The sequence below is a fragment of the Paenibacillus sp. FSL K6-2524 genome, from assembly GCF_038005525.1.
Lineage (GTDB): Bacteria > Bacillota > Bacilli > Paenibacillales > Paenibacillaceae > Fontibacillus > Fontibacillus anaericanus.
The window spans coordinates 5,620,343-5,735,685 of sequence record NZ_JBBOSP010000001.1 but is presented as its reverse complement, the minus strand read 5'-3'; the positions used below and the strand labels follow the sequence as shown (position 1 = coordinate 5,735,685).

105 protein-coding genes, 2 pseudogenes and 1 riboswitch (2 of these 108 running past the window's edge) are annotated in these 115,343 nt (G+C 42.3%); of the genes and pseudogenes, 100 read left to right on the top strand and 7 right to left on the bottom strand.

Annotated elements, in window-relative coordinates; translation table 11 throughout:
* The 60 genes and pseudogenes from fni to NST85_RS26430 form a co-directional block, all read left to right on the top strand.
* A protein-coding gene (gene fni, locus NST85_RS26725) for a type 2 isopentenyl-diphosphate Delta-isomerase (protein ID WP_341190857.1) crosses the window boundary here: on the top strand, window positions 1-312 show its final stretch. It extends 717 nt beyond the left edge of the window; 312 of the gene's 1,029 nt are visible here — the last part of the coding sequence; its start codon lies beyond the left edge, outside the window; it ends in the stop codon at window positions 310-312.
* Between the two features lie 216 nt (window positions 313-528).
* Window positions 529-1,089, top strand: a complete 561-nt coding sequence (locus NST85_RS26720; protein WP_127194360.1) for an ECF-type riboflavin transporter substrate-binding protein — start codon at window positions 529-531, stop codon at window positions 1,087-1,089.
* A 14-nt stretch (window positions 1,090-1,103) separates the two neighbouring features.
* Window positions 1,104-2,813, top strand: coding sequence for an ABC transporter ATP-binding protein (locus tag NST85_RS26715; protein WP_341190856.1), 1,710 nt, complete (start codon window positions 1,104-1,106; stop codon window positions 2,811-2,813).
* Window positions 2,806-3,633: an energy-coupling factor transporter transmembrane component T family protein gene (locus NST85_RS26710; RefSeq protein WP_127194358.1), complete on the top strand. Its 828-nt coding sequence runs from the start codon at window positions 2,806-2,808 to the stop codon at window positions 3,631-3,633. Before NST85_RS26715 ends, NST85_RS26710 begins: the two co-directional genes overlap by 8 nt.
* 25 nt (window positions 3,634-3,658) lie before the next feature.
* On the top strand, window positions 3,659-4,135 hold the full coding sequence (locus tag NST85_RS26705) for a GNAT family N-acetyltransferase (RefSeq protein ID WP_341190855.1): 477 nt from the start codon (window positions 3,659-3,661) through the stop codon (window positions 4,133-4,135).
* A gap of 231 nt (window positions 4,136-4,366) precedes the next feature.
* On the top strand, window positions 4,367-5,467 hold the full coding sequence (gene ychF / locus NST85_RS26700) for a redox-regulated ATPase YchF (RefSeq protein WP_127194356.1): 1,101 nt from the start codon (window positions 4,367-4,369) through the stop codon (window positions 5,465-5,467).
* A 278-nt stretch (window positions 5,468-5,745) separates the two neighbouring features.
* Window positions 5,746-6,813 (top strand): peptide chain release factor 1, encoded by a 1,068-nt coding sequence (gene prfA / locus NST85_RS26695; protein ID WP_307398597.1) that lies wholly within the window; start codon window positions 5,746-5,748, stop codon window positions 6,811-6,813.
* A 4-nt stretch (window positions 6,814-6,817) separates the two neighbouring features.
* Entirely contained in the window at window positions 6,818-7,708 is an 891-nt protein-coding gene (gene prmC / locus NST85_RS26690) for a peptide chain release factor N(5)-glutamine methyltransferase (RefSeq protein ID WP_341190854.1), read from the top strand.
* Between the two features lie 3 nt (window positions 7,709-7,711).
* On the top strand, window positions 7,712-7,861 hold the full coding sequence (locus NST85_RS26685) for a hypothetical protein (protein ID WP_341190853.1): 150 nt from the start codon (window positions 7,712-7,714) through the stop codon (window positions 7,859-7,861).
* A 49-nt stretch (window positions 7,862-7,910) separates the two neighbouring features.
* Window positions 7,911-9,269, top strand: coding sequence for an FAD-dependent oxidoreductase (locus NST85_RS26680; RefSeq protein WP_307398599.1), 1,359 nt, complete (start codon window positions 7,911-7,913; stop codon window positions 9,267-9,269).
* 43 nt (window positions 9,270-9,312) lie between these two features.
* On the top strand, window positions 9,313-10,611 hold the full coding sequence (locus NST85_RS26675) for a citrate transporter (RefSeq protein ID WP_307398600.1): 1,299 nt from the start codon (window positions 9,313-9,315) through the stop codon (window positions 10,609-10,611).
* 65 nt (window positions 10,612-10,676) lie between these two features.
* The gene (locus NST85_RS26670) at window positions 10,677-12,824 is read left to right on the top strand and encodes a hydantoinase/oxoprolinase family protein (protein ID WP_341190852.1); all 2,148 of its coding nucleotides are present in this window, start codon (window positions 10,677-10,679) and stop codon (window positions 12,822-12,824) included.
* 61 nt (window positions 12,825-12,885) lie between these two features.
* Window positions 12,886-13,542 (top strand): hypothetical protein, encoded by a 657-nt coding sequence (locus NST85_RS26665; protein ID WP_341190851.1) that lies wholly within the window; start codon window positions 12,886-12,888, stop codon window positions 13,540-13,542.
* A 107-nt stretch (window positions 13,543-13,649) separates the two neighbouring features.
* Window positions 13,650-14,510 carry a MurR/RpiR family transcriptional regulator gene (locus NST85_RS26660; RefSeq protein ID WP_341190850.1) on the top strand — a complete coding sequence of 287 codons (861 nt, stop codon included), beginning with the start codon at window positions 13,650-13,652 and terminating at the stop codon, window positions 14,508-14,510.
* Between the two features lie 235 nt (window positions 14,511-14,745).
* Window positions 14,746-15,975, top strand: a complete 1,230-nt coding sequence (locus tag NST85_RS26655; protein WP_341190849.1) for an FtsW/RodA/SpoVE family cell cycle protein — start codon at window positions 14,746-14,748, stop codon at window positions 15,973-15,975.
* Window positions 15,976-16,080: 105 nt separating this feature from the next.
* Window positions 16,081-17,262: an FtsW/RodA/SpoVE family cell cycle protein gene (locus NST85_RS26650; protein ID WP_127194349.1), complete on the top strand. Its 1,182-nt coding sequence runs from the start codon at window positions 16,081-16,083 to the stop codon at window positions 17,260-17,262.
* A 112-nt stretch (window positions 17,263-17,374) separates the two neighbouring features.
* On the top strand, window positions 17,375-18,028 hold the full coding sequence (gene spoIIR / locus NST85_RS26645; protein ID WP_341190848.1) for a stage II sporulation protein R: 654 nt from the start codon (window positions 17,375-17,377) through the stop codon (window positions 18,026-18,028).
* Window positions 18,029-18,903: 875 nt separating this feature from the next.
* Window positions 18,904-20,049, top strand: a complete 1,146-nt coding sequence (locus NST85_RS26640; RefSeq protein WP_445671167.1) for an L-threonylcarbamoyladenylate synthase — start codon at window positions 18,904-18,906, stop codon at window positions 20,047-20,049.
* Window positions 20,050-20,084: 35 nt separating this feature from the next.
* Window positions 20,085-22,106 (top strand): Na+/H+ antiporter, encoded by a 2,022-nt coding sequence (locus tag NST85_RS26635; RefSeq protein WP_127194346.1) that lies wholly within the window; start codon window positions 20,085-20,087, stop codon window positions 22,104-22,106.
* Window positions 22,107-22,171: 65 nt separating this feature from the next.
* Window positions 22,172-22,732 carry a manganese efflux pump MntP gene (locus NST85_RS26630; RefSeq protein WP_127194345.1) on the top strand — a complete coding sequence of 187 codons (561 nt, stop codon included), beginning with the start codon at window positions 22,172-22,174 and terminating at the stop codon, window positions 22,730-22,732.
* Between the two features lie 82 nt (window positions 22,733-22,814).
* Window positions 22,815-23,399: a low molecular weight protein arginine phosphatase gene (locus NST85_RS26625; RefSeq protein WP_127194344.1), complete on the top strand. Its 585-nt coding sequence runs from the start codon at window positions 22,815-22,817 to the stop codon at window positions 23,397-23,399.
* A 78-nt stretch (window positions 23,400-23,477) separates the two neighbouring features.
* Window positions 23,478-23,560: riboswitch (ZMP/ZTP riboswitch) on the top strand.
* 145 nt (window positions 23,561-23,705) lie between these two features.
* Complete coding sequence (locus tag NST85_RS26620) at window positions 23,706-24,293, top strand: TIGR01440 family protein (protein ID WP_127194343.1); 588 nt, start codon at window positions 23,706-23,708, stop codon at window positions 24,291-24,293.
* 36 nt (window positions 24,294-24,329) lie between these two features.
* A complete protein-coding gene (glyA, locus tag NST85_RS26615; RefSeq protein ID WP_127194342.1) occupies window positions 24,330-25,580 on the top strand; it encodes a serine hydroxymethyltransferase in 1,251 nt (416 codons plus the stop codon).
* 627 nt (window positions 25,581-26,207) lie between these two features.
* On the top strand, window positions 26,208-26,729 hold the full coding sequence (locus NST85_RS26610) for a MauE/DoxX family redox-associated membrane protein (RefSeq protein WP_127194341.1): 522 nt from the start codon (window positions 26,208-26,210) through the stop codon (window positions 26,727-26,729).
* Window positions 26,730-26,750: 21 nt separating this feature from the next.
* Complete coding sequence (locus NST85_RS26605; RefSeq protein WP_127194340.1) at window positions 26,751-27,290, top strand: hypothetical protein; 540 nt, start codon at window positions 26,751-26,753, stop codon at window positions 27,288-27,290.
* A gap of 324 nt (window positions 27,291-27,614) precedes the next feature.
* Entirely contained in the window at window positions 27,615-28,094 is a 480-nt protein-coding gene (locus NST85_RS26600; RefSeq protein ID WP_127194339.1) for a peroxiredoxin family protein, read from the top strand.
* A gap of 48 nt (window positions 28,095-28,142) precedes the next feature.
* A complete protein-coding gene (locus NST85_RS26595; RefSeq protein ID WP_127194338.1) occupies window positions 28,143-28,664 on the top strand; it encodes a hypothetical protein in 522 nt (173 codons plus the stop codon).
* The gene (locus tag NST85_RS26590) at window positions 28,661-29,110 is read left to right on the top strand and encodes a hypothetical protein (RefSeq protein ID WP_127194337.1); all 450 of its coding nucleotides are present in this window, start codon (window positions 28,661-28,663) and stop codon (window positions 29,108-29,110) included. The genes NST85_RS26595 and NST85_RS26590 overlap by 4 nt, the downstream gene beginning before the upstream one ends.
* Window positions 29,111-29,134: 24 nt before the next feature.
* Window positions 29,135-30,310 carry a cysteine desulfurase family protein gene (locus tag NST85_RS26585; protein ID WP_127194336.1) on the top strand — a complete coding sequence of 392 codons (1,176 nt, stop codon included), beginning with the start codon at window positions 29,135-29,137 and terminating at the stop codon, window positions 30,308-30,310.
* Between the two features lie 67 nt (window positions 30,311-30,377).
* Window positions 30,378-32,210, top strand: coding sequence for an ABC transporter ATP-binding protein (locus NST85_RS26580; protein WP_127194335.1), 1,833 nt, complete (start codon window positions 30,378-30,380; stop codon window positions 32,208-32,210).
* A 33-nt stretch (window positions 32,211-32,243) separates the two neighbouring features.
* A complete protein-coding gene (locus NST85_RS26575; RefSeq protein ID WP_127194334.1) occupies window positions 32,244-33,539 on the top strand; it encodes an ABC transporter substrate-binding protein in 1,296 nt (431 codons plus the stop codon).
* Window positions 33,540-35,021 (top strand): ABC transporter substrate-binding protein, encoded by a 1,482-nt coding sequence (locus tag NST85_RS26570; protein ID WP_127194333.1) that lies wholly within the window; start codon window positions 33,540-33,542, stop codon window positions 35,019-35,021.
* A 131-nt stretch (window positions 35,022-35,152) separates the two neighbouring features.
* On the top strand, window positions 35,153-36,445 hold the full coding sequence (locus tag NST85_RS26565) for an ABC transporter substrate-binding protein (RefSeq protein ID WP_341190847.1): 1,293 nt from the start codon (window positions 35,153-35,155) through the stop codon (window positions 36,443-36,445).
* Window positions 36,446-36,865: 420 nt separating this feature from the next.
* Window positions 36,866-37,495 (top strand): uracil phosphoribosyltransferase, encoded by a 630-nt coding sequence (gene upp, locus NST85_RS26560; RefSeq protein WP_127194331.1) that lies wholly within the window; start codon window positions 36,866-36,868, stop codon window positions 37,493-37,495.
* 15 nt (window positions 37,496-37,510) lie between these two features.
* Window positions 37,511-38,677 (top strand): non-hydrolyzing UDP-N-acetylglucosamine 2-epimerase, encoded by a 1,167-nt coding sequence (gene wecB / locus NST85_RS26555; protein WP_307398619.1) that lies wholly within the window; start codon window positions 37,511-37,513, stop codon window positions 38,675-38,677.
* Between the two features lie 227 nt (window positions 38,678-38,904).
* Window positions 38,905-39,282, top strand: coding sequence for an ATP synthase subunit I (locus NST85_RS26550; RefSeq protein ID WP_307398620.1), 378 nt, complete (start codon window positions 38,905-38,907; stop codon window positions 39,280-39,282).
* Between the two features lie 34 nt (window positions 39,283-39,316).
* Entirely contained in the window at window positions 39,317-40,084 is a 768-nt protein-coding gene (atpB, locus tag NST85_RS26545) for a F0F1 ATP synthase subunit A (protein ID WP_127194328.1), read from the top strand.
* A gap of 90 nt (window positions 40,085-40,174) precedes the next feature.
* Entirely contained in the window at window positions 40,175-40,393 is a 219-nt protein-coding gene (gene atpE, locus NST85_RS26540; RefSeq protein ID WP_127194327.1) for a F0F1 ATP synthase subunit C, read from the top strand.
* 102 nt (window positions 40,394-40,495) lie between these two features.
* Window positions 40,496-40,987, top strand: a complete 492-nt coding sequence (gene atpF / locus NST85_RS26535) for a F0F1 ATP synthase subunit B (RefSeq protein WP_341190846.1) — start codon at window positions 40,496-40,498, stop codon at window positions 40,985-40,987.
* Entirely contained in the window at window positions 40,984-41,532 is a 549-nt protein-coding gene (locus NST85_RS26530; RefSeq protein WP_127194325.1) for a F0F1 ATP synthase subunit delta, read from the top strand. Before atpF ends, NST85_RS26530 begins: the two co-directional genes overlap by 4 nt.
* 15 nt (window positions 41,533-41,547) lie before the next feature.
* Window positions 41,548-43,065 carry a F0F1 ATP synthase subunit alpha gene (gene atpA, locus NST85_RS26525; RefSeq protein WP_127194324.1) on the top strand — a complete coding sequence of 506 codons (1,518 nt, stop codon included), beginning with the start codon at window positions 41,548-41,550 and terminating at the stop codon, window positions 43,063-43,065.
* Between the two features lie 265 nt (window positions 43,066-43,330).
* Window positions 43,331-44,191, top strand: coding sequence for an ATP synthase F1 subunit gamma (gene atpG / locus NST85_RS26520; RefSeq protein WP_127194323.1), 861 nt, complete (start codon window positions 43,331-43,333; stop codon window positions 44,189-44,191).
* 30 nt (window positions 44,192-44,221) lie between these two features.
* Window positions 44,222-45,622 carry a F0F1 ATP synthase subunit beta gene (gene atpD / locus NST85_RS26515; protein WP_127194322.1) on the top strand — a complete coding sequence of 467 codons (1,401 nt, stop codon included), beginning with the start codon at window positions 44,222-44,224 and terminating at the stop codon, window positions 45,620-45,622.
* A gap of 60 nt (window positions 45,623-45,682) precedes the next feature.
* The gene (locus tag NST85_RS26510; protein ID WP_127194321.1) at window positions 45,683-46,096 is read left to right on the top strand and encodes a F0F1 ATP synthase subunit epsilon; all 414 of its coding nucleotides are present in this window, start codon (window positions 45,683-45,685) and stop codon (window positions 46,094-46,096) included.
* Window positions 46,097-46,617: 521 nt separating this feature from the next.
* Window positions 46,618-46,869, top strand: a complete 252-nt coding sequence (locus NST85_RS26505) for a DUF1146 family protein (RefSeq protein WP_127194320.1) — start codon at window positions 46,618-46,620, stop codon at window positions 46,867-46,869.
* Between the two features lie 282 nt (window positions 46,870-47,151).
* Window positions 47,152-48,495 carry a UDP-N-acetylglucosamine 1-carboxyvinyltransferase gene (gene murA, locus NST85_RS26500; RefSeq protein WP_341190845.1) on the top strand — a complete coding sequence of 448 codons (1,344 nt, stop codon included), beginning with the start codon at window positions 47,152-47,154 and terminating at the stop codon, window positions 48,493-48,495.
* Between the two features lie 1,071 nt (window positions 48,496-49,566).
* Window positions 49,567-50,835: pseudogene (spoIID, locus tag NST85_RS26495) on the top strand (stage II sporulation protein D); the annotation flags it as partial.
* Between the two features lie 77 nt (window positions 50,836-50,912).
* Entirely contained in the window at window positions 50,913-51,662 is a 750-nt protein-coding gene (locus tag NST85_RS26490) for a M23 family metallopeptidase (protein ID WP_127194318.1), read from the top strand.
* A gap of 271 nt (window positions 51,663-51,933) precedes the next feature.
* Window positions 51,934-52,218, top strand: coding sequence for a sporulation transcriptional regulator SpoIIID (spoIIID, locus tag NST85_RS26485; protein WP_127194012.1), 285 nt, complete (start codon window positions 51,934-51,936; stop codon window positions 52,216-52,218).
* Between the two features lie 234 nt (window positions 52,219-52,452).
* Window positions 52,453-53,448: a rod shape-determining protein MreB gene (mreB, locus tag NST85_RS26480; protein WP_127194013.1), complete on the top strand. Its 996-nt coding sequence runs from the start codon at window positions 52,453-52,455 to the stop codon at window positions 53,446-53,448.
* A gap of 88 nt (window positions 53,449-53,536) precedes the next feature.
* Window positions 53,537-54,415 (top strand): flagellar hook-basal body protein, encoded by an 879-nt coding sequence (locus tag NST85_RS26475; protein WP_341190843.1) that lies wholly within the window; start codon window positions 53,537-53,539, stop codon window positions 54,413-54,415.
* Window positions 54,416-54,460: 45 nt separating this feature from the next.
* Window positions 54,461-55,282: a flagellar hook-basal body protein gene (locus tag NST85_RS26470; RefSeq protein WP_127194015.1), complete on the top strand. Its 822-nt coding sequence runs from the start codon at window positions 54,461-54,463 to the stop codon at window positions 55,280-55,282.
* A 12-nt stretch (window positions 55,283-55,294) separates the two neighbouring features.
* A complete protein-coding gene (locus NST85_RS26465) occupies window positions 55,295-55,501 on the top strand; it encodes a DNA-directed RNA polymerase subunit beta (RefSeq protein WP_127194016.1) in 207 nt (68 codons plus the stop codon).
* A 279-nt stretch (window positions 55,502-55,780) separates the two neighbouring features.
* Window positions 55,781-56,203 carry a 3-hydroxyacyl-ACP dehydratase FabZ gene (gene fabZ / locus NST85_RS26460; RefSeq protein ID WP_127194017.1) on the top strand — a complete coding sequence of 141 codons (423 nt, stop codon included), beginning with the start codon at window positions 55,781-55,783 and terminating at the stop codon, window positions 56,201-56,203.
* A 57-nt stretch (window positions 56,204-56,260) separates the two neighbouring features.
* Complete coding sequence (locus tag NST85_RS26455) at window positions 56,261-57,979, top strand: phospho-sugar mutase (protein WP_341190842.1); 1,719 nt, start codon at window positions 56,261-56,263, stop codon at window positions 57,977-57,979.
* A gap of 357 nt (window positions 57,980-58,336) precedes the next feature.
* Window positions 58,337-60,355: a DUF5693 family protein gene (locus tag NST85_RS26450; protein ID WP_341190841.1), complete on the top strand. Its 2,019-nt coding sequence runs from the start codon at window positions 58,337-58,339 to the stop codon at window positions 60,353-60,355.
* Window positions 60,328-61,458: a polysaccharide pyruvyl transferase CsaB gene (gene csaB, locus NST85_RS26445; RefSeq protein ID WP_341190840.1), complete on the top strand. Its 1,131-nt coding sequence runs from the start codon at window positions 60,328-60,330 to the stop codon at window positions 61,456-61,458. Before NST85_RS26450 ends, csaB begins: the two co-directional genes overlap by 28 nt.
* Window positions 61,455-62,231, top strand: coding sequence for a WecB/TagA/CpsF family glycosyltransferase (locus NST85_RS26440; protein ID WP_341190839.1), 777 nt, complete (start codon window positions 61,455-61,457; stop codon window positions 62,229-62,231). Before csaB ends, NST85_RS26440 begins: the two co-directional genes overlap by 4 nt.
* Window positions 62,232-62,340: 109 nt before the next feature.
* Entirely contained in the window at window positions 62,341-63,462 is a 1,122-nt protein-coding gene (locus NST85_RS26435; RefSeq protein WP_127194022.1) for a glycosyltransferase family 4 protein, read from the top strand.
* A gap of 534 nt (window positions 63,463-63,996) precedes the next feature.
* Window positions 63,997-64,374, top strand: a complete 378-nt coding sequence (locus NST85_RS26430) for a hypothetical protein (protein ID WP_341190838.1) — start codon at window positions 63,997-63,999, stop codon at window positions 64,372-64,374.
* Between the two features lie 71 nt (window positions 64,375-64,445).
* Here NST85_RS26430 and NST85_RS26425 read toward each other — a convergent pair whose 3' ends face one another.
* Window positions 64,446-65,312: an IS3 family transposase gene (locus NST85_RS26425; RefSeq protein ID WP_170220213.1), complete on the bottom strand. Its 867-nt coding sequence runs from the start codon at window positions 65,310-65,312 to the stop codon at window positions 64,446-64,448.
* The gene (locus NST85_RS26420; protein WP_127193234.1) at window positions 65,261-65,611 is read right to left on the bottom strand and encodes a helix-turn-helix domain-containing protein; all 351 of its coding nucleotides are present in this window, start codon (window positions 65,609-65,611) and stop codon (window positions 65,261-65,263) included. The genes NST85_RS26425 and NST85_RS26420 overlap by 52 nt, the downstream gene beginning before the upstream one ends.
* A gap of 383 nt (window positions 65,612-65,994) precedes the next feature.
* Here NST85_RS26420 and NST85_RS26415 point away from each other — a divergent pair, with 383 nt between their 5' ends.
* From NST85_RS26415 to NST85_RS26405, 3 genes are all read left to right on the top strand, one after another.
* The gene (locus tag NST85_RS26415; RefSeq protein ID WP_341190837.1) at window positions 65,995-70,029 is read left to right on the top strand and encodes an S-layer homology domain-containing protein; all 4,035 of its coding nucleotides are present in this window, start codon (window positions 65,995-65,997) and stop codon (window positions 70,027-70,029) included.
* 141 nt (window positions 70,030-70,170) lie between these two features.
* Entirely contained in the window at window positions 70,171-70,512 is a 342-nt protein-coding gene (locus tag NST85_RS26410; protein WP_127194024.1) for a hypothetical protein, read from the top strand.
* A 495-nt stretch (window positions 70,513-71,007) separates the two neighbouring features.
* A complete protein-coding gene (locus tag NST85_RS26405) occupies window positions 71,008-74,016 on the top strand; it encodes an S-layer homology domain-containing protein (RefSeq protein ID WP_341190836.1) in 3,009 nt (1,002 codons plus the stop codon).
* 87 nt (window positions 74,017-74,103) lie between these two features.
* Here the strand turns inward: NST85_RS26405 and NST85_RS26400 are convergent.
* A pseudogene (locus NST85_RS26400) lies at window positions 74,104-75,412 on the bottom strand (IS3 family transposase).
* 187 nt (window positions 75,413-75,599) lie between these two features.
* On the opposite strand from NST85_RS26400, the gene NST85_RS26395 reads away from it, so the two are divergent.
* The 4 genes from NST85_RS26395 to metK all read left to right on the top strand — a co-directional run bounded on the left by NST85_RS26395 (window position 75,600) and on the right by metK (window position 80,587).
* Complete coding sequence (locus NST85_RS26395) at window positions 75,600-78,131, top strand: hypothetical protein (RefSeq protein ID WP_341190835.1); 2,532 nt, start codon at window positions 75,600-75,602, stop codon at window positions 78,129-78,131.
* Between the two features lie 112 nt (window positions 78,132-78,243).
* Window positions 78,244-78,768: a hypothetical protein gene (locus NST85_RS26390; protein WP_341190834.1), complete on the top strand. Its 525-nt coding sequence runs from the start codon at window positions 78,244-78,246 to the stop codon at window positions 78,766-78,768.
* A 120-nt stretch (window positions 78,769-78,888) separates the two neighbouring features.
* A complete protein-coding gene (locus NST85_RS26385; RefSeq protein WP_341190833.1) occupies window positions 78,889-79,155 on the top strand; it encodes an alpha/beta-type small acid-soluble spore protein in 267 nt (88 codons plus the stop codon).
* A 229-nt stretch (window positions 79,156-79,384) separates the two neighbouring features.
* Window positions 79,385-80,587 (top strand): methionine adenosyltransferase, encoded by a 1,203-nt coding sequence (gene metK, locus NST85_RS26380; RefSeq protein WP_341190832.1) that lies wholly within the window; start codon window positions 79,385-79,387, stop codon window positions 80,585-80,587.
* Window positions 80,588-80,645: 58 nt separating this feature from the next.
* Here the strand turns inward: metK and NST85_RS26375 are convergent, their stop codons facing one another.
* On the bottom strand, window positions 80,646-80,993 hold the full coding sequence (locus tag NST85_RS26375) for a helix-turn-helix domain-containing protein (RefSeq protein ID WP_341190831.1): 348 nt from the start codon (window positions 80,991-80,993) through the stop codon (window positions 80,646-80,648).
* Between the two features lie 551 nt (window positions 80,994-81,544).
* Between NST85_RS26375 and NST85_RS26370 the strand changes: the two genes are divergently transcribed.
* Together NST85_RS26370 and NST85_RS26365 are read left to right on the top strand one after the other, a co-directional pair.
* Entirely contained in the window at window positions 81,545-81,859 is a 315-nt protein-coding gene (locus tag NST85_RS26370) for a hypothetical protein (protein ID WP_341190830.1), read from the top strand.
* Between the two features lie 267 nt (window positions 81,860-82,126).
* Entirely contained in the window at window positions 82,127-85,210 is a 3,084-nt protein-coding gene (locus NST85_RS26365; protein WP_341190829.1) for a SwmB domain-containing protein, read from the top strand.
* Between the two features lie 100 nt (window positions 85,211-85,310).
* Here NST85_RS26365 and NST85_RS26360 read toward each other — a convergent pair whose 3' ends face one another.
* From NST85_RS26360 to NST85_RS26350, 3 genes are read right to left on the bottom strand one after another with little or no spacing between them, the layout of a single operon-like run.
* On the bottom strand, window positions 85,311-85,640 hold the full coding sequence (locus NST85_RS26360; RefSeq protein ID WP_341190828.1) for a hypothetical protein: 330 nt from the start codon (window positions 85,638-85,640) through the stop codon (window positions 85,311-85,313).
* Window positions 85,621-85,992 (bottom strand): hypothetical protein, encoded by a 372-nt coding sequence (locus tag NST85_RS26355; RefSeq protein ID WP_341190827.1) that lies wholly within the window; start codon window positions 85,990-85,992, stop codon window positions 85,621-85,623. Before NST85_RS26355 ends, NST85_RS26360 begins: the two co-directional genes overlap by 20 nt.
* 23 nt (window positions 85,993-86,015) lie before the next feature.
* A complete protein-coding gene (locus tag NST85_RS26350) occupies window positions 86,016-86,243 on the bottom strand; it encodes a hypothetical protein (protein WP_341190826.1) in 228 nt (75 codons plus the stop codon).
* A 381-nt stretch (window positions 86,244-86,624) separates the two neighbouring features.
* Here NST85_RS26350 and NST85_RS26345 point away from each other — a divergent pair, with 381 nt between their 5' ends.
* From NST85_RS26345 to NST85_RS26195, 31 genes are all read left to right on the top strand, one after another.
* Window positions 86,625-89,333 carry a stalk domain-containing protein gene (locus NST85_RS26345; RefSeq protein ID WP_341190825.1) on the top strand — a complete coding sequence of 903 codons (2,709 nt, stop codon included), beginning with the start codon at window positions 86,625-86,627 and terminating at the stop codon, window positions 89,331-89,333.
* 50 nt (window positions 89,334-89,383) lie between these two features.
* On the top strand, window positions 89,384-90,544 hold the full coding sequence (locus NST85_RS26340; RefSeq protein WP_127194033.1) for a sensor histidine kinase: 1,161 nt from the start codon (window positions 89,384-89,386) through the stop codon (window positions 90,542-90,544).
* 4 nt (window positions 90,545-90,548) lie between these two features.
* Entirely contained in the window at window positions 90,549-91,277 is a 729-nt protein-coding gene (locus tag NST85_RS26335) for a response regulator (RefSeq protein WP_127194034.1), read from the top strand.
* A 156-nt stretch (window positions 91,278-91,433) separates the two neighbouring features.
* Window positions 91,434-91,859, top strand: coding sequence for a hypothetical protein (locus tag NST85_RS26330; RefSeq protein ID WP_341190824.1), 426 nt, complete (start codon window positions 91,434-91,436; stop codon window positions 91,857-91,859).
* A 173-nt stretch (window positions 91,860-92,032) separates the two neighbouring features.
* Entirely contained in the window at window positions 92,033-94,342 is a 2,310-nt protein-coding gene (locus tag NST85_RS26325; protein WP_341190823.1) for a DEAD/DEAH box helicase, read from the top strand.
* Entirely contained in the window at window positions 94,339-95,274 is a 936-nt protein-coding gene (locus NST85_RS26320; protein WP_341190822.1) for a ComF family protein, read from the top strand. The genes NST85_RS26325 and NST85_RS26320 overlap by 4 nt, the downstream gene beginning before the upstream one ends.
* A gap of 119 nt (window positions 95,275-95,393) precedes the next feature.
* Window positions 95,394-95,819, top strand: coding sequence for a flagellar protein (locus NST85_RS26315; RefSeq protein ID WP_341191171.1), 426 nt, complete (start codon window positions 95,394-95,396; stop codon window positions 95,817-95,819).
* A gap of 133 nt (window positions 95,820-95,952) precedes the next feature.
* On the top strand, window positions 95,953-96,237 hold the full coding sequence (gene flgM, locus NST85_RS26310) for a flagellar biosynthesis anti-sigma factor FlgM (protein WP_127194038.1): 285 nt from the start codon (window positions 95,953-95,955) through the stop codon (window positions 96,235-96,237).
* A 9-nt stretch (window positions 96,238-96,246) separates the two neighbouring features.
* Window positions 96,247-96,750, top strand: coding sequence for a flagellar protein FlgN (locus NST85_RS26305; RefSeq protein WP_307398644.1), 504 nt, complete (start codon window positions 96,247-96,249; stop codon window positions 96,748-96,750).
* Between the two features lie 24 nt (window positions 96,751-96,774).
* A complete protein-coding gene (flgK, locus tag NST85_RS26300) occupies window positions 96,775-98,352 on the top strand; it encodes a flagellar hook-associated protein FlgK (protein ID WP_307398645.1) in 1,578 nt (525 codons plus the stop codon).
* A gap of 18 nt (window positions 98,353-98,370) precedes the next feature.
* Complete coding sequence (flgL, locus tag NST85_RS26295) at window positions 98,371-99,258, top strand: flagellar hook-associated protein FlgL (RefSeq protein ID WP_307398646.1); 888 nt, start codon at window positions 98,371-98,373, stop codon at window positions 99,256-99,258.
* A gap of 18 nt (window positions 99,259-99,276) precedes the next feature.
* Window positions 99,277-99,684 carry a DUF6470 family protein gene (locus tag NST85_RS26290; RefSeq protein WP_341190821.1) on the top strand — a complete coding sequence of 136 codons (408 nt, stop codon included), beginning with the start codon at window positions 99,277-99,279 and terminating at the stop codon, window positions 99,682-99,684.
* Window positions 99,681-100,145 (top strand): flagellar assembly protein FliW, encoded by a 465-nt coding sequence (gene fliW / locus NST85_RS26285; RefSeq protein ID WP_341190820.1) that lies wholly within the window; start codon window positions 99,681-99,683, stop codon window positions 100,143-100,145. Before NST85_RS26290 ends, fliW begins: the two co-directional genes overlap by 4 nt.
* A complete protein-coding gene (gene csrA / locus NST85_RS26280; RefSeq protein WP_127194042.1) occupies window positions 100,132-100,371 on the top strand; it encodes a carbon storage regulator CsrA in 240 nt (79 codons plus the stop codon). The genes fliW and csrA overlap by 14 nt, the downstream gene beginning before the upstream one ends.
* 46 nt (window positions 100,372-100,417) lie before the next feature.
* Window positions 100,418-100,771 (top strand): flagellar protein FlaG, encoded by a 354-nt coding sequence (locus NST85_RS26275; RefSeq protein WP_341190819.1) that lies wholly within the window; start codon window positions 100,418-100,420, stop codon window positions 100,769-100,771.
* A 23-nt stretch (window positions 100,772-100,794) separates the two neighbouring features.
* Complete coding sequence (gene fliD, locus NST85_RS26270) at window positions 100,795-102,222, top strand: flagellar filament capping protein FliD (protein ID WP_341190818.1); 1,428 nt, start codon at window positions 100,795-100,797, stop codon at window positions 102,220-102,222.
* A 23-nt stretch (window positions 102,223-102,245) separates the two neighbouring features.
* Window positions 102,246-102,635, top strand: coding sequence for a flagellar export chaperone FliS (gene fliS / locus NST85_RS26265; RefSeq protein WP_246054364.1), 390 nt, complete (start codon window positions 102,246-102,248; stop codon window positions 102,633-102,635).
* Complete coding sequence (locus tag NST85_RS26260) at window positions 102,628-103,047, top strand: hypothetical protein (RefSeq protein ID WP_127194045.1); 420 nt, start codon at window positions 102,628-102,630, stop codon at window positions 103,045-103,047. The genes fliS and NST85_RS26260 overlap by 8 nt, the downstream gene beginning before the upstream one ends.
* Before the next feature lie 102 nt (window positions 103,048-103,149).
* Complete coding sequence (locus tag NST85_RS26255) at window positions 103,150-103,965, top strand: flagellin N-terminal helical domain-containing protein (protein ID WP_127194046.1); 816 nt, start codon at window positions 103,150-103,152, stop codon at window positions 103,963-103,965.
* Between the two features lie 121 nt (window positions 103,966-104,086).
* Window positions 104,087-104,692, top strand: coding sequence for a hypothetical protein (locus NST85_RS26250; protein WP_127194047.1), 606 nt, complete (start codon window positions 104,087-104,089; stop codon window positions 104,690-104,692).
* Complete coding sequence (locus NST85_RS26245) at window positions 104,682-106,562, top strand: motility associated factor glycosyltransferase family protein (protein WP_127194048.1); 1,881 nt, start codon at window positions 104,682-104,684, stop codon at window positions 106,560-106,562. Before NST85_RS26250 ends, NST85_RS26245 begins: the two co-directional genes overlap by 11 nt.
* A 1-nt stretch (window position 106,563) precedes the next feature.
* A complete protein-coding gene (locus NST85_RS26240; protein ID WP_127194049.1) occupies window positions 106,564-107,598 on the top strand; it encodes an SDR family NAD(P)-dependent oxidoreductase in 1,035 nt (344 codons plus the stop codon).
* A gap of 17 nt (window positions 107,599-107,615) precedes the next feature.
* Complete coding sequence (locus tag NST85_RS26235) at window positions 107,616-108,692, top strand: tetratricopeptide repeat-containing glycosyltransferase family 2 protein (protein WP_127194050.1); 1,077 nt, start codon at window positions 107,616-107,618, stop codon at window positions 108,690-108,692.
* Window positions 108,693-108,733: 41 nt separating this feature from the next.
* Complete coding sequence (locus NST85_RS26230) at window positions 108,734-109,729, top strand: ketoacyl-ACP synthase III (protein ID WP_127194051.1); 996 nt, start codon at window positions 108,734-108,736, stop codon at window positions 109,727-109,729.
* A gap of 15 nt (window positions 109,730-109,744) precedes the next feature.
* Window positions 109,745-109,984: a hypothetical protein gene (locus NST85_RS26225; protein WP_127194052.1), complete on the top strand. Its 240-nt coding sequence runs from the start codon at window positions 109,745-109,747 to the stop codon at window positions 109,982-109,984.
* A 3-nt stretch (window positions 109,985-109,987) separates the two neighbouring features.
* Window positions 109,988-110,758 carry an SDR family NAD(P)-dependent oxidoreductase gene (locus NST85_RS26220; RefSeq protein ID WP_127194053.1) on the top strand — a complete coding sequence of 257 codons (771 nt, stop codon included), beginning with the start codon at window positions 109,988-109,990 and terminating at the stop codon, window positions 110,756-110,758.
* A gap of 22 nt (window positions 110,759-110,780) precedes the next feature.
* Window positions 110,781-111,320, top strand: a complete 540-nt coding sequence (gene pseH, locus NST85_RS26215; protein ID WP_127194054.1) for a UDP-4-amino-4,6-dideoxy-N-acetyl-beta-L-altrosamine N-acetyltransferase — start codon at window positions 110,781-110,783, stop codon at window positions 111,318-111,320.
* 25 nt (window positions 111,321-111,345) lie between these two features.
* Window positions 111,346-112,425: a UDP-2,4-diacetamido-2,4,6-trideoxy-beta-L-altropyranose hydrolase gene (gene pseG / locus NST85_RS26210; protein WP_127194055.1), complete on the top strand. Its 1,080-nt coding sequence runs from the start codon at window positions 111,346-111,348 to the stop codon at window positions 112,423-112,425.
* A gap of 12 nt (window positions 112,426-112,437) precedes the next feature.
* Window positions 112,438-113,493 (top strand): pseudaminic acid synthase, encoded by a 1,056-nt coding sequence (pseI, locus tag NST85_RS26205; protein ID WP_127194056.1) that lies wholly within the window; start codon window positions 112,438-112,440, stop codon window positions 113,491-113,493.
* Window positions 113,494-113,514: 21 nt separating this feature from the next.
* A complete protein-coding gene (locus NST85_RS26200; RefSeq protein WP_127194057.1) occupies window positions 113,515-114,240 on the top strand; it encodes a cytidylyltransferase domain-containing protein in 726 nt (241 codons plus the stop codon).
* Between the two features lie 34 nt (window positions 114,241-114,274).
* Window positions 114,275-115,343, top strand: the 5' portion of a protein-coding gene (locus tag NST85_RS26195; protein WP_211350218.1) for a DUF4910 domain-containing protein. The gene runs 275 nt beyond the window's last position; 1,069 of the gene's 1,344 nt are visible here — the first part of the coding sequence; its start codon is at window positions 114,275-114,277; its stop codon lies off the right edge, out of view.

The following is a 115,343-nucleotide window of genomic DNA, read 5'->3' as shown; positions in this document are numbered from 1 at the left end:
GCGGAGGCTTTCGCGGATTGGGGCATCCCCACCGCGGAATGCATCCGCGAAGTGCGGGCGGCGGTGCCAGATGCCGCCCTGATCGGTAGCGGCGGCCTGAACAACGGCGTGGACGCGGCCAAGGCGCTTGCCCTGGGCGCGAACCTGGCCGGATTCGGCCGGGCGCTGCTTGAACCGGCGGTGCATTCAGAGGAGCGGCTTGACGCGCTGCTTGAGCGCGTGGAGTTTGAGCTCCGCACCGCCATGTTTGGGATTGGAGCCGGAGATATCCCGGCGCTGAATAGCACGACGCGATTAGTACGGAGAGAGTAGTAACGTAGTAAAAAAACAATAATCTTATAATTCCTAGTGGTATACAGAGAATTTTTCATTGCTTTTCAGAGAATGACCCCTTATATTAGGTGTAGAAGCTAACTTGACCGGTACGACAGTAGGAAATGGACTACGGTGGCAAGAAGGCAACCAAACTTAATGAACACAGGGATCCAAGGTAGTGGTTCCAGTGGAGAATGTAAAGGGGGATTTTTAATGAAACCATCAATTTGGAAGTGGAGTACCCGTACGGTTGTAACGATTGGGATCGGTGCTGCACTATACGGTGCGACGAGCTGGATTGGTATTCCTATCGCTCCGGATACGCAGCTTCGCCCAGCGATTGCGTTGTTAGCTATTTTTGGAGCATTATTTGGTCCAGTGGTTGGCTTTATTGCTGGATTTATCGGGCATGTCATTAATGACTTTATCCAGAGTGGTACGGTATGGTGGGGATGGGCGCTTGGATCGGGTATTACTGCAGCGTTTATGGGATTGATCTATCTTTCTAAGGATTTCAATCCGAAAGATGGAGTTATTAAGAAAAAGCACTTGATTTCATTTATTATTTACGGAGTAGTTGGCATTTTCGTATCCTTGGCATTTTCGGGTTTGTTCGATATTTACGCAATGGGCGAGCCAAACAACAAGATTGTTATACAAGTAATCTCTGCAGGTCTTGTAAATCTAGCTGTATTTCTGATTCTGGGTGTTCCGGCGGTGTGGGCATACGCGAAGCGGAATCGAAACAATGCGAACTTGACTGTGGAAAGATAGGAGTTACCTGACATATGCAACCTGTTATTTCATTTCGGGACTTTAGTTTCCGTTATAAAAGCCAGTCCTCCGCAACACTAAAAAACATCAACCTCGACATTGTGCGAGGCGAGAAAATATGGATTGCCGGACCAAGCGGTTCTGGTAAGTCGACCTTAGCCCATTGTATCAATGGGCTAATTCCTTTTTCATACGGAGGCGAGATCACTGGCGAGCTTTACGTGAATGGGAAGGATTCAAGCTCGCAGGATATTTTCGAACGCAGCAAGAGTGTAGGGACTATCCTACAAAATCCAGATGCTCAGTTCGTGGGGCAAACCGTAGGTGAAGATGTAGCATTCCAGATGGAAAATGAAGCGACTCCGCAAGCGGAGATGAAGACTGCGGTCTTCTCGGCGCTTGATCTAGTGGGTATGCTGGACTATGAAGGGCAGGGTCCACATGATCTGTCCGGTGGTCAGAAACAAAGTGTCTCATTGGCTGGGGTTCTATCAACAAAGGCGGATATTTTACTGTTTGATGAGCCGCTGGCAAATCTGGATCCGGCAAGTGGCGTCAAGGCCATGCGACTCATAGAAGAAATACACCAAGCCGGAGGTAAGACCGTTATTATCATAGAACATCGAGTGGAGGACGTTCTACAAGAACCAATCGACCGGATCGTTGTGATGAACGAAGGGGAAATTGCGGCGATTGGAACACCGGATGATTTACTTGCAGGAGGTATTCTTGCCTCATTTGGACTGCGACAGCCGATTTATTTAGATGCCATGGCTTATGCTGGATTATCTCTACAAGGTCTTAGCAATTTGAGGACACCGGAAGGGATACTCGGCACGTTAGATAAGGGCAAGCTTGAAGTATGGATGGACAGCGTGGAGTCGACTCAAGAACAAAGGGATGGGGATGTCCTGCTAGAGCTACGTGATGTAACTTACGCGTATGATGCTGGGCGTGATGTTGTGCGGCAAGTATCTCTATCTATTGGAGCGGGAGAGACGATTGCGTTGCTTGGAGGCAACGGAGCAGGCAAATCTACCTTATCCGGTATTATTACCGGGCTCTTCAAACCTAGAATTGGGGAAGTGCGGCTATGGGGTGAATCCATCAATAATTGGTCGATCCGCCGTAGAGGTACGGAAATTGGATATGTGATGCAGAATCCGAATCATATGATCACCCAACATATGATACGGGATGAAGTGGGGCTAGGTCTTACCGCACGAGGATTCTCACCTACAGAACGTGAGGAGAGAAGTGACGAAGTATTGAAAATATGCGGATTATATCCCTACCGTAACTGGCCGGTATCTGCACTGAGTTTCGGACAGAAGAAACGCCTCAGTATCGCTTCGATCCTAGCTTTGAGCCCGAAGTTAATGATTCTGGATGAACCGACGGCGGGACAGGATTATCGGCATTATACCGAATTTATGGATTTTATAGCCGAACTATCGAATCAAGGGATGGCATTTTTGTTTATTACGCATGACATGCACTTGGCATTAGAATATGCTGATCGTGCTGTTGTTATGGCGGAAGGCGGAGTCATTGCTGCAGATACCGTGGCGAATGTTCTCTCAAACAGCGAGGTTACTAGCAAGGCACGCCTAAGGGAGACGAGCCTTGCAAGGTTTGCGAGAGCCTGGGGATTATCGTCCCCATCGCGATTTGTGCAAGCTTTCATTGATTATGAGCAGAAGGGAAAGACGTCACATGAGTAAATCAAGCAGTTTGTATGTGGACGGTGATTCCTTCTTCCATCGGATGGATGGAGCAGTGAAACTTGTGTTGCTGCTGGTATGGACGGCAGTGACCTTTCTGTTCCTTGATCTGCGTATCTTTGTCGTTCTGTTGGTTGCCGGTATATCCATGTTATTAGTGGCTCGGATTCCGATTAAACGGATGAAATTCCTCTTCTGGATGTTAACCCTATTTACACTGATGAACAGTATTTTCATTCTACTGATTACACCTCGCTTCGGGTCAACACTGACCGGAAGTAACACACCACTTATTCCACTTGGCTATGATACAATTAATGTAGAGACCTTATTTTATGTATTAACGTTGTCTTTGAAATACTTAACTTTATGTCCGATTACACTGCTGTTTATTTTCACGACGCATCCGAGTCGGTTTGCCGCAAGTTTGAATAAGCTTGGCGTCCCGTACAAAATGGCTTACGCCGTCAGTATTGCTTTTCGATATATTCCTGATTTAAGTCAGGAGTTCCGTCATATTCTGAATGCAATGCAAATGCGCGGTCTAGGAATTTCACGGGGCGATGGTAATCTCAAGCAGCGAATGCGGAATCTTTCGCTTGTTGTTGTGCCCTTATTGCAATCATCACTTCAGCATATCGAATCGGTATCTGATGCGATGGATCTACGTGGTTTCGGTACGAAGCCTAAACGTACGTGGTACATGGGCACTAGGGCTATGCGGAGTGACAAGATAGTCGTGCTGCTTTGTGTCCTGTTACTTACAGTAGGTATTGTACTGAAACTGCAGGTAGTTCAAGGATTCTGGTATCCGCTATGATGAAGATTTGAATGGAGATGTTTAGATGGCAAAGGTTCAACTCAAAGAAATGAGCGCTAGCGAATACGAAGTGTTCTTAAATCGTTCTGCGCAGGATTACGCAAATGATAAGGTTGAGGCAGGTACATGGAGCGAAGATGAGGCTATGGTCCGTTCGTTGGAATCGTTTCAGAAATACCTTCCAGAAGGTAAGGACACTAAGGATGCCTTTCTCTATACGGTTGTGGATCAAGAGATAGGAAATGAGGTAGGGTACGTCTGGTTTAACATTGCCGAAGAACCAACGGGACGAACCGCTTTTATTTACGATATTCTTATATACGAGGAATACCAAGGCAAGGGCTACGGCAAGGCAACGATGTCTGCTGTAGATGAAGCAGCTAGAGAACAGGGAGCTTATAAGATTTCTCTTCATGTATTCGGACATAATCAAAGAGCGCTCCACTTGTATCAGAAAGTGGGATATGAGGTTACGGATATTTCAATGACGAAGAAATTATAGAGCAGAAGTGACGCCTGTATATCTTAATAGTTGTACAAAATACACTTATTTGTGAAAAAGGTAGTAGAGAGGTAATAGTTGCATGAAGTACAGTTAAAAATAGGGTTAGCAGTATAACCCAATGCTCAATTGTATGGGAATATTTACGGAACATCCTTGAAATATGGGCGGGGTATATGTACTATGATTGAAGAAGATGAGTGAATACAAGAATGAGGAGTTGTCATAGATATGGCTTTAAAAGCGGGAATTGTCGGACTTCCAAATGTAGGGAAATCCACCCTGTTTAATGCAATTACACAAGCGGGGGCTGAATCCGCGAACTATCCATTTTGCACGATCGATCCAAACGTTGGTGTGGTGGAAGTTCCAGATGAGCGCCTTGATAAACTGACTGAGCTGGTCGTTCCAAATCGTACGGTACCTACTGCATTTGAATTTGTTGATATTGCGGGATTGGTGCGCGGTGCAAGTAAGGGCGAAGGCTTGGGCAATAAATTTTTGGCTCATATTCGTGAAGTAGATGCAATCGTACATGTTGTACGGTGCTTCGAAGATGAGAATATTACCCACGTTGAAGGTAAAATCAACCCAATCAGTGACATCCAGACGATCAATCTTGAATTGATTCTGGCTGATTTGGATAGTGTAGAGAAGAAAATTGATCGCTCCCGTAAAAATATGAAGGGCGGCAACAAACAATCTGCAATGGAAGTGGAAGTACTCGAACGTGTCAAGGAAGCGTTGTACAACGATCAACCAGCACGTAGTTTGGATTTGACAGAGGATGAGAAAGCGATTGTCCGCGATCTTCATCTCTTGACGCTCAAACCCGTATTATATGCTGCGAACGTTAGTGAAGACGGTGTTACCGATGCTGAGAACAATCCTTTTGTTCAACAAGTAAGAGAATTCGCAGCAGCGGAAAATGCTGAAGTAGTTCCGATTAGTGCCAAAGTGGAAGCAGAAATTGCTGAGCTTGAAGGCGAAGACAAGGCAATGTTCCTCGAGGAGCTAGGTTTGGAATCCTCAGGACTCGACCGTCTCATTACTGCGGCGTATCGTTTGCTTGGTCTATATACGTATTTCACTGCAGGAGTACAAGAAGTACGCGCTTGGACGATTCGCAAAGGTACAAAAGCCCCAGGAGCTGCGGGAGTCATTCACACTGACTTTGAACGTGGTTTCATTCGTGCAGAGGTTGTATCTTTCAATGATCTAGCAGCTGCGGGTACGATGAACGTGGCTAAAGAACGTGGTCAAGTTCGTTTGGAAGGTAAAGATTATGTCGTGCAGGACGGCGATGTTATGCACTTCCGTTTCAATGTATAAATAAGATGTAGAGCGTAGGGCTCTCGTGAAAAGGAGCCGTCCCTTAAGTAGTCTTTGTCTACTGGAGGGGTGGCTTCTGTTTTTTGTAAAAAATGAGTACGGAAGGTTGAGCGAGTTACTTCGTTATCGTAGATAAACCATCCCAGTCTGGGCTAACCCTACCTATTCACATTTCCCGAAAGTATGCTATAATAAAAAGTCGTTTATCCTTTTTTTAGTGAAAAGGAACGGCCTTTTTTCAGAAGTTTGTTATGTTAAGTAAAGAGAGGTGATCTCCCTTGTTGGACCGACTAGAATCCCTAGCTGGACGTTATGAGAAACTCAGCGAGTTGCTCTGTGATCCGGATGTAACTAATGATACAAAGAAATTGCGAGATTATTCTAAGGAACAATCGGATTTACAACCAGTTTATGATGCATATATCGAATATAAGAGTGTTATGGAAGAACTCGAAGCCGCAAAAACAATGCAGGCGGAGAAGCTAGACGAAGAAATGCGCGAAATGGTCAAGATGGAAATCGATGAGCTTAGCGTACGTCAGAAGGAATTGGAAGAGAAGATTCACTTTCTGTTGCTTCCAAAAGATCCGAATGACGATAAGAATGTTATTGTGGAAATTCGTGGTGCTGCTGGTGGAGATGAGGCGGCGTTGTTTGCGGCTGATTTATTCCGCATGTACACGCGGTTTGCTGATACACAAGGCTGGCGAGTAGATGTTATGGACACGAATGAAAGCGACCTTGGCGGATTTAAAGAAGTAATCTTTATGATTAATGGCCGTGGGGCATACAGTAAGATGAAGTTTGAAAGTGGTGCGCACCGTGTACAACGGATTCCTGCTACAGAATCGGGTGGACGGATTCATACATCAACTTCGACAGTCTCGGTCATGCCGGAAGCTGAAGAATTAGATATTGAAATTCACGATAGAGATATTCGTGTTGATACGTTCTGTTCCAGTGGTGCAGGTGGTCAGTCTGTTAATACAACGAAATCCGCTGTGCGGGTTACACATATTCCAACGGGGATTATGGCGACTTGTCAGGATGGTAAATCGCAAAACTCCAATAAGGATAAGGCATTGCAGGTACTTCGTGCTCGTATTTCAGACAAAATACGTCAAGAAGAAGAAGCAAAGTATGCTGGCGAGCGGAAGAGTAAGGTAGGTACAGGTGATCGTAGTGAGCGTATCCGTACGTATAACTTCCCGCAAAGCCGCGTTACTGATCATCGCATCGGATTGACCCTTCATAAGTTGGATCAAGTGATGAACGGGGATATCGAAGAGTTTGTTTCGGCGCTAACACTAGCTGAACAGGCGGATATGATGGATAAAGGAGAATAATATTTTGAACGATGACGGATATGTTCTATCTGGAGCGCTCAACATTTCAGAAGCCCGTAGAGAGGCTTCTTCTTTTTTAGAGGCAGCTGGAGTGAGTGAGCCCTTATCTAATACGGAGTTATTACTCCGCCATGTGTTAGGGCTCTCTGGCGCCGCATATTTGACGGCGCTACGTGATCCTTTCCCACAAGACCGTAAGGCCCTGTGGGAAGAGGTCATCCGCCGCAAGGCGGCGGGTGAGCCAGCGCAGTATATTATCGGGGAACAGGAATTCTACGGCTTGACCTTTCAGGTCACGCCGGCGGTGCTGATTCCCCGCCCTGAAACGGAGCTGCTCGTGGAGGCGATTGCTGACGCAGGCAATCGCCTCTGGCCAGGCGGCGCTCCGCTGGTCGCCGACATCGGCACCGGCAGCGGCGCAATTGCCGCTGCGATCGCGCATCTGCGCCCGTCGTGGCGCATCACGGCGAGTGATATCTCGCCGGAAGCGCTGGCGGTGGCGCAGACGAATGTCCAGCGGCTTGGCCTAGACGTTACGTTCAAGCAGGGAAATCTGCTTGAACCCTTCGCGGGCGAACCGCTGGACATCGTAGTGTCGAATCCGCCATATATACCGGCTGAGACGATTGAGGGCCTTCAACCAGAGGTGCGCGATTATGAACCTCGTGGTGCACTTGATGGTGGGCCGGATGGTTTGGGACCTTACCGCATCATGATGGAGCAGCTTAGTCTCCTGCCACATCCGCCTCGCCTAATAGGTTTTGAACTGGGAATGGGGCAAGCAGAAGAAGTGGCGGAGATGCTACGGCAGGCAGGTTTTTGGAATGAGATCGTAACGATCCCTGATCTTGCCGGAATTGACCGTCATGTGCTGGGGCTGGTGAGAGAAGAATAGAATATGCTAATTGTCCTTGGGCGAGAGTATGCAGGTGTAAATACCGCTGAAATCGAACAAGGATTTTTTGTGCCTGAAAATGATTTTCTTTATTTGCGTTTATTAAGAAAAAAATATCCTGAAAGCATTTACATTTTGGTTTTGTTTTGTTAATCTAGATTCAGGAAGCGAACAAACATTACTTTAGGGAGTGAAGTTTGGAATGGGGAATAGTCAACAATATGACGTTGTTGTGATGGGCGGAGGTATTTCAGGCGCCATGGCAGCGATTGCTGCATCTAGTGCAGGGGCAAGGACACTGATCATAGAATCGCAGGGTTTCTTGGGCGGTACGTTAACGGCTAACGGGGTAGGACCCATGATGACGTTCCATGCAGGTGAGAAGCAGGCGATTCAAGGATTCACAGATCAACTTATTGAACGTCTGAAAAAGCTAGGTAAATCGCCAGGGCACATCGTTGACACGGTTGGTTTTACGTATTCTGTTACACCATTTGATGCAGAGGCTATGAAACATGAGCTGGAATTAATGGTGGTGGAGAACGGCGGCGAAATTTTATACCACACCATGTTAGTCAGTGTGAAGACTGAGAGCGGGAACATTGTTAGTATTACCGTATGCAACAAGTCGGGACTTAGTGAAATTGAAGCTACTGTGTTCATTGACGCCACTGGTGATGGTGACCTATCTGCTAGAGCTGGAGTTGAATATACGAAAGGCAGAGAGTCCGATGGGGCGACGCAGCCGATGACACTGAATATGAAAATGTATAACGTGAATATTCCTAGAGTCAAACAGTACATTCATGAGCATCCAGATGATTTTCCACTGTATAACGGTGATACCTCAATTATTGAAACATCATCCCGATTGTCTGTGGGCGGATTCGATAGCCTATTCAAAGAAGCGAAGGCTAGAGGAGAAATATCGATCCCTCGGGAGAATATTCTATTCTTTGAGACCAATAATCCTGGCGAGGTTATTCTGAATACGACCCGAATTTTGGGCCACGATGCAACAGATGCACTCAGCTTAAGTAAGGCAGAAATGGTAGGCCGTAAACAGTGTCGAGAGCTCGAAATGTTCGTACATAAATATATTCCTGGTTTTGAGGATGCAGTAGTAGAATCTACGGGGCCTTCTATCGGTGTAAGGGGTTCAAGGCAGATTAAAGGTTTATATACGCTAACTGCTGAGGATCTCCTTGAACAGCGAAAATTTACAGATACGATTGCTCATTCGGGATATCCGATTGATATCCATAGTCCAGATGGAGAAGGAACGAAGCATGAGAAGCTAGAATGGGGCGGTATGTACAGTATTCCGTACTCATGTATGATTACGGAATCGGTTAAGAACTTGATTGTTATTGGTAGATGTATTTCAGCAACCTTTGAGGCTCAAGCAGCCATGAGAACTACACCAACAACAGGGGCCATTGGTCACGCCGGAGGTGTTGCAGCTGCATTGGCAGTCAAGAAAGGTACGACGGTACAGGATGTGAACATCAGGGATGTGCAGGCTGTCTTGAAAGAACAGGGTGCATACCTAGAGGTATAGACAAGTGCGGTGAAATGCAATCAATTTGAGAGGGGAAATTATAGTGACATCTTTAATGTGGTTTCAAGCTATTGGAATTCTTGCGGTCTTCTTAATATTCATAGGATTAATGATGATGAGGAAGCTTCCAACGATTCTTGCATTGCCAATTATGGCAATCCTATTTGCATTGATTGCAGGAGTTCCGTGGATGTCGAACGATCCGGAAGTGACTACAACAATAGCCAAGACGGTTCTATCTGCGGGCTCGATGAGGTTGTCGGGTGCAATCGCAGGTTTGGTATTCGGTGCTTGGTTCGGTCAAATTCTTAATAAAGTAGGAATTACGAAATCGATCATACGAAAAGCGGCTGAACTTGCGGGTGATAAGCCGGTGATGATCGCAGTACTATTCTTTGTTACCGGTTCGATTATCTTCTCAGCAGCGGGCGGTCTTGGTATGGTTATCTTGGTAGGTACGATCGTTATTCCGATCATGCTGACAGCCGGGATATCACAGTTCGTTGCTTCTATTGTCGTAATCTCGTCAGTCGGTGTGGGTGCGTTGTTTAACGTATCTAACTGGGCGGTGTATGTAGATGTTCTTGGTCTGGATGTTCAGACGATTGGGGATTACACACTTGTTGCTGCACTACCACTAATTATCATTTCCTTGGCTATGATTATCTTCAATATTAAGAAAGATGGCAAAGGTAAAAAGGCGTGGGCAATGCCAAACGCCACCGGAGGAGGAGAGGGCAAGAAGGTTCCGACCATTGCGTTGATTAGTCCACTCGTTCCAGTTATTCTCGTCTATGCATTCAAGCTCGATATCGTTCCTGCTGTTATTATCGGTGCGATCGTGACAATTATTCTGACTTTACCGAAACGGCCGATTCATATTCTGTCCAGTGCCCTCGTAGAAGGAATCCAAGATATTGCTGGGGCTATGGCCCTGATGATCGGTATTGGTATGTTGCTCAATTCTGTTATGGCGCCACAAGTAGCATCACTCATATCACCATTGATTGAAAGTGTGCTTCCAAGCACTCCATTGATGTACATCATCTTTTTCACTTTGTTATCACCGCTTGCGATTTATCGCGGACCTCTAAATGTGTGGGGACTCGGTAGCGGTATTGCTGCTCTGTTCGTAACTGCTGGCATGACGCCGGTAGCAGCTATGCTCGCCTTACGTGTTGTAAGTAACGTCCAAGCTGTATCTGATCCAACCAATTCACACAATGTTTGGGTAGCGGACTTCACTAAGAGTGATATTAATGAAATTCTGAAAAAGACGTTGCCTTGGATGGTTGTTTCTGTCCTGATTTCCATGATTATTGGATCATTCATGGTGTTCTAATTGTAGAAAATATATCAGGCAGGGAGCCTTTCGAGGGACCCTGCCTATCATTTCAGGAGGATAATATGGAGAGAAAAAAGGTTAGAGTAGGGATAGATGTTGGGGGTACGTTTACCGATGCTGCTGTTATAGACAATGAAACGTTCGAAGTAATTGAGAAAATGAAAATTCCGACCACTCACCACGACGAAGATGGCGTGGCGAAAGGGATCGTTCAAATTTTGAATCAAATATTGGAGAGCCGGGGTATCCTGCCGGAAGATGTTACTTTTATTGCTCATGGAACGACCCAGGCCACGAATGCACTGTTAGAAGGTGATGTAGCACGTGTAGGTATTATTGGTATGGGCTCCGGGTTAGATGGTATCGGTGCTCGTTCGGAATCTAATACCGGGGACATTGAGCTTGCCCCAGGTAAATATTTAAAGGCTTATCATACGTATATAGATTCTAAGGACTTGAAGGAAGAGCAAATTGTTGCGGCGATTGATGAACTAGTGAAGCAAGGTGCTGAAGTCATTGTTGCATCCGAAGCGTATAGCGTTGATAACCCGACCAATGAGCTTCGTGTGGTAGAAATTGCGAATAAGAAAGGCATTTACGCGACAGGCGGCCATGAGATTTCCCAATTGTACGGATTGAAAACACGTACAAGAACTGCAGTTGTTAACGCCTCGCTCATTCCGAAAATGATGGAAACGGCTAACATGACGGAGAAATCCGTTAAGAACGCAAACATCAAGTCCCAACTGATGATTATGCGTTGTGACGGCGGAGTGATGAGTATTGATGAAGTTCGTAAACGTCCGATTCTTACGATGCTGTCCGGTCTTGCAGCAGGTGTTGCCGGGGCGTTGATGTATGAGAAGATCTCAGATGGGATTTTCTTTGAGGTCGGCGGGACAAGCGTGGATATATCCGTAATTAAGAATGGGAAGGTTATGATCAAGAATGCCCAGGTTGGCGGGCATCGCACGTATCTGCAATCCCTAGATGTTCGCACCCTTGGTATCGCCGGGGGAAGTATGATAAAGGTAGTCGACGGCAAAATAACAGATGTAGGACCGCGAAGCGCGCACATTGCAGGCAAAGAGTATGAGGCATTTGCACCAAGTGATCAAATTGTGGATCCCAAAGTGAAATTCCTTAGTCCTAGAGAAGGAGACCCGCAGGAATATATAATTTGTGAAAGTGCGAATGGGAAAGATTATTCCTATACTCTGGCTGGTGCGGCTAATATCCTAGGATACATACCTAAAGGGGATTATGCCGAGGGTAACAAGGAAGCGGCGATTAAAGCGTGGGAAGCGCTCGCCTCCCATACTGGCCTAACGGTCGAGGAAGCGGCTAGACAGGTGATGAATATTGCAATAGATAAGACGATGAAGACAGTGAATGAAATGATTGAAGATTATGAATTGGATCGATCCTTCGTAACCTTGGTAGGTGGAGGTGGAAGCGGTACGGTACTCGTTCCGGCGATGGCTGAAAGGGAGAATATGAAATGCAAGATCGCAAATAATGCGCCTTACGTTTCTACAATCGGTGTTGCTTTGGCTATGGTTAAGGAGCAGTTAGAGAGAACGGTTGTTAATCCAACCGAGGACGATATTAAGCGGATTCGATCTGAAATCGTTGAACGAATTGTCAAATCAGGTGCTAGTGAGGAAACGGTTGAGGTTACCATTGAAATTGATAGTCAGAAAAATATTCTGCGTGCAGTAGCCACGGGTTCGACGGAGCTTCGTTCCAAAGATTTGGGTCAGGAGAATATGTCTGTCGAGGCCATGCGTGAAACAGCTGCTCATTCGGTAGACCAGCCGCTTGAATTAACGAAAATGGTAGCGCAAACGGGGAGATGGAGTCTTTTTAGCAGTGAAAGTGTAAAGAAATCATTCTTCGGTTTGATGAAGAAGAGATCAACATATGCTAGCGTACTCGACCGTGAAGGAGTCGTCCGTTTCAAGAAGGGCAATGTCCAATTTACGAAAATCACCAAATCCCAGTTTGGAGGGTGGCTCGGTGAATTTCTGGATGACAACACAATTTATTCCGATGCAAATGCAACCATACCTAAGGTATTTGTTTTTTATAAAGAAAAGATGTTGGATCTGACAGGGATGCAGACGAAGGAGCAACTTATGTCTATTCTTGAGATTGAGACGGAGATGCTGAGAGCAGAAGACGAACTGATTGTAATCGCGTATCAATAGTAATAACATATCAAAGAAGTAACACCAATATATTGTGAAGCAATAGAAGAGGAGATGGGCCGTGTCGATACAGGAAGTGATAAACTCTCTCTCTGACGAAATGCTGGCTTGCGCAGAATTGGAACAGGATCCTCTATTTCACAAAATACCTAGAGATAAAATTCAATATTATGTGAAAGAGTCGTTAGACAAGGGTAAGCAGATCGGTGCGGCTTTCACTGGAAACTCAGTGAGAGCGCTATGTCAGCGTGAAGGCTTGAAATATGAAATTACGAGTAAGTCAGGTAAATTTCATCAAGTCTCTTTTCGTGCACAGATAGATTTTGCTAAGGTGCCGCCGGAAATTACAGTGTATTCCGCTTCTTTGTCAGAGATGCAACAAGCTCTTGAGGCGCTAATGGGACATCAACAGAGCCCGGATATGGAGCAACTCATTGATATTCATTTGGCACATGAATTCTATCATTACCTAGAATATAAATCAGGACGCTTTACTAACGAACTATTGGAACCGATAGATGTACTGAAGCTTGGGTTCTACACGAAACGTTCCAGTGTGGTGAAATGCAGTGAAATTGCAGCCCATGCTTTTTGTAAGGAGATCACTGGACTTACATATCTACCAAACTTACTAGACTACGTTTACCTTATCGAGAACAAGACGATGTCGATAGAACAATTCAAGCATAAAATACAAGATTGGAAAAGTTGGTTATGATTTACTTTTGATTCTCTCAATACCTTACTTGGTGTGATATAATGTATAATGCTAGCGGGGAGTAACCGGGTAGCCATATTCCATCGTTAGATCAGGGGGAGAGTATCATGTCTTCGCAGGTTCCGGCAGTTATTGCAAAGATCGTATCACAAACGCAAAAGTTCACATATGGAGAGAATCAGATCGCAAGTTTTGTTATCCATAATCCGGAGTTCATTACTAGCAATACGATTACTGGAATTGCTAATGAAATAGGTGTATCTGAGACGAGTATTAACCGTTTCTGTAAAAAGGTTGGTTTCAAAGGGTTCATTGACTTTAAAATTGCTTTTGCCCAGGACGCGTTCTATAGAGAGATGCAGGCTAAGAAGAAAGAGAGACGAGAGATCAATCCTATTGATGCGCTCGCTTTGGATTACAATGAATTGATTGTGAATACTTCAGCACTTGTGACGGAGGAGCAACTCCATCGTGTTGTGGACATTTTGAAGAGTTCGAGAAGAATTTTTATGTTTGGACTGTTCGACTCCTTTCTGGCGGCTATTGCATTAAAGAACCGGTTAGCTATTATCGGTATCATATCCGAGGCGATCAGTGATAGCAGAGCAATGAAGATTGCAGCATCTCAATGTACTTCCGAGGATGTAGTCATTGCCTTCTCCAGGTCGGGATCAACGAGGGAAATCGTAGACGGAGTGTCTATTGCCCAGGTAAATCATGCGAAGACGATAGCGGTAACTTGCTACGATTCTTCACCTATTACAGAGAATGCGAATGTAAGCATTATCGTTCCCGACAAGATATCTGTAAATAACAGTGCATTAATGTCCAATCATATTACGTTTTTGTTCGTCGTGGATTTGATTATGAGTATATTCATTTCGTCCGATAAATCATATTTGAAGAAGAAGCTGGACAGTGAAGCGATATTAGCCCGAGATCAATCGATCACCAATTACTTTTTATAACCTTGGGTTCCTTTTCTATATTTATTCATGATCACAACCTTGGTGTCAAAGCAGGCATGAGCCTCTATGAAACCAAGGTTTTTTTGTATAACCGATTTGTTTTTTTAAAAGCCGTGGGTATTTTTTCATGTGCTTGGAGTTAACTTGTTCAGATACGTAAAGATAGTGTACGATAGGATGAGTATATTGTTGCCTAGAAGACAACAATACAGTGTGAAAAAGGAGCCATTCATTCATGATTAATAAGTGGAAAAGAATTGATTGGACCATTGTTATCATTTTATTGTTTTTTATGGGGCTCAGTATTTGCCTCATTCATAGTGGAATTGCAGCTTGGCCGAAATTTAAAGGCTCCGACACCCGCATGCTATTTTATTACATCCTCGGATTTTTTGTTTTTTTCGGTATTTTACTTGTCGATTACCGAATTCTCATTAAATATCACATGTATATTTTCGCTGGTGGTATCCTTCTTCTAGTGAGTGTTCTTTTTATAGGTTCTGAAGTGAATGGAGCAAAAGGGTGGATCAAAATTCCAGGGGTAGGGCTTAATTTACAACCCGCGGAGTTGTTTAAGCTTATACTGATCCTTACTCTAGGAGCGTTATTGGCGAAAAAATCGAAACTAGGGCTTTCCTTCTGGAGAGACATCGTGCCACTGGGACTGGTTACAATGATCCCTTTTGGTATGGTCATGGCACAAAACGATATAGGGAATGCACTTAGTTACTTAGTTATTTTGCTTGGCATGTTGTGGGTAGGTAATATTAAATACTCGCATACACTCATTATTTTGGTTATATTTACAGCTACTTTTTATGGTGGAGTTAAAGCGTACATTAATTATCACGACGATATTGCAACTGCATTGGAAAAGTCGGGCAAGGCGCACTGGCTCAAAAGAATTGATCCATGGTTGATGCCGGAGACAGCTAGTTCAGATGCATCTTATCACACCAGAAATGCGAAGTTAGCCATTGCATCTGGTGGTATGTTCGGTAAGGGCTACATGAAAGGTTCGATGGTACAATCCGCTTTAGTGCCTTATACTTATTCAGATTCTATTATTGTCGTTGTTGGCGAAGAGTTTGGATTTATAGGCGTATCCGTACTTATCCTGCTGTATTTCATTCTGATCTACCGTTTGATTCTTATTGCGCTGGAATGTCGGGACCGTGCCGGGCCCCTGATTATTACTGGGATTGTAGCGATGTTTCTTTATCAAATTTTTGAAAATATAGGTATGTTCATTGGGCTAATGCCTTTGACAGGAATAACACTTCCGTTCATTAGTTACGGAGGGACCTCGTTGATTATTAATATGGTAAGCTTGGCTTTAGTTATGAGCATTCGATTGTATGGTCAAGACGTGGACGATATTCCCTTACCTTCGGCAAATAAGAAACTAGATCAAACTCTTTTGAAATCATTGATGTCAAGATGGTCCGGTCAGTCTGAGCAATAAGTTGGTTATTAAGATGGATTGTCAGGTCATATGTAACAGGCTTTATAATAAAGCTTAGAAAGTATAATGAACGTCAACAAGAATACTAAGAAAAAGAAGTGACTTATGCTAACTAAATTTAAAAAGATTGACTTCGCTATCGTGATCATCCTCTTTTTCTTGATGGGGATCAGCATTGCCGTGTTATATAGTGCGACTAAAGACACCCAGTATGAGGGGTATCATCTGCGGATGATTGCCTATTACGTTGTAGGATTTATAGCTTTTATAGTTTTTTCATTCTTGGATTTTCGAATATTTGTGAAGTATGCTCCTTATATTTATGTGTTTGGGGTAGGGTTACTTGTCGTTGTTATGTTTGTAGGTAATACGTACCATAATGCGACGGGGTGGTTAACACTACCAGGCGGACTTAGCTTTCAACCAGCTGAATTTTTCAAGCTACTTCTCATTATTTTTCTAGCGTTCTTGCTGATTCGTAAACGTAAAAGCCAATTGCTATTTTGGCGGGATGTTGTGCCATTAGGTCTATTTACTTTTATTCCCTTTGCAGCGGTTATGGCGCAGAATGATATGGGTAACGCGCTAAGTTATATCGTTATTCTTGCAGGCATGCTATGGATTGGAAATATTAAGTATACTCATGCTTTTATAGCTGTTGCGGTATTTGCTGGTGCAGCCATCGGGGGAATAAGTGCGTATAAGGCTTATCATGATGAAGTATACACCTTCTTCGAAGAGATTGGGCGGGAACACTGGATTGAGCGGATCGATCCATGGCTCGTGCCTGAGAAAGCGACAGCAAAGGCCATATATCACACCAAAAATGCCAAACTAGCAATCGCCTCTGGTGGGATGACAGGTGAAGGTTATATGCAAGGAGAGACGGTGCAATCACAACGTGTGCCGTTAACCTATTCTGACTCTATTTTCGTTGTTATTGCGGAGGAATTTGGTTTTATCGGTAGCTCGGTGTTACTACTACTTTATTTTGTCTTGATACACCGATTAATCTTAACCTCGTTGGAATGCCGAGATCGAAGTGGGCCGTATATCATCGTTGGTATTGTGGCGATGTTGCTGTATCAAATATTTGAGAATATCGGGATGTTTATCGGACTCATGCCGCTGACAGGGATTACTCTACCATTCATTAGTTACGGTGGTACATCACTGCTTATTAATATGGCAAGCATCGGAATAGCCATGAGTATTCGTATTCATGGTAATGAGGGCGAGGACGTCCCACAGATTACATCAGCACGTTTGAAGGCAAATAAAGCTTGAACTAGGGACTCTACTATTAATATCGAACTTTACTAGATTGATAGGTTTACGTTTCTCTTAAACGGACATACTGATAGACATCAGGAGTTTTCGTTTAGGAGGAATACTAATTATGCGTAAGAAACTTGCACTTATTATATTTTGTTTGATGATATTAGTGATGTCTTGGGAATCCCAAAAGATAGATACGGCCGTTGCGGAAGGTGTCATTCCACAGGATTCCATCCGACTTAGAATTCTAGCTAATTCAGATAATGCCTCCGATCAAGTGGTAAAACGGCTTGTTCGGGACGCCGTTGTGGAACAAATGAATAGTTGGGTAAGCGAACTTGACGATCCTCAAAGTTTAGAAGAGGCACGCTGGGTCATTCGCAATAATTTAGAAGAAATCAAGGAACAAGTGAATCGAACACTTAAGAGCAGTGGCAAAAACTATAGCTACAATGTAGAGCTAGGCGTTGTACCATTCCCGACAAAGATGTACGGAGGGGCTGTATACCCTGCGGGCGATTACGAAGCACTTCGCGTTACACTTGGCGAGGGAGAAGGTAAGAATTGGTGGTGCGTGTTATTCCCTCCACTGTGTTTCGTTGATGCTGGTAGTGGTGATGCTGTGGCGAAGGATACAGCAGGGGTGCAGAATGCTGTCGCTGATGGTGCACCTCCATCCTCTTCCCCTGTACAGCCGGAGGATACAGAAATTCGTTTCTTCCTATGGGATAAGGTGGTTGAATTTTGGGACTGGGCTACGGGGTTATTTGCATAAGGAGTTCTTGCGTATCAGTTACACTTTTTGTCTTGTATAGAAGTTTGCTGTGTATTCTACGAAAGCCCGCCTGGGTTGGTGTAGTGCATGGCAAGCTTCTTTTTGTAAGAGTGACCCAGTTGAGTGATATCCATTGATAATCATGAGATGCTGTGTAGATGCAGATTTCTCAAATAGTAACTTCTAACGATTCCGATGAAACAAGTTCTTACATTCCGGAAAAAATTTTGGATATGATTGAGGAGGAGCTTTTTCAAATAGGCTCATTAGGTAGCCGGACACTGAGTACGCTATTTCCTATAAAAGCGTCCTTTTGCGAGTTTTTGAGGACATACAATCCGTTATTGAGCCGAAATCAAGCTAAAAAGCTGGCTGAATCAACGAATAACGGATCCTATGTCCGCAATTTCTTCGTATGATGGCATTTTTATTGAAATAGAGGAACCGGTGTCCGCTTACACCATCGTAGTTGCATTTCTTACAACTAAATTAGTCATGTAAGGCAGATGGGTGCAATTATTCATATGCGACAGGTAATTGGACTGGTTGGTATGATAGGTATAACGCTAAATCAGTGGGTTGGTTATATATAGACGAGATGGCATGGTCAAAGTGATTTTAATTGCGAAGGAACTGAGAATTGAATACTTTCTGTATTAGAAAGTTATAGAACAGAGCATTGAAATGAGCTTCATGTTATAATTTGTTTGTTTTTGGTTGGGATATACTAGTTAAATCAGCTTGGGTTAAATCATATAGGATTCTACATGATTCACATTCAGATAAGACGCTTGTGTCTTGTTGATGGTAAAGTGAAAGATTGTAATGGATACCTCATGATAGATCACAAGAATAATGAAAGTTTGGGATGATGAATGATGGATACTGAACATAGTAAATCTAATAAAAATGAAACTCGGGATACTCAGTGGTGGGATGTGACTGTGTTGAACGAGACAAATGGGGAAGCGGCAGCACAGGATATGGCCGAGATTGCAGTGGGAGAAGCAGCAGAAATATTGGCGTCAGGAGGGACTGTGGCATTTCCGACGGAAACTGTGTACGGTCTTGGAGCTGATGCTCGAAATACGCAGGCGGTGGAAGGAATTTTTGCTGCAAAGGGAAGGCCCTCTGATAATCCCTTGATCGTACATATTGCGGAAATAGCGCAGTTAGAAGGATTGGTTACTGAAGTGAATGAGACGGAACGCCGACTTATGGAGGCGTTCTGGCCAGGTCCGCTGACACTGGTGATGCCAGCGGTGCCCGGTGCCGTCTCGCCTCGCGTGACGGCAGGTTTGTCCACGGTGGCCGTGCGCATGCCGGCCCACGATGTAGCGCTGCGGCTGATTGCCGCAGCGGGTTGTCCGGTGGCGGCGCCTAGCGCCAACCGGTCGGGACGACCGAGCCCAACGTTGGCACGCCACGTGGGCGAGGATTTGGCCGGCGCGATAGACGGTATCGTTGACGGCGGGCCCACGGGAGTGGGCGTTGAGTCAACGGTGGTGGAGGCCGGCCGGGATGGTACCGTGACCGTGCTCCGCCCTGGCGGGATCACGGCGGAACAGCTCGCCCGCGTAGCGGCGGGCGGCGTCAAGCTGGACATCGCCCTGCAAAGCGAGGGCGATGCCCAGCCCGGCAGCCCGGCGCCACGCTCGCCGGGCATGAAGTACACCCACTATGCGCCGCGCGGCGTCATGCGCATAGTGAAAGGGCCCGCCCCCGAAGCGGTGGCGGCCCATATCCAAGCCGCGCTCGATGAAGCCACCGCGCGCGGGGAGATCACGGGATTGCTCGCCTTCGACGAGCATCTCCCGCTCTACCATGCCGAGACAATCATCTCGCTCGGCAGTCTAGACCAGCTGGAGACGGCGGCGCACCGTCTCTACGCAGCGCTCCGCCGTCTGGACGAAGACGGCGTCACTTTCATCATGGCCGAGGCCTGTCCAGAGGAAGGGCTTGGCTCAGCTATTATGAACCGCCTGCTTAAAGCGGCAGGTCATAACGTAACTTACGTATAGCAAAGACAACCGGAAGAAAGAGATGAGAGCGTAAGATGGAAATGTTTGAATTAGTTCTAATCATGCTGATATTAATTGGCGTTTCTAACGTACTTAACAGATTCATCCCTAGTGTTCCAGTTCCTTTGTTTCAGATTGCACTCGGAACCTTGGTTGCACTTTTGCCACCAGGTCTGCATATGACACTCAATACAGAGCTGTTTATGCTCCTATTCATTGCTCCGCTGCTTTATAATGACGGGAAGCGAACCCCGAGGGAAGAATTATGGAATTTAAGATCTCCGATTTTACTGCTTGCACTCGGACTCGTATTTGTAACCGTAATTGCTGGCGGGTACTTCATTAATTGGCTAATCCCAAGCATTCCCTTGCCTGCAGCGTTTGCCTTGGCGGCAATTTTATCGCCAACGGATGCTGTAGCAGTTGGAGCTTTGGCTGGACGAATCTCGTTACCTAAAGGGATTTTACGATTGCTTGAGGGAGAATCGTTGATGAATGATGCTTCCGGCCTTGTGGCGTTCAAGTTTGCTGTAGCGGCTACAGTGACGGGGGTATTCTCTTTAACTCAAGTTACATTCAGCTTTATATGGATCGCCCTCGGAGGGATTGTCTGCGGGGCACTGATATCTTTCTTGATTGTATGGATCCGCATCTTCCTTCGCCGTTTGGGGATGGAGGACGTCACGATTCATATGCTACTTCAACTTTTGACGCCATTTGTCATTTTTATTATTACAGAACACCTAGGATTTTCTGGGATTTTGGGAGTAGTGGCAGGCGGTATTGTTCATGCTATTGAACGGGACCATACAGAATCGAATCAGGCGGAGCTCAGAGTCGTCTCGACGAATACATGGTCAGTTATACTTTACATATTAAATGGACTTGTATTTGTCATCCTCGGTCTGCAAATTCCGAACGCAACGGAGACGATTTTCCAAAGTCCGGATTATAGTAATATGCAAGTAATTGGGTTTATCGGTATCATCTCCGTAGGTTTGATCCTACTACGTTTTATCTGGGTATACCTGTTCTGGGAAGGCTCTTGGCTACTAGGAAGTGGAGAGCAGATGGGTAAGCCGAAGCTAACCTCTTCCGTGCTTATCTCGTTATCGGGAGTACGAGGAGCGGTAACACTTGCTGCTGCTTTCTCCATTCCTTACGTTCTGCAGGATGGGAGCCCATTTCCAGAGCGTGACTTGATTATCTTTTTGGCAGCAGGGGTCATATTGTTCTCTCTAATTATTGCAAGCGTTGTGTTGCCTATCATATCGAAAAGTCCTGAGGATGAGTCAGGCAAATTCGATCCTGAAGCAAAGGCTCGAATCAAAATTGTACAGGCTGGGATTGATGCCGTGCGAGCGGCTACGAATGATGAGAACAGAACGGCAGCTGGATATGTCGTTGCGGACTACAAAAAGAAATTGAAGAAGTTACAGAACGGATCAAGTAGTGAATGGTCCGATACCAAGCGAAATAGGATGGAGATCAAACTTCGGTTGGTAGCCATACAGGCAGAGCGTCAGGAAATTCAGAACATGCTAAGTAGTGGCGATGTTTCGGGTGAACTAGCGATTAAAGTTCAGGAAGTTATCGATCAAATGGAGATGGTTATGTCAAACCGTTCCAAAATGAAAATGGCAGTGGCACTTATCCGAGTTCGACGTTTATTTTCCAAACAATTTACCAAGTTACCTGAGCAGAGGGATATGAACGAGCTTAAACAACTTCGGGAGATCAAAATCCGCACATCTCAAGCAGCGCTTGAGGTGATTAAGAGTCAGATGAATGATAAGAACCGTGAAGCTGCGTTAGCTGTGATTGCCCGTTATAATGAGTCGATTGAGCGTCTGCAGAGTGGCTTTGGAAAGATTGAGAGCGAAGATGTATTCAACCAGCACAAAAATGAACTCGAGATCAAAGCTATTCAAGCAGAGCGGAACGAGGTACAAGCTTTGTTTGAGAGCGGTGAGATAAATTGGGCGGTTGCCAACAAGCTGAGACAGTATATTAATTACTTGGAGGCAGGCATTCTCGAGCCAAGTAACGAAGAGTAGTGTCATGAAGTGCCCCTTGTCCGCATATGGTTGTACTAAACAACCGGACATGGGGGAATAGGTTTATGGGAATGGCAATCGATCAACTTGGTGAGCTGATGACAATTATGCTAATTGCGGTCGCTTTGGGAATGGATGCTTTTTCCCTAGGCATCGGAATTGGAATGAAAGGAGTCCGGCGAAGTGATGCTATTCGCATAGGTAGCGCCGTATCTCTCTTTCATATGCTGATGCCACTGCTTGGCATTTTTGCAGGTCAGTATGTGGGAGGTCTACTTGGTGATCTTGCCCGTTATGTTGCCGGAGGATTACTACTACTTCTTGGCGGCCACATGATTGCGAGCTCGATTAAGGGAAGTGGGATTCAGTCCATTAATCATCGTTCATTACTTGGGGTGCTCTTGTTCTCACTTAGCGTCAGTATTGATTCCTTTTCAGTTGGAGTATCGCTGGGCATGTTTAACGGAAACATGTGGCTATCCGTATTGTCTTTCGGGTTCTTCGGCGGATTGATGTCTATTCTTGGACTTGCCTTGGGGCGCGGAATGAGGCGGGGCCTTGGAGAGTATGGCGAGGCGGCCGGGGGAGCCATTCTGTTAGCGTTTGGTCTAATGTTTATCTTCTGATAAAATAATAAATATATAATTAGTTTGTGTTCATAGAGCAACATGATACACAAAGTAGCCAACTCTGGAGGTAAGATACGTCATGAGAATCTTGTTTGTTTGTACGGGGAATACATGCCGGAGCCCGATGGCTGAAGGACTGCTTCGTAAATTAGCTAGTGAGCGTGGAGTAAATGTGGAGGTTTCATCTGCTGGCGTAGCCGCATCTGAAGGGGCGCCGATTTCACGACATGCCGAGGCTGTTCTGAAGGATCAAGGAATTATGGACTTCATAACGTCGAAGCCACTGTATGAGGAGCTTACCGACTGGGCAGATTTGATCCTTACTTTGACACAAGGTCATAAACGTCATGTTATTCAAAGATTTCCCGCGGCAGCTGACAAAACCTACACATTGAAAGAATATGTAGAGGACGACAAAGCCGTCCTTAACGACCAGGAGGAGCTACATCAGTTGATTGCCGAACTGGAGTTAAGCAAGGTGCTTGGAAAAGAACTGAGTGATATCCAAACTGCTCGTCTGACTGAGCTTTTGCGAGCGATACCTACGTATGACATCTCTGATCCGTTTGGGGGTTCTCGGTCAGATTACGATATGACAGCAGGTGAAATTTCAGCCGCACTAGTTAAACTACTCGATAAGATGATGAGAGAAGGTCTTCTCTAAAGGAACCGTGGGAGGTAAGGCGGTAATAAAATCGGGTTGCAATTGTCTCTGCTATGTTTTATTCTAAGTATAGATATTTAGATCCGATGTAACTGGCGACGAGAGTGGATGAAACCACGATGGAGCATCGGAACATACGGCCGGTCGCCTGGGCAAAGAGCACGACGCAGTTAATGCGTCCTGCTCTTTTTTCGTTTTCGTGTAAGTCCTTCGAAGATTATTATTACCTTGTCCATCTGTTTGATATAATAAGGACAGATGTTGGTAGATCATAGTAATTCTTCTGAAGGAAGGGAGTTCGCGAGTATGGAAACAGACCAGATCCTGGAGAATGTCCGTGAACAGGTTGCCGAGGTATTAGAGGAATTAGTGCTAGCGGCAAAGCTTGGTCCAGGCAGTCTTGTAGTTATGGGAACTAGCACCAGCGAAGTGATAGGAGCTGCCATAGGCAAGGAGGGTGCGGAGAGTATCGCTGAAGAATTGTACAAAGGAATTGAGAGTATTAGGTCGAAGTACAACCTCCGTGTGGCTTTTCAATGCTGCGAGCATTTGAACCGTGCTCTTGTTATAGAACGGAGTTTGCTTGAGGAACTGTGTCTCTGTGAAGTAAGCGCAGTACCCGTGCCAAGAGCAGGTGGTTCGATGGCAGCGGTAGCTTATAGAAATCTTAAGGATCCTTGCCTTGTGGAAAGCATAGAGGCTTATGCCGGCATCGATATCGGTGAAACACTGATCGGTATGCATTTAAGACAGGTTGCTATTCCATTCCGTCCTTCGCGAAGATTCATTGGTAAGGCTCGAGTTACAGCCGCTTGGACACGGCCGAAGTTGATTGGTGGGGAGCGCACGATATATGCACTTCCAGAGGTACAAGATTCACATGTGTGTCTGTAGAACATTACATTTAAATATAGGGAGGACTATTGAACTATGAATCATTTGAAGAAGCAAGACCCTGCGGTACTTGAGGCCATGAATTTGGAACTAAAACGTCAGCGTAACAACATTGAGTTGATTGCCTCAGAGAACATTGTGAGTGAAGCTGTGATTGAGGCAATGGGCTCCGTATTAACAAACAAATATGCTGAAGGATACCCAGGCAAACGCTACTATGGTGGCTGTGAACATGTCGATATCGTTGAGGATATCGCTCGTGATCGTGCGAAAGAACTATTTGGAGCAGAACATGCCAATGTTCAACCTCACTCCGGTGCTCAAGCTAACCTAGCTGTATATCTTACAGCCCTTAAACCAGGTGATACTGTACTTGGAATGAATCTAGCTCACGGTGGACACCTTACACACGGTAGCCCGGTGAATGCCTCCGGTTTGTTGTATAACTTTGTCGAATACGGCGTACAGGAAGATACCTTCCTTATCGATTATGATGAAGTTCGCAAAGCTGCATTCAAACATCGTCCGCGTTTAATCGTGGCTGGAGCTAGTGCCTACCCACGTGTAATCGATTTTGAAAAAATGGCATCAATCGCAAATGATGTAGGTGCCCTCTTTATGGTTGATATGGCTCATATCGCTGGATTGGTTGCAGCTGGACTTCATCCGAGCCCAGTACCACACGCTCATTTCGTAACTACAACTACACACAAGACACTTCGTGGACCTCGCGGTGGACTAATCCTATGTAAGCAACCATGGGCAGCAGCTATCGACAAGGCTGTATTCCCAGGGATACAAGGTGGTCCGTTGATGCATGTGATTGCTTCCAAGGCTGTAGCTTTGGGTGAAGCATTGCAACCATCATTTAAGGTTTATGCTCAAAATGTTGTGAAGAACGCACAGGCATTAGCTAAGTCTCTTACTTCAGAAGGCCTAAATCTTGTGTCTGGTGGTACAGACAACCATTTAATGCTCATTGATACTCGTAATTTGAACATTAGCGGTAAAGTAGCAGAACGCGTTCTGGACTCCATCGGAATTACAGTCAATAAGAATGCTATTCCTTTCGATCCAACAAGTCCGTTCGTTACAAGTGGTATTCGAGTGGGTACTCCTGCTGTAACGTCTCGTGGAATGGACGAGGAAGCTATGAAAGAAATCGGTCAAATCATTGCTCTTGTACTTAAAAATTCCGATAATGAAGCTGTCTTAGCTGAAGCCCGTCAAAAGGTTGAGAAACTAACAGATAAGTTCCCGATTTACCCTGAAGTTAGTTACGAGTAAAACCATAGTTATTCCGTATTAAAAGGCCAACTAGTTAGCACTGGTTGGTCTTTTCTTATATGTTGTAATGTCAATAATGCCAGTAGAAACTTCCGCTCTATGAATTTTAAACAAATACCAAAAGTTATAATTTGATATATATTACATATAATAAAATAATTGACAAAACTAACTTATGTATTATAATAAGGATGAAATAGTATTTATTTACAATAATAGATTGTGATTCCGTCTAATAAAGCTGTTTACTAAGTACATATTAATATGGCTTAATGCGCTTCTTTGGGCAAACGATTGCATAACGGGTTTCAGTCAGCCGAGTATTCCAGATAGTTTATAAGGATGGATGTAAAATTCGGCACAAAATTGGAGAGTTCAAACCTTTTACTAGTTACAACGAGTGAAGTGCAGAATAATTTCCATGTTCATGTGAGCGAACGATTGCACAAGTAATAAGATAGCAAAGGCTATATAAAACCAAATAGGAGATGATGAGATAAATTTATACATTAATATAATTAAGAATATTTGGTAGTGATATTTATCTTTTGGGATTTCTTACGAGATTTTAGTTGATAGTTATGTTAGCGGTTACATTTAAAGTTTACCAGGGGAGATGAGAGGAATATGCAATTGTTTATTTTTATCCAATTTTTTATGAGTGTAGTGTTCTTTATGGCAGCGTTAGGTAAGTTGGTCAAACCTATTACATTCTCAGAAACAATGAGACAGCTAGGAATTAATCGATTATGGGCAAAATCTGGGGTATTGATAATTGCTTTCTTAGAAATAATTGCTTGTGCACTATTAATCATTCCTTCTACTTTATTGTTTGGGCAAATACTTTCTCTTATTCTGATATGTTCATATGTTTGGGCATCTTGGAAAGCGAGAGGAAGACTAGTTAAATGCAACTGGTTTGGAGGATTAGTCATTGAACAATTTGGTGTTGTAATGACTTTAAGAAATTTAATATTTTTAATCATGTGTATATATATGATCGTTATGCCAGATACCTCAGTAGTTGGAATCTATTCTTTAGTAGATATTAGTCAAATCATATTCTCCTCAATTGGCTTAATAATTATTTATTCACTTGTTGTAATGGTAACTCAGTACATCAAATTATATCCAGGAGAACAACAATAAAGGAATGAAAGGGTGTAGAACATGCTTGAAATGCTGGATTTATCCAATATCATTCTATGGTGTATTGTAATCGTTGTCTCTATTAGTGTGTTTGTAATTTTAAGAGAAGCTATAAAAGCTAAAAGTAACCTATATGAGCAACAAGAGGGATTACCCAAGGGCAGCGATTTTCCTTTAGAAAGTAATATACCTATTAACGGAAGCCCAATGAATATAAGGAATAACGAAAAGATAGGAACATTAATATTTTTGACAGCTACTAGTTGTTCAACTTGTTCCAAAGTGTATCCAATTATTAACGATTACCAGAAAAATAAACCTTTGTATCAATATCTAATATTTATGTTGGGAACCGAAGAGAGTGTTAATAACGTTATAAAACAATATAACATTCAGTCACCAGTTGTTAGAATGGATGATTTAAAAGATCTTCAGGCTCCTTTTGTTCCATTTGGATATTTTGTTTCGCAGGATGGAGTTATCCGAGCAAAAGGGGTTGTTAATAATGAAGGACATATCCAATCCTTGATATTGTACGGTGAAGAGAAGGTATCTGCATAAGGAAAATTGTAAAGAAAAGAGAATTTTTGTAATGAGAAGGTTAACCATTAATCGAATTAGATTCCAGGAAAGGAGGTGAAAAAAATGTGCTCAGGATCATATTTATATACTTACTGTAATACTGTCAAATGCAGCAAAGGGACTGAAACATGCACGAGATGGGGTGATGGTTGTTACGAATGCAACTGTAAGAAGGACTCTTGTGGTAATTAATTAAAAACGAACAAAGGTCTGCCGTTTTCAGATAGAACGGCAGACTATTTAATAATCATTTTATATGTTATTAAATGATTGAAAAAGTTATCAAACAAACGGAGTGATTCTATGATTAAGGTAACCACTCTATTCAATAAACTCTTCTTAACAAAAAACGTTAAAATACAAGTATCAAAACCCGCAGAGTCTAATTTGCTACGAGGTGGAGAAGTTGGTGATGTACTCCCTCTTTTTAAAGTACGCGATCAGATGGGAAAGAAAATTACTTCTGAAAAAATTACAGGTTCTATTACTAAATTAATATTTTTGAGTGATACCTGTGGATTTTGCTTTGAGGTACTTCAACATTTAGCTAATAAACCAAGTATTAAAAACCATTTGGTATTTAAAAGTGATGAGGATACATATTTAAAAACGGGTCATAAGGATTTTCATTTTATGTTTCCCATTGTACGCTCTACCGAGGTTGTGGATCTATTTGGGGTTAAAAGAGTTCCTACGATCTTAACGTTGGGTCCGACGGGAATTATTGAGAGAATTGATGAGGTGGCAGAGATCGAAGATTTGTTCATATGTTTAGAAAGTTAATTTGATAGGATAAAGTCCAATTTGGTGACTGAAGCAGGGGGCGCTGTTATGCGACAGTTATTTTTGAAGCTATATAGGTATGTGTATTTTAGTAAAGTACAAAAGAATAAGGCGAATCCTACATTTTTACTAAGGGATCAGGGGTTAGCTATGGGGAGTCGATTCCCTAGTATGGCGGAATTGTTTGGTCAAACGAGATTAAAGGAAAATGACGGAATTATTATTCTGTTTCTATCGACGACGTGTCAGGCATGCATTGAAATATTCTCGGGAATAAATAACCTCTCAGAGAGGTGGTCCAGTAAGGAAGTTATTCTATTGATCAATGGTGATGATACTGAATTTAGAAATATTCAACGGGAGAATCATATAGAAGTTCCCATGATTAAATATGAACATACACAGTTTGAATTATATAAAACCACGATTTTCCCCTTTACTTATTATCTTTCACATCAAGGAATAATTTTAGCAAGAGGTCCGGCAAATTATGAAGCTCAAATTGATGTGATCGTGAACAAGGGAATAGAGAATACTCAACTTACTAGGACTGGGGGAGAAAACGTATGACCCTTGATAATGGTCTGAATCTAGGAGAACTCATTACGAATAAAGAATATAGTGATCAGAATGATCAGCTATTTAATCTATATAAGTATAAAGGAAAAAAAGTACTTATATTTGTATCCATGCACTGTGTTCGTTGTATTGAATTGTTGCCTGAGATAAGAACCGTACATTTGCCCAATACAAGTGTAATTATATTTTCAACAGGTAATCAGGAGGATCATGAGCAACTGGATGATTTTTTTCAGAGAAAAATGAAGATTGTATCTCTTACCTCGGAGCAAATGGAACAGGACTTTTCTGTTACTACTCACCCGTTTTGTATCTTTGTAGATGAATATCAACAGGTCTGTAACAAAGGAACTGTGTATAACGGGAAGGATTTACTAGAGCTTGTAAGTGTAATTGGAGAAGGAAAGCGAAAGAAATTATTCAGTAACTTATTTTGAATCCATGAGTTAGGGGGAGGCATAATGAACAAATTGTATTTTGATTATTGCGCATCCACGCCATTGCATCCTAAGGTCGCTGAGCAGCTATTTTGTACATCCGAACAATTATATGCTAATCCATCATCTGTACATGAAATGGGTTTTGAGGCTAACCAACGAGTTGAGGAATCTAGAGAAAGGTTATCTACAATACTTCATGTAGAGCCTAGTGAAGTAATTTTCACGTCGGGGGCTACGGAAAGTAATAATTTGGCGATTATAGGGGCGGTTCGAACATGGATGAAGAAGACGAGCCAGACACCACATGTGATTTCAACACAAATCGAGCATTCCTCTGTCTTTAATTGCTGTAAACAATTAGTGGGGGAAGGGGTGGAGATTACTTTTCTGCCTGTGGATCACAATGGAATCGTGAGTATAGCTTCTATTGAGAAAGCAATACAAGTAAATACGATGCTTGTAAGTGTTATGCATGTTAACAATGAGACAGGCTCCATTCAACCTATTCATGAAATAGGGAAGCTATTAAGAGCTAAGCCTCATATTTATTTCCATGTAGACGGAGTACAGGGCTTTGGAAAACTAGCTTTAGAATTAGATGATATTGACCTATATACCTTATCAGGGCATAAAATTGGGGGACCCAAAGGAATTGGTTTATTAATCGTAAAGGAGCATGTTGAGCTCACTCCACTGTTTTTCGGCGGAGAACAAGAGAATGGGTTAAGACCTGGCACAACCAATGTTCCGGGGGTGTTAAGTTTAGTCGAGGCCATAGAAATATCGTATAGTGAACGTGAAGAGAAGATGCAGGGTTTAACCGTGCTTCATGATCTTGTATATTCAAAGCTTGAAGAAATTCCTGAAATCATCATGAATAGTCCGAGACCCCCGTTATCTGCACCTCATATTATTAATTTTTCATATAAGGGAACAGGAGTAACCTCTGCTCTATTAATTAGTATTCTTGCCAAGCAAGGAATTATTGTGTCCTCCCAGTCCGCTTGTTCTTCTACAGCGAAGACGAGTCGTGTGTTAATGGCTATGACGAATGATGAAATACTCTCTTCTAGTAGCATTAGACTTAGCTTCCATGAATCAGTTACTCCCGATGATGTCCGATATTTAGTACATTCAATTTCTCATATGATACATCAGGTCAAGTCGCAAAATAAATTTGCCTTGTTGCAAAGATAATCTTTTATTAAATTACGGGCATTAGTGCCTAGGTGCAAACCAAAAAAGAGAGAAGTGGCCGATCTGGATGAATCATAGAGGAGTCATTCGTGGGTTAATCTTTGAGATTGTTCCATTTATATGGAAGTCATCTCCGGTAAGATTAATCATCATGATTATCATTCGAATGTTAGAAGCGCTTCAACCAGCTATTCAGATCTATTTAACGAAGCGGCTTGTAGATCAGGCTACGTTATTGTTTCAGGGCGAGTCGGACTTACTTTTACCAGCACTAACAACCATCGGATGGCAAGCTTTGTTATTTCTTGCTTCATTAGGAGCAAGATCTCTTACTCACATGCTTCTATTAGTCATTAAAAATAAGGCACAATATGAGATGGATCGCGTCATTGCAGACAAGTGTTCGAGGCTCGATTATATTTATTTTGAAGAGTCGGAGTACTATGATCGGCTTCAGAGAGTGACGCAGGGACTCGCTAATCGCGGACTTTCTGTATTAGATCATTTCTTCTTGGTATTGCAAAGCATCGTGACACTAATCTCACTCCTTGCTGTTCTGTCAAGCTTCCATTGGATACTATCCTTAGGTGTATTGTGCTTAATCATTCCATCATTCTTCATTAATATGAGGCTAGGCCAGAAGCGATATAAGCAAATGTTTCGTCAAACTCCATCCAATCGTAAAGTGAGTTATCTTATGAGCTTGATGACAACAAGAGAATCTGCAAAAGAGATGAAGCTATTCAAGCTATATCCCTATATTTTAAATCAATGGAGGTCAATATATTGGAAGAACGCTGGAGAGAAAATCGCTCTGGAACAGCGGGGCCAGTGGTATGGTGGATTCTCTGAGATGTTCTCTTACTTGTTCACGGCGTTATCTACCGTAGTTGTGCTTCTAGTAAGTAGTGGAGGGACTATGACGGTTGGTGGTTTTGTAGCTATGATTCAGACAGTTACGACGGCAAAGGATAGCGTGATGCTAATTGCAGTAAATTTGTCGGGTATATACGAGAATGCACTATTTACTAGTGATCTCATACTGTTTCTACACCTTCCAGATAAAAAACTGAATGAGGACCCTGAGGCTGATAATGTGAATATAAGTCCTTATGAACTGGCCGAGGGTGGTCTTGTAGTCGCTGAATTAAGCTTTACTTACCCAAATCAGTCTGTACCTGCATTATCTGATATTGGGTTTCACATTAAACCAGGTCAAAGAGTAGCTATTGTCGGTCACAACGGGGCAGGTAAAAGTACGCTTGCGAAATGCTTGCTTGGTCTATATAGACCAGAGCGTGGAAAGCTTCTATGGCAAGGTAGGGACATATTTGAGGACGATGAGAATAAGTCTGTCAGTGCAGTGTTTCAGGATTTTGTACAGTATCAATTAACCTTAAGGGAAAACATCGGATTCGGCAACATTTCCTCCATCGAGGATGATGGGCAGTTAGAAATCGCCGCTACCAAGACTGGTGTAGATTCAATTTCACGTCATTTATCTAATGGCTATGATACGCAATTAGGTTATGAATATGAAGGAGGAAAAGAACTATCTCAAGGGCAATGGCAGAAGGTGGCACTAAGCAGGTCATATTTTAATGCAAATGCAGAATTGGTTATTTTTGATGAGCCTACCGCTGCACTAGATCCGATAGCAGAGGCCGCCCTGTTTGAGCAGTTCTCCGAGCTTGTAGCAGGTAAGACGAGTATTATGATCTCTCACCGCCTCGGGAGCTGTAGAAATGCAGATCTTATTCTGGTGCTCAAGGGTGGTCGCCTTGTGGAGCAAGGGACACATGAGCAATTACTTCACTTGCATGGTGAATATGCGCAAATGTATAGAGCGCAATCACAGTGGTATGAAGCGGTTGTTACTTTCAATCCAACGAATACGTGATGAATCAATTCAATATTAATAGGGGGCTATTCAATGAGTAAGCGATTAACAAAATGCTTAGCAGTAATCATGCTTATGTCTGTCTTTTTTACAGCTTGTTCATCTACTAATGAAACACTTCAATATGAAGCTGATCCTCAAATGGAGACCACCATCACAGTGGGGTATGGGGATACAGAATCATTCGACTTTTTTTATGGAAATTTATTTAGTGCAAAGTATCCAAATATTGATGTTAAAATAACTAATAATGTAGATGAACCGGATGTATTTCTACTAGGTTTCGATGAATATGGTGAATATTTGGATGAAGGCAAGCTGTATGATTTAAATAACGTAATTACGGATGAAGCATTTAAGTTAGAGGGTATGAATCAGGGAGTTATTGATATCCTTAGACAACGCGGTAGAGGAAAATTATACGGTTTACCACCTTACTTTAGTAATCGAGCTCTTTTTTACAATAAAGATTTATTTGATAAGTACAATATTCCGTACCCAACAGATGGAATGACATGGGAAGAGGTTCTTCAACTAGCTAAACGATTTCCGATAGAGGATGGAGTAAGTGGTCTGTATACTCGTAGTCTGGGCGATCTTCTAGGTGACATGCTAGAAGCTAAAGGTCTTGAGAAAATCAATACGAAAGATATGAAAGTTACAGTGAATACGGATTCCTTTAAGGAGTTATTCGAGACTATTCTAGATGCTAATAAATCACAAGCGTTAAATATATTTGAACAAGATGGATTCGATAAGAATGATCCTTTTATAACGGGGCAAAGTGCAATGTTTTTTGGATACTATACTTATCTAAATAACAATATTTATTGGGTCAAGCAAGAGCGTGGTGAAGATTTTAATTTAAATTGGGATGTAGTTACTGCACCGGTAGATGAATCCAATAGAGAAGCAACACCATACTTCTTTTATCCAGCGATATTCGCTGTTAACGCTAAAGCTCAAAATGTTCAAGCAGCATGGGAGTTTGTAAAGTTTGTTAATGGTGAAGAGTTTGCAAAAATTAAATCTCGGACAACTACGAATAATATTCCAACTAGAACTGATTATGTATATAATCCGGAAGGTAAAAGAATGGAATCTTTTTATTCAAATCTTAAAATGAACAGGACTTTAATGAGTCATAGTTACTATGATAATATCCCTAATAATTTTGGAAGTGTTTTTAACGGCATAGTTGAATCGGAATTAAAGGCTGCTGCAGTTGGTGTCAAATCCATTGACGAGGCACTTGTGTCTATTGAGGAGCGTGGGCAACAACAATTGGATAAACAATTGGCTGAGAAGAGTAAGAAAGAAGATAAATAAATGATTACAGTATTAAAAGCTGGGCCTCCAGAAGTCTTTCAAAGAACAAACATGTTCAATGACGGGTCTGGAGGTTTTTCAATGAATACGATATTAAGATTAAACATCTATATTTTTAGAAACAGATTGTTATTTATAGTAGGGATCATTAACTCAGATATTAAAAAGGGGGGCTATTCAATGAGTAAGCGATTAACAAAATGGTTATCAGTAATCCTGCTTATGTCTGTCTTTTTTACAGCTTGTTCATCTACTAAAGAGGCAATTCAATACGAAGGTGACTCGAAAATGCAGGCTACGATCACAGTGAAGTACTCGGGGGGAGATGAGGCCTTTAATTTTTTTTATGGAGATTTATTTCGAGCAAAGTATCCAAATATTGATGTTAAGTTAATTAATAATCTAGAAGATGAACCGGATGTATTGCTACTAAGTTTCGCTAAATATGGAGAATATTTGGATGAAGGCAAGCTGTATGATTTAAATAATGTAATTACGGATGAAGCATTTAAGTTAGAGAATATGAATCAGGATGTTATTGATTTCGTTAGAAAACGCGGTAGAGGGAAATTATACGGTTTACCACCTTACTTTAATAATCAAGCTCTTTTTTATAATAAAGATATGTTTGATAAGTACAATATTCCGTATCCAACAGATGGTATGACATGGGAAGAAGTCCTTCAACTAGCTAAACGATTCCCGCTAGAGGATGAAGAAGGTGGTCTGTATACTCGTAGTCTGAGCGATTTGTTGAGTAACATGCAACAAACTAAAGGTCTTGAGAGAATCAATACCAAAGATATGAAAGTTACAGTGAATACGGATTCCTATAAGGAGTTATTCGAGACTATTCTAGATGCTAATGAATCACAAGCATTAAATATATTTGAACATGATGGATTCGCGAAAAATGATCCTTTTATAATGGGGCAAAGTGCAATGGCTTTTGAATACTATTCTTATCTAAATAACAATATTTATTGGGCTAAGCAAGAGCGTGGTGAAGATTTTAACTTAAATTGGAATGTAGTTACGGCACCGGTAGATGAATCCAACAGGGAAGCAACACCATACTTCTTTATTCCAACTATCTTCGCTATTAACGCTAAAGCTCAAAATGTTCAAGCGGCATGGGAATTTGTAAAGTTTATAAATGGTGAAGAGTTTGCTAAAATTCACTCTCGGACAACTACGGGTGATATTCCAACTAGAACTGATTATGTATATAATCCGGAGGGCAAAAGAATGGAGGTTTTTTATTCGAATCTTAAAATGGATTGGGCTGTAGTAAGTGATAGAGACTATAAAAAAATCCCTATAAATGTTTGGGATACTTTTAATGGTATAGTTGCATCGGAATTAAAGGCTGCTGCGGTTGGTGTAAAAACAATTGACGAGGCACTTGGGTCTATCGAAGAGCGTGGTCAAGTACTATTGGATAAACAATCGGTTGAGAATAGTATGGCAGATGATAAATAGACGATTACAGTATTAAACCTAAGCCTCCAGAAGTCTTTCAAAGAACAAACATGTTCAATGATAGGATCTGGAGGTTATTTTCAATGAATATGATGTTGAAATATTAAGATGCATTGAGAGAGGGAGAAATTTTGAATAAAAGAACAGGGGTAATAATAGTTGGGATCATATTTTTAATGATTTTTTCTACAGCCTGCTCATCCAGCAAAGAAACGATCCAATATGAAGGCGATACAGAGATGAAAGCTACACTAAAGGTGATGACTAATGCAGATCAAGACTACTTTATGAAAGAATATGGTGACATGTTCCGAGTTAAATACCCTAATATCGAACTTCAGGTGGTTAATTATACTTCTACTAATTTTAATGAGGTAATTGAGAAAGAGAAACCGGATCTTTTTACCCTTTCGCTGAAGGAATATGAACAATTGGTTCAGGAAGACGGTTTGTATGACCTCAATACACTTATTATAAATGATAAGTTTAACCTAGATGGAATTCATCCAGGAATTGTAGATTATCTTAAACAATTAGGAAAAGGTAAATTGTATGGATTGATATCAGAGTTTCAAAGTAAAGCTATCTATTACAATAAGGATTTGTTCGACAAGTACAGCATTCCTTATCCGCAGGATCAAATGACATGGAAAGAACTTATTCAACTTGCTAAACGTTTCCCGGCAGAGGATGGGGTGAGTGGCCTATATATGCAAAACTTTTCTGTTCTTGCTGAAAATATGTCTTTGAGTCAGCATCTAAACGAAGTCAACGTCAAAGATATGAAGGTAACGCTTAACACGGAATCCTATAAGGAATTATTTAATGTGATCATGGATGCGTATGAATCGAAGGCAGTCGTGTTACCAGACATTGATACATTTGAGGTATATGATCCCTTTATTACTGGAACCAGCGCTATGACAGTGGATTACTACTATTACATCAATAATAAGATTAACTGGGCCAAAGAAGAGAAAGGGGACAAGTTCCATTTGAATTGGGAGTTGGCCACAGCACCTGTAAATGAGTCCAGTCGTGATACATCACAATATTTCACCATTGGTGGTTGTATGTCGATCAACGCCGAATCGGAACAGAAACAGGCTGCATGGGAGTTTATCAAGTTTGTCCACAGCGATGAATTCGCCAAGGCAAAATCAAAGACACCTGGATTTTATGTCCCAACTCGAACGGAATACACGTATAACCCAGAAGGAAAACGGATGGAAGCTTTTTATTATTTGAAACCTGATGTGAGTAGTGTTTTTGTCGATTACGAACTACTTCCAAAGGGATTTTACGGGAATATAAGAGGAATTATCAATTCCGAAGGTAAAGCTGTGATGGTTGATGCTAAATCACTTGACGAGGCGATAGCCTCGATGCAGGAGCGTGGACAGCAATTATTGGACAAGAAGTAGGCGGCCATCATAACGGAGTCCTCCGCGGTTTATTGTTTGAGATCGTTCCGAATTAATAGGGGGTGCTATTCAATGTGTAAGCGATTAACAAAATGGTTAGCAGTAATCCTGCTTATGCCTGTCTTTATTACAGCTTGTTCATCTACTAAAGAAACCACCATAGTTTGAAGGGCGTGGGCAGTAAGTATTGGATAAACGATTTTCTGGGGAGTAATGTATATTCTGGGTGTTTCTACTGGGTATGACAGTAAATTAATACTCTTAATACTAGATGCACAATTTGTCGTTAGATCCACGAAAGCAGAAGTCTATATGATGTGACAGTTCGTAGCAATCATAAAACGACAGTGATATAATAAATAGGATTTGGACATCATTAGACGAAAAGAAGACTTAGTATAATTACCGGAGGGACAAACTATGGAAAAATTGGTGGTATGCGATCACCCCTTAATTCAACACAAACTGACTTTCATTCGCGATATGCGAACCAACACGAAGGATTTTCGTGAATTGGTGGATGAAGTCGCCACGCTAATGGCTTATGAGATTACAAGAGATATCCCTCTTGAATCAATTACGGTACAGACACCAGTTGCTGAGGCGCAGGCAAAAGTTATATCTGGACGGATGTTAGGTCTCATTCCGATTCTCCGTGCAGGACTTGGGATGCTGGATGGCGTCTTGAAGTTGCTTCCAGCAGCAAAGGTTGGACATGTTGGTTTGTTCCGCGATCCACAGACCCTGCAGCCAGTCGAATATTACATTAAACTACCGACCGACGTTCAAGAGCGTGAACTCATTGTAATTGATCCGATGCTGGCAACAGGTGGTTCTGCAATCGCGGCGATTGACGCACTCAAGAAACGTGGCTGTACACAAATTAAAATGATGAATCTTATTGCAGCTCCAGAGGGTGTAAAAGCCGTGCACGCAGTTCATCCGGATGTAGATATTTACGTTGCTGCAATGGACGAACGTTTAGACGAACACGGGTATATTATTCCTGGTCTTGGTGATGCTGGTGACAGACTATACGGAACGAAATAAAGGAAGGACTATACCATGTCAAAAATTAAGGTAATGACGATCTTCGGCGTTAGGCCTGAAGCCATTAAGATGGCTCCGCTGATTCTTGAACTGGAGAAGCATCCAGAGCACATTGAATCCGTTGTCTGCGTTACGGCGCAACATCGTGAAATGCTGGATCAGGTTCTTGATGTGTTTAAAATAGTTCCAGATTACGATCTAGATGTAATGAAACCTAACCAGAGTTTAAATGAAATTACGATACGTGTACTGCAGGGATTGGAGAACGTTCTACGTGAAGCGAGACCTGATATTGTATTAGTCCATGGGGATACTCTGACAACTTTCCTAGCAAGTTATGCTGCATTTTTGCAAGGGATCAAAATTGGGCATGTAGAAGCAGGACTTAGGACCTGGAACAAAATGTCACCATTTCCTGAGGAAATGAATCGGCAATTGACAGGAGTCCTTGCAGATTTACATTTTGCTCCAACGGAGGTTTCGGCTGGTAATTTAAGGAAAGAGAATAAGCCTGAGTCAAGTATATATGTCACAGGCAACACGGTTACTGATGTGTTTCAATATACAGTACAGCCGAGTTATAGTGATTCCGTGCTGGATTGGGCCGCCGGAAAGCGGCTTATTCTCATGACGGCTCACCGCCGTGAATCGCAAGGAGAACCGCACTTGAATATCTTCCGTGCAATCAAGCGAATCGCTGATGAATTTGAAGATATAGCGATCGTTTATCCGGTTCATCCTAGTCCTGCGGTGAGACAGCCCGCCTATGAAACTTTGGGGAATCATCCCCGTATCAAACTTATCGAGCCTCTTGATGTGGTGGAGTTTCATAATATTTACGCTCACACCTATCTTATACTTACGGACTCTGGCGGTATGCAGGAAGAAGCGCCATCTTTTGGCGTTCCTGTACTTGTGCTACGCGATACGACAGAGCGTCCTGAAGGTATAGAGGCAGGTACGTTGGAACTTGTAGGCACGGATGAGGAGATGGTGTATGAGCGGACTAAGGTGTTGCTTAGTGACAGAGGGACTTATGAATCTATGAGCCGGGCCGCTAACCCGTACGGAGATGGAAAGGCATCGCAAAGAATTGTCAATGCTATTCTTCACCATTTCGGATTGGTAAGCGAACGTCCTGAGAATTTTCACAGAAAGTTCACAAATGGAACGCAAGAATAATTGTGTTTTTTAACTAGATAGCATACAGTTGTACTGTACGGTTTCTTTAATTTTTCTGTGATATTTGTTATAAAATTCAAGTTTTTTTGCTTTAACGCTTTCATTGACAAAAAGTCGTCACATTCTGTAAAATGAGTTGGTATTACTTTACACAGAAAATAGGTATATTATGTTGTTTTTTTTGTGCCGAAAAAAATGCGTAATCTACAAATTTATGGGGGAGCAAGATGGACGATTTGAGCTCCATTGTTAGAGCCGTATCCCGGATAATGATGATATGGTTGTCCATTTTGTTTCTCGGATGGGCTTTTCTTCCGGATCATAGGCCTATTATTATAGGCTTAATTTTTGGATCTGCTTTCGGAATGTTTTATACCCGATTCTTATCCATTAAGGTACGCGGATTATTTGAGTTTTTGCTTGGTAAGGATAACAAAAGATTCAATTTCGGATTTCTTACCAGAATGTGCCTAGTCTTAATTGTAGTTATGATTGCAATGAAGCTAGAGCATGTGTCTGTTATGGGAGTTATAATCGGATTGTTCATTTCACAATTATTGACCATTCCGGTTGGAATCGTGATTGGACTCCGAGACAAATCTTGAACATCTTACTTGGAAAAGAGGTGAATACATACACATGCATGAATCACCGGTTATCATACTTGGTGGATTTCACTTGGATTTATCCGCTATTTTGATGCTTTTAGTAAGTATGCTCATCGTATTTGTTGTTTGTCGTTTAGCTGTGGCCAACTTGTCGGTCGAGAATCCTTCCAAAATGCAAAACTTTATGGAATGGGTTGTTGAATTCGTTCAAGGTATCGTTGGAAGTTCTATGAGCTCGAAGAAAGGCAAACCGTTCATTTCTCTCGGATTGACCTTGATTTTGTTCATATTCGTATCCAACCTTCTGGGATTGCCGTTGGGAGTTATTACTGAGGCGCATCAACAGGAGACAATCTTTGGACAAGTGATTGAAGCCACTCGGGGACTAGCGGGGGGAGAGCATGCTGAGATCTTATGGTGGAAGTCACCAACTGCGGATGTTTCTGTAACTGCGGGACTCGCCTTGGTCGTGTTTGTCCTGATGAATTACTTAGGACTCAAGAACAATAGGAAGCACTATCTCAAACACTTTGTTGAGCCATTTGCAGTCTTCTTACCTCTGAATATTATTGAGAATTTGTCTAAGCCAATCGCATTGGCACTACGTCTATATGCGAATATATTTGCAGGTGAGGTCTTAATCTCGGTAATTCTCAAGCTAGGCTTCATTGGAATTCCGTTTATGGGTATTTGGCAAGCTTTCAGTATCTTTGTAGGCGGTCTTCAGGCGTATATCTTTACGATCCTGACTATGGTTTATATTTCACAGTATGCAATTCACGAAGAAGAAGCGCATTAGTAAACTCTTAAGGGGGCAGTCTTTTGGCTGATTCCTGTGAGGTCTAATATATTTAAAATATGAGGAACAAATCTAAGGAGGAAATTTAAGATGGGATTACAGTATTTGGCAGCAGCTATTGCAGTAGGTTTGGGTGCACTTGGTGCAGGTCTTGGTAACGGGATGATCGTAAAGAGTACAGTTGAATCGATCGCACGTCAACCAGAGGCAGCAAATAAACTTCAAACAACAATGTTTATCGGTGTAGGTATCGTCGAAGTAGTTCCACTTGCAGCAACTGTTATCGCGTTCATGATCATGGGTTCTTAATATATTATGGTTTGGCGGGGAGGGCCGATGCCATCCGCGCCTTCCTTTTATGAGCTTTTTTATAACATAAGTCAGTTGTGTTAACGGAAAGGAGTGACATCGGTGAAGATCCTTTGGGAGAATATTCTTATTACCATGATTGCATTCGTAATACTTTATTGGCTACTGAACAAGTTTGCTTTCAGTAAACTCTTTGCGGTAATGGAGCAACGTCGTGAGTTGGTGCTCGGACAGTTAAATGAAGCGAAGCAAACGAGAGAACAAGCGACCGTTTACGTAGAAGAGCAGAAGGACGCGCTTAAGCAAGCTCGGCAAGATGCCTTTGAAATTATTGAGCAATCGAAACAAAGCAGTAGTAAACAAGCGCATGATCTACTAGAACAAGCCAAGCATGATGCATTGCGCATGAAGAACGAAGCAGTTCGTGATATCGAGAGTGAGCGTAATAAAGCGGTTGAAGCTCTTCGTACCGAGATTGGAACTTTCTCCGTAAATATCGCATCGAAGTTAATCGAACGCGAAGTCGAGAACAATCCGGCAGAACAAGAAAAGCTTGTAAACCAATACTTGGATGAAGTAGGTAAGAAATCATGAGCCGGGAGTCTGTGGTAGCCAAAAGATACGCCAAAGCAATGTATGAGATTGCTGCACAAGAAGGGCGTACACTGGAGGTCGAACAGGAGTTGAGGGCTTTGGTTTTAGCGATGAGCGAAGATGTTGCAGTTCAGCAGTTCATTGTGAGTCCGAATATTTCTGAAACAGCGAAATGGGAAGTGCTCGGAGGTGTACTGGAAGGTAAGCTTTCAGTGCCCGTAGTTTCTCTAGCTAAGTTGCTAGTAGAACGGGGAAGAACCGATGTTTTGCCGGAACTTTTGAACAGTTATATCAAAGTCGCAGGTGATGCATTAGGTCTAGCTAATGCCACGGTCTATTCGACATATGCTCTCTCTGATGAGGAGAAACGATCGATCGAGGTTGAGTTCGGTACACTGGTGAATAAGAAGATCCGTGTCCTGAATGTAGTTGATAGTGATCTGCTCGGCGGAATGAAGGTCAGAATCGGCGATACGCTGTATGATGGCAGTTTGTCCGGCAAGCTGAAACGGTTGGAGAAGTCTTTTCGAAGACAAGCACTGTAGATAGGGGTGAAACACTTGAGTATCAGACCTGAAGAGATCAGTACACTGATTAAGAGTCAGATCGAACAATATAAATCAGAAATTGAAGTGTCCGAAGTCGGCACCGTTATTCAAGTTGGTGACGGTATTGCCCGTGTCCACGGACTTGAGAACGCCATGGCAAACGAATTGCTTGAGTTTGAGAATGGCGTTTTTGGTCTTGCGCTCAACCTGGAAGAGAGTAATGTCGGGGTTGTAATCTTGGGACCTTACACCGCCATTCGCGAAGGCGACCAAGTGAAGCGTACCGGTCAAATCATGCAGGTTCCAGTTGGCGAAGCGTTGCTTGGTCGGGTAGTGAATCCGCTAGGACAGCCAGTTGATGGCAAAGGTGCCATCGCTACGACGGAATTCCGTCCAGTTGAGAACAAAGCGCCGGGTGTTATCGACCGGAAATCGGTACACGAACCGATGCAAACTGGGATTAAAGCAATTGACTCCATGGTTCCAATTGGTCGTGGTCAACGGGAACTCATTATCGGTGACCGTCAAACAGGTAAAACTGCGATCGCCATCGATACAATTATCAACCAAAAAGGTAACGGCGTGAAATGTATTTACGTAGCTATCGGACAGAAACAGTCCACGGTTGTTAACGTAGTTGAAACGCTTCGCCGTCATGGAGCTCTTGAGTATACGATTGTCGTAACGGCTGCCGCATCGGATCCGTCACCACTTCTATACATTGCTCCTTATGCAGGTGTTAGTATGGCCGAGTACTTTATGTACAAAGGCGAGCATGTACTTATCATCTATGATGACTTATCTAAACAAGCAGCGGCTTACCGCGAATTGTCCTTGTTGCTTCGTCGTCCACCGGGTCGGGAAGCATTCCCAGGGGATGTCTTCTATTTGCACTCCCGTTTGCTAGAACGTGCAGCTAAACTGAGCGACGAGCTTGGTGGTGGATCCATTACGGCGTTGCCGTTCATTGAAACACAAGCTTCTGACGTATCGGCGTACATTCCGACGAATGTTATCTCGATTACAGACGGTCAGATCTTCCTTGAATCCGATCTATTCTATTCCGGTCAACGTCCGGCGATCAACGTCGGTATTTCCGTATCCCGGGTAGGGGGCTCTGCTCAGATCAAAGCGATGAAGAAGGTAGCGGGCACACTCCGTTTGGATTTGGCTCAATATCGTGAACTTCAAGCGTTCTCCCAATTCGGTTCCGACCTCGACAAATCAACGCAAGCGCGTTTGACTCGTGGTTCCCGGATGATGGAAATCCTGAAACAAGGCGTGAATCAACCACTTCCGGTTGAGAAACAGGTGCTTAGTCTGTACACTGCCGTTAAGGGATATTTGGACGATATCGCATTGGCTGACGTACATCGCTTCGAAGCTGAATTCTTGTCCTTTATAGAGAGTCAGTATGCTGAAGTACTGAAATCAATTACGGATACTAAAGACTTGACTGCTGATAATGAAGCGAAGTTGAAGGAAGCCATTGAGAAGTTCAAAAAAGGTTTTGCAACTTCTGCAAAATAATTCTATGAACCGGCTTTGGCACGGTGCTGAAATGCCGGTTCTTAGTGATGTAATCTATGTTCAAGGGTCTATGACCTAAGTTTCTATAATGTTTATATCCGTTTTGGCTCCAGCCAAAACATAGTTGATGCTTTCGAAGTTAGTTTTGGCCCCAGCCAAAACTTAGTGAATGCTTTCGAAGTTAACTTTGGTCTCTAACCAAAGTTTAGGATTATGCTTTCGAAGTTAGTTTTGGCCCCAGCCAAAACTTTGAGGTGGTGAAATCATGGCAAAAGGGATTCGCGAAATTAAACGTCAGATCAAGAGCATTCAGAACACCCGTCAAATTACGAAGGCGATGGAGATGGTAGCTTCAGCCAAGCTGAGAAAAGCGCAGGAGAAAGCCCAAGCTTCTAGGCCTTACGTAGAGAAGTTGAGAGAGGTTGTTTCTAGCATTGCAGCAGGTAGCGAGGGCATCTCGCATCCTATGATGGTCTCTCGTCCAGTGAAACGTACCGCTTATATTGTAATTACGTCTGACGGTGGTCTTGTTGGAGGTTACAATGCTAACGTTCTCCGCAAGGTAATGGATGAGTTGCATAGCCGTCATTCTTCTAAGTCGGAATATGGATTGTTCGTAATTGGACGTAAAGGTCGGGAATATTTCAATCGCCGAGACCTTCCCGTTGTGAGTGAAATTACCGAATTGTCCGATGCACCCAGATTTGCTGACATCAAATCTCTAGCTTACGCAGCTGTTCAAGGCTTCGAAGAGGAAGAGTATGACGAGGTTTATATTTGCTATAGCAAATTCATTAACGCGATCACTCAGGTACCAACCGTCGATCGTTTACTACCTTTCGACCGTGTTGATCAACATGGAGTGTCTGCAACTTATGAATATGAGCCGTCTCCTGAAGGTGTATTAGAAGTTCTGTTGCCGAAATATGCGGAGACCCTTATATTCGGCGCCCTTTTGGAAGGCAAAGCGAGTGAACTTGGCGCGAAGATGACAGCAATGGGCAGTGCAACGAAGAATGCGACGACAATGATCGGCGAGCTTACCTTGACTTACAACCGTGCTCGTCAAGCGGCAATTACCCAGGAAATCACGGAAATTGTCGCCGGAGCGAACGCGCAGAGCTAATAGTAGGGACTTTCTAGGAGGGAAACAAAGATGAACAAAGGACGCGTTGTTAGCGTAATGGGTCCGGTCGTTGACGTTGAATTTCAACGTGGACAATTGCCGGAAATATATAACGCTATTGAAATTGTGAAACCAGACGCGCAGGCTGGTGAAGAAGCGCTAATATTAGAAGCTTCTAACCACCTGGGAGACAATCTGGTACGCTGTATCGCTATGTCCACAACGGACGGCCTTGTGCGCGGAACCGAAGCTTTGGATTTAGGAGCACCGATTTCCGTCCCTGTAGGCGAAGCGACCCTAGGTCGGGTCTTTAACGTACTAGGAGAAACGATTGATAACAAAGGTGCTGTGGCAACGGATGCTAGAAATCCGATCCACCGTCAACCCCCTTCATTTGAAGAGTTGTCTACACAATCTGATATTTTGGAAACTGGAATTAAAGTTATCGATCTATTGGCACCTTATGCAAAAGGCGGTAAAATCGGCCTCTTCGGTGGTGCCGGTGTAGGTAAAACGGTAGCAATCCAGGAGCTAATCAATAATATCGCACAGGAGCATGGCGGTATTTCTGTATTTGCTGGTGTAGGTGAACGTACTCGTGAAGGTAACGACTTGTATCATGAAATGACAGACTCAGGCGTTATCAATAAGACAGCCATGGTGTTCGGTCAAATGAATGAACCTCCAGGTGCGCGTCTTCGTGTGGCCTTGACGGGTCTGACGATGGCAGAATACTTCCGCGATCAAGAAGGCCGCGATGTGTTGCTCTTCATCGATAACATCTTCCGCTTTACACAAGCAGGTTCAGAGGTTTCAGCCCTTCTTGGACGGATGCCGTCTGCGGTAGGTTACCAACCAACACTTGCTACAGAGATGGGGCAACTGCAAGAACGGATCACTTCTACGAAGAAAGGTTCTGTTACTTCGATCCAAGCGATCTACGTTCCTGCGGATGACTATACTGACCCGGCTCCAGCTACCACGTTTGCTCACCTTGATGCAACGACTAACTTGGAGCGTAAGATTTCCGAGAAGGGGATTTTCCCTGCCGTGGATCCACTAGCTTCCAGCTCCCGGATGTTGGCACCGGAAATCGTAGGCGAAGAGCACTACAATGTTGCTCAAGCTGTTAAACGACTACTGGCTCGTTATAAAGAGCTTCAGGATATTATCGCCATCCTTGGTATGGATGAATTATCTGAGGATGACCGTTTGCTCGTTGCACGTGCACGTAAGATTGAGCGTTTCTTATCGCAACCGTTCCACGTTGCAGAACAGTTTACAGGTTTGAAAGGGAAATATGTTCCGATCGCTGAAACCGTTCGTAGCTTCAAGGAAATTTTGGATGGTAAGCACGACAACCTTCCAGAAGCAGCATTCCTCTTCGTAGGTACGATTGAAGAAGCTGTGGAGAAAGCAAAAACGCTGTAAATCGCACCGTCAAGGCGGATGCTTCAGAAATGAACTGTCCCACGAACAGGAGGGATGAATATGAGCACCTTTTTATTGGAAATCGTCACACCAGAGCGTGTGGTGTTCTCACATGAAGTGGACAGTTTGACTGTCCGCGGGATCGAAGGAGAGCTTGGTATTCTACCAAGTCATATTCCACTTGTGACACCACTTCAAGTCGCTCCTATTGTGGCTAAAGTCGGGGGAAAAATCATTTCGATCGCAGTACACGGCGGTTTTGTCGAAGTACAGAGCGATAAAGTGATTGTTCTTGGGGAGAGCGCAGAATTACCGGAGTCGATTGATGTCGAGCGGGCTATTGCTGCCCGGGAACGTGCTGAGCGCCGCTTGTCTGCTCGGGGCAATCAGGATCGCATCGATCATCGTCGTGCTGAACTCGCACTGCAAAGAGCTATAACCCGGATTAATGTATCGAGCAACACTAAGAAATAGTGTAAGAAATGAAAGTCGGACATCTATAAGGTGTTCGGCTTTTTTGCTTTAAAAGAAGATTATTCGAGAATTTTATAAATTTAATGGAGATTAATAGGCAACATTTCCTATCAAATTGGAACTGGTAAATGAAGGACATTTAACATCCTGTGTAGAACCTACTAATAATGCAAATGATAACTATAGCAATATCGATTTTACGTTAACGTTACAGCGAAGTATTAAAGTTTTGGATGCATGTTTATAACTAGGAAAGCCCCGCTTAAACCCTATATATTTGGAACACTTTTCCTCATATCGCATGTTCATATTTACCCAATTCAATATTTGAAAAAAAGTTTTTTTGATATATTCAATTGAAAACCCTTTCATTTAAAAGAAAAGCTGGATTATTGTCACTATGGCAAGTATGATAAATAGGGTCTATATTTTTACAGATTGCTGACCAATATATTTAGTGTGAGTGTTAACCGATTCAAGGTTAGCGGCATAAATATAAACGTGACAGGGAGGAAGTACATGTGAGTCCAGTCGAATCATTACCTGCTTCGGTCGGTGTGAGTGGCCTTACAGCTATTCTCATCTCACTGGTTTGCATCGCTTTGTCTTGGTGGGCCTTGCAAAATTTAAAACTTGATTTGTTTGTTCGTCATCCGAAGGGTCCACAGGGCAAGTTACTTCAGTTGCTGTTGTCTGTGGTACTTGGGCATTTTGTTGCCTCCTTCATTATGGATTACATGGGATACACACAATTGCTACGGTACTTGTTTTAATACCTAAGTCTTTTGGTTAAAGTGTGTTAGACTATGTTAGTCTAAGAAAATGTCGAATAACATCAAATCATTGTGTCAACAATGAGAATAGGGATTATTACACGTTATTTGAATGTATGTTTTAGGGGAGGATGATTTCCTCCAACATGCGCTCTTTTTCTACTGTAGTGGAACTTTGTGCGCATGAATTGACTAATGATATGATGAAATTTAGTGAATGAACGAATATTCTTTTCTAAAATTAGAGGATCAGATGAAAATGAACGCGCGGAGGGAAACAAGATGAGTAAATTTATCGTCCGCGGTGGCAATGTTTTGGCCGGGAACGTTAAAGTTAGCGGAGCTAAAAATTCAGTGCTACCGATCATTGCAGCATCGCTATTGGGTGAGGAAGGGATCAGCATTATTCGTGATGCACCTCCCCTTGATGATGTAATGACCATTAATAAAGTGTTGGAATCACTAGGAGCGAACGTTACATATGACCGTGAAGTCATTACGGTTAATGCGCAGAATATCGCTTCTTGTGAAGCACCGTACGAATGGGTGCGGAAAATGCGGGCGTCTTTTCTTGTCATGGGTCCTTTGTTAACTCGAACGGGTTATACTCGGATCTCATTGCCAGGAGGCTGTGCTATCGGTACGAGACCGATTGACCAGCATTTGAAGGGCTTTGAGGCTATGGGCGCGGAGATTAATCTCGGTCAAGGTTTCATTGAAGCGAAGACAAAAGGCCGTTTGCGTGGCGCTAAGGTATATTTGGATGTAGCAAGCGTAGGTGCAACGGAGAATATTATGATGGCTGCGACTTTAGCTGAAGGAACAACTGTTATTGAGAACGCAGCAAAGGAACCTGAAATTGTCGATCTGGCTAATTACCTGAACGGCATGGGGGCTATTGTGCGGGGTGCAGGAACAGGAGTTATTCGCATTGAAGGCGTAGAGAAATTATGCGGAGTAGAGCATACAGTTATTCCTGACCGAGTGGAAGCAGGCACCTTTATGATCGCTGCCGCTATGACTGGTGGTAACGTGTTTGTAGAAGGGGCTATAGCAGACCATTTAGGACCTGTTATTTCTAAGTTGGAGGAAATGGGTGTTAGTATTGACGCGCAAGAGAACGGTATCCGTGTACGTGCGGATAAGCCACTGAAAGCTGTCGATGTCAAAACACTTCCGTATCCAGGTTTCCCGACAGATATGCAGTCACAAATGATGGCGTTGTTGCTGGTGTCAGAAGGCACGAGCGTAGTCACTGAGACCGTGTTTGAGAATCGCTTTATGCATGTCGATCAATTCCGTTTGATGAATGCAGAGATCAAGGTTGAAGGCCGTGGAGCTATTGTTACGGGTGGTGCTAAACTAAGCGGTGCTAAAGTGTGTGCTACTGATTTACGAGCAGGTGCGGCATTGATTATTGCTGGTTTAGTGGCGGATGGAACAACTGAAGTTAGCGGAACACACCATATTGATCGGGGTTATGTACATTTGGCCGAGAAACTCTCTGGATTGGGCGCTGATATTTGGCGCATCACAATGGATGAGCCAGTAGCTGAATCTACCAAGGTGCAATTGCCTCAACATGAGGAAAGACCTGTCCTTAAGATTCAACCGACTTGGGCGTAACTCAATAGTCCAAGGACTGTTGTATTGATCATTTGAACATCGGAAATAATTATAACTATTATAGAAATTAGACGAAGGACTATGCCACCTGGCATGGTCTTTTGTTTGTATTCATGGGCTTTGGAACATTCGATATGAGATCAGTCGGAATCTGCGACTGGTCTTATTTATATTGGAGGCTGTGAGAGGCATGAGCGGCTAGGATAAGTTATTGAATAGTATTTGGTAGGGTCCGTTGTTGCTTCGAAAGAATAGTTGCATAGAGTGCAGTTAATTTTGTGGAAATGTAGGTGACCTTTTAATAGTTGTAAAAAGTATAGTTACTACTTTATGCAATTAGTATCTATTTGGGCACGGTAAGAGTCGATTTTGAGTTCTAGCAAAAGAGAGAAACTCATATCTATAAGTATAGCGGACAAAAGATATAAGGATCTTAAACGCTAGGGTTACCTGATACCTCGTAGAATGGGGTCCTGTAACTGCACCATGAATTGGATGGAGGTAATTAACGACATGGAACAAGAGGGCTCTCTTTTAAAAGTAAACTTGGCAGCTCGTAGAAATGAAGAGCCTATCGGGCCTATAGTCTCTGTAAATGAAAATAAGGTTCAACGTTTAAAGGTAGAGAGCCGGAAGGAGCCAGTTGCAGATATATCTCTATTAAAGGCTAGTAGCAGGATTAATGGTCTAAGTGAGTATGAAGTTGCTAAAGCGGGTCAATCTCATAGTATGGGCAAGAGAGATACCCCGAAGAAAAGGGAAGAGCAATTCTCGCAGGAGCATCCAAATGTAGCGCTGGATTCGCAAGTATCACGTGTACTCGGTGAACCTAAGAGTGCCGAGTCGACGCGTTTGCGGGCGGTGCAATCTGTAGAGCGGCGCATAGCCCAGCCCAGAGCTGGGGCTGATGCGGGTGCCGATGAGCAGGCACAGCCAACACCAGCGCGGGCAACCGCACCGGCGGCGGCACCCACCAGCGCAGCAGCGCCTGCGCAGCCGACATTTCCGGCACTGCGGCCACTGCCGCCCGCCTACCGTGTGCCCGCGACCCACACGCTCGCGCGTACTCCGCTCCGAGGTTCCTTCCGCCTACGCGGAAGGAACCTCGGAAAGCTCGCCGCCGCTGTGGCTGCGCTAACTGCGCTCGCCGTGCTGCTGCCGGCGCTGCTCACTGGCCGGGCTGCGCCACCGGCCACAATGCCCGTAGACCCTGCGGCACAATCCGCCGCACCACAGAAGCATTTGCCTTCAGCACTTGACTCACTCGTTCCGGGCTCATCGGGCCTTGCTTCAACAACTCTTGGCCCACTCACTCCCGGCTCATCAGCTCTTGATCCAACAGCTCTTGGTCCACACACATTCGGCTCAATCACCCTTGACCCATCCGCTCTCGGTAATCCCACTGTCGGCGGATATAACTTCATCCCCTCGGCTTTCACGCCAGCGGCATCTGCGGTTTCCGTACACGTCTATCTCTCAGACAGGGGTGTCGTAGAGATTCTACCATTAGAGCAATATGTGGCAGGGGTGCTCGCCGCTGAAATGCCAGCCGATTTTGAATTGGAGGCGCTCAAAGCGCAAGCTATTGCGGCTCGCACCTTTATTGTTCGTCGTTTGGTAGCGGGTGATTCTAGCGGTGTTCCCACACTTGATGCGGATGTGACTGATACAGTTGCCCATCAGGCGTATCTATCTAAGCAAGATCTGCGCGGGTGGGTGGAGAGTGGTAAATCCGAGCAATTGGCCAAGCTGCAACAAGCCGTCAGAGAAACTAGTGGAATGATCATGACTTATCGGGGTGAACCGATAACCGCTTCCTTTTTCTCAGCTAGCGGAGGATATACCGAAAACTCGGAAGAATACTGGACATCCCAAATCCCCTACCTTCGCAGCGTGCCTAGCCCATGGGAGGCGGAAATTAATCCTCATTATAAAGAGACAATAACACTACCATTAAGTGAAATGTTCGGGAAGTTGGGTTTGCAAGCGCCGGCACTCCCAGCAGCAACAAGTGCAAAGCAAGAGACACTTACTATGAATAAATTAATCAAGATTCTATCACTTACTTCTGGAGGTAAGGTGAAGAGCATATCTATCGGCGGCGAGATTTTTACAGGCCGAGAAGTAAGAGAGAAGCTGAAACTTCGCTCTAGTCAGTTTACATTCAAATTGGATGGTAAGAATGTGAATATCACGACCTACGGGTATGGACACGGGGTTGGGATGAGCCAGTGGGGCGCCAATGGTATGGCAAAAGAGGGGTATACTAGCACGCAAATTCTCAAACACTATTATACGGGAATATCTTTTCGGCAAACCTCGCTTATACTTAAAAATTAACTTTTTTAAAAAAAATGATATAAACGAAGTATAAAAGAGTTGGACCCGGTAACACTGGTTACTGAGGTGATGACAAAATGAATGAACAAAATCAAAAAAACAAATCCCATGAGGAATCTCCTAAAAAAGGATTGGGAGAGCCGATAGCACCGGTATCCGCATGGAAAAGACTGTTGTCGAAAAGATGGGTCTATCCGGCAGCGTATGTAGCGGCAGCGGCAATTATACTAACTTTAGTGTGGGTCTACCAGGATGCTGCTCAAAAGCCGATGGAATCGACCCCCGCTAGTGTTACAGACTCTTTGAATCTTCCAGGCAACAGCGATGCGCTGGGTCAAGAGGATGGCAAGGATGGTGCCGCAGTTGAGACGTTAGCTAGTTACGAAGATCTGGCATGGCCTGTCGCGAAGGTAGCCGATGTTGCTATTGTCAAACCGTTCTATGAGAAGGATGGTTCAGCCGAGGATCATCAGGCAGCTCTTGTGCAGTACAAAGATACTTTTACACCGAACACCGGAATTGATCTGGCGCGCGGAGATGACAAATCTTTCGAAGTAACGGCTGCGCTAAGCGGTAAGGTTACACGAATTGAAGAGCATCCGTTACTCGGCTATGTTGTGGAGATTACACATGCTAATAACCTGAAGACGGTATACGAAAGTTTATCGGATGTAAAGGTGAAGCAGAATGCCGAAGTGAAGCAAGGTGATTCCATTGCAACTTCCGGACATAACGAGCAGGAGAAGGAACTTGGTAATCACGTACACTTTGCAGTGTATGAGAATAACGAATTGATCAATCCTACATCTGTGCTTCCGAAGAAATAAAATCTTTGGGTGAGATGAAGAAGCGGAGAGCTCATGCTCTCTGCTTTTTTTGTTGCGTCCAAAAATTATTATACAGGGCATGCTCATAATCAATAAAGTCGCAATCTACAGCCTGAATTCTTATTCCAATCATCCCAAAAGATCCATAAGGACAACTTCTTCTGCGAAAATAAATGGCCTCGCCTAGGCTTGTCATACATGGAAACAAAGAATATATAGGCCCGCCCCTCATATAATGTACCAAACTATCGCGAGTAAGGGAGGCGGGAGCGTGCACGATTACATCAAGGAGCGTACGATAAAAATAGGTCGCTGTATCGTGGAGACTCGGCACACAGTTCGGACCATAGCCAAGGAATTTGGCGTATCAAAAAGCACGGTGCATAAGGATTTAACCGAGCGTTTACCGGAGATCAATCCGGATTTGGCGGATCAGGTCAAGCACATTCTCGAATATCACAAATCCATCAGACACCTTCGAGGAGGAGAAGCGACAAAAATCAAATACAAGAAAAAAGGGCAAACGAAACGAGAGGTGATTAGCTCAGTAAATTAAGTGAGAAGTAATATATTTACAACTTTGCACGATCGTTATTGAACACTCCCCCCAAAGTATGGTATTTTTAAATATGGTATAAGAATGTGGATTTTTATCCATAGATCCCGAGTTATAAAGGATTTTTCAGATTTTTGTAGAATTATAACCTTTAAAATGACGGAATGATGGGAAACCTTTTCCATATAAAATTTAAATGTGTCAACAAAATACGCTTTGGGGGAGCAACAAACGATGAGCAAGGATATTGGTATTGATTTAGGCACGGCAAATGTGCTAATTCATGTCAAAGGAAAGGGAGTTGTACTTAACGAACCTTCCGTAGTGGCGATTGATAGTGACGCAAAACGTGTTCTTGCTGTTGGTGAAGAAGCTAGACGTATGGTCGGCCGAACACCAGGCAATATTATTGCGATCCGCCCGCTTAGGGATGGAGTCATTGCCGATTTTGAAGTAACCGAAATGATGTTGAAATATTTCATCGATCGAGTAGGTGGGAGAAGTTGGTATAGCCACCCGCGCGTGCTCATCTGTGCTCCAACAAACATTACCTCAGTAGAACAGAAATCTATTCGCGAAGCGGCGGAACACTGTGGTGCCAAGGAAGTATTTATGGAAGAGGAGCCTAAGGCCGCTGCAATTGGTGCGGGTATGGATATATATGAGCCGAGTGGTAACATGGTTGTCGATATCGGTGGAGGGACGACGGATGTGGCGGTGCTCTCTATGGGAGACATCGTCACGGCTTCGTCTATTAAAGTCGCTGGAGACAAGTTCGATGCTGCCATTATTAAATATATCAAGATAAAGTATAAGTTGATGATCGGGGAGCGAACAGCAGAAGATATCAAGATTGCGATCGGTACAGTACACCCGATGGGTAGAGCAGCCGAACTGGATATCCGAGGAAGAGACATGGTCTCAGGTCTTCCGCTAACGGTAACGATTACAGCAAGAGAAATACAGGAAGCGCTAATGGATTCAGTGGCTGCGATTGTTGCTGCCGCCAAATCAGTATTAGAGCGGACTCCACCAGAATTGTCTGCTGATATTATTGATCGTGGCGTGATACTTACAGGAGGAGGGGCCCTTCTGAATGGATTGGACGAGCTACTCGCCGAAGAATTGCGTGTGCCCGTACTGATTGCCGAAGATCCGATGCATTGTGTCGTCAAGGGGACAGGCATTATGCTGGATAATTTGGATCGAGTTATTAAGAAAAGATTCTAATTCGCCGATATAAATGAAATGAACTAAAAATGACGTGACCATAGTTGAAATAAGATACATATAGTCATCAAGTCTGGAGGTTATTTTCATGTTAAGAGGACTCTATACCGCAGCATCCGGTATGATCACAGAGCAACGGCGTCATGATACGGTAACACAGAATATCGCGAACATGAATACACCCGGTTACAAGCAGGTCGATAGTGTGAAGCATTCTTTTCCGGAAATGATGGTTTCACTTGTGGGTGATAGTTCGTCACCTACATCTCGCAAGATTGGGAAGTTGACGACCGGGGTGTTTGCGGAAGAGAGCTTGTCGTCGTACACGCAAGGTGATCTTAGAGAGACGGGAAATAACTCTGACTTTTCCTTGGTATCCAGCCTTGGTTTGATTGACCCGGCAACGGGAGAAGCCATGGTATTTGATGCTACTGGCAAACATGTGAGTGAGAACGGTGATGTGACCTACCGTCCGCAAGCTTTTTTCTCTGTTATGGATAATAAGGATAACGTACGCTACACTCGTGATGGGAGCTTTACTGTGAATGCTGCAGGGGAGCTCAGGACATCTCAAGGCTATCGTGTGCTTGATGAGCAAGGTAATGCGATAGTATTGAATGGATCAATTAATACGCTTACCACGGATAGCAAGGGTAATCTAATTGATGATGGACAACCTTTAAATGTAGCTATGGGTATCAAAGTTATAAACCGTCCTCAAGAACTGGTTCGTGAGGGTAACGGTGTGTTTCGTGCGGAGGATGAAAGAGTTGCTGATATTCGGGCATTGGACGTAGCGGATGCTGCGGAAGTGCGCCAAGGTTACCTGGAATCGTCTACTGTAGATCCATCACAAGCGATGGTAGAGTTACTCGCCGCACAGCGGGCGTATGAATCCAATCAGAAGATTATTCAATACTATGACAAAACTCTAGACAAAGCGGTTAACGAAGTTGGTCGCGTTTAATAGAATTACAGTACAACTATCGTTTTTTAATTCAGGAGGTGTCATATGAATAACTCTATGATTAGCGCCATGGTATCAATGAGCGGAATTCAGCAACGATTGGACTTAATTGCTGATAATATGGCTAACATGGATACAACAGGATACAAACGTAAAGAATCCTCATTTGAGGATACGCTAACCCGTGTGAAGGAACAAAGTTCTGAATTTAAGCTAGATGGGCGTGCAACTCCATCTGGGTTTAATCTGGGATTTGGTTCACAAGCAACGACTGCAACGCTTAATTTTGCACAAGGATCGATTGTAGATACAGGGAATTTGACGGACCTTGCGATCGAAGGCAATGGGCTTTTTGCTATAGAGGCTGCGGGTGGTGTGAAGGGGTATACCAGAGCAGGTGATTTTCACATCCAGCCCAATCCAGTGGATTCAGAATTAAGCTATTTGGTAACGAATCAGGGGCATTATGTGTTAAACGCAGAAGGCGATCGTATCGAGGTTCCTTCAGGTTCTACGTTGCAAATTGATCGGGATGGAAATATCGTAGCTACCAAAGGAAATGAACAAACTGAGATTGGTGCTCTTCAATTGAAGAGTCCACTTCGTCCAAATGCACTGGTGCAGAAGGATGACAATATGTTTGTGCTGGCTACCGGTGCTGTTGAGGACGACATTCTCACAGATACTTGGCAGCTGCCAGAGAATCAACAAGCCCACATTAGACAAGGGGCTCTAGAGAAATCTAATGTTGATCTCACTAAGGAAATGGCGGATATGATGCAGGTGCAACGGGCTTATCAACTTGCGGCTCGCGCACTCACATCCAGTGAAACTATGATGGGCTTGGCGAATAACCTGCGTGGATAGGTGGAGAGTTTCATGAATCAGAAGAGACGTCCGGTCGCGAAGAAGAAGCGATCGGGATGGATGGCATTGCTGAAAGTTGTTCTGATCATTCTATTTCTTGTCTTGGCCCTCTTTGGAGGGGCAATTGTAGGCTATGTCGTGCTTGGCAAACAAGATCTCGGAAGTGTCATGGATATAGCAACATGGAAACATGTATTCGATTTGGTATTTGCACCGTAATTAACAACAAATGGATTATAGACTCCCGGCGACGGGAGTTTTCTTTTTAAACGAGGAAAATGTATAATGATGATGGATTAGTGTGAACTTAGAGGATTAAATCAACAACCAAATGATCAAAGGGCTTAATCAATATACGGCCTGTGGCTGCATACGGATAAGCCCCTTATCTTAACCTTCGCTTCTGCAGATGCTAAGGATAGTTACAGTGTGACCGACCTTAGGTTGTTTTATACAGATTTGATGGTTCATTGATAAAATACGAAAGGGGTAATACATATGTTAGATTCAAATCAAATTCAAGAGATCATTCCACATCGTCCGCCCTTCTTGCTGGTGGATCGCATTATTGAGCTGGAGGAAGGCAAGCGGGCAGTAGGTATTAAGAATGTTACGGTTAATGAACCGTTTTTTGCCGGCCATTTTCCTGGTTATCCTGTTATGCCTGGTGTTCTGATAACAGAGGCCCTTGCGCAAGTTGGAGCTGTCGCTATTTTATGTGTGGAGAGCAACCGGGGGAAGATTGGATTTCTTGCCAGTTTAGATGGGTTCCGCTTCCGTGGACAAGTCGTTCCCGGAGATGTGCTGCGTCTTGAAGTAGAAATTATCCGTCTTAAAGGTTCGTTTGGTAAAGGCAAGGCCGTTGCTAAAGTAGAAGATAAGATTGTTGCAGAAGGTGAAATTATGTTCGCCTTGTCATAAGACATGCAAACGTGGCATAACTATACTTGATTTTTACTCAAGGAGGAGAAACAAATCATGACAGAACTAAATTCAACCATTAGAGAGAAAGTAGAGGGCTGGTTACAAGACCCTTCTATTGATGAGAGTACAAAGCAGGAACTTCGTGCATTGGAGAATGATCCGGCTGAACTGGAGGATCGTTTCTATCGCGACTTGGAGTTTGGTACGGGTGGGCTTCGTGGTGTGATTGGCGCGGGCAGCAACCGGATGAATCGCTATACAATTGGATTGGCAACTCAAGGTTTTGCACAGTATATACTTGAAGCGCATGGTGACAAAGAGGGACGCCCTTCAGTAGTGCTCGCTCATGATTGTCGTCACTTCTCACCTGAGTTTACACTTGAGGCTGCGCTTGTACTAGCAGGCAATGGGATTGTTGCTAAACTGTTTCCGTCTCTGCGTCCAACACCACAGCTTTCTTTCTCTGTCCGCGAGTTGAACGCTACGGGTGGTATTGTTGTGACGGCGAGTCATAACCCACCGGAGTATAATGGTTATAAAGTATACAATGCCTCAGGTGGTCAGCTTGTTCCGCATGAAGCAGAGGTAGTAATATCAAACATTAAAGAACTAGTATCGTTCGCGCAAGTGAAACGGTTGACTAAAGAAGAGGCAGAAGCTCAAGGGCTGCTACAATGGCTCGGGGAAGCAGAGGATGAGGACTTTGCTGAAACGGTTGCAGCAACTAGTGTTAACCGTGAATTGATGACCTCTGGGGCAGCAAAGGATGTTGTGATTGTCTTCACTCCACTGCATGGAACAGGTAACTTGCCTGTGCGCCGTGCACTCGACAAACTTGGGTTTACTCAAGTGCATATCGTGAAGGAGCAGGAACAACCGGATGCTAATTTCTCGACGGTGAAGTCACCAAATCCTGAAGAGCGTGAAGCTTTTACACTAGCAATCGAACTTGGGAAGAAGGTTGGCGCCGACATTCTGATCGGTACCGATCCAGATGCAGACCGTATGGGCGCAGTAGTAAAAACTGCGGATGGAGAATATGAGATTTTGACGGGTAATCAGTCCGGTGCGATCCTCGTCCATTACGTATTAAGCCAGTTGAAAGAACAAGGTAAGCTTCCTTCAAATGGTGCAGTAGTGAAGACCATCGTTACAAGCGAATTGGGTGCAACCATTGCCCGTCATTATGGCGCAACGGTATTTAACACGCTAACCGGATTTAAATATATCGGTGAGAAGATGAATGAGTTTCAGGAATCTGGTGAACATACCTATTTGTTCGGATATGAGGAAAGCTATGGCTATTTAGCCGGCAATTATGCACGTGATAAAGATGCTGTTGTAGCGTCTACGCTCATTTGTGAGGCTGCAGCATTCTATAAACGTCAGGGCAAAACATTGATCGATGTACTCGAAGAGCTTTACGTTACGTTTGGTTATTACCGTGAGGCACTGAGTTCACGGACCTTGAAGGGTAAAGATGGTCTGGCTCAAATTGGCGCACTGATGGATGATTTCCGCAGTAACCCACCAAAGGAAATTGCCAGTACTCAGGTATCTGAATTACTAGATTACTCTTTGGGATTGGATGGTTTGCCGAAAGAGAACGTACTGAAATTCTTACTTGAAGATGGTTCGTGGTTTACTCTTCGACCATCAGGAACAGAGCCGAAGATCAAATTCTATTTCGCTGTGCGTGGCACCTCAAATGAGGATGCGAAGGCTCGGCTTGCACGACTACAAGAAGAAGTTTTGGGGCGTGTAGACGCCTAAGTATTAGTAAGACATGTGTGTGTCTTTGTACAACTAACTTGCTTAGTACAGTCATCATGCGGGAATAGGATTGAATTTTAGTGTCTAACGTTAAATTGAGGTTTTGATAAGCCCTTTTTGGAGTATTTTTTGGGGAAAGAAGACAATCATACTATCACGGTATGAGTGTCACCTTTCCCTCAAGGATCTCCCGTTATTTCTAAGGCTATTCGATGCGCAGGCTTATGATGCAAAAGAGGCAAGGGATGGTGAGTCGGCAAGTACGACTGATTCTTCAGAACTGGCATTATATATACGACAGATTAAACTTGCATAGCAGAATAAAGTAAATGGTTTTTATAATGAGGAGGTACGTTTGTGATTCGGAGTTGGCAGCGGTGGAATAACGCTTCCCGCAAATGGTTATGGTTATTGGTGGTTGTCGGAATCGTGGCTTCTTTGCCAGTGATATATCAGCGGGTTCAGACGGAATCGTCTGCAAAAAAGGTAGAGTTTGTTTTCAATTATCGCGGTTTACTAGAAATATCAGCGCTTAAGGAGAATCCTGCGGCGTTTATTGATGAGCAGTTGGATAAACTGAAAGAGGCCCGCATAAGTACAATGGCGGTGTTTGAAAGCACGCTTGACGAGTTGACCAAGGCGCGTCGGATTATGGTGTTCAATGCGTCGGATGTAGCAAAAATGAACCAGTCTGTTGTTTCGGATAATGGCAACCAGACGTATATCGCATTTACCAGCTCGGATAACGAGCAGCAGCTCCGCCCAATTATAGAGAAGGCTTTTGAGGATATGGATGTCTCAGTTAAGCCTTGGACATATGGAGAACATGCTGGTTTAGTTCTTGGAATGGCACCAGAGGAAGCGGTACTCAAATCGATGCAGCCGGATCCGATAGCTATTGCGAAACTGCAGGACAAAGGATTTAACATCCTTCCCCGTATGTCAGATACGATTCGTTATAATCAGGACGATGTGGACGAGCTTCTGGCTTATTATGAGCAGATCGGTGTGAAGCGTATCCTATTTGACGGAGATGCAGTGAAGGGATATAGCGACAACGAAGCGATGAACAGCCTTGAAGGCTTCGCAGAGTTACTGAAGAAGCATAATATTGGGCTCATAACCATTGAGAATCTGAAAGCTCCACAAAAAGGGCTCAATAAATTGGCCTTTTTAACAGACTACAATATGGTTCGACTCTTTTCCTTGTCTGATGTTGATGCTAACCTGGACAGTCTAAAATTGGCTGACAAGTTCGTATTAGCCACGAAGGATCGGAATATCCGGATAATTTATTTAAATGCTTCACCATCTAAGGATGTAGTCAAATCAATCATATCGAATCCCATTGATAATCTGATTGGTTCACTACAAGAACCAGGCAATGCTATCCAGTCTATTGAGGATAATGGTTTTGAACTCGGACAAGCAGAGGCCTTCAAAGTGGTGGATGCTTCTTGGCAGAAGTATCTGAAGGCAATTGTTGTCTTGGGTGGCGTAGCGTTCTGTGCCTTACTGGTCTCTGTGTTCATACCATCGCTTACGTTGGCATCCCTTGCAGTGGGTTTGGTTGGTTCTGCGGGTTTGTTTGTACTGAAACCTGTCTTATTAGAACAGGCCTTAGCGTTACTTGTTGCAACTAGCGCACCAACAATTGCAATGATACTGGCGATTCGGAAGATCCGAGAAGTTAATGAGACGATACCGGATATGTCTGCTGGACGTAGGTTGACTCACACGATTGTTTTATATTTAAAAACAGCAATATTATCACTTGCAGCAGTGCCTTTTGTTATCGCGTTACTTAACAATATTACTTACAGTTTGGTTCTTAATCAGTTCCGAGGGGTTAGCTTGCTTCACTTTGTTCCGATCTTTTTGACTGCTGTATATGTATTCCTATACCTTGGCAAATCGATTTGGCAGGAACTGCTGAAATGGATCAAAACACCGGTTACGCTACTATGGGTAGGTGCATTCGCGGTATTGGCTGTGGCAGGATACTTTTACTTGTCTCGTACTGGAAACGGGGGCACGTTACTCCCGGGCGAAGCGACTTTACGTTCATTCTTAGAGAATACATTTGGCGTACGGCCACGAAACAAGGAGTTTTTACTTGCGCATCCACTATTTATCGTTGGTATATTCGCAGCGTTCCGTTACCGTCCAGCTATTTACGTGATGATTGTCGCGGTTATCGGTCAGTTATCGATGGTTGATACATTTGCACATATCCATACACCGGCTGTCCTTTCCTTGATCCGTGGTGTACTCGGTTTAGGTCTGGGACTGATCTTCGGATTAGTACTTACTTTGGTATGGTATGTCATTGAAAGGTGCTGGGATAAATGGTCACCGCTTCTACTAAAACCATAGTTATCTCCGGTTATTACGGATTTCGTAACAGTGGGGACGAGGCGGTACTGAAATCGATCCTAACTGCGTTAGAAAAAGAAGGACGAGCTATCGGGATGCAAATTAATCCGGTGGTTCTGTCGATTGACCCCGAATGGACAACTCGGACGTATGGCGTAAGAGCCGTACACCGGATGAAACTCGGTGAGGTTAGGAACGCTATTAAGAACAGTAGCGGATTAATCAGTGGAGGCGGAAGTCTACTGCAGGACGTAACCGGTTCAAAATCCATTCCGTATTATCTGGGTGTGATCAAATTAGCCCAGTGGATGAGAAAGCCTACTTTTGTTTATGCTCAAGGAATTGGCCCGGTTAACCGCAAGCTGTTCCATGGGGTAATTGCTTCGGTGTTCCGGCGCTGTAAATATATTTCCGTGCGGGATGTGGAGTCTGCCGAACTGCTCCGCAGCATGGGAATTCAAGACGATTCAATCCAGGTGGTTCCTGACCCTGTTATGGGCCTAAGTCTTCCGGAAGGTCAGGATGATCCGAAAAGCGGACCAACCAGAGGACTCCCGATTATTGGCGTATCTGTTCGCTACTGGAATCCAAAACGGACCGAGTTGAACGAGTTGGCCGAAGGGTTAAGATTGCTCAGTTTACGTGTTCCGGTGCATATCCGGTTCTTACCTTTTCATTTCCCGGGTGATGACGAAGCTTCCCGATATGTGATGAATCGTATTGGAAATGTTCAAGATAACGGTAGTAGGATCAGCATAGCAAAGGAAGTAGAACATCCCCAAGATATGTTGCGTGAAGTCAGTCGTTCCAGTTTGCTTATTGGTATGAGGTTACACAGCTTGATCTATGCCGCCTCACAAAATGTGCCTATGCTGGGTGTGTCTTATGATCCTAAGATTGATCATTTTCTTGGTCGAATCGGTCTCTTGCCGATCGGAACGAGCGAAGATCTTGATCCTCATGCCTTAGTGGAAGAAGGCGAACGCCTCTTGCTGGAAGGCGAGGCATGGCGCTTGAACCATGCGACGCAAATTGCTGATTTGAAGGCAGAGTCGCGAATTCCTGCGCGCAGAATTGTCGAATATTTACGGAGCAAAGGATGAGTAGCGTGAACAAAGTGAATGCAAATTCAGTGGAAGCCGTGCCTACTGTATCTATCTTCGGAGTTCCTTTTTGCAAGTGGGGGATGAAGGAGACAGTATCCTATCTGAGCGAGGTTGTATCGTCGGGAAGACCACATCAAGTTATTACAGCTAATCCGATCATGATGATGGCTGCCAAGGAAGACCCTGCATACAAGAAGATGATGCAGCAAGCCGATTTAATCGTACCTGATGGAACGGGTGTCGTCTGGGCTGCGAAAATGGGCGGTGTTCCAGTAACTGAACGGGTTCCTGGGTTTGATTTGCTTCATGAGTTAATGAAGCAAGGAGATCGTCATGGCTGGAGAGTATATCTGCTTGGAGCGAGCAAAGAAGTGATTCAAGAGGCGGCAAGGCGGTTAGCCCTGCAGTATCCTACGGCTGAAATAGTTGGATACCGTGATGGATTCTTCGGTCCGGAACAAGATCGAGAAGTGATCGACAACATTGTCCAAGCTGCTCCGCATCTGTTGTTTGTGGCTAGAGGTGCTGATACGCAGGAGCCTTGGATTGCAAAGCACAAAAAAGAACTAGGTGTTCCAGTCGTCATGGGTGTGGGCGGAAGCTTTGATGTAATATCTGGTAGGACGAAACGAGCCCCCATGTTATTCCGTAAACTGAAGATAGAATGGTTATATCGGCTTTTGAAGGAACCAACTCGCTTTAGAAGAATGCTTGCACTGCCGAAATTTGCCTTGTGGGTGCTGCGTGACAGAGAAAACATCACTAAATGATTGAAATTTCGTATAAAACAGCGTAATATTGCTTAAATGCGGGGTTGGTGTTTCTCATTAAAGGGAGTATAATTCATTCCGGCACGAATAATTGGGGGTTGAAATATACATGTGGATTATCTACACCATTGGGTTTATTCTAGCAATGGGCTTGGCAATAGGGCTGACGCCGCTCGTGAAGAAGTTTGCTATCAAAGTCGGTGCTGTTGATGTTCCTAACGCACGTAAGGTTCACACGCGCATCATGCCTAGACTTGGTGGATTGGGTATTTATTTATCTTTTATAATAGTGTTTTTTATTGTTCTTCCGTTCATTCCTGTGAACTTCACTGACCGCGAAGTGAATTTCGTCAAAGCGTTTCTTGTTGGTGGTTCAATGACATTGCTACTGGGCGCGCTTGATGACCGTTTCGATCTGAATGCTAAATTGAAATTCCTGTATCAGATTGCTACAGCTTGTGTGGTTGTATTCGGATTTGATATTCAACTGGAATTTGCTAATATACCGTTTCATACGTATGCGTCCGTGGAAAGTTGGATTGCTATTCCGTTCACTATTCTCTGGATTGTTGGTGTGACGAACGCGATTAACTTGATCGATGGACTGGATGGTTTAGCGGCAGGTGTGTCTGCAATTGCTATTGGTACGATTGCTGTGATGGCATTCTTGATGGGCAACGTAGTTGTTGCGCTATTGTCCCTATTGCTGCTGGGTAGCATTATCGGATTCCTGTTCTTTAACTTTCATCCAGCTAAGATTTTTATGGGTGACTCTGGAGCGTTGTTCCTGGGATTCTGTTTGGCATTACTTTCACTCCTTGGGTTCAAACAAGTTGCTATCGTCTCATTCCTAACACCGCTGATTCTGATCGGTGTACCGCTCTCAGATACATTGTTCGCCATCGTACGTCGCTGGAGACAGAAGAAACCGATCTTTTCACCGGACAAAGGGCACTTACACCATTGTCTACGTGAGCTCGGCTTCTCTCACCGCCAAACCGTATTGATCATCTACGGTATCGCCGCATTCTTCGGCGTACTCGCGATCATTCAATCGTCTGCCGCCATGTACAACGCGAACTGGGTTACTTTCGTAGTCATTTGCGTCATGGTATTCTTCCTGCAGATTGGCGCAGAGGTCATCGGCCTCATCGGCAAGACTAAGCGTCCCGTTCTCGACTTCATCGCGAGACTACGCGTAAAAGCCGGCGCGGAGCGCGGTTCCAAATAACTAATAACTCAGAACAAAATTCAAGCTATAGCAATCATATGATCTTATTTATTGGACAATCCCTGTCTGTACAAGCTGTACAGTGGGGATTGTCTTGTGTTTAGGGGTCATGGGGACAAGGGAAGAAGAAGCGCCAAGCGCCCATCAAGCATGCCAAGGACACCAAGAACACGATCAAGTATGCCGCCAAGCGCACTGCCAAGCATGCAAGCGTATCGCATCTAACATGTCAAACGCAATAAGTGTATTTTCTACACTTAAATGTAGCCTCGGTGGGGAAAAGCTAACTTTAGTTGCAAAAACTACACTTAAACCTGCCCGAATGGGTACATAGTTCTTTTTTTCAGAATTAATTGCACTTTTTACAACTATTTTCTAAGTGCCGTGGGATTAAGCGAATTAAGTGTAACTCCTACAACTACTCACGTTAATATAACCTGTGATGTCTTTATGCTTCATTTATCGACTGGATTCGGATATACTAAGGACGGACCTAGATAATGCTAACAAATCTTTTAAGAGGGAGTTTTTCCGATGAGTGAACAACTACTTCAACAGATTCTACAGAAGCTAGACAACATAGAGGTTGAGCAGCAGTCCATGAAGTCTGACATGCAGTCAATGAAGTCAGACATGCAGTCCATGAAGTCTGATATACTCTCGTTGAAAGGGACACAAGGGTTGATGCAGATTCAATTGAATGAGACGAACACTATCGTTCGAGCCATTCGTGATCGCCAGGATGAGACAGATGCTAAGCTAGATGCACTTAGTATGGATGTGCATAAACTGCACGGAGAACTAATCTTTCTTAAAGAGGGACAAGAACGACATGAGAGAATTCTGGAGAGGCTATCCCTTCGCTCTATTGAGCATGAAGCTGAAATATCGGGTTTACGCCGGGCCAAGTAACAGAATTAATATATGATAATGCCTATTCTCTTTATGGTCAAGACCCCAATTAGTAGACATTGTAAAAACACCTAGGACACAAGCTGGTTCCTGTACTCAACAGGAGTCAGCTTGTTTAATTTTCGTTGTGCTCTATCTTCGTTATAAAAACGAATAAATTCTTCAATTCTTCTTTGTGCCTCATCGGTACTTCGTATATCATAAGGGTAGAGTGCTTCGACTTTAAGATGAGAGAAGAAGCTCTCGATTGAGGCGTTGTCATAACAATTCCCTCGACGTGACATGCTGATTTGGGCTCCAACCTGTGGCAGCATGTCATGGTAAGCATGAGACGTGTACTGGCTTCCTTGATCGCTGTGAACGATCAGCCCGGTCACGTCTTTATGCTTTTCAAACGCCTTTCGAAACGTCTCTAAGACAAGCGGATTGTCATTATTCCTACTAATGTGGTATCCGACGATTTCGTTATTCCACAGATCTTTAATGGCAGATAAGTAAATCTTGTCATCAAAAACACGATATTGCGTAACGTCTGTTGCCCATTTCAGATTAGGTTTATCGGCTTTAAAGTCTCGGTTCAACAAGTTCTCTGCGATCCTTCCATCCGAAACAGCCGCCTCATGACTTGTTCTATGGACGTACTTACGGCGTATAATCGCTTGAATACCTAGTTCCTGCATGAGTCGTAGAACCTTCTTATGATTCACTACAAGACGATATTGGCGATACAATTCATCCTGTATACGACGGTATCCTACAGTCTTGTTACGTTGCTCATAAATGATACGGATCTTAAGCTTCAAATCCTCGTCAATATGCTTATTCTTGCGCTTTAAATAAGCATAGTAACCGCTTCTGCTAATCCCCAAATATACACAGAGCTCCTTTACGGTTTGTTTATGCTTAAGTTCGTCGATGACGACATATCTATCCTGCAACCCTCCCGATTCAAGATTTGTAACCACTTTTTTAGGACATCTACCTCCAACTGCAAACGACGCAACTCACGCTCTTGCTCTGTTTCAGCCTTGTGTGGATCTCCACGTCTATCTTCAAATGCAGCTTGTCCTTCTGTCCGATACTTCCTCACCCAAACCTTAACACGGTTTTTATCGTTTATTTCTAAGTGTTCTGCAATCTTTCTGTAGCACCATCCATCCTCAATAAACAGTCCTACCGCTTCTACTTTAAGAGACTCAGGATAATGCTTAAACTTCTGACCCTTCTTTGCTGGCATAAAAAATGCACCCCCTAGAATTTCATCGGCTAAACCCGGGGGTTTTTCCAATGTCTATTCTAAGGGGTGCACTTCATTATTGGGAATAGGTTTTTTTTGTTTAGACTTACATAATGGATAATTGTGAGTTCGCTAAGGGTTAAGCGCAAGGCGTCCAGATAAACGGGTGGAGCACGGATGAGGTTTGTTTTTCTATGCGCAATACTGCGATAAGCACACTAAAAGTAAATCGTCCGATATTTTGTGAACGGATTTTATATTTCCCTAAAAATTTAGAGCAATTTGTCCGATAACAAATCTAAGTGAAAAACTTTTGGATGGTTTCCGTCATGCGGTTTTCGGGAGCTACAAGAATCCAACTCAAAAAAAGGAGAGATTATCACATGCAACGAATTAAGAAGCCGTTTATATGGCTAACCTTGCTATCCCTGATTATTACGTTGTTTCCAGTAGGTTTGATAAATACTGCTGAGGCAGCGCCCAACGGGACAACCTACTTTAGTCCGGATATTCTAGACATCCGTAAGACAGCTAACATGGATGTGGATGGATTGGAACCCAACCCAGTTCCTGGTACTTCGGATGATAAGAATCTAAGAAAGAATGTATACACCACTAACAATTCGACTATAGCAATTGACGGGACTTATTCCAAGGTATCTGGGGATACCATGAAAGCTCAGATCGATTTGCTAACTTGGGATGCATCAACAAAAAAATGGACCGCTGATAAAGTGCATTCTGCACCAGGTACAGTTCTGAAGGACTCTAGTAATGAGAATCGCTTTAAGGCATCTAATCTAACGTTATTCCCGGGCTTGAACCGAATTACGTTCAGCGGGAAGTTTGGTAACGCAGAGGGCTCTGAAACCTTCTATGTGCTATACGACAAGATTCCTTATGTCACCAAATTGTCCATCTCTGGAAGTGGCTTCCTCTCAGATATCAATCTGAATGAAGGAACCAGAGCGGTTGTGAAAAATTCTCAGATCTCTTTGCTTGGTGAGGCTTTTAATACAACAAAAGCAACGGTAACAGTCAATGGTGGGACTCCGCTATCAACGGAGATTTATAATAATACATTGGCGTCTCCCCCACTTCGGCTGTCACCAGGTCTGAATAAATTGGATATTACGTTCTCAAATGCATCTGATTCAATTCAAATTACACGAGATGTATATTATTTTACAGAAGATAAGCCGTTTATTGATCTTTATGTACATGATGGTACAAATGAACACAAACTGTTGGACAAGTATCCAACCTTGAAGAAGAGCTTAACAAGTGCCAAACTCTATGTACAACTATTGGTACCTTATGATACTGTGCCTTTTGATGCCGCGAATAGTCAAGTAATGGTTAACGATGTTGTTGTTACACCTATAATGCTTGATCCAAATCTTTATAATACTTTGGGTGAATTTGTACCGCAAAACTCAACGAATGAAGTAATTATTGAAGATGTCCAAGGTCCTGCTTATCGATTAGTGACCTTCGAGATTCCTTCCTTCGATTTTGCCAAAGATACTGTAACTGGTGCTGTTTATTCGCCGCAAACTCCTGTAATTAAGGTTAATTATGTCTATAAAGATGGAACCAAAACTTCATGGAAATATAGCACATCCTATGAAGCTAAGTTCCATCTGGATAATAATAATATATCCATTACTGATATGAAGTATCTTCCAGATTATGATGAATCTTTCGTTGGTGATCTAAGTAAGTTCAGCCAAGTAGCATTAAATAATGCTCGTGTTGACAAGAATGATTTTTATATTATGGTACAAACCAATTCTAAGCCCGCTAATTTAAACAGCTTGGTAGGTAAGTACTTGCCTCTAGGGGCGAAGAATGTAGAGGTAAAATATATAGTAGAAGCCATAGAGGGGAATGCCACCAAGGCTAATACGTATATATATAAAGTCACTAATTTTTCTAGTGGTGAGCAAAAGGTGAGTTTCCAGTATCCAGATTCAACTCCTTATACGGCTACTATTTCTTACGCTACAAAGAGCTACATTAATGTAAATAACTTAAGTGATGGACAAACTTACCCGTATAATTCCAAAGGTGGACAAAAGGAATTTATTATTTCTGGTGAGTATATAGGATTTGATAACATTCTCAATGCTCAATATTTTGTGAATGGGCTTGATGGTAACCAATTGACCACAAAAGAGGGGAAACAACCGGCCTTAGGTGTTACTAATTCTCAGAAACAATTTAATCTCAATTTATATATAACACCTACTGGACCACTTGTAGCTGGAGAGAATAAAATTGAATTCAGAGGTACATCGATAGACGCAGCAGGCAATAAGCAGGTTATAAGTAAAGTACTCCGGATTTATATAATTGATGAAAATGTATCATTAATTACCCAATTTCATCCGGGCAAAGTTCCTCCAGCAGAGGCGTTTAACCAAAAACGTGTAGAATTCCCGAGTTGGTCGGATTTTAAAGCTGATCCGAGAACTGTAGAAACAGAAAAAATAATTTCACAGATTCTTGAAATACCAACAGAATTTAAATTTGCTGATGATAAGTATACAACTAGCGAGGAACAATATGATCTACTGATCCGTGGTAATGGGACTAGGTTTGTTAATTTGTATCTGGGTTCGGACAAGCTACTTACGATTGACATACCTGAAGCAAGTGGAACAACAGATCACGAGGAAGGTACAAAAACAACTGCCGAGGGGTATACTTACGATATTCTCGGTAATGATAAGGATTTCTTGATTCGCGTTCATAATTTCAAATTTGAAACACCTGGTACGCATGTATATAATCTAGAATTGATTAATTCTACGGGTGCCCGTACGAATCAAAGGTTAGAAATAACTAGAGAAATGGCACCATACCGCCTACTTGCTCCACAACCAACGGTTGGAGGACAATACGTAGTTAATAAGAACTTTATTCGTTTTGATATTGAAGCGGAAGGTGCTACAAAAGTTATAATCGGTAAAGACGAGGCACTCCGGCGTACGGAACCAGATAAACAAAATCGATTTACTTATGACTATGTAGGCTTAAAGCCAGATAAACTTAACAAGATTAAGATACAAATTGTACGTGGAAATTCCACTATCAATGCCACGATTGAAGTGTATTACACTTCAACTGTAGGAATTGACGCACAATATATGGCAGAGAAACCAAGCAATAAATACAGTGTATTTAATAAGAAGCTGGAACTATCATTCCCGAAAACGACTATTCTACAATCAGCAGTTCCAAATAATGACCAGATCACAAAGTTTTATCCAGACACAAAGTTTTTGTTCGGTATTGCGGATCCGAAGGATGGTGTAGTTGAGCGCCGTAATGATTACGGTGTGCTCATTAACGATAATTCAGAAGTAAATAATGGATATCTTATCCCGGCGATTTACCCAAGTCGATTTAATTCTAAAGAAAATACGTATAATTTCACGCGTGTTTCTGATATTTACTGGATTAGTGGGGGCGTTGGTGAATTAGGTGATCTGGGAGATTTGAATGGTTATAAGCCAGCAACGAATGGACTGGCACCTTATTCAACTGAAGGGATATTCACAGCATTTGAGAAAGAGCGTGAAGTAGTTCCTTCTCAACGCGGCACATTGAAATTGTCATATAATTCTAATGTTGTTGATGAAGCAGGAACGTTAGTAACTGTATACAGATTTGTGGATGCTGGAGGTTACGGGAAGTGGGAGCCGGTTGCAGGAGAAGTGAACACAAAGGCTCACACGATTACAGTTCCTTTTGATAAGTTCGGTTACTATACAGTTATGAAATTGAGTAAGAGCTATACGGACATCACGAATCATCCTTGGGCAAGAAACATATTGAATGCACTCTATTCCAAAGGTATCATGGAGCATTTGCGAGTGGACGCCTTTGGTTCGGATGACCAAACAACTCGTGGTGAATTTGCATCACTTCTTGTAAAGGGATTGAATTTACCGCTGATTAAAGACGAACAACAAACCTTCTTTGATGTCCCTGCGGGTTCAGGGACAGTAACTTGGAATTTCGTACATTTAGAGACAGCAGCAAGAGCTGGGATTATCACTGGGCGTACGGAAGGATTCTTCTCACCTAACATGCCGATTTCAAGACAGGATGCAGCAGTCATGATTGCTCGCGCTCTTAAATTGAAGCTTTCTTTGAACGACCAGAAATTGAAAGACGGTCTGGTGAAATCCTTCATAGATTCAGGTAAAATTGATTATTATGCACTTCCGGCTGTTCAAGCAGTAACAAAGGCTAAAATCATGTCGGGCAGTTCAATTACCTTGCCTGGAGCTAAGAAGCCTTCTTACAACTTCAATCCGGATAGCAACATGACTCGGGCGGAAGCCGGTAAGATCGCAGTAGAATTATTGAAGAAGAGTACGAACATCTTCCCTAAGAATTTTAGTTAGTCACTTGAGAGAAGCCTTGTCCGCAGGTGTTTTGCGGGAAGGGTTCTCTTCCTTTTTATCACATAGTTTTGTAATTTGCTGGACATTACGGTACAATGTTTATAGTAATAGACATTTTCGCAAAAGGGTGGATATTAGCAGATGAAACCGATCTTATCAAAAGCGCAATTAGGTTATATGAAAGCAAAGAATAAATTTGAGGATAGATCTAAGATTTTGGAGAAGAGAATTGAAGAAACAGCTAAACTTCAAGAAGTGAGTCAGGAAGTTATGGAAGGCCTTGTTATTGAAACGGGTTTCCACGATGCATTTAACGAATTACGCGCGGCTGAGAACGAATTAGTTGACTGGTCACATGTTACAATGAAGCATGAGAAGACTTATAAGGATAATAAGCAAGCAATTGAGGATATGTACGCTAAATTGGATACTGATCCACAAATGCGCGCTCGCATCATTCAGTTGGCTATGAAGGTAAGATAAGATTCTTATAGAATTGACAAATAAGACGTCCATGTGGACGTCTTATTTGTGTTTAACTTACATAGGCTAAGGGTATTGAATTGGTAAAAGCTGCTTAATGACTGACATATTCAGGCGTGTTATACTAATTCCCGTCAGAAGGTAGGGGAGTAAATAAGTTGAAATTGAGGGTAAGCTTAGAAAAGGTTACAAACTCGCAATTTATTTTCGAAATACCGCAACTTTTTGAATTCTACTGCGTTTAAGATGTAGAACAGTGAAATTGAGGGCCAGATCAGACATTCCAAGATGTTCCTTATGGGTAAAAATGTCTATCAATTAGAAAAATTAGCTTTACGGCTCTTGGGACTCATTGTATAATGATTTAGGTAGGATTAGGAAACTATTCTATTTCTGCATTTCTATCTTTGTGTTTGTTTACAAGTTTCTGCGATATTGTCGCAGACCTAATTTATAGGAAACCGCTCAAGCTCTAGAAAGGGGGTGCAATGGCTAATGAGTAACACGAGCTATTCATTTAAAGAAAACTCTCATATGAAAGTTATTCAAGGAGGAGAAAAAAAGGTTATGAAGAAAATTTTATCCGTAGCTTTGTCTACAGCAATGGCATTCTCAATGTTTGCATCTGTAGCATTCGGTGCTGACGCTAAGTTATCACCTGAACAACAATTTAACGTATTGAAAGATGCAGGTATCGTTACTGGGTATCCAGATGGTACTGCAGGTCTTGACAAATCTATTACTCGCGCTGAATTGGCAAAGGTTATCGTTAAATCGATCAACTTGGAACCAATCACTGGCGTAGCTACTTACAAAGACAAGAACTATACTGCTTCTCACTGGGCAGCTCCTTTCATCGAAGCAGCTACTCAAGCTGGTATTCTAGAAGGTAAGAACCTTGAGAAGAAATTGTTCGATCCAACTGGTAACGTAACAGTTCAAGAATTGGCTAAAGTTTTGGTTGCTGCATTGAAACTTGAAGTTCCTGCAGAAACTAACAACACAGCTACTGAATGGGCTAAAGGTTATGTAGAAGCAGCAGTTAAAGCCGGCTACCTAGAAGCAGGAATTAACTATCAAGCTAACGCTACTCGCGCTCAAGCAGTTGTAGCATCTTATGCTATCTACGAAGCTAACCAAGTTCCAACTGTAGCTTCTTACACAGTATCCGAATCTGGTAAAGTTGTTGAGTTCACACTCTCCAACAAAGAAGTTGTGAAAGTAACTTTGGAAAAAGCTCTTGAAGCTAACAAAGAAACTGAAGTGAAATTCACTCACAACGGCGTTGATTACACTCATAAAGTGACTTATGTAACAACTGTTGCTCAAAAAATTGAATCTGTTAAAGCTGAGAACCTGAAACAAATCGTAGTTACTTTTGATGGTACTTTAGATGTAGCTTCAGCTGGGCTTGAAAGTAACTATAGCGTTAAAGATAGAACTTTCAAGAGTGCTATATTGTCTGAAGACAAGTCAAGCGTTACTTTGTTGCTGGATGAAAATCATTCTTTGACTAATCAAAAAGAATTTGAACTCTCCATTAACAATGTTAAAAACAGTGACAGCACTAAAACCTTCAATCAAAAAGTTAAATTTACTCCAGTTGATGTAACTACACCTACTGTAAAGGAAGTTACAGCTTTGGGAACAAAAGCTGTAAAAATCAAATTCAGCGAGCCGGTACAACGTGCTGAAGCCGTAAAATCTGCCAACTATAAAGTTGATGGTAAAGCAATCGGTGCTTCAATCGTATACAGCTATCCTGATACTGTAATTCTTTCAACTAATTTGACTGAAGGCACTCATAAAATTTCTGTAAGCAATGTAGCAGATGCTTCAGGCCTAAAAGTAGTTCCAGTGGAGTATGATTTTACAGCTACAGTTGATACAGCTGCTCCTGAGGTTGTTGGTGCAACTTCCAAAGATTTGAGAGAGGTTACTGTTGAGTTCAATGAACCAATCAAATCTGTGAGCAGCGCCTATGCAAATGCTAGCTCAAATACTGGTATCATCGAAATTAATGACAACAAAGTAACTATTAAATTCTTGGATGATAAAAAAGCACTGAATTATAGCGAAAACACTATCACCTTGAAAGGCGTTCGCGATTACAGTGATAATGCTGCAGATCGTGAGGTTAAGGTTAACCCAACCTTGGATACAGCTCGCCCTGAAGTGTTGAGCTATGAGCTTAAAAATGAAAATGGAAATTACGTTGTAAAAGCAAAATTCAGTGAAGCTCTGAAAGTTTCTACTGTTGAAGACCGTACAAACTACGTGTTGAAGGATTCCGATGGTAAAGTTGCTGATAAAGCCGGCACGGATGCTAAAGGAAATCCAATTGAAAAACCAACCTTTGACACTAAAAACAATACTGTAAGCATTAACTTAGGTAGCGATCTGGGTAACAAGGCATATACATTGACTATCTCTGGTGTACAGGATAGTGCTTATGTACCTAACTCAATGTTGCCATACACCCTTGCTCTTGATGCAGCTGCAGCTCAAGAAGGTGCAATCAACCGCGCTTGGCTGGAAAATTACGGTGATGGACAATATGTATACATTGAGTTTAATAAGGCAGTAGCAACTTCCGGATCTGGTGATGCATATGATTATGCGAAATATACTTGGGTAAATGCTTCTAACCAAGAAGAAAAACTGGCTGAGGAATCCGGTGATGTTACAGTAATTTCTTCTGACACAGTTCGTATTTTCACGAAAAAGAATGTAACTAAAACATCGACTATCAAAGCTAATTATGTAGCGAATGCTGATGGTAACTACTTTACACAAAATGGTAGTTATGTACTGTCAACAACAATCAAAGACCAAGCAATCGCTTTGAATAAAGCAACAGCTACTAGCACTAAGGAAGTTAAGCTGGAATTTGATGGAAAATTGAACTATGTTGACTACACTGACTTTAGAGTGGGAACTATCACTCCTTCAAGTTATGATATTAGTTCAGATTCCAAAACGTTGTACCTGAAATTTGAAGGATCCGGTAGAGAACTTCCTGCGGATATTGAGACAAAAGGACTAAAAGTATCCACTGTAAGAGACAATACTCAAGATGTTTATGGAAATAAAGTTGTATTAAGAAGTGTGGATGTTGTTGATGATGTAGCACCTGAACTCATTGATAATGGTATTGTAATTGCACCAACAGTTACAGATGATGTTTATACAGCTACTTTGACATTCACTGAAGCAATTGACATTTCCAATGCTAGTCAGTTTACACCGGGACTTAAAGGCTTGTTCGAAGTTAAAGTTGCTGATAAAGCTGCGGTTATCGACAGTGTATTACCATCGGGTAACAATAAATTAGTAGTAACGTTTACTCTTAATGCTGCTAATAACAAAAAAATTGCTCTTACTGATCAAGTATTCTTCAAATACACTGCTGAATACAGTAAAGCAATCACAGACGTATCCAATGCTAAGAAGAGCTTGGCGACATTTGAAATCAATGAGCTTTATGATTACATCAACAACTAATATCAATTTAAAAGAGGGCCCCTCGGGGTCCTCTTTTAAATTATACCCCCTGTCAAGGACACTTTAAAAAGAAAGAGCTAGTCATGTTTAAGAGACTGATAAGAGATGATTCCTGTACAGTACAGGAATCATTTTTTGTCTTCCCCACTGATATCTATGATAGTTGTAATAACGAATATATCGATTCACTTGACGTTGAAGTTCAAGGAAGGAGGAGCAACTTCGATGATCCACATGGTCCTTCATGTGACCGAAAAAGGATTCCTGAGGAGCGTTATCCCAGCAGTTTCCGCGTCTAGACATGGACTGTCCTAGACCATGATCTCTCAACAGTTTTGGTAGACTGGGCTGGTATAGTGGTTCCCTTGATCGGAGTGAATAAATGCATCCTTATGCAGTTTTACATTTCGTTGCTTTAAGAGACCGGCTACTGTATCTGTGGCAATATCAAGCGTGATTCGATCAGATAATTTATGGGCTAACACCTCTCCTGTGGATGCATCTAGTAGGGTTGACAAATAGGCCATCTCAGAGTGGCCGTAAGGAAGGTACGTAATATCGGTGAGCAGAACCAGTCCAGGAATCTCTTTTCTGAAATCTCGTTGTAACAGATTAGGTAGCGTCCGGTGTTCCTTCGTGGCTTTGGCAATGCGTTTATACGGGTTAGGCTTACGATGAGGACTTACCAAATTGAATTTTTTCATGAGCCTGCTAATTCGCTATAGGTGACCTTAAAGTCTTGCTGTAAGACCATCTTAATCGAACGTGTACCCTTTTTGAATCCACGTCGGTTGAATGCCTTTTTTACGAGTTTTCCAGCTTCTTCATCTCGTTTAGTACGTTCTAGACGTGTATTTGTGGACGCAAGATAGTTGTAGTACCCTGAACGAGAAACCTGAAGGAGCTCGCATAGATATCCCGTCAGTCTACTAAAGCCCTGATCCACCGTGTTCTTGATGAGTTCAAATTTAACGCTTATGCTTCGCTTTATTCCGCTGAGTAACAGCCTCCTTTCGTTCTTGTCTAACTTTTTTAATAGTTCGATTTGAGACTCGAGAAGATTGATTTGTGTCTCTTGCTTCGCAATCACTTCTTCCGAGGTTAGCTCTCTTTGAAGAGAACGGCCAGAAGCGCCCTTTCGATTATCTAATAACCCGATAATCCCATCCCGGTTATATGCCTTTTTCCATCGATCTGCACTCTGCTCCACACGTGTCATGCCAATGATATGGACAGGAAGACCATGGCTCTCAAAGATCTCTCTTGGCAATTTACCTGCCATGTGCTCTTCTATGAATAACCGCTTAAACTCATCTGACTTTTCACTAATTTTGCTTACATAGTTGTTCTTAAGTAAAAGTACTTGATCTGCTCCGCTAAAAAGTTTCTTACTCATGTCATCCCCCTATGCTTACTCTAGTATTCAAAAAGATACCCACAGCCTAAACACCTTTTTTTCAAAGTGTCCAGTCTAAGGGTACCAGTTTATTTTTAATTCATCCTCATTTCATATTTTTATTAAACTTTTTCCAATCTAATGCGTATATACTATATACGACTTTGTAAAAATGGGAGGTTTAATCTTGAACAGGACTAAATTGGTTATTGCGTCATTAGCTGCGGCTGCTTTGATAACTCCAAGTATTGTAGGTACAGTGGAGGCTGCAACAACTAAGACGCAAACGAAAACTACAACGACGCAAAAGCAAACAACGGTAAAAACGCTGAATAATTTGAATGCTGTTAAGATCACGAGTAAGAGTACGGTAAAGCTAAGTAATGTTAATATTTTGGCTCAGGAAGATGGGAGTATATTGACGTATACCCTAACTTATCAAAACAATGACAGTAAGAGTTTGTCATTAATCGATTATTGGACAAAAGTCAAAACGAAATCAGGTACAGTATATAGTGTAACCGCTACAGGAGCGGATAAAGAGAAGAAGAAAGTAGTAGCAGGCTCTTCGGTCAGTATTACTTATACAACCCAAATTTCTAAAAATCTGAAATATAGTGACCTGAACTTCCAGATTGTCAAATGGGACTTTAGCATAGCGGGTTACGAAAAGACATTAGGTAGCATTAATATACCATCTAACTACGCAGTAGCTACTCCTGTAAATACGACGCAAAAGTTAACGCTAAATGATCTTACAGTAAATGCAAAGGTTAGCTCGGTCAGTGTGCTAGGATTAGGGGATCATAATTACGTTAATGTTGCTTTATACTTACAAAATGCTAGCTCTAAAACTTTGGACAATCCGAACTTGAAATATGTTGTTCAAACGGTAGGCGGAACCACATATGCCTTAACGGCCGATTCATTAAGTACCAGTTATCAAATTTTACCTCAAGAAAGTAAAACGTTAAATTTAATTGCTAAAATCCCCAAGAGTGTGAATTTAAATAATCTACAGCTCTTGTTTGTTCAAAATGATGAAACTTTAAAAAGCGATATTCCAGTTGCATCTTTAAGTTTGGGAACCAAAAAAGGAGAAAGCACAAAAACTGCTGTTAATAAAGAGAAGATACTAAAAATCGATAGTAACAACATAGCAACTAGAATAGAAAGTATATCTAGAAATCAAAGCTTCGGAAAAAGTGATTTGTCCGTACAATTTGCCTTAGTAAATAAAGGAGATAAGACGATTACAGTACCAAACTATTCGTTTGAAATTCAAACAGGATCTAAGTCGTATCCACTGGTAGCAAGTGGATTAGATGGATTGTCACTGGAACCTGGTGACGAACAAATGATATCGGTTGATGGTACTCTACCGGTCATTGCAAACGCAGAAGAGATGGACTTGATTTTGAAAACAACAACAGGTTCATCGCCGGATAAAACGACAACTTCAGCTGTATCAACTAATAGTTACCCTATTGCAGTTTATAGCTTGCCAGAATATACAGAAATGCAGCACGCTGTAGGCCAAGAACGGGTGATTAAGAATAATGATGGTGTCTATGGTGTAACTCTCGACAGTGTTCAAAAGCTTCCATGGAACGATGGCAACTTGTTATCTACTAAAATAACTATTGCTAATAAAGGTACCAAAGCGGCTAAACTTCCTGAGTTTGTAGGATCATATAAAATGGATTTAACATCGCTTAATAGTACAGTCCAATTAGTGAATAGTAATATGACTCAAATTCTTGGACCAGGGGAAAAGACAAGTGTCTATGTGGTGACTAATATCCCTAGTAGTCTGACCTTCTCTCAATTGCAGATTCAATTACTTCAAAAGACAGGTACGGATAAGACTAGCAATTGGGTTATGTTCTCCAACTACGGGAAGACTAGCGATTTAAAAGTGACTGCAGATGCAACTTATTTCAACATGGATACAGCAGGGAAAAAGTCTGATTTGATGACACGTAAGACTTACCAGTACAAGGGAAGCACGAACGATATCATCTATACGGAACTGATCATGCGGAATCTGGAAAGTAAACAAACGAATCTTTCTCAGCTCACCGGTTATTTCCAAACAGAAGATGGTCAATATTACAAGGCTGATGTGAATCAAGTAAATCATGCTGTTGGTCCACAAGCGGCAAGTATTATTTCCTTCTCAGCTAAGGTGCCGAAAGGAACAACGGTTTCAAATTGGAACCTCGTTGTTGGTGAGAGCATTACGGAGAACAAATTTACTGAACTGGAAGGTAAACCAACAGGTTTCGTAAATGCTTCAGCAATGGAGTTGAATCTGGATAGTAGAACTATTCAAAGTAACCTTAAGGATATAGAATTGTTCCCTTACAAATTAACCGTGAAAGAAATCGAAGGACGTACGAACTCTTCAGGGTTGGAAGTGAAGATGAAGTACGATTTGAAACGTGATTTGACGTTTGATATGGGAGAATTCAAACATAAGTTCATTCTTGAGGTAACTGATTCCAGTGGAGCTAGATTTGAGAAAGAAATCGAGTTAGAAAAAGACTTTATAGTAAGTAGCAATCAAAGCCTCTCATATGTAATAAATGATCCTATATTTGCGACTTCAAGATCTGGAGGATTCCAATTCTCCATTTACGATTCATATCAAGGCGAGAAGACAAAAATTGCTTCACAAGCAGCTTATTATGTTAATACAGATTTATACAAGGATTAATAGGAGTACAAAGCAAGAACAAACAAGAATCCCTCTAGTAGGGATTTTTGCTTGTTCAAACCTAGTAAAAACACTATCATAGATAGTAATAGACTCATAGAGGAGGAACATCATGAAGAGAACGTGGAAAGTAGCTGCAGCTGTAGTATTGATCGGTGGTGGAGTTTGGGCAGGCTCACTAGCTAATTTGAAGGCAGAAGGAGCAGGAGTAACTAACCAACCAGGTACAGCCGATGACCCGGTCGTGACGAAGAGTTATGTGGATCAGCAAATTCAGCAAGCTATTAAGGGTGGTGGAGGAAGTACATCAACCCCTACAGCACCAACAACGCCACCTTCTATAGGTGAAAATAGCGATTCCTCTGCAGAGATGAAGATTGTTGAAGTGAAACCGGGTAAGATACTAGTAGCTTCAGCAGGTACTGAGTTTATTGTCCGTGCAGGTAAAGCTATTTTATATAGTGAAGATAAGAATGGTGTAGCAGATCTGACTGATGGGAAAGATATTGTCGGCGGTGAAGCAGTAACCAATAACCATTTGTTGCTGTTTCCTAAAGAGGGTAGAGGTATACAAGTGAAGGAAGGCAATACTTACAACCTTACTGTCATTGTACGAGGCGGATATCAAATTAAGTAATGGATTTAAGCACATAAGTGATATTATTTTACCATAGTTAACAAACATTAATACGGGTAATCCAATCAGGTGAACACATACTATTCCTGAAACGCAACTACTTCAGGAGGTGTAAGTATTATGGCAAGTAGCAATCGTAAAATCATTCCGGAAAGTCGTCACGTACTGAATCAATGGAAGTATGAAATTGCTGCAGAGTTTGGATTAGCAGTCGGTGGAGTAGGTACAAGATCAGCTGACACTGAGTTTGCTGGTGAACTAGGCGCAATGGGAACTGGCATGAGCAGCGGTGGTAGCTGGGGACACCTGACTTCCCGTGAGAACGGATCTGTTGGTGGAGAAATTACGAAACGCTTGGTGGCTAAGGCTCAAGAAGGACTTTTTTAATCAAATTTTATTAAAAATACCTAGGTTATTTTGACATGAGTTGTCAAATAAGTTAATATGACTTTTAAGGATTGTCAAATCAACCTTTTCCGCTCTGGAAAAGGTTCATTTTTTGATAGGAGACCATTTTGGATCTCAATCCTTATTGTTCCATTTAATTGATGGACTATTTATAGTATTGGATAATTAGGCTTTTGCCATACTATCCATATGGGGAGGTTGACTGTTTATGTCTATACAAGGACGACACTTATTTACTTCTGAGTCCGTAACTGAAGGACATCCGGATAAAATTTGCGACCAAATCTCCGATGCAGTTCTTGACGCATTTTTGGCGAACGATCCTAACGCTCGTGTAGCTTGTGAGGTGGCAGTTGCTACTGGGCTTGTACTCGTAATCGGTGAGATCAGTACAAATTCGGAATATGTTGATATTCCAGCAATCGTGCGAAGAACGGTGAAAGAGATTGGTTATACTCGAGCTAAATACGGCTTCGATTCCGACACTTGTGCAGTGCTATCATCGCTCAACGAGCAGTCAGCGGATATTGCTCAAGGTGTAAATGCAGCGCTTGAGAACCGGGATCCGGCTCAAATGGATAAAGAAACAGCAGATATCGGTGCAGGAGATCAAGGTTTGATGTTCGGATTTGCTACGAACGAGACACCTGAATTGATGCCACTACCGATTGCGCTATCACATCGTATTGCGCGTCGTCTCTCAGAAGTGCGTAAAGATGGTACTTTGGATTATCTTCGTCCCGATGGTAAAACACAGGTGACGATTGAATACATTGATGGCAAGCCTAAGCGTGTCGATACGATTGTTGTATCAACGCAGCATGCCGAAGAAATTACGTTGGAACAAATCCAAAGAGATATTAAAGAGCATGTAATTCTCCCTGTTGTTCCGGCAGAACTGCTGGACGGAGAGACTAAATATTATATCAACCCAACAGGACGTTTCGTAATCGGTGGACCTCAAGGTGATGCAGGTTTGACAGGACGTAAGATCATCGTGGATACATATGGTGGTTACGCGCGTCATGGCGGAGGCGCATTCTCCGGTAAGGATCCGACAAAGGTAGACCGTTCAGCTGCCTATGCAGCACGTTATGTTGCGAAGAATCTTGTCGCTGCAGGACTAGCGGATAAAGTTGAAATCCAATTGGCATATGCCATTGGTGTCGCTACTCCAGTATCGATTAACGTTGATACCTATGGTACAGGTAGAGTATCGGAAGAGAAACTTGTGGAACTCATTCGTGAGAACTTCGATCTACGCCCGGCGGGGATTATCCGCATGCTGGATCTTCGTCGTCCGATCTATCGCCAAACGGCGGCATATGGTCACTTTGGCCGCACAGACATTGATCTTCCTTGGGAACAAGTGGACAAGGCTGATGTGCTGAAGGCGCAGGCAGGAATGTAATAGTTGAAATAAAAACGGATATCCTTTCCCTTGAGGGGAGGACATCCGTTTTTTGTTTTTAGGGATTCTTCTTCTCGTTCTCCCAGTTCAATAGTGAGCGAATTAATTGTAAGATGAAGGCTTGATCCTCCTTAGATCGAAGGGAAAGCATATGAATGATTTCGCTTAGCTCGTCAGTGGGCTCACCAGTTGGATCAATATGTTTAAAAACTTCCTCAAGAGTAACTTCTAATCCCCGCGTGATTTTATGAAGAGTTTCGATCGTTAGATTTTTCTCTCCACGCTCAATTTGCCCAATATAATTCGTATGAAGACTCGATCGTTCAGCCAACTGCTCTTGAGATAAACCCCTCGACTTACGCATATGACGTAAACGCTCTCCAATTCTAGTTACTACATCCGACACAATCTCTCACCTCAGAAAAAGCTTAACCGAGGAATCAATCACTTATAACCCACTATAAGTGTTACTTGACATAACATAACACCTATAGATATGATTATTGTATATTTTCCAATATATAGAATAGATATGTTGTATTCCCATCATGAAAGGGTGATATCTGGGTGGTGCGAATAAATCAGGGTGAGAGGATTCGAATGCAAGGTCTGGCGTGGATCATAATTGGAAGGAAGAGAACTGAAGGCAAACTTATATTGACTAATCAACGGCTGGTTTTCTTTTGTTTGAGTAAGAGAGACAGCGATGGGAAAATTGATCCGATATCTGTTCATCTCGCAGGAGTCTCAATTTTTTACAGAAAGTCATTCATACATCCATTTCGGGGTATCGTCAACTTACACATGGGCAACTGTGTAGAATTAATATTTGTAGTAAATGAGAGAACAGCGTGGGAACGAGTATTTATGAAACAAGAAAACTGAATCAAGAAATTAGTGGATATGAGCAACATTTTCTTCTGTGTTATACTGAAGACAAGTCGAAGAGGGGAAAATATGAGCGAACAGAAATTGGATTTAATTCTTGGGGAAATTGGAAAGATAGAGAATGAGTTAAGTAGCATAAATAAACGACTAGACAGCCATGAAGATTTGATTACGCAACTTATCGGGGTAGTAAAAGCAACGAATGAGATGATCACGGTCATTCAGACGGACGTATCTGTGCTAAAGAAAGATGTATCTGTATTAAAAGATGACGTGACAGAATCAAAGTCTGGACAGAACCGGCAGGATCGAATCCTGGAAACGCTCGCTCTGCATTCTCTCGAGCAGGAGGCAATTATTCGGGAACTAAAGAGAATAAAGTGATCGAATTTCTATAACAACCCTTAGGCTCTAAGCTGTGAACTCTGACCCGTAAGACAGAAACTTTGAAAAAAGTCTCCTCCCTACGGGCCACAGTTCAGATAGCGTAGCTTTAGGGTCTATTTTACGTGTTAGATGGAGGTGGTTCTATAAATATTAATGTAAACCTAAACTTGCGAGCTCTTATTACCGTTAATAAATATAGGTATATCTGATTGGCGTATTACGGTTACATAGAGTGAAGGGGAAGCGGAAAGGGGAACATAGATCATGAAAATGAAAGTTTCAATTTGGATAGTTATGGTACTGCTAGTTAATATGATGCTAGGAGCGAATGTAGATGCAGCCACGTCAACACAAGCTCCAGCGATTGAAGGTTCTGATTTAACAGTAGCAACTAATCTCTCTGATCTTACGAATGTTCGTAATTTCAGTTTACTAAATGAACAAACAGGTGCAATGTCTGTGACTCAAGCTACTTATCCCATTAAGACTTCTTTTAGCCCAGAAAGAGAGAGCGCGAATGCAAGTGTTAGCGGTAATTTGGTTATCACATTCGATCGTAACGTCGCGTTAAATTCGAAATATGGTGAAGGGATCTTCCTAAAGCAGGAGCGTAATGATTCCTCTGTAGCTATCGATGTAAAAGCTAGCGGCAGGCAAGTAATCATCTCGCCTGTAAGAAGTTTGGAAGCAGGGACAAGGTATTATGTTGAAATTGCTCGTACAGCAATCGGTGATGCCGAGAATCCAACAGTATATACTTTTGCTGGGTTGAGTAGGAACGAATGGGTATTTCAGACCGTCTCTTCTGACAAGACAGCACCGATACTTCAAGGCGCAACAATGTATAGTAATACAACAATTCGTTTACGATATGATGAGAGACTAAATTCCTCCTACAATTTGCTGCTCTCTAATTTTACTGTGACAGTAAACGGCGAGACGCGTCGCTTAAACAATGTCTATACCTCTGGTGAGAGTGTCTATATTGTTCTGGAAACAGGGGTGGCAGTAGGGCAGAACGTCAGAGTTAGTTATAGTGGTAGTGGTTACCCGGCTATCCAGGATGAAGCAGGAAACGTAGCGGCTTCTATCTCCGGCAAAGAAGTGATAAACGGAATAGACTCGGTGATGCCTAAGCCTAAAGAAGGCCATATTTCAGGCAGTACACTGACCTTGTATTTTAATGAAAGCTTAAAGAGTGTCTCGAGTTATGCGTATCAACAGTTTACGGTTACGGCTGACGGCGCATCCAAAGGAATTGATCGGATAAGTCAAAGTAGTACGACAATTACATTATACTTATCAAGTTCTGTATCAAATGGAGATGTTGTAAAAGTATCCTATTCTCCAGGTTCTTACCCTCTTCAAGATTATCGAGGGATGGATATTGCGGCGTTTAATGATTTTCTTGTACGAAATTATAACGATACCAGACCTCCGGAATTCACTGGAGTGGAAGGGTCCGGCAATAAGGTGATTCTCACTTATAACGAAGCTCTTAGAACCAGTAATATTCCATTGAAAAGTTATTTCTCAGTGCTAGTAAATAATACGCCTGTATATGTAACGTCTGTGGAGATTGTTTCCAATCAAGTCATACTTACATTGGCTTCTTCGTTTACGAAAGACCAAAATGTTACTTTATCCTATGTATCGGGGATCGGCGGAATTGCTGATCTAAATGGAAATATGGCAGGTTATATTAACTTGCAGCCGATAACTTATAATACGGTGATTGAAGGAATTCGCTCCGCAACAATTACGGGAGATACGCTTACAATCGCATTCAATTCCACTTTAAGAACTTTATCTTATCTACCGGCCAATCAGTTTTACGTAAATGTAGATAAAGGAAATCGGGGATTGCAATCTGCTACGATTAGTGGAAATACGGTAACGCTTAAGCTATCTTCGGCAGTAACAAACGGTCAGGTTATTGATTTATCCTATATGACGGGCGCTGCACCTCTCTATGATAGTCTCGGCAATATCATAAAGAGCTTCAGCAACTTGCAGGTACAAAACTTAACAGGTGGCACAACAACGACAGCAAGTGGCGTTCAGCCAGATTATTTAACGGCGATGTCGACAGTGGATTTTGGCGTTGGAGGATATCAGCTGAACTTAAGTACGGCGCAGGCATCTAGTAGCCAATCCCGGTATGGTATAAGCATGAAGAAGTACGTGATAGATAACGACAAGTTCCAGGCAGCCTTTAAGTATTTAACCGACAATAATATCGCGAGCAAGAGAATTGTGTTCGAAGTTCCTTCTACTGAGAAAGCGGCTGAAGTCGTGATCCCGATGAATGCGTTGATGACTATGTATAGTAGTGGGAAAACAGGCTCTTTCGCAGTAAAATACAATAATGTGATGTATGACCTGCCGATTGAGAAAATACCATATTCAGAAATATCCCGTGCTTTAAGCGCAAGCTCTCTGACTTCTGCTTATATTACGATACAAATTGAACCAATAATGAAAGCTCAAATATCGAGTTTGAACTATAGCAATATCGTGACAACGGCTCCGATTACGGATCCAGTTCAGATTTACGTATCAGCTTACAATGAAACGGCTGTGCAAAACGCAGTGGATGTGGCGCATACAGGCCAGATTTATTTCAAGGCCGCAACATCACCATCTAGTATGTATGTGTATCTTATGAAATATGATCTGGCCGCACGGACAGCTTCCTTTGTGCCAGGGAAGGCAGCAGGTAATGGAAGTTCTTTAGTTTTCAGTGGTAAAGTAAACGGTAATTCTATTGTGGGACCTGCAACGGGATATAGTTACTTCTCTGATACGGCTAAGCATTGGGCCAAGGCTGATATTACCGAATTAAGCAGCAAGCTGATTGTGGACGCACGCTCGGACAATAAGTTTGAACCTGACAAAAATATTACACGTGCAGAGTTCGCAATATTTATTACAAAGGGACTTGGCCTTGTGGGAGATGCATCAAGTGCCAATCGCTTTTCAGATGTAACATCAGGGACGAATGCAGCTTACATTGGAGCGGCAGCTAAGGCGGGGATCATCACCGGAAATACTGATGGAACGTTTAAACCGGGTAGTAACATTACTCGGGAGCAGATGGCACTAATGATGGTACGTGCAATGGATTATGCCGGTCATAACATTTATCTGAATGGGTCGAGCGCTCAAGTTTTAACGAAATTCAAGGACGGTGCTAAGATCCAATCTAAAGAGACAGTTGCTAAAGCTGTCAAAGAAGGTATTATTCAAGGGATGACTGCGAATACGTTCCAACCACAAGGTAACGCAACTCGCGCTCAAGCAGCAGTCATGCTGAAACGTGTTTTGGACAAACTAGATTACTTGTAGGTCTCTATTAGAAAATAGGGCTAGTGGTGTCGCTCCAGTAGATAACGAATCTACTGGAGTGACACCCTTTTTTTTGTATAAAAATGGATAGAGGTAAAATCTATTCGATGAATTCCCATGCGCCTCGTTGTAGTTCGTAGCGATGGATTCGTTCCCCACCTCCGGTGGCAATTGGACGTAGCCATCCTTTGGTACATAGCGAATGAAGAAGTCGGACAGCGGTTCGGTAATTGATACCGAAATGGCTGGCTACTCTCTTCGGAGTAAGTGACTGAGCTTGGGATAGCGCCATGCGAATGACTTCATTCTCAGATATCGTAGAACGCTGGGTAGGTTGCTCTAGCACCAGATAGCGATTGAACAGCATTTGAAGTAGGGTTCTACAAAGCTCTGGCCGATCGCATACATCATCATAAACGAATGAGATCACACGATAACCAGTACACTGGAGGGAACAATTCTCGGTTTAACTCGTCGCAGTATTTTTTGCGATCCATATCGCGCACATGGGGGCCATACCCTTTAATTTCAATAATAAATTTCAATAGTCCCTTCAAATAAGCAAAGTCCCCGAAATAAGATCGACCGCGCCAATCCGCAATCTCATATTCGGGATGTAATCCATCGAAGTTCTCATAGATGGGCCACCACACGTTTTTTAGAAACAGGATTTCTCCGTGGTTGTGTCCGCGCTCAAGTCGTCCTCTTCTCTCTCCTGAACGGAGATTCAAATGCTGTCTAAGAAAAAGTTGATGCTCTTCCTCAAAATTGGCTTTGGCCATTCCTATTCCACTCCTTAACCTCATTAGTTGATGAATGAGAAGTGTTGTTGGTCTGGCAACTTAACGCTACCATACGCAAAAACGCCCCACTCATCATTAGATAGTAGAACGTTCTTCGTCACTGATATACATAAATTATACCGAAATACTTCCAAGTGAGCTAGCGGTGTTAAACGGATTTGGTAGATTAGAGTATAAGCCGCATAACCCACGCTGGAGCCCAAAAATTCCACAGTCGCATCATGTAACACTAGATTCCATAACTATACAACAGAATAGTTGCAGAAAGTGCACTTATTTAGAAGCAAGGGTAAGGGAGAAGGAAGTAGTTGCATTAAGTACATTTAAAAGTGAGGGATCAGCGAAAAGTGGGGTTTTTCCAGTAAATAGATGTAGTTTGTGCAACTAAAATTAGTGGCAGAGCATTATCGCCGAATTTAATTGTACTTTATACAACTGTTGGAGGGGCGCACCGAATCCTTCTCTTTTTGGTGAAAAAGGGACAGATTACATAAATCTAGTCTTTTTTCGTAACTTTTCTGGATTTTTGTAGTCTATTAAGTATGTGCTAGATTTAAAAGTAGAGAGATGCGATAGAATTTCTACATAAGATGGGAGAGTTATAAATTACTATGGTAGTCAGAAGAGAAAAGAAGTTGTCTCGGTTCGTGGTTGGTAAGGGGAAAAAACTAGTTCTAGTAAGTTTGGCCGGACTGATATGGATTCAGCCTGTAGTGAGTCTTGAATGGTTTGGAGGGTATACCTCTACTGCTCAGGCTGCGGCAGATCAAACGCTCAAATCAAGTGAAGAAATGATTACGTCCGGAGCAAAACTTGTAAAATATCAATATAAAACAACACGTTCAGGGAAACAGGTAACCGTTCTCGCGGATGTGATTGAAGTTGATTTATCCAATCCTTATGTTCAATTGAATGTAATGACAGGTAAAGGTGGACAAGTAACGACTAGACAATCTGTTGAGGGAATGGCTAAAGAGAGCGGTGCAGTTGCAGCGGTTAATGGTGACTTCTTTGCAACGACTGGAATGGGTGTTGCAATGGGCGGAGCTGTGTCGCAAGGTACGGTTGTGACGACTCCAGCACAACTTGAGGGGATGTACGCTTTTGCGGTGAAGACCAATGGAACACCTATCATCGACCGTTTTGCGTTTGGGGGTACCGTGATAGCTGAGGATGGCTCGACTTTCCCGCTCACGGGTATTAATCAGGAATCATATAAAACTGAACCAGCTCAAGCATACAGTCATGTGAATAACATGTTTATTTATACTAGTGCATGGAAGTCATTAGAGCGGCCAACAGCCAGTGCCACAACACCAACAGAGGTGCTGGTGCAAGGGGGCATCATTCAGCAAATTTCGATCAAAGCTCCTATTCCGAGCGCCGTGCCTGCAGATGGATATATCCTTCGTGCTCATGGTATGGCGGCTGATTACATCGCTGCTCATATGGTCGTTGGGCAGAGAGTGGATGCTTCGTATCAACTTAGCTCACTAACTACTGGAGAAGAGATTAATCCAGCTGATCTTCAGACGATGATCGGTGGTCATACCTTGCTTGTTGATCAAGGCAAAGTGTCGGCCTTCACGCGTTCCACGACGGGGATCAGTGGTGGCAGCCCTGTGGCGAGAACAGCTTTAGGATACTCACAAAATGGTAAAACTGCCTACATCATTACGGCTGAGAAGAATAATAACAGCTCGGGGATGACGCTTAAAGAGCTGCAGAACTTCATGACTAGCATCGGGGTATGGAAGGGTCTAACGCTGGATGGCGGAGGCTCAACAACGATGGTGACTCGTCCACTGGCGGAGACGACTGCGGGGTTGACCTTCACGACTTCCAATGGATCAGCGGGACAACGAGCGGTAGTCAATGGATTAGGCGTCTTTACGACGGCTCCACAAGGAACTTTGAAGGGACTTGTAGTGAGTGGTACACAATCCTTACTCATTGGACAAACGGCTTCGTATACATTAAAAGGGTATGATAACTATTTTAACCCTATGGATACTTCAGGAATGCAAACGACTTGGAAATCAGACAATGGAAATGTCACATGGACTGGGGATAGCTTCAAAGCAGTCAAAGCAGGAACTTCGCAAATTACGGCAATCAGCGGCGATGCTAAGACTAGTATGAAGGTGAATGTGCTTGGAGGTAGTGACCTCAAGAGCCTGACCTCGGGAACTACATTTGCTTCACTAGAGGCGGGAACTTCGGTCTCTGTACCGGTAACGGCTGAATTGAAGAATGGAAATAAAGTAGATGTGCCAGCGGAATCGCTGAAATGGGAATTCACAGGCATGAAGGCAAGCGTAGCAGATGGTGTACTAACAGTTCAATCTGTGAATAAAGGTGCCAATGTAGCATATGCCACTCCAAAATATGATGGATTCAGCGGAACGCCAATCGTTCTGTCAGCATCAGCAGAGCAAATTTGGGAGAATTTTGAGAATGTAACTTACCCGATATCGTTCACGGGATTACCTGCTGAGACAAAAGGAACCGCAATGGTTACTCAAGGCACGGGAAGTCACGAAAATAGTAAAGTGTTGAAGCTAGATTATGATTTCACAAGTGGTACCGGGAATAGATTTGCTTATGCTCAGATCAACGGTACTACGGGTAAAGGAATTCCAGAAGGCTCAACTGCGATGTCAATCGATGTACTGGGTGATTCAAGTCTGAACTGGCTCAGAGCAGAGTTTGAGGATGCAGACGGTAAGAGTGTTTATGTAGATCTAACACGGATGGTTGATTTCTCCGAATGGAAAACATTTAGTATGGATCTGACTGCAGCGGGACTTAAACAACCGGCTAAGTTGAAACGTCTGTATCTCGTAAACCTGGAGGATGGCCAAGACGAGCGGTCATTGACGGGTAGTGTTTCCTTTGACAACGTAAAATTTACGGCTCCTTCTACGGAAGTTGATTCCAGCTTTCCAAGCGTTACCGTTCAAATGACAGTTGGACAGAAATCGATGTCAGTGGATGGAAAGAAACAGAATCTAGAGGTTGCTCCATTGCTGAAGGGTGGCACGACCTATGTTCCTATTAAGTATGTTCTAGATTCATTCGGAGGAGCAGCCAGCTGGGATAATGTGGCGAAGAAAATTACTGTGACACGTGGTAGTGTAGTGCTCGAATTAACAGTTGGAAAAACTAGTTTCCTATTGAATGGATCGCCAGAAAAGGCAACGGTTGCTCCAATTATTGTAGGTGGCAGGACTTTAGTCCCGTTACGTTTGGTATCTGAACAATTAGGAATTGACGTAAAATGGGAGAAGATAACCAAGTCCATTACTCTTAAATCATGATATGATGAATTTAGATTATTGAGGGGTTTAAGGAAATGGAGAAGTGTTAAGTGGATTTTCAAGCGGATGCTATAGATCGTGTTATAAAAAATGCTGTAGGCGTAATGGAGAACAGCAAACTGCAAATACTCGAAATTTTGGAAACGGCACGTAATGAGTTGAAGTCACTTAACAACGAACTCCAGCAGGTTATGAAGGAAACTGCGGAGACCGTGGAAAAGGTAGATCAACTTGAAGTGAATTACCGGCGTTCCCGTATCCGGCTGACAGAAGTCAGCCGGGACTTTGTGAGGTATAAGGAAGAGGATATCAAGCAGGCCTACGAGAATGCAACACAGTTGCAACTCGACCTGCTTATTTTTCGTGAGAAAGAGATGTATTTGAAAGCACGGCGTGATGATTTGCAGAAGAGGGCAAGAAATGTTGATAAATCAGTAGAACGTGCCGAGACGATTGGGACACAAATGGGAGTTGTGCTGGAATACTTATCTGGTGAGCTTGGACAAGTCACGCGTATTCTAGAATCGGCCAAAAATCGGCAACTTATTGGATTGAAAATTATTTTGGCACAGGAAGAAGAGCGTAAGCGGATTTCTCGGGAAATTCACGATGGACCAGCTCAATTGCTGGCAAATCTAGTTCTTAGGACGGAAATTGTAGAAAGAATGCTCATAAAGCAGGAATTTAAGATGGTACAAGACGAAATAATAGATTTGAAGGGTCAGGTTCGCTCCAGCTTGGAGGAAATGAGAAAAGTCATTTTTAATCTTCGGCCAATGGCGTTAGATGATCTAGGACTAATTCCGACACTACGAAAGTTCGTACATGATTTTGAAGAGAAGACAAAGATAAGGGCGACCTTTGAGACGAGAGGTAAAGAATTTAGACTTTCCTCGCCAATGGAGGCAGCGGTGTTTCGTTTGATACAAGAAGCGCTTAATAATTCTGCCAAACATGCCTATCCGACATTTGTTGGTGTAGAAATCACTTATCAGGCTCAGATGGTAAAAATCATGGTTCATGATAATGGCCTCGGTTTCAAAGTGGAGCAACTTGAGCTGAAGACTAAGGAACATTCTCACTTTGGTTTAATCGGAATGCGGGAACGCGTGGAATTACTGGATGGTAGAATGGAAATTGAATCAGCGGCGAATATGGGCACCAAAATCGTCATTCACATCCCGACAAATACAGAGAAGAGAAAGGAGTAATACGATGGATAATCTTAATTTGGGTAATAGACGAAAAATCAAAGTACTCTTGGCTGACGATCACCAGCTATTTCGTGAAGGACTTAAGCGGATTTTGAATATGGAAGAAGATATTGAAGTTGTGGGGGAATGTTCAGACGGCTCCCAGGTGATGGAAGGATGTCGTTTACACCTACCGGAAATTGTTCTCATGGATATTAATATGCCTATTTTAAATGGGGTTGAAGCAACGGCTCAACTTCGCGAGACACTTCCAGAAATAAAGGTAATTATCCTATCGATTCATGATGATGAGAGTTATGTTTTTGAGACATTACGTAAAGGTGCTACGGGTTACTTGCTGAAGGATATGGAGGCAGAGTCTCTTATTAATGCGATTCGTACGGTTTCCGAGGGAAATGGCTTTATACATCCGAAGGTGACGGGTAAATTGATTCAGCAGCTTCGCCGCATGGAATATCTGAGTGAAACGGGTGCAATTGCTGAAGCGAATGTGAGCCGTGAGGCTGGCGTGAAGTTCGTTGCGGGAGATAATAATCCGCTGACACGTCGTGAGGCAGAAGTGCTTCGCCTGATGGCGGAAGGTCGTAGTAACAAGATGATTGGTGAGCATTTGTTTATTAGTGAGAAGACGGTTAAAAACCATGTTAGTAGTATTTTGCAAAAAATGGACGTGGATGATCGTACGCAGGCTGTTATCAATGCCATTAAATTCGGCTGGGTAACATTATAGTTTGAATGAGCATTAGTCATCCTTTCAGGGATGATAATCATGGTGAGCGATAGCTCAAGAGATCGGACCCATTGATATTGAAGGATAGGGAATAGGTGAGCCCAGTAACCGACGGCCTCTACGCGGCATATATTGTCGCTAAGGGAGGTGAGTTCCATGATTCCCTACATGGGTTGGATTCTGCTGGGCTATGGTTTGGCTGCGGTGTTGGTGCATGTGTTTCACAGCCGATACTTGCGGAGCAAGCGTAAGGGCAACAAGCAGATTCATTATATTTTGGTGACTCATAATCATGAGAATCAAATGGAATGGTATTTAAGGGCTCTATCATGGTATGCAAGATTACGTGGTGAATCTCTGCGTGTAACTGTATTGGATGAAGGATCGCAAGATGATACACTAGCGATTATGCAGCGAATGCAGAACATGAGTGGTATGGATTTGACGGTGATTGGCATCACTGAAGTGCAGGACGAAGTGGAAATGAGAGCGGTCACATCTCCTGATGGAGGAGAGAACTCGATGTATATCGACCTTCGGGTACCACAGGAGGCGGCCAAAATCCCTTATGTCCATGTCTGAGTTAGAACAAGAGCACGAACAATTAAATAAGAAAAGGTGGAAGCGAATTAAGCGGATGCAGAAGACACAGCAAAAGCAGAATAAGCCGAAGCGAATGAAAGTGTGAAGCACACTCTTAGGGCCAATGGGCCGGGGAGTGTGCTTTTTTGCGTTATCTAGGGGAGGGGAAAGGGATGAAGATTAGTGTATATGCAGTAAGATTAGCGAACGGTTGGAAGCTTGAGGTTAGTTTGGATTTACGAGTGGATATGTGGTGGTGGATAAAGGGTGGGGCACTGGCTGTGGAGCAGACAAATAGCAAGCAAGAAACTAGAGGTATAGAACGAATAAGTAGGGAGAAATCAAATAGAGGTATAGACCGATTAAATAACGAGCAAGTGACTAGAGATGTAGAGCGAATAAATTGTGAGCAAGCAACTAGAGACATAGAACATAGAAAGATTAGAGAGGTGGGTAACTATGGTCAAGATGTGAAAGTAATGATCTTACTTTCCAATTCTATGCCGTTAGGATGGGCGATTACATTATGTGAAGGGTTCACCCATCAAGCTAATATGGATAACTGGACATTGGACGACTGGGCAAGCTATATGAGGCTTGGGTTGAAGGAAGAGTTAGCGTTGGAACGGAAGGCGCAGGAAGACGGAGGTAGGAGCGAGCGGGAGCTAAAGGGGAGAGGAAGAGTAGTAGTGGGGAGAGTCCCAGCAGTAACGGAGAGAGACCTGGTAATAATGGATCGTCCAAGTTGGTTGTGGGAGAGAGAGAGCGGGTTGTCTCCGTTAGGAGTGTCGCTTATAGGGCAGGAGGTGGGAGACGATTTAAGAGAATGGGATATTGCGTTCGCAGAGGCGGATTGGCTGGCATCCGCGCTGGAAGGGCGCTCGCTGCTGGAGGCGGAGCTTCAGCAGCTACTGGCGGAGACCGCGCCGCGGCTTGTACCAGCGGCGTGGCGCTTTGCCGCTCAGCTCGCGCATCTGCAAGGGCGCGTGCAGTTCACCGCGGGCGTGGCTCCCGCCACCGCCCGCTCTGGGCAAGCCCCGCGCCTGCTATCGCGGCGCCGGGTCCGGGCACCCCGCTGCCGGCGTTGTGGCAGCGAAGTGCATCGCCGCACGCCCTGCGGGTCATGCGGCTCCAGCAGCTGCGCCTACTGCGAGGCCTGCCTCGCGCTAGGGCGCAGCCGCTCTTGTGCGCTGCTGCTTCGCGGCAGCGTCAGGGCCGCCGTCGTGCCGTCCGCTGGAGGCGACACGGCAGGCTCCACCCCCACCGAGTCCTTGCTGGACCGGTGGGGGCTCAGCCCCGCGCAGCGCATGGCTGCGGGGGCGGCACTGAGCTTCCTGGCGGAGCCGCAGGAAGTGGGCAATTCCGCCCGAGCGCAGCGCGGGGCGGGGCTCTTGCGGCGCGCGGCATTACGCGCGCGCCAAGCACTTCGCGGTGGCGGCTCTGCTACCGCTACTGAAGAATCACAGCCGCAGAAGCCGCGAAGTTTCCTGCTCTGGGCCGTCACCGGCGCAGGCAAGACGGAAATGATTTTTCCGTTGCTGCGATATGTATTAGACCAAGGTGGGCGTGCGCTGATAGCCACGCCGCGGCGAGATGTGGTGCTGGAGCTAGCCCCACGTCTTGCGGCTGCCTTTCCAGAAGAGAAGATTGCCGTTCTCTACGGGGGGAGTTCCCAGCGATGGGGAGAAGCCCAACTTTTTCTGGCTACGACTCATCAACTACTACGTTTTTATCGATCATTTGATCTGGTCATAATCGATGAACTTGATGCTTTTCCCTACCATAATGACCCCATGCTCGCTTATGCAGCCGAACGTTGTTGCAAATTGGAAGGGCGCTTTGTCTTTTTATCAGCAACACCACCAGCTGCTCTGCAGCGGGAGATTGCTGCGGGACGGTTGCCACATGCCAAGGTTCCAGCCCGCTTTCACGGACATCCCCTTCCTTTACCTGCCCACATCACTATGAAACGAGTAGAGGATTGTCTACATCGGAAATCAATTGGTGCTTCGCTGACCCGTTATCTGCAAGTGTCGATCTCCCGCGGCGCACAGATATTTGTGTTCGTTTCTCGCATCCGCCACATTATGCCTCTGGTAGCACTACTGAGACTTCGTTTCCCCGGTCTTGCAATCGATGGGACGTCGTCACAAGACGAGGAACGTGCGAGTAAAGTTTTGGCTTTCCGTTCAGGAGAAATAAGGATGCTGATTACAACAACCATTTTGGAGCGTGGTGTCACGGTACCGCGTAGTGATGTGTACATTTTGGATGCAGATAGTGGATTGTTTGATGAGGCATCTTTGGTACAAATGGCTGGACGTGCTGGGAGATCTAAGAATGATCCTGCGGGTATGGTTGTGTTTGCCTCTCCAGAGTGGAGTAAGTCCCAGCGGGGGGCTAGACATCAGATCAAGTCAATGAATATGATCGCGCGCAAAAATGGTTTTTTGAGAGAATCGAAGGGAGGATCCGGAAGATGACGATGTTACAGAAACAAACGATCAAAAATCCAATAATGCAATATGGAGGAGAGGGTGTATCATGGAGAACGCTACTCTCGTCGATTCATAACTTGCTATCTCCACAGGGAGTTTCTTGTTTAGTATGTGGCAAGATGATATCAGCAATAGTTCGGGGATATCCGGAACTTTGTCACGTATGTTATGCTTCCATTCCTTGGATCATGAAACCACGATGTTATACCTGCGGGCGCCCTGTTGGTTGTCCGGATTGTAGTCGTCAGAGTGCTGGGTCCCGTAACTTTATTCTGAACCGTAGTGCGGTAGCTTATAATGCGACGATGCGAGAGTGGTTGGGCCAATATAAATTTCGAGGTCATGAGGCATATGGCCCGGTGTTATCACGAATAATGGGCTGGGCGATGACACGAATGTTGCGGGAACTAGCTACCGAACAGGGGGGAATCTCTATTCACTTCGATGCTGTTACTTTCGTACCGATCAGTGAGGAAAGACTAATGGAACGTGGGTTCAATCAAGCCGAGTTGTTAGCACGGGGAGCAGCTTCCGTTAGCGATATTCCTCTTCTTGCCCTATTAGAACGTACTAGACATACCGAGAAACAAAGCTTCAAGAATCGGCGTGAACGGCTGCATGATATTCAAGGCCTCTTTAGGCTCTTGCCAGATGTGGCCGAGCGGCTAGAATCCGTAATGCAACAACCTTCTCATAAACCCTCCTTACGTTCTCGCTTTACATCCCAGTACAATGCGACTAGGGCGAGAAACTCGATTCTTGATAAACCATCAGATACTCCACTTACCCTGTTACTCATCGATGATGTATACACGACTGGAAGTACAATTGACGCGTGTTCGGAGGTTCTGTTGGAGGGGTGTTCTCAGCTCGGCCGGAAGGGGGAGGTATATTGTCTTACTTGGGCTCGTTCCTGAAATTTACATATTTCGACGGATACATACAAAATAAATTGGATGAAATTGTGGACGGACTTCCTATTATAGGTTAATCTATCATCAAACCACGTTATTTGAAGGGAAGAGTCCGAATGACGATGAGCCTTGGAAATTGCCCGCGATGCGGCAAATTATTTGCTAAAGGTTTCAAAAATATGTGCCCAAACTGCATCAAGGACATAGAGCTAGAATATGAGAGGTGTCTGAAATTTTTGCGTGAGGAGAAGACGGCCACCATTCAGGAAGTTTCGGATGCTACGGAAGTTTCCATCAAGCAAATTACGAAGTTTATTAAGGAAGGTCGGATATCAGTCGCCGACAATCCCAATATGATGTATCCATGTGAAATATGTGGAGTTCTCATTTATGAGAATAATATGTGCGATTCATGCCGTAATCATCTAACCAAAGCTTTTACCAATAAAGCACGTGAGGGGTCACATTCACAGGGGACGCAAGAATCACAAAGTAACCCGAAAAAGGGTGGCGCTTACGGGGCTGTTGACAAGTTCCGCAACTCTTAACGACAAATTATCATAAACAGTGTCATAATATTCTTCAAAATCCAATCATTCGCTATTCATAAAGTTTCAACCCTCGCCGATAAACTTATTAAAGATTATCGGTTTTTTTATTTTGTAAAGGAAGGTGGAGCCCATGAAAATTAACGAAACAGGACGGGTCGGAGCCATAAATAACTATCAACGCCAAATCGAATCCCAACGCAATGAGTTAGATCGTAAAGCTCGTCGCAAGGATGAGGTTTCCATATCCGCAGAAGCGAAAGAATTGTTACAAGCCCAAGGGGTCGGAAATGATCCAGAACGTACCAATCGCATCGCAGATCTGAAATCACAAGTTTCCACGGGAACGTATCAAATCGACGCCGGCAAGCTTGCTGAGAAGCTAGTTCCATACTTCAAGTCATACACCGAGAATTAGGGGGCTGCTATGTCAGTTCAATTATTACAAGAGTCGATGGATCGAATGGATGAGTCATATTCTAAATTAATAGAAATTATGCAGGATAAGAAGCAGGCTGTTATAAGTAATGATTACACAGAACTGGTTCGTACATTATCCCAGGAATCAAAGATGATTAAGAACATTGAAGAATTAGAGAAGGATCTCCTTGCTTCTGCTCAGGGATTTTTGAAATCTAAGGGTGTTAAATCGCAGTTGGAACTAACGATTACTGAGATCCTTAGGCTTGTATTTGATCCTGAAGAGAAGCGGCTCTTGACCGAGTCTAGGGCGAAGATAGAAGGGCGATTGCAGGATCTGAAACGTTTGAACTCATTAAATCAGGAGCTTATCGGGCAGTCACTTACTTTTATCGATTACTCCCTGAATTTGATGATGGGCGGGATGGATGATGAGGCAACCTACTCTCCACCCCAGAGCCAGGACAAGAAGCCGACGGTTAGAAGTAATATGTTCGACACAAGAGGTTAAAATTTTAGCAACACTCAAAGGAGAATGATGATGGCCTCCACTTTTCATGGGATAGAAACTAGTAAACGTGCTCTATTTGTCAATACGACATCAATGCAAACTTTGAGCCACAACATAGCCAATGCTACTACAGCAGGATATACTCGGCAGAGAGTAAATACGACCGAAGCGAGACCAATATGGGCCATGGGTATGAACAGGAGTCAACAACCAGGTCAGCTTGGTACCGGTGTGGAGTATGGAAGTATTACACGAATTAGGGATGGCTTTCTGGATACACAGTTTCGGCGCGAGAATCAATATTTAGGATCATGGGAAGTTTTGAACGCTAGTATGGTTTCTATTCAGAATATTTTGAATGAACCATCAGGTAGTGGGCTTAGCACAGTTATGGATGATTTCTGGAACTCATGGGAAACCCTGAATCGCGATCCCTCCTTATTAAGCGCACGTGTAGCTGTTGCGGGAGCTGCAAGCAACATGACAGATACACTGAAGCATATTAGTGAATCACTCAATAATCTTACTAGCGACCTTACGACTAATATCGATAAGAAAGTAATGGAAGCTAACAATATACTCGACAATATTGCCAAGCTGAATGTGATCATTCGTGACAATGAAAGCTTTGGAGATAATGCGAATGACTATCGTGACCAACGTGACTTGCTGATTGACCAGTTGTCTACGATCGTCGATGTTCAATATGCCGAAGATGCAGTAGGAATGGTTAATATCACTGCTGCAGGTGTCGCGGTGCTTACCGGCGATGCAGTGACGAATTTGACGGCAGCGAATGCCACTACAGCAACGGCTGGACAATTAGAAGGCTATACCAAGTCGCTTCAGGAAACAGATACGATCCGTAATCAGCTGAATGCGATGGTTAACACGCTAGCTACGGGTGACATAAAAGTAACACTGAGAAATGGATATGTAACTCCACAACAAATGACTGCGTTGAATCAAGTGACATTGGAAGACGGAGTCGTAATTCCTGCTGGACAAGTGATTCCTGCCGGATCTAGAGTTGCAACATCTATGGATGTTATGGTAAAGGGATTTAATGGTCTGCACGAGCTTGGGTATACGCTTACAGAGCCACCAACCTCAGGTGTTCCGTTTTTTGTTTCAACGGGTGGTGGATTTACGATCGACGATATCGGTGTCAATCAAGATATCCTTAAGAATACGAATAACATTGCAGCCTCTTCAAAAATTGAAAATGTTAACGGAGTGGATAAGGTTATCCGTGGTAACAGTGATGTTGCAAATGCTTTAGCAAGCCTGCGTGACGCACTATTCAGCTTTCCGGCTAGTCTAACGTCTCTTTCAAAAGGTTCAACCGACGATTATTTCCGGGCATTGGTTGGAGACCTTGGAATTCGGGCTAGCAACGTTGAACGGAACTTTGAGAATGAACAGGATATGGTGGATAATCTACAGATGCAGCGTCAATCCGTCAGTGGAGTTTCGATGGATGAGGAATTAGCTGATATGATTCGTTATCAGCAAGCGTACAATGCTGCTGCACGTAATATGACAACAGTGGACGAAATGTTGGATAGGGTTATTAATTCTATGGGACGTGTAGGTCTATAAAGAAAAGGGGGGAATAACATGCGTGTAACAGGATCTATGCAAAACATTCAATTACTTCGTAACTTGCGAAATATTAATACAGACATGAAAACTGGCCAACAACAATTGGCCACCGGTCAGCGCATAAGTAAGCCTAGTGATGATCCAGTTGGTGTAGGGTATCAGATGCGCTACGATACTGATCTTGCGAGAAGTGATGAATTTTTAAACAATGCACAAACAGGTAGTGAAATACTTAAAACGATGGACTCATTAATGCAACAAGCAAGTGATGTATTAAAGCGTGCTCGTACTTTAACGTTGCAGGCTAGGAATGGAACATTTGATGCACAGCAGCGTCAAGTTATTGCTTCTGAAGTGAAACAGTTGAAGGAGCAGATGGTTACCATAGGGAATAGTACCTATAATGGTCGGTATCTATTTAACGGACAGAAGACAGATCAGCCTCCATACACAGTTAATGGAGCCGCAATGGAAGTGACGGATTCGGGATTGTTTTACCTGAATGTGAGTCCCGCAGTAAATGTACCTGTAAGTATTACAGGTGAGATTGTATTTGGTAAAGCCAATACGGACAATGTATTTAAAGTTCTGGATGACTTAGCTATTGCTCTGGATAGTAATAATTTAACAGCGATTTCAGATAGTTTGACTAAAATTGATGATAGTGTTGATCGTATTACCATTAGTTGGGCAGAGATTGGTGCCCGTATGAATCGTTTTGATCTAATGGAAAACCGAATTTTGGACGAGCAAGTTAATATTAAAGATCAACGTTCTCACGTAGCTGATGTCAGTACCCCGGAAGCAATTACAGATTTGAAGATGAAGGAAACCATACTGCAAGCCGCTCTATCTACAGGAGCTAGAATTATGCAGACTTCGCTGATAGATTTTATTAGGTAGATGTACATGGTGCCTTTTATGAACTCTGTTGCCTCTTCTGGAATTAAAATTTATCAAACAAGTGCTGCTTATACTCCTGCCGAGTTGAATATTACGACTCGTAATCCAGAAATGCAGGCGGACTGGATTCCTGTATGGGAAGAACTCGGGTTACCACAGCCATCTACAGTAGCTAGGGAATTAGTACAGAAAAGAGTCGGACAATTAGAGAATGATATTGCTGAAAAATCTAGAGAAGGAGATCGTATTGCCAATATTTCTTCAGGCGAGAAAAATGTATTCGGTAAAATTGCCATGGAGAGGTATATGAGACAGGGACAATCGACGGTGGTTCTTATGGCTATACCCAGTAGGGGTTTGCACATTGATGTTAAAATTTATTCACCTGAAATTAATATTGAAGTCAGAGGGAGGTTGTTGAAGTGACTGGAAATAGACAGCATAAATTGAAGTTGACAATTAAAAGTAATGATTACGGACAATTGAGATTTGAAGCCGATCGTGTATATCAATTTGAGAAGGGTATTCTAGGCATGCAAGATTTTAAAGATTATGCATTATTTCCAATCGAAGACTCCCCCTTTAGCGTGCTTCATACGATTGATGAACAGATCAGTTTTATTCTTGTGCCAGCAATTGAAGTGATTGATGAGTATGGCTTTGAGATAGATCAGGAGTTAGTAGACTTACTAGGGTTACAGAGAGTTGAGGATGTAGCGGTATTCCTTATCGTTAATATGCAAGAGAATGACCTCTATGTAAACTTAAGAGCACCAATTCTCTTAGCACCAGCAAGCCGAAAGGCTTGTCAATTTATAATTACTAACAGGGACTACCCAATTCGTTACTTATTGACGAAGAAGGAGGGCACTCATGCTAGTCCTTAAGCGTAAAGTCGGAGAGACTGTAATGATTGGAGATCACATCGAAGTACAAATCGTAAGTGTTGAAGGGGATCATGTGAAGTTAGGCTTTGTCGCACCAAAAGAAGTCCAAATTCTTCGTCAAGAGCTATATGAGGGCATTGTTAGTGAGAACAAGAATGCTGGTAACCAAGTGGGATTACAGCTACAAATGATCCAAATTTTAAAAGAGTTTAAGTCGGAAATATAATGAGGCGGGTGCATTGTTGATGAGTGGGATAAATCGGATGAATCGGATGGAATCAAGTGGTAATGAGTATCAACTACCCAGAACAGCATCTAATAACCCAGATTCAAATTTGCAGCCAGATCAGGCTAAATCTTCACTTCCTAGAACTTTTGATTATGAACTTCTTAATGAAGATGCACGAAATAAGGCTGACCGTGAGTTGGAGAAAGTAAATGAGGCGATTAAATCTTCGGAAAAAATGCTTCGTTTCAAGTATAACGATGAAGTAAAACAGGTTTATGTAGAGGTAATTAATCGTGAAACACAGGAAGTAGTTACTAGTTTGCCTCCAGAATTTTTAATTGACCTATCTATAAAAATGAAAGAATTAATTGGTTTGTTTATTGATAAAAAACTATAAATATTCAAGAGAGGATGAATAAAATGAGTATTAGTCTTACTGGTATGGCTTCCGGTTTGAATACTGCAGAGATGGTAGAGAAACTTATGGCCTTGGAAAGAAAGTCATACGAAAAGCTGGAAAATAAACAAACATATATGAATGATGTTAAATCTTTCTACACAGGAATTAACACTAAGCTTAGTGCACTAAGAAACGCCGCTTCTGATCTAATGCTGCGCGCTAATTACCAATTGACATCGGCAAAAAGCTCAAATGAAAGTGTGGCTCAGGTTAGTGCAGGAACATCAGTCTCTACAGGATCTTTTTTAGTTGAGGTCAGTCAATTGGCAACGCCTCATGTCATGATGTGGGATACTGCAACTCCTGATACAGATTTTGCTGGTGGGGAAATTACTAAAACGATCAAGTTCCATTTTGAAGGTAAAGAAATTGAAATCGAAGCGAAGGGGAAAAACGCTGGCGAGCTCATGGAGAGTATTAAGACTCAGGTGAACAGTAATGCGAAAGGGCTTACTGCTGCTGTTATTAATACAAGCACAGGCAAGAAGTTGATATTTAATGCATCAAACTCTGGATCAGACGGTAAAATAGGTTTTACTTCCGCGGAAAAGGGCGTTTATATTGAAGATAGCGAAGGTGCGTTTTCGCTTTTAGGTACCAATACACAGATTGCACCCGAAGAAGCGATTTTTAAAGTGAATGGTGTAGAAATAACCCAAGGTAGCAATGTGATAACGAATGTTATTGATGGAGTAACGATGAACCTTACGGGTAAGGGCTCGTCTACCGTTAAGGTAAGCACGGATACCGACAAAATTACAAGTAAAGTGGAGGCTTTTATAAAAGCATACAATGATATTACTACTTCGATTAGAGATGTTATTGGAGAGAAGAAGCCATTACAAGGAGACTCTACATTACGTGATTTATCCAACCAAATGAATCATTGGATGAACACCTTGGTTGATTTTGGGGACGGAACCGATTTTGATAAGAAGTATACAATTTCCAGTTTTGGACTGGAAATTGATAAAGGACAGACCAAAGCAAGTTTAATGACGGGCACTATTAGTTTTGATAAAGAAAAATTTATCAATAAATTTCTTGAGGATCCGGAATTAGTGATAAGTATGTTTAATAAAACTGTTCCTGATCTCAATAATCCTGATAATCCAGATAAATTACCTAAAGCTGTTGGCATTGCCGCTCTTTTCAAAGATAATGTTTATGCATGGAGCAAGTCTGACGGTGTTTTTGCTAGTAAAATTAAAGGTTATGATGCAGAAGTGGCATTAATAACGGATCAGATGTCTCGTTTAGATGCCAAGTTGCAAGCGAAAGAGGCGCGAATGAAGAGCCAATTTACAGCCATGGAAGTTGCATTATCTAAATTACAAAGTGAACAAACATATATGTCCAGTCAACTAAATGCTTTGACCAAGAAATAATGAGTGCAAAGGGATGAAACGATATGCAAATGCCATATCAGACGGGGTACAAAGCTTACCAACGGAACAAGTATGAGACTGCTTCTCCGCATAGGTTGATCCTAATGCTCTTCAATGGGGCAATCCAGTTTGTTAATCAAGCTCAAACGGCAATATCTGAAGGGAATAATACGGAAGGACATCGGCTTATTCTAAGAACCCAGGATATCATTTATGAGTTGATTTCCTCACTAAAAGAGGATCAAGGCGGAGAAATCGCCAAAAATCTTAAAGGCATCTATTTGTATATTATTGATAGACTTGTTCAGGCTAACTTGAATAAACAAATTGATTACCTGGTAGAAGTTAATGCATTGTTAAGTGATCTCAAGAGTGCCTGGGAACAGATTGGAAAGGAGGGTACTCTTGGATAGACAAAGATCTGAATTGTTAGAACGGCGAAACCAAAGGTATGTAGAACTACTGAATATATCTAAACGTCAGGTTCATCATGTTCATAACGAAGATTGGCTTGAAGATCTGGATGGATTTTTAGCATTAATGGGAGAATGGGCTATGGTCCGTCAGGAATTGGACAAATTAAATGAACAAATCGTAGTTGAAGGGCTATCACCTAACGAGTTGGAAAACTATAATGAGGCTATTAGACCTTCTGTTATTGAAGCGATGGATAATCAGCAATTTGTTGAGCAAAAATTCCAAGATCAATTCCTTGAACTGTCAAAATCCATGAAATCAGTACGAGATCAACAAACAGTTCTTCAGGCTTATTATGGTACCAGAAGGACAGAATTTGAACCTATTTATTTTGATGAAAAAAAATAATTTTTCTTTTAAATACTATTCATAGTTTTAAAGATGCAACCGATATAGTAATTAGGTCACAAGGATGTGACTAATCTAAAACAATCATGGAGGATGATAAGTATGTCGATGTACATTAACACTAACGTTGCAGCTCTTAACGCACACCGTAATTTGGGTTCCAACAACACTCAAATGGGTAAAACAATGGAAAAGCTTTCCTCAGGTTTCCGGATTAACCGCGCTGCAGACGATGCTGCGGGTCTAGCAATCTCTGAGAAAATGCGTTTCCAAATTAATGGTTTGAACCAAGCTTCTCGGAACGCACAAGATGGCGTTTCCTTGCTACAAACGGCTGAGGGTGCTCTGACAGAAGTTCACTCGATGTTGCAACGTTTGAATACGCTGGCTAACCAATCTGCTACTGGTACTTATGCTTCTGCAGACCGCGGTGCTCTTCAACAAGAAGTTACCCAACTTTTGAGTGAAATCAACAACATTGCTAACTCTACTAATTTCAATGGTATTGATCTGTTGAAAGGCACTGGTAAAGTGAGTTTCCAAATTGGAGTAGACAAAACAAACACGTTGACAGCAACTCTTAAGAGTATGAAAACTTCTTCTTTGAAAATCTCCAGCTTGAGTATTTCTACTCAAACTAAGGCTCGGAGTGCACTTGCTCTAATTAAATCTGCAATTAACACAGTTTCTGATCAACGTGCTAAATTTGGTGCTATCCAAAACCGTCTTGAGCATACGATCAACAACTTGGGTGTGACTTCCGAAAACTTAGCTGCTTCCGAGTCCCGTGTGCGTAATGCTGACATGGCTAAAGAAATGACAGAATTCACACGTAACCAAATCTTGGTACAAGCGGGTACTGCAATGTTGGCACAAGCTAACTCTGCACCACAATCCGTGCTGAAATTGCTCGGTTAATACAAAAAGGAATACTGGTATTAATGTAGCCTCCGCTCTTAGAGCGGGGGTTTTTGCTATTCAATTATGCTATGCTAAAACCGATATTAATATTAATGATAATGTAAAGGGATGAAGTGATATGGATATATATAAAGACGGAAAATGCGTGCCAAATACAATAGAAAATGTACAGGAATTGGATCGATTCTGGGTGGAAATGACTAAAAAAATTTCAGAAAGTACTCGTTATATTAAAGTTGTTGAAATTAATGAAATCCCTTTTTACGATGGTTATGAATTTCAGATTGTTCAGCAATTTGATGAAATCCGATCATTACATGTCTTTACAATTTCAGCACAGGAAAGCTTGAATGAGACACTGGATAGTATCATTAATTACAGTGCTAAAGTACTAGTTAGTTTACCTGAAATATACCGTCCACTATATGCTGAGTTGGAACAAGAACATTGGGAGCAATTGTTCGCTTTGCTTGAAGGTATGGAATGGATGGTACAAGCTATTGAATTCAGTGTAATTCTGATAGATCAGACTCATCAGAATGAATCGGCAAATACAATTTTACAAAATATACAGCTGGGACTTCAAGAGCATTTTGTAATCATGGATCAGTTATTAAAGGAAGAAGATTTAATTGGTTTTGGTGACATGTTACAGTATGAGATTGAACCGCTATTGACAGAGTTAACTCGAATCGAGGTAGCAGGTGAAGACGTTGTACAATAATTACAAGCAAAATCTTGCCTTCTTAAAGTCGAATTATCCTAACATTTATCAATTTGCAAAACAAAGAAAACCGGATTTGAATAAATATAACATTGTTGATACCCGCAATGGTGAAAAGAACATAATAGTAAAAAACACATCCTCAGAATATGGGATTCACAGTAAGTATAATCCTTCTAACGAAGCGAAAATGTGGGTGGATTCAATAGCACATGAGGTTGAACGAGTCCATAGTATTTTAATATTTGGGTTTGGACTTGGTTATCACATAGAAAAGTTTTTAGAGAGATATCCTGATAAAACCATCTATATTTATGAGCCTGATGAAAGCTTGTTCGCAGCCGTGCTTGAGGCGAGAAATATTGAGGGATTACTGGATCATCGGAAGATAGGAATACTTGCAGTTGGAAGTGAAGAATCTATTCGTTATGGTTTGGTTAACAATATTGCTTTTCAGGTTAAGGACTCTTTTTCTTTTCAGGTACTTCCAATTTATAATAGAATGTATCGTGAACTTGTATCAGAACTAAGAGAAAACACAGAAATGCTAATTTTGAATTATCGATCTAACCTTGCAACTGTGATTTATTACCAGTATGAATGGATTGAGAACATCCTTTATAACATGGATAAGGTTATTACAACTCCCTCCTTGTCCGGCATAAATGGTGCTTGTACAGATATCCCAGCTATTGTAGTAGGATCTGGTCCTTCTCTTAAAGAAGATATTGAATATTTAAGGAGGTTAAAATCTCATTGCTTAATTATTGCAGCCGGATCAAGCTTACAGGCACTACTGCATGAAGGAATAGAACCTCATTTAGTTGTGTCAATTGATGGTGGTGAACCCAACTACTTAGTATTCAAAGATCTTGATGTATCCGAAATTCCTTTTGTGTTTGGTACAACAATAAAGCACACAATTCTAGAGAACAGAGAGGGTACATTTATTCATCTTCTTCTTGATTTAGATCTAATAGGCATGCATCTTCTTCAATCGCAAACTGATGAGCCAGTTTTTCAAACTAATTCAACTGTTACAGGAACTTGCATTCAGATCGCAAATTATTTTAATTGTTCTCAAATCATTTTGATGGGACAAGATCTATCGTATCCGAATAATCAATACTACACTGTAGGTGTAAATCATGTTACCCCTGAACAAAAGCAACAGACCCTAGATAGTGCAACTGAAGAAATTCCCAATGTTGTCGGAGGAATGAATTCAACCACCAAAAAGATGCTTAATACACTACGCGATATGGAACATTTGATAGGGCTCATCCCAGAAATGGAAGTTATTAACACTTCAAAAATGGGTGCACAAATCAAGGGGACGATTTATCGCAGTATAGAAGAAGTCTATGAAGTAAATAAGCATCGGTACTTAGAAATCGATTGGTTCAAAAGATTACTTGATACACAACTTTCTTTCTATACAACCACAGAGAGGGAAAAGATTTATTCAAAAATTAAGTCAACAAGAATCGAAGTTCGAAAGATTGAGAATAAACTTCAAAAGTTAGGTGGTAAGATGGTTGACCTACATTTATCATTGAACTCATCCGAAAAAAAAATCGATACGCTCTTAATTGATGTGGATAGGTTATGGAAATGGATCGCGGGGCGCAAAGTATTTGAGGAGGTTTATTTTTTTCCATTACAGGCTCATGTGAGCGTGTATATGCGCCAGTTACCTGATATCGTTAATGAGAAGGACTCCAATCGTAAAGGAGAGGCTATTGTTACTCATCTAGGAGGACTTGTTAAAGAAATGATAGCTTTGACACCTTATTTACTAAAAGGTTTTGATGAAGCAATTAAGCGGATAAACGATCGGGAAGTCTCATTACTATCAAAGGAGAACTAACATGACGGGATTCTACACAGGTAAAAAGGTGCTCATTATCGGAGGAACAGGAACCATTGGTCAGAGTCTACTTCAATTTATCTTGAAGGATTCTCCCTCAGTTGTGAGATTATTTAGTCGTGACGAATATAAACAGTTTCAATTACAACAGGAATATAAAGAATATGATAATATTCGATATTTAATAGGTGATGTGCGGGATTATAACAGATTAGAACGTGCTATGCAGGACGTAGACTTTGTATTTCACACAGCTGCCATGAAGCATGTTCCTGCTTGTGAGTATAATCCGTTTGAAGCAGTACAGACCAATGTGATTGGAACTCAAAATGTTATACAGGCTGCATTGGCGTGTAGTGTAAAAAAGGTAGTATTCACCAGTACAGACAAAGCTATATCTCCAACCAACACGTATGGGGCTTCTAAACTAATGGCTGAAAGGCTGATCTCGGCTGCACAATTTCAGGCGGGATCCAAAAATACCATTTTTTCCGCAGTTCGATTTGGTAATGTGATGGGATCTAGGGGCTCAGTTATTCCACTTTTCCAATGGCAAATTAAAGAGAAGCGTAGGTTGACTGTTACATGCAAGGAAATGACACGCTTTATGATGAGTTTAAAACAGGCTACTGAGTTAACAAGCAAAGCAATGCAAATTGCAAAGGGTGGAGAAATATTTGTGTTGAAGATGCCCGTCATCCAATTAGCCGATTTAGTGGAGCTTATTGTCAAAGATTCAGTCGATAAATTAGGGATGATGGCTGAAGAAATTAAAATTGAGGAAATTGGAATAAGGCCAGGGGAGAGAATGTATGAGGAATTAATGACTGAAGAGGAAGCAAACAATGCTTACGAGACAAATGATATGTTTATACTCCCTCACCCATTCTTGAAAAATCACGAAGATATTTATTCGAATGTTAATAAGGCAGAATGTAGAAGCTACAGTTCTCATACACAGCAGCCGATTAACCAATGTGAGTTATACTCCTTGCTCGTGGAAGAGAAATTATTACTTAATATTTCTAGCATGTAACTGTGAGGTTCGTATATATGCTCAATATATCACTTTGTATGATTGTTAAGAATGAACAGCAAAACTTAATGAGATGTCTTGAAAGCGTCCGATCAATAGTTAGTGAAATAATTGTAGTTGATACCGGATCGACAGACAAAACTAAAGAAATTGCAAGCCTTTTTGGAGCACAGGTAATCGATTACACATGGAATGATGACTTTTCTGCTGCGAGAAATGTAGCCATTGAGGGAGCCCTCGGAGAATGGGTTTTAGTTTTAGATGCAGATGAGTATGTTGTAAACGTTAATACTTCAATGCTTCAAGCATTTTTTTTGAATAATAAATTATCACAAATAGGTACAATTGAAATACAAAGTCGTTTTTTGCAGGGGGATATTGAAAATACTGCGGTTCATCATATATCACGATTATTTCCCGCAGGCATCAGTTATACGGGGCGTATTCATGAACAATTGAACACTAACTTGCCAAGAGTAAGTACCGGGATTGTATTAAAGCATGAAGGTTATTATGAAACAAATAAGGCTGAAAGAAATTTAAGGCTTCTTCATAAAGCTTTAGAAGCTGATCCTGGTGATAATTATTATTTGTTCCAAATTGCTCGACAGTATCGTGGTTGTTCTCAATCTGAGCGGGCGCTGAATTATATTGAAAAGTGTTATAGCACTTTGAATGGACAAGAGGCATATGCAGCCGAAGCAGGTATTGAGTATCTATATATCCTTATGGAAAACAGAAGATTGCAAGAGGCGGTATCTGTTATCCAAAAGCAACATACTTTTCTTGAAAATATGGCAGATTACTATTTAGTTTGTGGACTCATATACACCAAGATAGGAATGGACCAAATAGTTGATGCTATATCTTATGTGCCTCTAATTGAACAGTGTTATTTAAAGTGTCTCTCGTTAGGGAAGAAGGGTGGGAGAGAGATTGTAAAGGGCACAGCTACCTTCATTGCGGCGTATAATCTGGGTGCTTTTTATGAAGCCAAAGGAGATATAATAAGAGCTAAGTACAATTATAGGCGGTCTGCAGAATATGGATATGATCCAGCTACAAACAGATTGAAAGAGTTGGAGAAGTTGTAATATCTTCGGATGTTTTAGTAGTACTAATGGGAGGGACAGATATGATAAAAAGCTATATAAAATCCATAGAATATTATGTTCCTAAAAAAATTGAGTACAATGACCAGAATGAGAAACTTACTAAAAAAATTGGGATTAATCAAATTAATGTGGTTGAAGAAGAGACAGCAACTGATTTAGCATTTATGGCAGCAGAAAAGCTGTTTGAATCAGGAATTTGTGAACGAGAACATATTGACTTTATTATTTTTTGCACTCAATCACCGGATTATTTTTTACCAACCTCTGCTTGTTTGCTACAAGCAAGATTAGAATTGCCAACAAAATGTGGGGCGTTTGATTATAATTTGGGCTGTTCTGGATACGTCTACGGGCTATCTTTAGCGAAAGGCCTAATTGAGACAGGACAAGCAGAAAATATCTTACTATTAACTGGAGATACTTACAGTAAATATGTAAATAAGAAGGATCAAAGTGTAAAGGTACTATTTGGAGATGCGGGATCAGCTACACTGATTTCCAATGTAAATGCAAATGAGGATTATTTGGGTCCGTTTGTATTTGGAACGGATGGAACCGGAAAGGAAAATTTGATTGTAAGAAACGGGGGCGCTAGAGAACCATATACAGAAGAAGCACTAATGGAGCTGGAAGATAGATATGGAAACTTAAGGTCCAACGCAAATTTATATATGAACGGTCCAGAGGTGTTTAACTTTACACTAAGGGAAGTTCCACCAGCATTCTTTGAATTGCTTGAGAAGACAGGTATGGCTATTCAAGATTATGATAGATTTGTTTTTCATCAAGCAAATAAATTTATGCTAGAACATTTAAGGTTAAAATTAAAAATACCTGAAGAAAAGTTTACTGTGTGTCTTGAAAATTATGGTAATACTGTATCTTCAACAATTCCAATAGCTTTGAAAAACGAAATGGAACAAGGTAATCTCGATGACAACAATAAACTGTTGCTTCTTGGTTTCGGAGTAGGTTACTCATGGGCAGGTTGTAAAATGGTATGGAAAAATAGTTGAAATGAGGGCGTATAGATGGATTTCAAAAATTTCGTTAGAGAGTTTGAAGAAAACGTGGTTATGGTTGCTGAAGGTACATTAGAAATGAGTACTGTTCTAGAGAACTTAGAGGATTGGGATTCACTAGCTGTTGTGTCAACAATGGCAATAGCTGACAACATGTTTGGAGTTCAATTGGATGGAGAAGAAATTGTCTCGTGTACCACCTTTGGTGAGTTGATTGATAAAGTGAAAAATCAACTTTCAGGTGCATAAATCATGCAGGATCCCTTTTCCTTAAGTGATAAAACGATTCTTTTGACAGGTGCATCCTCAGGTATAGGAAAACAAATTGCAGAGACTCTAAGTAAACAAGGTGCAAGGTTAATTTTAGTGGGAAGACATCAGGATACCCTTGATGAAACTAAGGGATATTTAAATGTGAATCTAAATCAAAATCATATTGTCGAGAATTTTGATTTAGAGCATGTTGATGAAATCCCGGGTTGGATGAAAGAAATCGTGTCTAAACATAATGTTAACATTGATGGAATTGTACATTCTGCTGGTATTCAAACTACCAGTCCCATTCGAACAATGAAAATAAGTGAAATAGAAAAAATGATGTCTCTTAATCTATACTCTGGTCTTGCATTATTGAAAGGTTTGTCGAACAAAAAGGTTAATTCTTCTGGAGGATCGTTTGTTTTCATATCTTCAATTATGGGAGTAGTAGGTCAACCAGGAATAGTAGGTTATTCCGCTAGCAAAGGAGCCATAAATTCCGCTGTGAAATCATCGGCACTTGAATTAGCGAGACATGGGATTAGAGTGAATTCGATTTGTCCTGGATTTATCCCTACAAAAATGATGGATCAGTGGTCTAAATTAGTAACACTAGAAAAGCGAAAAGAAACCGAAAATCAATACCCACTTGGTTTCGGGACTCCAACTGATGTTGCTTATGCAGCTGTCTATCTTCTTTCTGAAGCTGCTAGATGGGTAACTGGAACATCTATGGTTATTGATGGAGGGTACTCCTGTCAATAAATAAATAATTGGAGGCAGATGTATGATCAAGTTTGTTAAGCTTCGTCAATATCATCTAGAGCAAGTAATGCGCTGGAGAACTCATCCCAATGTAACACGATATATGTTTACAGACATTGAAGAAAATATGGATCATCAATTGTCATGGTACACCAAGATAAGTAACGATAACAGTCAAAAACATTGGTTAATATCTTATAATGACAGGTTAATTGGTGTAGTTTCACTTAATGATATTCAATGGGAACATTCTAGATGCAGTTGGGGACTGTACATTGGCGAGTTTGATGTGAAATTAATTGGAGGATTAATTGCACCTCATATGTATCAATATGTATTTGAAACACTGAAACTCAAGAAAATAACGGCAGAAGTATTAGGGAAAAACGAAAAGGCAAGAAAGACCCATCTTATGCATGGTTGTCGAGAAGTAGGAGTATATAAAAATCATATATTTAAATATGGGGAATTTGACGATGTTTATTTATATGAGTTAATGGATTACGAGTGGCAAGAAAAACGAAATCGTTATGTTCACTTAAAGACAGAATTTGAAGAATAAACCATGACAATTATGAGGTAAATGGATGCAAAGAGAACTTTACGAAATTAATGAAATAGTAGTTTTTCGTGCGGATGCAACCAATAATATTGGGACTGGGCATCTAATGAGGTGCTTGATCTTGGCCGACGAATTACTGAAGCATAGTTATACTAGTATTTTTGTAGTTAAAGACTTACATAGTGACTTAATCCAATATATAAATACTCGCGGATTTCAGGTCATTTTGATTAACGGTGAAGATATATCTATTGAGCAGGATGCAACAACTACAATTGAGTTCGTTAGTGGTCTTATTAACAAACCTAAATGGATCATTGTTGATCATTATGGAATTGATTATCGCTGGGAGACGATGCTAAGACCGCATGTGAAGGGAATTATGGTAATCGATGATTTAGCAAATAGATCTCATAATTGTGACATCTTATTAGATCAGAATATCAGTCACAACTATAAGTTAAGATATAATAAGTTCATAACACCTGGGTGTAAGTTATTTCTTGGACCTGAATATTTAATTCTAAAAGAACACTTCTATGCCTCACGTCATGATATTCAGCCTCGTTCAGGAGCAGTTAAACAAATACTTGTTTTTTTTGGAGGAAGCGATCCTACTGAAGAAACCATGAAAGTGTTAAATTGTCTGAATAAAAATAACTTTAATGATGTTGAATTTAACTTGATAGTGGGATTATCAAATAAAAACAAGCAGGTTATTGAACTAAAAACTAAGCAACTGAAAAACGTGAATTTTTTTTGTCAGGTGGAACACATCTCTGAACTTATCTTGAAAGCCGATTTTGCTCTTGGAGCGGGAGGTATAACGATGTGGGAGAGATGTTTCTTGGGCTTACCCTCTGCCGTCACTGTAGTGGCGGACAATCAACAAGAGTCAGTGCTAGTTGCGGAATATCATCAGACAATATGGAATATGGGGTGGCATGAAAATATCATCTCACAGGATTACAATAACATAATTGAAAAGGCACTTGGTTTACCAAATGTACTGAAGAGAATGAGTGAATATTGTCTAAACCTAATTCCAGGTAGTAGGCTAGATTATGTGATAAATGAAATCGTTAATCCGATAAAAGCTGACTAAGGAGAGTATTTGATGCAAACAGATGAAATAAAAATTTCGAGTCGTTGGATAGGAAGAATCCACAAGCCCTTCATCATCGCAGAAATGTCCGGAAATCATAATCAGTCTCTAGATAGGGCATTAGAGATTGTTAAAGCTGCTGCCGAATCAGGCGTAGATGCTATTAAACTGCAAACATATACTGCGGATACTATGACCTTGGATGTCAATACCGAAGAATTCATGATTAAAGAATCTGATAATCTATGGAAGGGAAATTCATTATACAATTTGTATAAACAAGCGTATACCCCATGGGAATGGCATGCTGAGATATTTAAAAAATGTAATGAATTGGGTTTACTTGCATTTAGTTCGCCGTTTGATGAAACTGCAGTCGATTTCTTGGAAAGTTTGGATGTGCCGGCTTATAAAATAGCGTCCTTTGAGAATACAGATTTGCCACTTATTAAAAAGGTAGCTCGAACGGGTAAACCTATAATTATGTCTACTGGAATGGCAACCCCTGCAGAAATAGATGAGGCGGTACAAACCGCAAGAGAGTTCGGATGTGAACAATTGGTACTCTTAAAATGCACAAGCACTTATCCGGCTGAGCCTACAAATTCTAATCTTGCTACAATTCCACATTTGAGGCAGCTTTTTAATTGTGAAGTGGGGTTATCTGATCATACCTTAGGACTAGGAGTATCTATTGCTAGTGTAGCGATGGGTGCAACCGTAATTGAAAAACACTTCACGCTTTCAAGAGCTGACGGAGGTGTGGATTCTGTTTTTTCTATGGAACCTCATGAAATGAAAAGCCTAGTTGAAGAGGCAACTAAAGCATGGCAATCGATAGGGACTATATCATACGGTGCTACAGAAAGTGAAAAAGACTCAAGAAATTACAGAAGATCTATTTATGCATCTAGTGATATTAAGCAGGGTGAGAAAATTAATGAAGACAACATTAAAGTGATCAGGCCGGGTTATGGTTTACCGCCAAAATACTTGGATATGGTAATTGGTAGAACTGCTTCAATTGATATATTGAAGGGGACTCCTATTAGTTGGGATATTGTTTAACATTATAAATAGAGGTGTACGATGAATTTTACTGTAATTATTCAAGCGCGTATGGGCTCTAGTCGTTTACCAGGTAAGGTTTTGATGCCACTAGGTACAAGTTGTGTTCTTGATTACGTTGTGACTAGATGTAATAAGATTCAAGGGGTTCATCAAGTTATCGTAGCCACTTCTATACTTGAGCAGGATGATGCTATAGAAGATTGGTGCAAGCTTAACAATGTTAATTGTTTTCGTGGGTCGGAAGAGGATGTTCTAAAAAGATATTATGATTGTGCCAAGAAGTATAAAGCTGAGAATGTTTTGCGTGTAACAGCCGATTGCCCATTTGTGGATTATGAACTGGCAAGTGCGATGATAGAAACGATGATCGTAAAGCCTTCTGATATTTTATTGTATGAGGGTGAATTACCACGTGGATTAGCTGTAGAAATAATTTCATTTGATGCTTTGGAAAAAGTTAATTATTTGGGGAAGGAAATTCGGCATCGCGAACATGTTACATATTTTGCATATGAAAACAAAGAATTATTTTCATCTGTTTCTATAAATGTTCCTAAACACTTGAATCACCCTCAGTTAAGAATTACTCTTGATACACAAGAGGATTATTTAGTTTGCCAGGCAATAGCTGAAGCCTTTCCAGATGATATACTAGTAAGTTCTTCAGATGTAATTGAGTATCTTTTAAAATCTCCCGAGATATCAAAGATTAATGCTCACATCGAGCAAAAACCTGTGATTTAAGAAAATATTTGTATTAGCGGAGTTGATTGATATAATGAGTAATTCAGAATTACTTCAGATGGATAGCCTCTTTGATAGATTATTTCCGATATGTAGAAGTATTACAGGTGAGGGTCTACGCGAAACACTTAATATATTATCTGGCTATATTCCGCTTGAACACTTTGGAGTCAAATCGGATACCGAAGTGTTTGATTGGATAATACCTAAAGAATGGGTAATAAGAGATGCCATATTAAAGGGTCCCGACAATAAGATTATCGCTGACTTTAAAATAAATAATCTACATGTATTAAATTACAGTGATTCGGTGGATAGTGTAATAGATCTTGAGGAGCTTCAACAACACCTTCATTCTATTCCTAATCTGCCTACAGCTATCCCTTATGTTATTTCGTATTATAAGAGAAGGTGGGGATTTTGTATCTCACATGAAGAACGTGAGCAGTTAAAGCCTGGGAAATATCATGCTTATATTGACAGTGAATTTATCGATGGAGAGTTGAACTTTTCTCATGCTATTCTTCCTGGTGAAAGTAAGCGCGAAATACTAATTAGTACCTATGTATGCCATCCATCCATGGCGAATAACGAATTAAGTGGCCCTATTTCAGCTGTTTTTTTATATCAAAGGTTAGCCAGAAAACAGCGTAGGTTCACCTACCGCTTTGTGTTCCTACCCGAAACGATAGGGAGTATCAGTTATCTACATAGGTTTGGAGAAGAGTTGCGTCAAAATATTTACGCTGGTCTTGTTTTGACGTGTTTAGGAGGAAATAGATCTTTAAGTTATAAAATGTCGAGAAGAGGTGACAGCCCGATTGATTTGATGTGGACGCACCTAAATGATACAAATGTATTTAATGGGCAAACGCGAATATTTACCCCTGATGGAGGATCTGATGAACGGCAGTATTGCTCCCCTGGTTTTAATTTACCAGTAGGGCAAATGGCGAGAACAGTTTATGGTGAATATGCCGGATATCATAACTCGCTGGATACCAAAGCAGAGATGACAATAGAGTCATTATATTCAAGTGTTAATGAAATGGAAATATTGATTGAAGCAGTGGAATGGGATGGTTATTATATAAATAATTCTC

What these genes read in the sequence shown, in the direction of transcription:
- NST85_RS26720 (WP_127194360.1), top strand. Translation starts at nt 529, where the DNA reads ATGAAACCATCAATTTGGAAGTGGAGTACCCGTACGGTTGTAACGATT.
- NST85_RS26715 (WP_341190856.1), top strand. Translation starts at nt 1,104, where the DNA reads ATGCAACCTGTTATTTCATTTCGGGACTTTAGTTTCCGTTATAAAAGC.
- NST85_RS26710 (WP_127194358.1), top strand. Translation starts at nt 2,806, where the DNA reads ATGAGTAAATCAAGCAGTTTGTATGTGGACGGTGATTCCTTCTTCCAT.
- NST85_RS26705 (WP_341190855.1), top strand. Translation starts at nt 3,659, where the DNA reads ATGGCAAAGGTTCAACTCAAAGAAATGAGCGCTAGCGAATACGAAGTG.
- ychF (WP_127194356.1), top strand. Translation starts at nt 4,367, where the DNA reads ATGGCTTTAAAAGCGGGAATTGTCGGACTTCCAAATGTAGGGAAATCC.
- NST85_RS26685 (WP_341190853.1), top strand. Translation starts at nt 7,712, where the DNA reads ATGCTAATTGTCCTTGGGCGAGAGTATGCAGGTGTAAATACCGCTGAA.
- NST85_RS26680 (WP_307398599.1), top strand. Translation starts at nt 7,911, where the DNA reads ATGGGGAATAGTCAACAATATGACGTTGTTGTGATGGGCGGAGGTATT.
- NST85_RS26670 (WP_341190852.1), top strand. Translation starts at nt 10,677, where the DNA reads ATGGAGAGAAAAAAGGTTAGAGTAGGGATAGATGTTGGGGGTACGTTT.
- NST85_RS26660 (WP_341190850.1), top strand. Translation starts at nt 13,650, where the DNA reads ATGTCTTCGCAGGTTCCGGCAGTTATTGCAAAGATCGTATCACAAACG.
- NST85_RS26655 (WP_341190849.1), top strand. Translation starts at nt 14,746, where the DNA reads ATGATTAATAAGTGGAAAAGAATTGATTGGACCATTGTTATCATTTTA.
- NST85_RS26650 (WP_127194349.1), top strand. Translation starts at nt 16,081, where the DNA reads ATGCTAACTAAATTTAAAAAGATTGACTTCGCTATCGTGATCATCCTC.
- spoIIR (WP_341190848.1), top strand. Translation starts at nt 17,375, where the DNA reads ATGCGTAAGAAACTTGCACTTATTATATTTTGTTTGATGATATTAGTG.
- NST85_RS26640 (WP_445671167.1), top strand. Translation starts at nt 18,904, where the DNA reads ATGATGGATACTGAACATAGTAAATCTAATAAAAATGAAACTCGGGAT.
- NST85_RS26635 (WP_127194346.1), top strand. Translation starts at nt 20,085, where the DNA reads ATGGAAATGTTTGAATTAGTTCTAATCATGCTGATATTAATTGGCGTT.
- NST85_RS26630 (WP_127194345.1), top strand. Translation starts at nt 22,172, where the DNA reads ATGGGAATGGCAATCGATCAACTTGGTGAGCTGATGACAATTATGCTA.
- NST85_RS26625 (WP_127194344.1), top strand. Translation starts at nt 22,815, where the DNA reads ATGAGAATCTTGTTTGTTTGTACGGGGAATACATGCCGGAGCCCGATG.
- NST85_RS26620 (WP_127194343.1), top strand. Translation starts at nt 23,706, where the DNA reads ATGGAAACAGACCAGATCCTGGAGAATGTCCGTGAACAGGTTGCCGAG.
- glyA (WP_127194342.1), top strand. Translation starts at nt 24,330, where the DNA reads ATGAATCATTTGAAGAAGCAAGACCCTGCGGTACTTGAGGCCATGAAT.
- NST85_RS26610 (WP_127194341.1), top strand. Translation starts at nt 26,208, where the DNA reads ATGCAATTGTTTATTTTTATCCAATTTTTTATGAGTGTAGTGTTCTTT.
- NST85_RS26605 (WP_127194340.1), top strand. Translation starts at nt 26,751, where the DNA reads ATGCTTGAAATGCTGGATTTATCCAATATCATTCTATGGTGTATTGTA.
- NST85_RS26600 (WP_127194339.1), top strand. Translation starts at nt 27,615, where the DNA reads ATGATTAAGGTAACCACTCTATTCAATAAACTCTTCTTAACAAAAAAC.
- NST85_RS26595 (WP_127194338.1), top strand. Translation starts at nt 28,143, where the DNA reads ATGCGACAGTTATTTTTGAAGCTATATAGGTATGTGTATTTTAGTAAA.
- NST85_RS26590 (WP_127194337.1), top strand. Translation starts at nt 28,661, where the DNA reads ATGACCCTTGATAATGGTCTGAATCTAGGAGAACTCATTACGAATAAA.
- NST85_RS26585 (WP_127194336.1), top strand. Translation starts at nt 29,135, where the DNA reads ATGAACAAATTGTATTTTGATTATTGCGCATCCACGCCATTGCATCCT.
- NST85_RS26580 (WP_127194335.1), top strand. Translation starts at nt 30,378, where the DNA reads ATGAATCATAGAGGAGTCATTCGTGGGTTAATCTTTGAGATTGTTCCA.
- NST85_RS26575 (WP_127194334.1), top strand. Translation starts at nt 32,244, where the DNA reads ATGAGTAAGCGATTAACAAAATGCTTAGCAGTAATCATGCTTATGTCT.
- NST85_RS26570 (WP_127194333.1), top strand. Translation starts at nt 33,540, where the DNA reads ATGATTACAGTATTAAAAGCTGGGCCTCCAGAAGTCTTTCAAAGAACA.
- upp (WP_127194331.1), top strand. Translation starts at nt 36,866, where the DNA reads ATGGAAAAATTGGTGGTATGCGATCACCCCTTAATTCAACACAAACTG.
- wecB (WP_307398619.1), top strand. Translation starts at nt 37,511, where the DNA reads ATGTCAAAAATTAAGGTAATGACGATCTTCGGCGTTAGGCCTGAAGCC.
- NST85_RS26550 (WP_307398620.1), top strand. Translation starts at nt 38,905, where the DNA reads ATGGACGATTTGAGCTCCATTGTTAGAGCCGTATCCCGGATAATGATG.
- atpB (WP_127194328.1), top strand. Translation starts at nt 39,317, where the DNA reads ATGCATGAATCACCGGTTATCATACTTGGTGGATTTCACTTGGATTTA.
- atpE (WP_127194327.1), top strand. Translation starts at nt 40,175, where the DNA reads ATGGGATTACAGTATTTGGCAGCAGCTATTGCAGTAGGTTTGGGTGCA.
- NST85_RS26530 (WP_127194325.1), top strand. Translation starts at nt 40,984, where the DNA reads ATGAGCCGGGAGTCTGTGGTAGCCAAAAGATACGCCAAAGCAATGTAT.
- atpG (WP_127194323.1), top strand. Translation starts at nt 43,331, where the DNA reads ATGGCAAAAGGGATTCGCGAAATTAAACGTCAGATCAAGAGCATTCAG.
- atpD (WP_127194322.1), top strand. Translation starts at nt 44,222, where the DNA reads ATGAACAAAGGACGCGTTGTTAGCGTAATGGGTCCGGTCGTTGACGTT.
- NST85_RS26510 (WP_127194321.1), top strand. Translation starts at nt 45,683, where the DNA reads ATGAGCACCTTTTTATTGGAAATCGTCACACCAGAGCGTGTGGTGTTC.
- murA (WP_341190845.1), top strand. Translation starts at nt 47,152, where the DNA reads ATGAGTAAATTTATCGTCCGCGGTGGCAATGTTTTGGCCGGGAACGTT.
- NST85_RS26490 (WP_127194318.1), top strand. Translation starts at nt 50,913, where the DNA reads ATGAATGAACAAAATCAAAAAAACAAATCCCATGAGGAATCTCCTAAA.
- mreB (WP_127194013.1), top strand. Translation starts at nt 52,453, where the DNA reads ATGAGCAAGGATATTGGTATTGATTTAGGCACGGCAAATGTGCTAATT.
- NST85_RS26475 (WP_341190843.1), top strand. Translation starts at nt 53,537, where the DNA reads ATGTTAAGAGGACTCTATACCGCAGCATCCGGTATGATCACAGAGCAA.
- NST85_RS26470 (WP_127194015.1), top strand. Translation starts at nt 54,461, where the DNA reads ATGAATAACTCTATGATTAGCGCCATGGTATCAATGAGCGGAATTCAG.
- NST85_RS26465 (WP_127194016.1), top strand. Translation starts at nt 55,295, where the DNA reads ATGAATCAGAAGAGACGTCCGGTCGCGAAGAAGAAGCGATCGGGATGG.
- fabZ (WP_127194017.1), top strand. Translation starts at nt 55,781, where the DNA reads ATGTTAGATTCAAATCAAATTCAAGAGATCATTCCACATCGTCCGCCC.
- NST85_RS26455 (WP_341190842.1), top strand. Translation starts at nt 56,261, where the DNA reads ATGACAGAACTAAATTCAACCATTAGAGAGAAAGTAGAGGGCTGGTTA.
- csaB (WP_341190840.1), top strand. Translation starts at nt 60,328, where the DNA reads ATGGTCACCGCTTCTACTAAAACCATAGTTATCTCCGGTTATTACGGA.
- NST85_RS26440 (WP_341190839.1), top strand. Translation starts at nt 61,455, where the DNA reads ATGAGTAGCGTGAACAAAGTGAATGCAAATTCAGTGGAAGCCGTGCCT.
- NST85_RS26435 (WP_127194022.1), top strand. Translation starts at nt 62,341, where the DNA reads ATGTGGATTATCTACACCATTGGGTTTATTCTAGCAATGGGCTTGGCA.
- NST85_RS26430 (WP_341190838.1), top strand. Translation starts at nt 63,997, where the DNA reads ATGAGTGAACAACTACTTCAACAGATTCTACAGAAGCTAGACAACATA.
- NST85_RS26420 (WP_127193234.1), bottom strand. Translation starts at nt 65,611, where the DNA reads ATGCCAGCAAAGAAGGGTCAGAAGTTTAAGCATTATCCTGAGTCTCTT.
- NST85_RS26415 (WP_341190837.1), top strand. Translation starts at nt 65,995, where the DNA reads ATGCAACGAATTAAGAAGCCGTTTATATGGCTAACCTTGCTATCCCTG.
- NST85_RS26410 (WP_127194024.1), top strand. Translation starts at nt 70,171, where the DNA reads ATGAAACCGATCTTATCAAAAGCGCAATTAGGTTATATGAAAGCAAAG.
- NST85_RS26405 (WP_341190836.1), top strand. Translation starts at nt 71,008, where the DNA reads ATGAGTAACACGAGCTATTCATTTAAAGAAAACTCTCATATGAAAGTT.
- NST85_RS26390 (WP_341190834.1), top strand. Translation starts at nt 78,244, where the DNA reads ATGAAGAGAACGTGGAAAGTAGCTGCAGCTGTAGTATTGATCGGTGGT.
- NST85_RS26385 (WP_341190833.1), top strand. Translation starts at nt 78,889, where the DNA reads ATGGCAAGTAGCAATCGTAAAATCATTCCGGAAAGTCGTCACGTACTG.
- metK (WP_341190832.1), top strand. Translation starts at nt 79,385, where the DNA reads ATGTCTATACAAGGACGACACTTATTTACTTCTGAGTCCGTAACTGAA.
- NST85_RS26370 (WP_341190830.1), top strand. Translation starts at nt 81,545, where the DNA reads ATGAGCGAACAGAAATTGGATTTAATTCTTGGGGAAATTGGAAAGATA.
- NST85_RS26365 (WP_341190829.1), top strand. Translation starts at nt 82,127, where the DNA reads ATGAAAATGAAAGTTTCAATTTGGATAGTTATGGTACTGCTAGTTAAT.
- NST85_RS26355 (WP_341190827.1), bottom strand. Translation starts at nt 85,992, where the DNA reads ATGGCCAAAGCCAATTTTGAGGAAGAGCATCAACTTTTTCTTAGACAG.
- NST85_RS26345 (WP_341190825.1), top strand. Translation starts at nt 86,625, where the DNA reads ATGGTAGTCAGAAGAGAAAAGAAGTTGTCTCGGTTCGTGGTTGGTAAG.
- NST85_RS26335 (WP_127194034.1), top strand. Translation starts at nt 90,549, where the DNA reads ATGGATAATCTTAATTTGGGTAATAGACGAAAAATCAAAGTACTCTTG.
- NST85_RS26330 (WP_341190824.1), top strand. Translation starts at nt 91,434, where the DNA reads ATGATTCCCTACATGGGTTGGATTCTGCTGGGCTATGGTTTGGCTGCG.
- NST85_RS26325 (WP_341190823.1), top strand. Translation starts at nt 92,033, where the DNA reads ATGAAGATTAGTGTATATGCAGTAAGATTAGCGAACGGTTGGAAGCTT.
- NST85_RS26320 (WP_341190822.1), top strand. Translation starts at nt 94,339, where the DNA reads ATGACGATGTTACAGAAACAAACGATCAAAAATCCAATAATGCAATAT.
- NST85_RS26315 (WP_341191171.1), top strand. Translation starts at nt 95,394, where the DNA reads ATGAGCCTTGGAAATTGCCCGCGATGCGGCAAATTATTTGCTAAAGGT.
- flgM (WP_127194038.1), top strand. Translation starts at nt 95,953, where the DNA reads ATGAAAATTAACGAAACAGGACGGGTCGGAGCCATAAATAACTATCAA.
- NST85_RS26305 (WP_307398644.1), top strand. Translation starts at nt 96,247, where the DNA reads ATGTCAGTTCAATTATTACAAGAGTCGATGGATCGAATGGATGAGTCA.
- flgK (WP_307398645.1), top strand. Translation starts at nt 96,775, where the DNA reads ATGATGATGGCCTCCACTTTTCATGGGATAGAAACTAGTAAACGTGCT.
- flgL (WP_307398646.1), top strand. Translation starts at nt 98,371, where the DNA reads ATGCGTGTAACAGGATCTATGCAAAACATTCAATTACTTCGTAACTTG.
- NST85_RS26290 (WP_341190821.1), top strand. Translation starts at nt 99,277, where the DNA reads ATGAACTCTGTTGCCTCTTCTGGAATTAAAATTTATCAAACAAGTGCT.
- csrA (WP_127194042.1), top strand. Translation starts at nt 100,132, where the DNA reads ATGCTAGTCCTTAAGCGTAAAGTCGGAGAGACTGTAATGATTGGAGAT.
- NST85_RS26275 (WP_341190819.1), top strand. Translation starts at nt 100,418, where the DNA reads ATGGAATCAAGTGGTAATGAGTATCAACTACCCAGAACAGCATCTAAT.
- fliD (WP_341190818.1), top strand. Translation starts at nt 100,795, where the DNA reads ATGAGTATTAGTCTTACTGGTATGGCTTCCGGTTTGAATACTGCAGAG.
- fliS (WP_246054364.1), top strand. Translation starts at nt 102,246, where the DNA reads ATGCAAATGCCATATCAGACGGGGTACAAAGCTTACCAACGGAACAAG.
- NST85_RS26255 (WP_127194046.1), top strand. Translation starts at nt 103,150, where the DNA reads ATGTCGATGTACATTAACACTAACGTTGCAGCTCTTAACGCACACCGT.
- NST85_RS26250 (WP_127194047.1), top strand. Translation starts at nt 104,087, where the DNA reads ATGGATATATATAAAGACGGAAAATGCGTGCCAAATACAATAGAAAAT.
- NST85_RS26240 (WP_127194049.1), top strand. Translation starts at nt 106,564, where the DNA reads ATGACGGGATTCTACACAGGTAAAAAGGTGCTCATTATCGGAGGAACA.
- NST85_RS26235 (WP_127194050.1), top strand. Translation starts at nt 107,616, where the DNA reads ATGCTCAATATATCACTTTGTATGATTGTTAAGAATGAACAGCAAAAC.
- NST85_RS26230 (WP_127194051.1), top strand. Translation starts at nt 108,734, where the DNA reads ATGATAAAAAGCTATATAAAATCCATAGAATATTATGTTCCTAAAAAA.
- NST85_RS26225 (WP_127194052.1), top strand. Translation starts at nt 109,745, where the DNA reads ATGGATTTCAAAAATTTCGTTAGAGAGTTTGAAGAAAACGTGGTTATG.
- NST85_RS26220 (WP_127194053.1), top strand. Translation starts at nt 109,988, where the DNA reads ATGCAGGATCCCTTTTCCTTAAGTGATAAAACGATTCTTTTGACAGGT.
- pseH (WP_127194054.1), top strand. Translation starts at nt 110,781, where the DNA reads ATGATCAAGTTTGTTAAGCTTCGTCAATATCATCTAGAGCAAGTAATG.
- pseG (WP_127194055.1), top strand. Translation starts at nt 111,346, where the DNA reads ATGCAAAGAGAACTTTACGAAATTAATGAAATAGTAGTTTTTCGTGCG.
- pseI (WP_127194056.1), top strand. Translation starts at nt 112,438, where the DNA reads ATGCAAACAGATGAAATAAAAATTTCGAGTCGTTGGATAGGAAGAATC.
- NST85_RS26200 (WP_127194057.1), top strand. Translation starts at nt 113,515, where the DNA reads ATGAATTTTACTGTAATTATTCAAGCGCGTATGGGCTCTAGTCGTTTA.